Origin of the sequence: Brevibacillus panacihumi, assembly GCF_003710985.1 — a bacterium.
GTDB classification, from domain to species: Bacteria; Bacillota; Bacilli; order Brevibacillales; family Brevibacillaceae; genus Brevibacillus; species Brevibacillus panacihumi.
Map to the genome: position 1 here is coordinate 55,592 of NZ_RHHT01000026.1, position 115,343 is coordinate 170,934.

Consider the following 115,343-nt stretch of genomic DNA (forward strand, 5'->3'; position numbering starts at 1 on the left):
AGAGATTCAATTGCGAGTGCTCCAGGTCAATGTGCGGAATGACGCTTTCCAGAAGAGTCAGCACCAGCATGCCGGTCAGCACGCCCAAGCAGACGATCAGAAAGCTGTCTTTGCTCAGCGCTTGGGGGATCAGGCTGAATGTCGCAGCCGCCATCATGATCCCGGCCGTAAAGGCCAGCAGAATATCCCGCCAGCGATGCGTGACGGTCCGGAAAAAGAGAATCGGCAGTGCTCCCGCTCCGGTCGCCATCGCCGATAAAATGCTTCCCATCAATAGGTCTTCCATGCCAGTACCCCCGCTACCCGATCTGCCGTTCGTACTGCTGTCAAAGCAGCCCTTTTTGCTGGACTTCTTGTACAGCTCTGTCATTATCACTATCATAGTGCGTAAGATCAGAAAACATGCACAATTTGAACTCAACCAGCCATACGTGAATAAAGGGGAGAACCGGGATGGAGAACTTTGATGTAATCGTGATAGGAGCCGGATCAGTCGGGATGGCCGCCGGATACGAACTGGCGAAAAAAGGCGTTCGTACACTGCTTCTCGATGCTTTCGATCCTCCTCACACGATGGGCAGCCACCACGGCGACACGCGAATTATCCGGCACGCCTACGGGGAAGGCGTCCAGTATGTACCGCTTGCGCTGCGGGCGCAACAACTATGGGAGGAGCTTGCCGGACTGTCGGGGATGACGCTTTTTGCACGAACTGGCGTATTGGGGGCAGGACCGCTTGGAAGCCCGTTTTTAGCGGAAATGCAAGTGTCGGCCAAACAATTCTCCCTGCCGTTGGAGGTCATGAGTGCAGAGGAGATCAACGAACGCTGGAAAGGGATGAATCTGCCCGACAGCTTCTACGGTTGCTACGAGTCAAACGCCGGTGTCCTGTATTCCGAACGCTGCATCACGGCTTACCGTGAGCTGGCTACGCGTCAGGGGGCTGTCCTGCTGACTCATACGCGAGTAACAGACGTGCAGGTCGAACCAGACCACGTCACGGTCACTACGGATCAGGGAACTTATCGAGGTGAGAAACTGTTGTTGAGTGCGGGAGCGTGGAATCCGGCTTTGCTGCGGTCGTTGGGGCTCCAGCTTCCGCTTGTGCCTACTCGCAAGACCGTAGCCTGGTTTGCAGCAGATGAGCAGCTGTACAGCTCGGAGAAGTTTCCCGCTTTCGTCTTTGAGCTGGAGGATTCCACTTACTACGGCTTTCCCAGCGTCGATGGAACCGGAGTCAAAATCGGCCGTCACGACGGAGGACACCCGATTGATCCCGACCAGCTGGACCGCACCTTTGGCACGTATCCATCGGATGAGGGAGATGTCCGCTCCTTTCTCGAAGCCTACATGCCGCAAGCAGCAGGCCCTCTGCAGCAGGGTCGCGTCTGCATCTACACCCTGACTCCGGATGAGCATTTCCTGATCGACCGTCATCCCGAGCACGAACACGTCGTCATTACCGCCGGCTTCTCCGGGCACGGCTTTAAATTCGCCAGTGCGATCGGGGAAGCAGCCAGCCAGCTTCTGACCGACGGCAGGACTGTGCACGATCTGTCCTTATTTACGCTGAATCGCCTGTGACATCCGTGTAAAAACGCCCCGCATCCCGTGTGGATTGCGAGGCGTTTTTCTTGTATCGCTCAGCCTTCCCAATAAAAGGAGCCAATCTCTGCCTTGATCCGCACTCCTGTCTCCAGAATATCGGGGAATCCGCCCCTGTGGTCGACATAGGAAATGCTCCCCCTCATATTGTCAAAGGGGGCCAGGTAAGCGAATCCCGGACGCGTCGCCTGCGACACCAAATAAGCAGAACGCATGGCGCCTGGCCTTCTGTTTTCATTCAAAAACGCGATCAGGGAAGGGGCTGTCCGAATGCCTGCCCCGTGACCATAGTACAAGCCTCCCCCCAGAAAGACGGCATTTTCCCCCTGCCAGTGCGGTTTGCTCGGATCGTAATCCGGATTGGCGAAGTAGAGGATGTCGCCAGGCAAGAATGTGTTTGTCGGAAGGGTCTGCAAGTCCAAATCTTGATCGTAACGCCAATCGTACAAAATCATGTCTGCGAACAATCGCTCAAAATCCGCCTCCCGGATCGACTTCAATACGGCATGGTACAAGATGATGACCATCGCAGTCGCACACTCAGTGGCGTAAAGCCTGCCATTTTGAAAGATATCAATAATCCCACGAGAAGGAGGGACACCCGGACGCAAGCGAAAGCCTCCCAGCTCGGTCTGCTCCCAGAACTCCGGGTTGCTTCGCGAATTCTCAAAGTCTGAAAAAGCAATTCCACTCATATACAGCGCTCGTGCTGATTTGACCAGATGATCCCGCAGCTTCAGCTCGAAGCGCAAGACGTCCGCTGAAGCATATTCAAATACATCGCGGCTAGCGGCCATCCTATGGACAATTTCCTGCTGCACATCGTTCAATCCCCATTCCGCTTGCAGCATCAAGGGATTTACCTGTCGTCCAGCAATCCAGATCATAAGCTGCCTCCTTCGTCTTCGTTCCCATCATGAGTATCTATATGCGCATGCCTACCTCCAGGTGCATGATGTTCCCGAATCCAGCCACTTTGTATCTGGTAGTCCACGGGCTGTAGTGGAGGAGAGGAAAAAGGAGAGAACGCTCAGGCGGGGTGGGATCTTTACTGGGGGTCATCCCTGGCCGCCTCCCACTCCAAAGGCGAAACCGCGGCCAAAAGCAGCCGACTTCGAAGAAGTCATTCAAGGTTGGCCGCTGAATACGTGTTCCGCCTTTTCCGTTCCCGGCTTGGTCAAGATCCCAAATGCCTTCGCTTATCTCCCCTTTTTCCTCAGCCAGCTTTCCCTGGTTGTCCTGCTTTTTTAGTGAAAAATTAAAAAACCACCCGCACGAGGCGGATGGCATAGTCCTTACTTGGGATTGTTCAGATCGTAAGGAGTTTCTTGGTATACATAGTAGTTCAGCCAATTGGAGAACAACAGATTGGCATGGGAGCGCCAGGTGACGATCGGGGCTTTGGTTGGATCGTCCTTGGGGTAGTAGTGTCGCGGCACCGCAATATCCAGTCCCTTGCCGACATCGCGCTGGTACTCATCCTGCAGGGTATGCGGATCGTATTCGGAATGGCCCGTCACGAAGATCTGGCGTCCATCCCGGCTCGCGACGATATATACGCCCGATTCCTCCGACTCGGAGAGAATCTCCAGCTCCGCTACCTTTTCGATGTCCTCTCTGCGGTTCTCGGTATGCCGCGAATGCGGAACATAGAAATACGAGTCAAAGCCACGGAACAATTTGATATTCTGCTGGTTGACCGTATGAGGAAATATCCCGAACATTTTTTCCGGCAGCGGATGCTTCGGAACCCCGTAATGATGATACAGCCCTGCTTGCGCTCCCCAGCAGATGTGCAGGGTGGAAGTGACATTTTCCATCTTCCAGTCGAGAATCGTCTGCAGTTCCTTCCAGTAGGTGACTTCCTCGAAATCAAGCTGCTCTACGGGCGCTCCTGTAATGATCATCCCGTCGAAGCGTTGGTGTCGAATATCTTCAAACGTATGATAGAACGAAGAAAGATGCTCCTCCGACGTATTTTTCGAGGTATGGCTCGACATGTGCAGCAGAACGATCTCGACCTGCAGCGGCGTATTCCCGAGCAATCGAAGCAGTTGGGTCTCCGTCGTTTCCTTGACAGGCATCAAATTTAGGATAACGATGCGCAAAGGTCGTATATCCTGGGTAAAGGCACGACTTTCCGGCATCACAAAAATGTTCTCGTTGGCTAACACTTCCGTAGCTGGCAATCCATCTGGCACTTTGATTGGCATGATGTAATATCCCCCTTTCCATCTGCTTTTCGAGCAGGGAAAAAATCGTAATTCCGAGAAATTCGACAACTATACTCAACTTCCTGCCAAAATATTCAATACTGGTATGAAAAAGACCTCTGCCGCCCAAAAGGGGACAAGAGGTCCTGCTTGCTATATTAGATCCAGCCGCGCGCCTCCATGGCTTGCGTAATCCGCAGCAAGGAGACCATATACGCACCTGTGCGCATATCTACTCCGTATTTCTCAGCCAGTGCGCGAACCGCCGCATAGGCTTCTACCATCGCCGTTTGCAGCTTCTCATTTACTTCTGTTTCCGACCAGTAGTGGTGCATCAGGTTTTGCACCCACTCGAAGTAGGAGACGGTCACACCCCCGGCATTCGCCAAGATGTCCGGAATCACTACGACACCATTTTTGCGCAGGATAACATCCGCATCCGGTGTTGTCGGACCGTTGGCTGCCTCGGCAATCACCTTGGCGCGAACACGCTCGGCGTTTGCACCCGTGATGACATTTTCCAATGCCGCTGGAATCAAAATATCTACATCAAGCTCCAACAGTTCTGCGTTGGAGATCTTTTTGCCGTTTTCATAATCCTGGATCGAGCCGGTATCCTTCAATTGACCAACTTTATCCACGTCCAAACCGTTCGGATCGTAGATGCCTCCGCGCGAGTCGCTCACCGCCACGATGATAAAGCCAAGCTCAGCAAGCAGTTTGGCCGAGATGCGTCCGGCATTTCCGAAGCCTTGGATCGCGACTGTCGTCTCCTCCGGCTTGCGGCCCAATTCTTTCAACGCCTCCAGGATTGTAAATACACAGCCTTGAGCAGTGGCTTCGCTGCGTCCTTTGGAGCCGCCGATGATCAGCGGTTTCCCCGTAATGACGCCTGGCGAGTATGCGCCTTTCAAGCGGCTGAATGTATCCATCATCCAACCCATGATCTGTGGCGTTGTATAAACATCCGGTGCCGGAATATCCTTATCCGGACCGACGATATCCGCGATTGCCTCCATGAAGCCGCGGCTGATGCGCTCCAGCTCGCCTTTGCTGAAATCATGCGGATCACAGATGACTCCGCCTTTTCCACCGCCATAAGGCAGGCCGACTACGCCGCATTTAAAGGTCATCCACATGGAGAGTGCCTTTACTTCATCTAGTGTTACGTCTGGATGGAAACGAATTCCACCCTTCGTAGGACCAATCGCGTCATTATGTTGGGAACGATAGCCTTCGAATACGCGAACACTGCCATCATCCATTTTGACGGGGAAGCTGACACAGACTACCCGCTTGGGATGCTTCAGTATTTCTACAGCAGTGCTAGGCAATCCCAGCAAGGATGCAGCCGCATCAATTTGCTTTTGTACGATCTCAAATGGATTCAGGTTTTCTTTTCCTACGATTTCTCTCTCTGTTGTTTGCATGTACTCTCCACCCTTCCCGACTCTCTCTTTTTTGTCTGTAAAATTTTACCACATCACCTTTGTACCGAAGTAAAGAGACGATTGAAACGTCAATAATTATAGACGAGAAAAGAGAAGTCTACAATTAATAATTATTCATTTTTTCAAAAAATTAGCTTACTTTCAAGACCTAATTTAACATTTATTTATCTTTTCTCCAAAAAATCGCCTTTCGTTCAACGATTATATGGTTGACCGAAAGGCGAAGCTTCCTTATTTATACAAGTACGCTTTCATTAACTGGGTCTTGGTCGTCCACATCAGCTCGCTGATGTGCAGACGGTAGTGCTCAGGGTTGAGCATGCGCAGGTATTCGGGCCAGAACAAGCCCAATTGCTCGCGATGATAAGCGCGGATTTCCTCGAGAGTCGGCAGTTCATACACCAGCTCGCCTTCCACAAAAACAGGCGTCAACAGCGGCTCTGCCCGATAGTTCGTTACTTTTTTGTTCAGATAGGGGTGGCTTGGGTTGATCAGCTCGATCGGTTCGTTTTTGAGAACCTGCTGCTCTTCCGGGTAGCACAGATAGTCGGCGACCGCTTTTCCCGTAGCAGGATCAATCAGCCGATACATTTCTTTGATCCCCGGTGTGGTTACTTTTTCCGGATTCCCCGATATTTTGATCGTCGGCAAATAGCTCCCGTCTTCCCCTTCGCGCGCGACCAGCTTGTAGACTCCGCCCAGCGTCGGCTGGTCTGCCGCGGTGATCAGCTGCGTGCCGACCCCCCAGCTGTCGATTCGCGCTCCCTGTACCTTCAGGTTGAGAATCGTATGCTCATCCAGATCATTGGAAGCGACGATTTGCACGTCCTCCAGGCCCGCTTTATCCAGCATTTCGCGCGTCTTGATCGACAGATAGGCCAAATCTCCGCTGTCCAGCCGGACCGCAGCCAATTTCTTACCCTGCTGCTGCAGTTTTTTGCCCAGCTCGATGGCATGAGGGACCCCGCTTTTCAAGGTATCATACGTATCCACCAGCAAGGTCACCTGTCCCGGCAAGGCCTCTGCAAAACGCTCGAACGCAAGCTCCTCGCTGTCATGGCTTTGAACCCACGAATGCGCATGCGTCCCTTTTGTCGGAATGCCAAACATTTTCCCAGCCAGCATATTGGAGGTCGCATCAAATCCTGCCAGATAAGCGGCGCGTGTTCCCCAAAGCGCTGCATCTGCCTCCTGTGCCCGGCGCGTCCCGAATTCCATCAGCACGTCATTGCCTGCGATCTGCTTGATTCGCGATGCTTTCGTGGCGATCAGCGTCTGGTAATTCATATAGTTGAGCAGGGCCGTCTCCACCAATTGCGCTTCCAGCATGCGCCCTTCCACGCGGATCAGCGGTTCATTCGGGAACACCAGCGTTCCTTCCTTGACCGAATAGAGCGAGCCTGTGAAGCGGAACTGACGCAGCTCCTCCAAAAAAGCAGGATCGTAGTTCTCCTCCTGTTCGCTCAGATAAACCAGATCGCTTTCTTCAAAGCGCAGATTCTGGATATAGGCCACAATTCGCTCCAGACCTGCGTAGACTGCATATCCGTTGCCGAAAGGGAGCTTGCGAAAAAACGCCTCAAACACAGCCTTGCGATTATGCGTCCCATTGATCCAGTGCGCATACATCATGTTGATTTGATATTTATCAGTGTGCAATACCACGCCTGATGATTGCATGTGAGTAAGCCTCCTGTAGCTTTCTTTCCATTATCATACCAGAACCTCCCACAGGTGTCTTTTTTGTCGGAAGAAATCATCGCAAAACCCTGATTCTCGACACCCACACTCCTGTGATATAGTAATGAAATCAATAAACGAGACGGGAGATTGCGAAATGATGGAGATGGATCGACAACTCATGTATATCTGTAAAGGCACCCCGAAGGACAACCTATATAACGGGGCCGTATTTCGATCTGGCATTTGGAAGACACAAGCCGATGAATTGCTTGTCCAAGAACAGCAAATCGAAGCGGATCAAGTGGCAAATCCCGCATATCACGGCGGTCCGGACCGCGTTGTCTGCCTGTATCCTTTTGAACATTATGCCCACTGGGAGAAAGTTTTTGGACAGCCGTTGCCGATTTCTGCTTTTGGCGAAAATATTAGTGCAAGCAATATGACGGAAGAACAGGTGTGCATCGGAGACATCTTTCAAATCGGGGACGCTGTCCTCCAGGTTTCACAGGGGCGTTATCCTTGCGCCACGATCAACAAGCGCAACAACAACAATCAATTGCTGAAAAAAGTAGTGGAGACCGGCAATACGGGGTATTTTTTCCGTGTGCTGCAACCTGGGACAATCGTTCCGTCCTCGACAATCACGCTTTTGTCTGCCCATCCTGCCAAAGTGACTGTCGCCTCCATCCACCACCTCTACTTTCATGAGAAAAACCCGCTTCGCTCCACCATCGAGCGAATGCTGGGAGTAGCGGAACTGGCAGAACCATGGCGGAAGATACTCCTCGAGAAGCTGCAATCGTAAAGAAAGGATTTTGCGCATGCGAATTAACAAATACATCAGTGAATCAGGCATTTGTTCGAGAAGAGAATCGGATAAATGGATCGAAGCCAAGCGGGTGACGATCAATGGCGTCATCGCTCAGCTGGGAAGCACTGTCTCCGAGGGCGATGATGTCCGTGTCGATGGAAAGCCCATCAGTACGAAAAAAAAGGCAGTTTACATCGCCTTGAACAAGCCTGTCGGAATCACCTGCACGACAGAGCTCCATGTAAAAGGAAACATCATCGATTTTGTCAATCATCCCGAGCGAATTTTCCCGATCGGCAGGCTGGACAAGGATTCCCAAGGCTTGATTCTGTTGACGAACGATGGCGATATTGTCAATAAAATCCTGCGTGCGGAAAATAACCATGATAAAGAGTACATCGTCACAGTGGACAAGCCGATTACCCCCGCTTTTTTGCAAGGAATGTCCAGCGGCGTGCGCATCCTCGGCACCATCACCAAGCCTTGCACCGTGACGAAGATTAGCGAACGCGTCTTCCGCATCATCCTGACCCAAGGGCTGAATAGACAGATCAGACGGATGTGTGCGGCCTTTGGCTATCAAGTTCGGAAATTGGAGCGCATTCGCATCATGAACATTCATTTGGACGGATTGAAGCTGGGACAATGGCGGGATCTCACAGCCAAGGAGTTAAACGAGCTGCAGAAAAACCTGAATTACCAGCCTCGAACGTTATCGCCCTCCACGTAGTACGCTGCGAAAAAAAGACAGGATGGAGCTTTTTCTCCTCCATCCTGTCTTTTTTTCTGTCAGATCAATCGTACTTTTCCCGGGAAATCGACACGGAGAAAGGGTACCTATTTACGTTTATTTGTATTAAAGTGAATATGGACAACGTCTACCTATCAAAATCAACCTGCGATCTAGGCAGAAAGGTGAGAGTTCATGAATCTTTGGGAGATTTTCGTGGCATTCGTGTTGGGACTTGTAGAAGGACTGACCGAATTTGCCCCCGTTTCATCTACAGGACACATGATTATTGTCGACGACACGCTGCTTCATTCCAGCGCATTGTTTTCTCCGCATGTAGCCAATACGTTCAAAGTCGTAATCCAGCTCGGCTCCATCATAGCCGCAGTCATCATTTTCAAAGATCGCTTCCTGAGCCTGCTAGGCTTAAAAAAGCTTCCCTCTGACAACGGCAATACCAGGGAAAAGCTTCGTCTGTCCCAGGTTCTGGTCGGTCTTATTCCCGCGGGTGTCTTGGGCGTATTGTTTAACGACTATATCGACGAATACCTCTTTTCCGTACATACCGTCTTGATCGGGCTTGTTGCCGGGGCCCTTTTGATGATCGCTGCGGACTGGTTTCGTCCCGCCAGGCCCAAAGTGGTCTCTGTCGACCAAATCACCCACAGACAAGCGCTGATAATCGGACTGTTTCAATGCATCGCCTTGTGGCCGGGCTTTTCCCGCTCCGGTTCTACCATTTCCGGCGGTGTGCTGCTGGGGCTGAATCACCGCGCCGCATCCGACTTTACGTTTATTATGGCTGTTCCGATCATGGCCGGCGCCAGCTTTTTGTCCCTGTTAAAAAACTGGCAATACATCACGATCGAAGCTTTGCCGTTTTTTGTCGTCGGCTTTATCAGCGCCTTTCTTTTCGCTTGGCTCGCGATCCGTTTCTTCCTGCGGCTGATCAATCGAATCAAGCTTGTGCCCTTTGCCCTCTATCGGATTGTGCTCGCTGCCGTGATTTTTTTCTGGATTGTGTAAAAATCAGACAGCCCCCGACCAAAAAGTTTTGCTTGCAGCCTTCTTTTTCGGTATGATTACCGTTATTAGTAAACGTGTTCGGGGGGCTTGTCCTTGTTATCTTCTTCCTACCAAAAACGTCGGCTGACCTCGGTTCAGATCATCGTCTTTTTCTATGTCGGATTAATTCTTTTGTCCAGCGTTCTCTTGTACCTCCCCATCTTTCATAACCCTGGCGCCACCATATCCTTTATCGACGCCATGTTTACAGCGACCAGCGCTATTAGTGTGACGGGCCTTTCCGCCATCACCATCCACGAGATTTTCAACGACTGGGGCATTCTGTATCTGACGCTGCTCTTTCAGGTGGGCGGCATCGGGATTATGACACTGGGCACCTTTTTCTGGCTGCTGATGGGGCACAAGATCGGCCTGGAGCAACGGATCTGGATTGCGACAGACCACAATCGTTCGACTTTGGCTGGCCTGGTCAATCTGATGCGCAACATTCTCGTGCTTGCCCTGTTGATCGAATTGGTGGGAACCATCCTGTTGGGCACTCACTTTTTGCTCAGCGGATACTACAGCAATTGGTACTCCGCGTATTACCATGGCTTCTTCGCATCGGTCAGCTCCTTCACCAACGCGGGCTTTGATCTGCATGGCAACTCCATGCTCGACTTCTCGCATGACTACATCTACCAATCCATTGTCATGCTTTTGATCATTTGCGGCGCAATCGGCTTTCCTGTATTGATGGAGGTTTACAATTACTTTTCCTATCGACGGGCGAAGATGCGTTTTACCTTCTCCCTCTTTACCAAAGTCACGACGGTTACTTTCTTCTCACTCGTCGCTATCGGTGCCATCTTTCTTTACCTATTTGAGCGAACCAAGCTGTTTGCGGGCATGAGCTGGCATGAAACTTTATTCTATTCGCTCTTCCATTCCATCTCTTCGCGCAGCGGAGGTCTGTCTACGCTGGAGATTAGCCACCTCTCCTCTCCCGCTCTCCTGATGCTGGCCGGTCTGATGTTCATCGGGGCTTCTCCGAGCAGTGTCGGGGGCGGTATTCGGACGACGACCTTTTTCGTCATGGTCGCAGCGGTAATCAATCATATGCGCGGCTACAAGGATGTGAAGGTGTTCGGCAGGGAATTGGTAGAAGAGGATATTATGCGCTCGTTTCTCGTGTTCTTCGTCGCCATTTTTCTGGTCTTCACGTTCGTAATTCTGATGGTCTGGATGGAGGATATGCCCTTCCAGCACGTCTTGTTCGAGGTTTGCTCCGCCTTCGGGACGACAGGCTTGTCTACCGGCATCACCCCGGAGCTGAGCACTCCAGGCAAACTGATTCTCATCATTACCATGATGATCGGCCGGATCGGGATTATCAACGTCCTGCTCTTCCTCAAACGCAACGATCGGATGGTACGTTACCATCATCCCAAGGAACGCATCATCATCGGACAATAAGATGCTTTGGCTCCAGAAGCTCCTCTGTACGGGGAGCTTCTTTCATTTCACTTTCAAACATAATTTTGTTTGACTTTACTAAACTAAAAGAAATATCCTTACATGTATAGAAGAGAGATTTTACAGGGGGGAGAACACCATGAAAAAAGCATTCGCCTTACTTACTGGTCTAACTTTGCTCTTTGGGGTACTGACCGGATGTGCTTCTTCACAGAGCGCCACGCAATCGAATGAATCACCGCAAGCCGAACAAGCCAGCAACAATGGAGAGCCTATGGTTCTGCGCTGGAGCATCAACAGTGAACCGCCGTCCCTTGATCCCGGGATCGCCGTCGACGCTGACTCGTTCGATATGATTTACGCAGCCTTTGAGGGATTGACGAGTTACGATGTAAACGGAGAACTGGTCAATGCAACAGCTGAAAGCTTTACCAACTCGCCCGATTTCACGCAGTTTACGTTCAAAATCCGCAAAGATGCCAAATGGAGCAATGGCGATCCGCTCACGGCTCATGACTTCGTATACGCGATCAAACGCAACCTGGACCCTAAAACGGCCTCCGAGTACGCCTATCAGCTTTACTACATTAAAGGAGGAGAGGAATTCAATACGGGAAAGGGCAGTGCAGATGATGTCGGGGTAAAAGCCCTGGATGACTACACGCTGGAGTTCACACTGAAGTCTCCTACGCCGTTTTTCCGGGAGCTGACCTTCTTCCCGACCCTCTTCCCCCTGCATCAAAAAACAGTCGAATCCAACCCGAAATGGGCGGATGAGGCTGCGACAATCGTGGGAAACGGCCCGTTCATCATGAAAGAATGGGAGCATAAGCAAAAAATTGTTTTCGAGAAAAATGACAACTACTGGGATAAAGACAACGTCAAACTGGACCGCTTGGAAGTCGCCATGATCGATGACAACAACACCGCGTTTTCCATGTTTGAAAACGGCGACATCGACTGGGGCGGCTATCCAGCCTCCACCCTGCCGCCAGACGCCATCCCCTATCTGAAGAACGAAGGGAAACTGATGGTTGCCAGCAATCCAGGGACGCAGTCCGTCGTCTTCAATACGCAGAAACCGCCGTTCAACAACAAGAAAATCAGACAAGCATTCGCCTACGCCATTGATCGTCAGACGATCATCGACAACATCCTGCAGACTGGCGTGCCCGCTGCGTACGGATGGGTTCCCGATTCGATGGGCCTGAAACCAGAAGGCTATTTTAAGGAAGATCCAGCAAAAGCCAAACAACTGCTCGAAGAAGGAATGAAGGAGCTGGGATTGACCAGCTTCCCGAGCGTTACCTACACCTTTGATTCGACCGATATGAACAAAAAAGTGGCGGAAGCCCTGCAGGACCAATGGAAGCGCAACCTGGGCGTGGATGTGAAGCTGTACACGGCAGAATTGAAAGTGTACCGGGATATGCGTTCGCAAGGCAATTTCGACATGATCCGATTCCAATGGGGAGCGGACTTCAACGACCCGATCAACTTCCTGGAGATGTTCCGTGAGCAAAAGGGCGGCAACAACCACCCGGATTGGGAGAATCCGAAGTTCAAGGAATTGATCGACCAAAGCTATACCGAGCCAGACCTGGAAAAACGCAAGCAAATCCTGCTCGAGGCTGAAACCATCCTGATGGAGGAAATGCCCTTGGCGCCGATCAACTTCCGCGGCAATCCATATGTGAAAAATGACCATGTGAAAGATTTCATCATCTTCCCGCTCGGCGGCGCGTACTTCAAGTATGCTTCTGTGGTGAGATAGCTTGAAATAGTGGTCCACCAGCTGTAATGGAGGGGAGGAAAAAGGGAAAACGCTTCAGGCGGGTTGGGATCATTGCTGGGGGTCATTCCTGGCCGCTTCCACTCCAAAGGCGGAACCGCGGCCAAAAGCAGCCGCTTCGAAGAAGTGGTTCAGGGTTGGCTGCTGAGAGCGTGTTCCGCCTTTTCCGCTCCAGCTTGGTCAAGATCCCAAGTGCCTTCCGCTCTTTTCCCTTTTTCCTCGACCAGCTTTTCTTGGTCACCCTTATTTCCTAAAGGACAACCAAACCAAAAACAGGCTGCACCCACGATAGACTTCTGTCACGTGGATGCAGCCTGTTTTCATCCAAACCTTTCTCTCGTCACTTCAACTGTTTGGCGATCATATTCCACAGCCACGTCAACACAACGGCTCCGATCGCACCGGCAATCACATTGAATCCGGCCAGCATCCACAGCCAATCGCCCAGGATCAGATCTCCCAGCCAGCTTCCCAGCAGGGCGACGATCAAGGTCGCCAGCCATCCTGTTCCTCCCGCTTTTCCCGTCATCAGCATGTTCATGCCCCACCAGACAACCAGCCCTACCAATCCGCCAACAATCCAATACATACGATCATCCTTCCCTTCACGTATGATGATAGCGCTTGCAAAAACAAGATTCGAATCCTGTTTTGCTAGCATCATATGGTATGGCGGTAAAAACGTTCATGCCTGGCCGCCTAAAAATCGAGCAGCAAAAAGGCGACAGTCCCCCACATGAAGGGAAGAACCGTCGCCGGAGGGCCCATTTTCGTTTTTAGCGCGTATACAGCTCAGGCCGCCTGTTTGCTACACTCGGCAGTTTCTGGCGTACCCGCTGGATGCGCTCCAGATCGATTTCGGCCACCAGGAGGGTCTCTTCTTCTCCTGCGCTCGCCACAACTACCCCCATCGGGTCCACGATCATGCTGCGCCCGGCAAAAATATTGCCCACCTGATCCGCTGCACAGACGAACATGGTGTTTTCGATTGCACGAGTGCGAACCAATGTCTCCCAATGATCCTCTTTCATCGCCCCTGCTACCCAGCCAGCCGGGACCAATAGGACATCGGCGCCCTGCAAGGCGAATTGGCGGGCGATTTCCGGAAAACGCACCTCGTAGCAGACGATTAGCCCGATTTTTCCAAATTCTGTATCCACGACCTGATACGGCGACTCTCCCGCCGCTATGAAGTCAGACTCGATATACGAAAACGCATCATAGAGATGTGTCTTGCGGTACGTATGGATCAATTCTCCGGATCGATTGAAAAAGACAGTCGTATTGTACGCGCGGTCCTGATCTCCCGCGATTGTCTCAAACACGCCGCAGATCACATAGATGGCGTGCTCACGGGCTGCTTCACCCAGTGCCGAAACAAAAGGTCCGTCCAATGGTTCCGCCACGTCTGACGGACGAACACCTGACTTCGGTGTAGCTGCGGCGCTGTACATCTCGGGAAACAGCACCATATCCGCTCCTGCTGCTTTCGCCTTGGCTACATACGCGAGTGCCTTTTGCAAATTCTGCTCTTTATCTAAAGTGGAAGTGAGCTGTGCGATCGCTACCTTCATTTCTTCTCCGCCTTTCTCCTCTTCATTCGCTTAACAGGTTTTCCTGTATGTAGTATACATGATTTTTGACGCCTCTGCCGGAAATAAGAAAGAGCAAGCAGACAAAGAAAAAAAAGGCTATTTAAACCAGCCTTTTTCCTTGAATCGCATGATTGCTTCAATTCGGTTGCTTACATCGAGCTTGTCGAGGATGACGGAGATGTAATTTCGCACTGTGCCCGTCGTCAGGAACAGTTCGCTGGCGATCTCCTTGGTGTTTTTGCCGTCCGCCATCAGAAGAAGGACTTCTTTCTCCCGCTCTGTCAGCGGATTTTCCTGGCCGTAGGCTTCATCGATCAGCTCCGGTGCGTAGATGCGCCGTCCTGCCATGATGCTGCGAATCGAGCTGGCCAGCTCCTCGCTGGGGCTGTCCTTCAAGAGATAGCCGTGCGCGCCTGCCTTGAGCGCGCGTTCAAAGTACCCCGGACGGGCAAAAGTGGTCAGGATCATCACTTTGCAGCCGGATCCGCGCAACTCTTCAGCGGCTTCCAATCCGCTTTTGACCGGCATCTCAATATCCATAATGCAAATATCGGGCTGGTGGAGCTGCACCAGCTTGACAGCATCCTCTCCATTGCTTGCCTTGCCGACCACCTGCATGTCTTCCTCCAGATCGATCAGGGAAGCCAATGCGCCCAATAGCATACGCTGATCCTCTGCAATGACGATTCGTATCATCCCCCCACCTCCTTCTCCGGTTTCTTCAGAACGCTTGGCACCTTGATTACAAGGGTCGTACCCTCATCCGCTATTATCTCCATCGTGCCATTTACGAACTCCAGCCGCTCCCGCATTCCGCGCAGGCCATTGCCTTTTCCGTACACTGTCTCCTCCGTAAAGCCAACACCGTTATCCTGCACCCTTACCGTCAACTCCGTACGTGAAGGCTGGATTTCGATACGGCACTCCGTAGCCTGGCTGTGCTTGATGATATTGGTCACGGCTTCCTTCAGGCACATGCTGACGACATTCTCCACGATCAGGGAGATGTTCGTCCGATTGGTCTCGCCTTCCAGCTTAAACGAAATTTGCGCCGCATGGAAAATCTGTCTGATTCGGAGAATTTCATCCTCCAAGCGGGTTCCGCGCATTTCCGTCACCATCTCCCGCACCTCTTTCAAGGCAATTCGGGCGGTCTGCCGGATTTCACGCAGCTCTGTCTGAGCCTGCTGCGGGTTTTTGTTGATCAGCTTGGCAGCCAGATCGCTTTTCAGGCCGATCAGGGAAAGCTTCTGCCCAAGCGTATCATGCAGATCGCGCGCAATGCGCTGTCTTTCCTCCAGCTTGACCAGCTCCGAGATTCGCTTGTTCGCGTGCTCCAGCTGGCCTTCCAACTGCTCCCGCTTGTTCCGGTTGTACGTGGTGACGGGCAAAAGGATGACCGCAATGAGATTCACCAGGACAAATGGCAGCTGGGTGATAATATCCGAGTTTTTGGTGATGAACCCCATGTTGATCGATACGACAGAGCTGATCAGGTGGATCGTGTAGAGCGTAAAGAAGCCAACTTTGTTCTGGATATTGCCGATAAAAAAGGCGAGGAACAAAGCAAAGTATACATAGCCGAACAATAATGTCATCGTGATCGAAATAACGATCTGCAGACTCGTCCAAAAGTACATCTGCCATCCCTTGGATAAAAAAGAGAAAACGTAGCAGATGAAAAACCCCAGAATCATGCAGATCCCAAACACCACTTCATACGTGGAGGAAGAGCGAAAAATAAAGTAGAAAGGCAGGATCAGGAAGACAACCCACACATACGGACTTAGCCCAGTGCTTTTATGAAAGATCTGGTACCACTTTTGCATACGATTCCACCTTTACATGCCGATAAGGTAAGTGTATACGAATCGGACTGCTCGTGGGGGGTTATTTTCCTTCCATATACGCCTGACCTGTGCGAATAACTTCCTTCGCATGGTCGACACGGCGAGGATGACGCTTTCGCGAACGAAAACTGACAAACGTTTTGTTTTCTTCATCCCACAGGCGAAATTGCAGCGACTTCAAGCTTGTCTTCAGCGTAATCGTTGTAGCATGCTGGAGCGGTGGCGTGGACTCATGCGCTTTTTCCAGATGGTAGTTGGGAACCTTCGGGCTGAGATGGTGCACATGATGGAAGCCAATATTGCCTGTAATCCATTGCAGCGGCTTGGGCAGCTGATAGAATGAGCTTCCCTCTACTGCCGCCTTGACGTAGCTCCATTCCTCTTCATTCTCGAAATACGAATCCTCGAACTGATGCTGTACATAAAACAGCCAGATGCCGAACAATCCGGAGAGATAAAAAATCGGGCCTTGAATCAGCAGGAAGGTCTGCCACCCGACCGCCCAAACCATGACGGCATAAAAACCAGCGATCAACAGGTTGGTCAAATACGTATTGAGGCGTTCTTTTCGTCTTGCCCCTTTGCGATTGAAGCGGTATTGCAGCAAAAATACATAGATCGGGCCAAGGCCAAACATGACGATAGGATTTCGATAGATCCGATAAGCAAGGCGGAGCCACAGCGGCGCTGCCTCGTATTCATTGACAGTCAGAATCCAGATGTCCCCCACGCCTCGCTTGTCGAGGTTGCTGCTGGTGGCATGATGGATTGAATGGGCATTTTTCCATTGCTCATAAGGAACATGCGTCAGCACACCCGTAATCGTGCCGAGAATATCATTAGCCAAGCGATTTTGGAAAAAGGATTGATGGCAGCAGTCATGAAAAATGATAAAAGTACGAATCAAAAAACCACTCGCGACAACGAGGATTGGCAGGGTGAGCCAGTAGGATACCGAAAGACTGAGATAGGCTGCGTACCAAAGCAGAATATAGGGCACCAGCGTGTTGATGATCTGTCTGATGCTCAGCTTAAGATTCGTCTGCTCAAAGGGAGCAACCTCTTTTTTCAAGTGAGCGATGTTCGATTGATGCATGACATGTCTCCTCTCGCTGACGCCTCTCGTATACACGCCAGTCGCAGTGTTCTGTCTTCATTGTAAAGAGTTAGACGTGTCAGCTGTAGTCATAAACGTCAAGTGAAGGATATGACATTTGTCATGTGGTATAGTAAATATATCCAATGACTTTAAAAATTCGCCATTTTTCGTACTATTTTGCGTTTAATCCCTATTTGTCGACACAATAGTTGCCGATACCCATTTTAGGGAAACTTTTTCATGTATGGCGATGGTATCGAGTCTATTATTACTACCAAGAAAGAAGGATTGACAAGAACATGGGTATGTACGATTCACTTATGCAGGTATCTCCGTTGTTTTCCGAAGTGTACAAAGATGATGACGTCATGGTCTGCATCACGGATCTGGAAAAGGTCACCTTTTACCATCCTGGTATAACATTGGACGTCGTCTACTTGGGTTGTCCCATTGTCAAAGGCGATGGTTTGTACGATGCGATCGAAGCCGATCAAGTCTTGCGCGTGTACGTTCCCAAAGAAGTCCGCGGCGTTCCCTTCCGTTGTGTGACCATGCCAATCAAAGACGAAAATGGAACAACCGTCGGTGCATTCGGCGTCGGCTGGTCTTTGGACCAACAGGAAAAAATCGCTTCCTCTGCAGAGCATCTCGCCGCATCTCTGGAACAAATTGCCGCATCGATTACCGATATCGCAGATAAAGCCCAGTCTATCTCCTCGACTCAGGAGTTCATCGTCGGATTGATGACCAATATGAAAGAATACGCGAAAAAAACATCGGAAATCAGCCGTCTGATCGATGAAATCTCCGATCAGTCCCACTTGTTGGGTCTGAATGCCGCGATTGAAGCAGCACGCGCTGGAGAACACGGTAGAGGCTTTGATGTCGTAGCCAACGAGATTCGCAAGCTTGCCAAGCACAGCCGCGACGCTGTAAAGAACATTGAGCAGAGCCTTCAGGAAATCAATAACGCCATCAATGATGTGTCCGAAAAAATAAACGAAAGTGCGCAAATGGTTCACTCCCAGGCTGCAGCGACCGAAGAAATCACAGCCAGTGTGCAAGAGCTTACCTCGTTGTCGCAAAATCTTCTGGATCTCTCCAAGTAAATGCCTGTAAAAAAACGTGCATCTGTCCTGTTAGCCTGGGGTATAGCCTCCCTTTGCGTAACAGTCAGATGCACGTTTCTTTTTCCCTTTTGCTACCCGTGGACCAGAAGCTCTTTTAACTGCTTGATCTGCTTCCGCTCTCCCGCCATGACCAGTGTCATTTCCGCCTGAAGCACATCGTTGGGCCCGGGATTGATCTTTTGTTTGCTTTTTTCGACCGTCGCCAGGATGGTTGCGCCGGTACGTTGACGCACCTGCAGCTCCGCGATGGTTTTGTTGATGCATTTGAAATGGGATTCGATCTTGTACCACTCGATGATCAGTTCATCCAGAGAGACTTCGATTGTCTCCAGCGCTTTCGGCTTGTAGGTCATCCCCCCGATAATCGCCGCCACCTGTCTGGCTTCTTCATCCTCGAGAGTCACCATCGAGATGCTCTCGTCTGGATCATCCTCGTTGAAATGATACAGCTCACGTCTCCCATCATCATGGATGACGATCACCATTTTATCTCCTGACCTTGTTTCCACCTGGAACTTCTTCCCAATCCCTGGCAAATCTGATTCGCGAATATAATCCATCTTGTCCATCCTCCGTTCCGTTACGCTTGGTTTTTCACTTTTTCTTGCGGCTTGCTCCATTTGAAGATCTTGTCAAAGCCTTTATAGATGTACTTCGACTCTTTTGCAAACAACGGCCCCAAGATGGCCAGTATCAGCACATACATGGCGGAAAAAGGCTTCAATATAGGCATCAGGCCGGCCGCGATCCCCAGGTTGGCCACGATGATCGTAAACTCACCGCGCGCCATGATCGTCAGACCGATATTGGTAGATGCCTTGTGGGAGAGACCAGCCTTACGTCCCGCTATCATACCAGAAATGACATTACCTAGGATAGTCAAAATTACGGCTCCCAAAGCCGGCCAGATTGCATTTCCTAAAGTCAAGGGATCGATTCCCAATCCGAAGCTGAAAAAGAAGACAGCGCCAAAGAAATCCCTGAAAGGAACCACCAGCTTTTCGATGCGTTTGCTATGATCCGTCTCTGACAGGGCGAGACCGAACAACAATGCGCCAATGGCTTCTGCCACATGCAGGGTTTCTGAAAAACCGGCTACGAAGAACAGCGCAGAGAATACCACGATGATAAAAATCTCATTGGAAGAGATGTTGAGAATTTTGTTTAACAACTTGGTTCCTTTTCGCGCAATGACGAAGAACAACAGCATATAACCGATCGAGATCGCTACGGAAAGGATCATGCCCCCTACAGAAGTAGCGCCTCCAAGCAGAAGCCCAGACATCACGGAGAGGAAAACAGCCAGGAAAATGTCGTCAAACAAAATCATTCCTAGAATCAATTCCGTCTCGGAGTTCCCGGTTCGCTTCAGATCAACGAGGACTTTGGCAACAATCGCCGTGGACGAGACGGAGACCATTCCAGCAATGATTAATGTTTCGTAGATAGGATATTGGAGGAAGAATCCGTAGGCAAGACCTAAGGAAAAATTGAGGATAACGTAGATGGTGCCGCCGAACACAATATTTCGGCCTGATTTGATCAGTTTGGGGACAGAAAATTCGAGCCCGAGGTAGAACAGTAGGAAAAGAACCCCGATTCGCCCCATAAATTCAATGATTTCTTGACTTTCAATAAACGTAAAATCCAAGATCCCGATAGTCGGTGCATGCGGCCCTACCAGCATGCCCAGTACGATGAGGAAGGGAATGATGGAAAACTTCAGCTTGCTTGCCAGTAATGAAGCGATGGCAATTAGGATTAGTGCTGTCCCTACTTCAAAAATCATATGATCCATAGAATGCCCCCCATTCACTTGGTGCCTTTACTCAAAAATAAAGCGCCTCCAATCCATATTCAGGGGGAAAGCAATCATGCCACTTTCCCGTAAAACGCCCTGTGAAACACGAGTACAAAGCACTGATTCGTTTATACACAAAACATTTAGCATGCATATTAGTTTTAGTTTATATGAATGTTTCGATTGTTTCAAGTCAAGTGCATGCATTTTCAGGGATTGTTCTTTATTTGTCACCAAATGGATCGCTTTTCAAACAATCTTTTCAAAAAAAAAATGCCCAGGCTATACATGGCCTGAGCAAATTCCTATTCATTCTTCGCTATTCGCTACTCCACATCCGCTGCCGGCGAAGGCAGCAACTGCTGATAATGAGCTGCCATTTCCAGTGAGACCTCTACCATTTTCCTGATCAGGACTGTCGGCTCCACGATGCGAATGGCCCTTCCATAAGGGAGCAAAAAATACGGCACATAGCTTAGGAACGAATCAGCCCCCAGCTCGAAGACTGCCTCCCCCACCATCCTCTGTGCAAGGGTGTGACCAAACAGCCAATGCTTGCAAAGCTCGTCGAGGGCATGCTCATGTCCTTGTATTCGAACCGTCACCAGTGATTCGTCTTCCTTGGAGCCAGGAAGCAGGGATGAGAGCAAATACTCCTTGGCAGAAAAATCAGCAGGGCGCTCGAAGACTTCGTCAGTCCGCTTGACCGCGACAATCCGGTCAGCCCGAAAGCTGCGCAGCGCTTTTCGCAAATGGCAGAAGCCTACTGTGTACCAGCTTCCCTTCCAATATACGATTCCGTACGGGTCAAAGCGGCGGGTGACGGACTCCGTATCTCGTTCCTTCTTATATGTCAGATCTACGGAAACTCTTTGCGAGAGTGCTTCCTCCAACGTCTGCAGGAAAATAATCTGCTTGCTATCAGGAGGATGATGAATCACTGCCAACCCTTCCGCATGTTGATCCATGCGCTCCTGTTGGTCTTGGTTAGTATATTGTTTCAATTTTTTCATGGCCCGATTGAGGTCTTCGGTGAACGGGTAGCCCGTTTCCTTGGCAAATATCGAAGCATGCATGAGCGCCTTTTGTTCATCCTGATTGAACAGGAGCGGAGCCTTGGAGAAGTGATCCATAATCCGGTATCCGCCATGATGTCCTGCTTCCGCTATGATCGGAACGCCGCTGGCACACAACGAATCGATGCAGCGGTAGACCGTGCGGATATGAATTTCCAACTCGTCCGCCAACTGCTGCGCTGTCATTCTCCTCCCTGATCTGAGCAGCCAGAGAATGGATAACATGTTGTCTGCCTTGGACATGTCCCTATCACCTCGTTTTCATCGCGAACTCGTTTTGCCCATTCTACCATACGGCCATTTTCTGGTATAGCAGCTCCTGTTAACCGAAAATACTCGGGATCTCCTTCATGCCTGCCTGCCGCATCAACACTGTCATTTGACCACGATGATGGGCCTGGTGTGTGATCGTCAGTCGGAGTGAGTCTCCGTTTCTCCACTGTCCTCCGGCTATCTCCTTCACCTCCAGAAGACTGGCATCATCCCATTGTGTCATGACAGCGTGCAGCATCTCCCGGCTGATGGTGCGGTATTCTGCCGCAATCGCAGCTGCACTCGTCGGTTGCTCAGCCTGCGGTGCAGGAAAGCTAAGCCCCATGCTGCTCATGTAGTTAATCGATTGGACCAGGTGCCAGGCGATCTCTCCCAATGTCCAGTGTCCTTCTGCAACCCGCTGATTCAATGCTTCATCCGTCAAAGCCTCCAGCAGTTTGACGGTTATGGCTGACTCCTGCTCCCATTCTGCGGCAAAATCGGCTACTTTCGTAAACATCATCCATTCCTCCCTCAAATGAACTCGTACATTTCCCAGTATAAAAAACCTTCACTGACAGAATTAGTCAGTGAAGGTTTAGTTTTGAGGCATTTATTGGTTTGAGACGCTTGATGCACCTTTCAGCGCTGTCTGCATATGCACCAGCTCCTGCGCCAGGTTGCTGATTCTGCTTCGGACATCCTCGTCCACAATCTCATTTTGCTTGTTGAAGTGATCCGCGTGAGCGTAGACGAAGCCAGGTGCCACGTAGGCACGGAAATATCCCGCGATTGGCTTCAACTGATTTTCGATGACCAGATAATGCTGATAGGTGCCGCCATTGGCTACGAAACCCATCACCTTGTTGCGCATCGCCTGTGGAGGAATATGGTCGAACAAATTTTTCAAAGCGCCTGTCATCGAGCCTTGGAAAATCGGTGTACCAATCAGATAGAAATCCGCCGATGACACGAGATCGATTACCTTTTTGGTATCATCCGGGTAGGCGGCCGGATCTCTTCCGTCACACAATGACATCTGATAATCACGTAGGTCCAGCATCTCCACGTCGATCTCGGGAGCAAGCTTCTTTGCCTCATCCAGTACCTTTTGCACCAGGATACTTGTTTTGGCTCCGATGATCGTTCCTGATATCCCCAGTAATTTCACGTTGACAACCTCCTTTTCCCTGCCATGTATATGTGTTTGGCTTTTTGTTTTAGACTACGTCGTCAGTCCCAGCATTCGCGGCACCAAGAGGACGGCATCTGACCAGTACGTAATAATGAATAGGATGATAATCGCTACGATTAAGAACGGCATGGTCGCCTTGACCAGTCTCTCGAACTTCACCTCTGCGATGGAGGAGACGATAAACAGGCCGGTACCGACTGGCGGCGTCAGCAATCCAATCGTCAGGTTGATACAGATGATCACCCCAAAATGGATCGGGTCGATCTGGAATGCTGTCACCAGCGGCATCAAGACAGGTACCAGGATAATCAGGGCGGCGATCCCGTCCAAAATCATCCCGAGCAATAACAGAAGCAGGTTGACCAGCAGCAAGAAGACAAATGGATTATCCGAAATGGACAGCATCGTATTCGCGATCAACTGCGGAATTTGTTCAAACGCAATCATCCAGCCAAAGATATTGGCCATGGCAATCAGGAACGTAACAGTCGCCGTGCTGATTACCGTATTGATGAAAATTTGCGGCAGCTGCTTCAGATCGAGCTCCCGATACAGGAAGGCACCTACGATAAAAGCAATCACACAGGCAATTGCTGCCGATTCTGTCGCCGTAAAGGCACCGCTCAAGATACCGAAAATGATTACGACCGGAACCAGCAGGGCCGGCAGCACGCTGACCGTGCTTTTGACCATCTCATTTGCCGTAGCACGATTGCTTTTGGGGAAGTTGTGCTTGTACCCCATATAGGCGATCAAGCCAATAAACCCGATGCCATAGATGATTCCCGGGATGATCCCCGCCATGAAAAGGCCACCAATGGAGGAGCCGGATAACGTGCCGTAAATGATAAAAATCATGCTGGGTGGAATGATCGGCGCCACGATGGAGGAGGCAAGCGTCAGAGCTGATCCAAAGTCCTTCGTGTAGCCTTCCTTCTCCATCTCCGGAACCATGACCTTGCTCATCATCGCAGCTTGTGCATTGGCAGAGCCCAATATGGAAGCGAGGAACATGTTGGAGATGACCGTTACATACGCCAATCCTCCCCGCACATGTCCGACAAATACGCGGGCAAACTTGACCAGGCGCGTCGTGATGCCCCCTCCGTTCATGAGCTCACCCGCCAGCATGAACAGCGGAATCGCCAGCAGTCCGAAGTTTTCCAGACCGGAAAAAAGGCGCATCGGAGTAGAGGTAAGCAGCGTCGTATTCCCCATAAGGAAGAAATAACAGATCGTGATCATGCCCAAGACAAGCGAAATCGGAATCCCGATCACTAGAAAAAGAAGGAAGAGCAGGATTACAAGGACGGTCATTGAGCTTCCTCCTCTCTAAACATCTCGATCAGGTTGGACAAGACGTGAATGGTGGCAAAGGTAAGTCCGACCGGAACCGAGCTGAACGGAATCCACATCGGCAACAACAAGGCGCTCGATTTTTGAAAAGCCACACCGGGAGAAAACACCCATTGATAGCTGTAGTAAAGCATGAGTCCAAAAAACAGCAAAATCAAGATATGGCCAATGATCAGCAGGATCTTCTGTACTTTTGCAGGCAAGTAATCCAGCAGAATGGTAACAGCGGCCTGGGACTTGTACTTCAGTCCCAGGCTGCCTCCGATAAAGCTGACCCATATCAGCAGGTAGACAGATACTTCACCCGCCCACGAAAAGGGCGCATTAAGCAAATAGCGAAAGACGACTGCTAACGTAACGACGACGGCCATTGCCAACATCAGCACAATGCCTAGGAGCTTTTCAATTCTGGATATGCCATCGCTCAATGCTTTCATCATAATTTCCCCCTCGCTTGCTATTTGCGGAATGTATCAAGGAATTCTTTGATGAGAGGGTCTGTTGGACCATATTTTTCATCGAACTGCTTCATGTATGGTTCAAACAGCTTGGAATCGATTTCATAAATTTTCATGCCATTGTCACTCAGGGTCTTCTTGAACTCTTCTTCCTGTCCCGCTCTCGTCGTCGCAGAGAAATTTGCTGCCGCGTCGATTGCTTCGCGGATGATCTGCTTGTCCTCTTCCGGCATCTTGTCGAAGTTTGCCTTGCTCGCCATCGCTACAGCCGGCCACACCATGTGGTTGGTGACTGCGCCGTATTTGACGACCTCATAGTATTTGTTGGAAATGGTAGCATCCAGATCCATGTCCATGCCGTCGATTACGCCTGTCTGTACAGCAGAGTATACTTCTGGCAGCGGCAAGCCTTCCGTAGCAGCCCCTGCAGACTTGTAGAAATCAGTCAGCGGCGGGCTCGGTGTGACGCGAAGCTTGAGACCGGCCATGTCTTCCGGTTTGAGAACTTCCTTGTCTTTAAACAGCATCACGCGCTGACCCGCGAAGAAGTAGTCCAGGCCGATGAGGCCTTGTTCTTCGAGTGTGCCGAGGATTTTTTTGGAGACTTCTGCTTTACGTGCTTCATTGGCTTCATTCAGGTCTTTAAAGGCATATGGAGCCAGCCAGGCTGCATAGGATGGCGCACGGGAACTCAGATACGCTGCGGTAATGAAACCGAAATCTACAGAACCCGAAGCGATCTGCTGTACCATGTCAGCTTCGGTACCCAATTGGCTGGACGGATAGATTTCCAGCTTCATGCGGCCGCCGGAACGTTGATCCAGCTCATCCCGGAACTTCTCGGCAGCAAGATGCCACATATGTGTCGGCGGCGTGATATGAGCCAGCTTAAAGTTGTAGGTTGGCTTGGCAGCGTCCGTTGAAGGCGCAGCATCACCAGGCTGTGAAGGCGCTGGCTGTGAAGACGTATTCGTTGCTCCCCCGCCACAGGCCGTCGTCATCAGCACCAGCAGAGAAACACTTATCAGGGAAGCACCCCATTTTTTGAACCTCTTCATTGTTTACCCCCAAATGTTCAAATTTTTGATGAAAAATGTCGGAAAAATGTAGGAATTCGGCGGTGCCATGAAATTGCCACTAATCCGATTTTACTGAAATATCAGAAGTGTCTATGTAAATTGCTTAACGTATTATCCTAGTTTTTTGGACAAAAAGTGCTACTCTTCAGCAGCGTTTGTAACCTGCTTAACCTTTTATCCGCTTTTTTTCCTACTGCATTCCCAATGTACTGTAAGTTTCTAAAATTTTTAATTATAATGAGATCATAGACAATTCCCATAATTCGCATTCTACCATGCTCCTGGAACAAAAAACATTGTTTGTGAAGGAGTTTGAAAGTGATGAGCCTGCTCGAGCAAGTAGTTCGCGTCGCTCCCCTCATGCATAAAATGGTTCTGTGCTTCGAGGAGGATTTTACTCTGGGAGTGACCAATCGAGAGAAATTCCTGACTTATATCGCAGGACAATCCTTGCGTTTTGGCTTATCCGTCGACGATCCGATCCGTGAAGGAAGTCTCGCCAATTTCATTTTGAAAAACAAAAAACCAATCACCAAAGTGATGGACTCATCTGTGTACGGTGTCGCTTATGTCGCTGGGGCACTTCCAATCGAGGAAGATGGAGCCGTCTGTGGCGCCCTTGTCTTCGGGGTCAGCCTTGACCGTCAGAACAAGCTGGCTCAGATTGCCCAGCATCTATCCGATATCGTAGAGGAGGTCTCCGCGCAATCCCGCGCAATGCAGGAAGGCTCGGAATCCTTGTCCTCCCACAGTGAACGCCTGTATCAAACCATGCAGCTGATGCAAGATCGTCTGCATGCTACGTTTGCGGTGCTGAAATCCATCTCGCAGATCGCCAGACAGTCAGAAGTCCTGGGACTTAATGCCTCGATCGAAGCGGCACGCGCCGGAGAACATGGAAAAGGCTTTTCGATCGTAGCTGGAGAAATGCGCAGGCTAGCGCTGCATTCCAGTAATTTGGCAAAGGATATTTCCGACAAGCTTTCTTTTTTGCAAAATGAGATGGCCTCTTTGTCCAACATGGTCCTGGATTCCAAGAATCTCTCCAACCAGCAGGCACAGGGCATTGTCCAACTCGCTTCCTCGATTCATGAGGTTACGGAAGAGGCACTGCATTTGCAGCAAATGTCACAAATTCAAGGCAAGTAGTCTGCTGCACAATTGAATAACCTTTTTTGAGGCTTCAATCCAAATGGAAGGAGTGTTCTCTATGGTAATTCCTTTTGAAACAGACACGAAGTGGGAAGCATTCCTGAAGTACGGAACCAGACAATTTTGGAAACGAAAATCGGTCATCTACAAGCAAGGTACGATGGGAGAAGGATTTTACTATCTCCATAAGGGCTTGGTCAAGATTGTTTCCACTACCGTCAAGGGAAACGACCGCTTGCTCAACATTGTCGTTCCCGGTCAAATCATGGGGATTCAATCGATGGACCAGCAAACGCACTTCACTTCTGCCATTGCCGCCAAAAACTCGGTCGTCTACCACTTTTCCTGTTCTCAGTTTCAAGAGATGCTAAAAGTGCAGCCGGAGCTATTAACCCTATTAACACAAACTATCCACCAAAAGATGCGGACGCTCGTATCCGCGATAAATATGAAGGCGCTTACATCCGAAGAGCATATTGCCACTCTTTTGCTCAATATATGCGAGGAGTATAAAAACTACGAGGTTCCTCTCACCCAGCAGGATTTGGCTGACTGTGCGGGGCTGACTCGAATCACGGTCTATAAAATTTTGAGACAGTGGAAAGAGCAAGGCATGGTGGAATTCCAAAACCGGATGTTTACCATCAAGGATCCCGACCTGCTGCGTGCCACCGTCTACCCGGATACAGAAACGGTAATCCCGTCGATCTGCGCACGTTGATCCTTGGAAAAGGAGTGAATTCATGACGAATCTTCGCTACCAGTGGTCTCCTTACCTGATGTACGGACAGAAGATGGAGGTGAAGAAAAATGTAGTCGTGTATCGCCAGGGAGAGCAGGGAAAAGGCTTCTATTACCTGGATCGCGGCGGACTTAAAATCATCCTCCTTTCTGCCAATGGACATGAACGAACGATTGATTACGTGCCTGTCGGGATGCTGTCAGGCGAGCATGGCGCTTACAAGGGCTCCTACTTGACCTCTGCCATTACGACGAATCCCTCTATTTTGTACTACTTTTCCGATGAAGCATTGAACAATATCTGCATGGATCATCCCCAGGCAGCCGTGTTGTTCACCAATTCGCAAATCTTTAAAGTTCGCCTTTTGGCCGAGGTGATCGCTTTTCAGGACAGTCCGGTGGAGCAGCAAATGGCGCATTATCTGATCCGTCTGCACTCGATCCATCAAAATGAAAACGTCCCGATCGACCAGACCTCCTTTGCCCGCTATATCGATGCCTCCCGCATCACGGTCAACAAGATCCTTCACAAATGGAAGGAAATGGGAATCATCGAACTTTCCCATAGAGGGGCAATACGCATTGTAGAAATAGATAAAATGAACGAGATTGCCACTCGGGAAGAAGAAAGCGTAGGCATCTCCTTATGGAAATAGGACTTACTATGGGATCTGCCAGCGACAGCGGCAGATCCCTTCCGTTTTCTGACCCAGAATGAACCTTTCGAATCAGGATTTTCAATCTTGATTTTAGTATGTTGATGGAATTAAACATCATTGGAAGGTTACAGTGAGGTGATCGGATCATGTCGAGAAGACAAGGAAAGAAGGCCGAGGAAACCAGACGAAATATCCTCTCCGCGGCGGAAGAGTTGTTTATGAGCCGCGGATACGACGCTGTGACCATGCGCGAAATTGCCAAGAAGGCGGGATGTTCGCATACCGCCATCTACATTTACTTCAGGGAAAAGGAAGTACTCCTTCTCGAACTCTCCCTCCCTCTACTAAAAGCCCTGAAAAAGCAGCTGGACGATATCATGGACCAAGAAGGGCATCCCCATGAAATACTGACCACTCTCTGTCTCGCGTTGATCCGCTTTGGTTTGACCTTTCGCAACACGTATCCCTTTCTCTTTACGGTCAAATCCTCCCCTGTCGAAGCGACTCAGCCCTTGCTGGAAATCAATCAAATCCGGTTAGAAATATTTGCGAAATTCAAGCTGGCCATTCAGCATTCTTTGCCATTCGTGGAGAAGGATGAGCAGCTTTTGACGAATGTGCATATTCTTTTCTATACCCTGCATGGCATTATCGTCACGCATTCCTTCCCTGGCGAAAGCCCACAAGAAAGAATCGATCAACTAACTCCCGTCTTTCGGGAAGCTTGTGAAGTGCTGATCAGCGGGTTTCGCAGCAGGTACCAGGCAGAATCGTTCATATCGACCTGGACAGGGATGACGGAACTCTGAATGGATTGACGAAAAAAAGAGGCGGGACCTCAATCAGGAAATTTGCTGATCGGGTCCGGCCTCTTTGCGTTTGACTACTTTTTATCCTGATGGCGATACACTTCTTTTCCTTCTACCAATGTGAGCAAGACTTGTGCATCCTTGATTTCTGTCACCGGGATGGAAAACAGGTTTTTGTCCAGGACGATGATGTCAGCCTTTTTACCCACTTCAATCGATCCAGTCAGATCATCCACGCGATTCGCGTACGCGCCGTCGATGGTGAAGCTGGCGATCATGTCAGCCAACGTGGCTCGTTCATCGGGATTGGCGATTTTGCTTGGATCGGTTTCTCCCTCTTCAATGCGGGTAATCCCTTGTTGGATGCCATGCAGCGGATTGAATTCCGGCGTCACGATGTAATCACTCGATGAAGCGATATGGACGCCTTGATTAATAAAGCTTTTCATCGGGTATTCTTGCTGCGCGCGCTCATGTCCCAGGTACGGAACCTCAATCTCATCGTAATAGCCCTCTTCCTGCATGAACCAGAACGGCTGTACAATACCGACTGCGCCCAGCTTTTTGAAACGGGCGATGTCCTCCGGATTCACCAATTGCAGGTGAACCAGCGAGTGGCGTGAATCATGGGCGCCATTCTGTTTTTCAGCATATTCCATACCGTCGAGCGCGATGCGGGTCGATGCATCCCCGATGGAGTGGACATGGAGCTGGAAGCCGGCTTTGTCTGCCTCAGCAGCGGTTTTTTTGTAAACCTCCGGATTCCAGATCAGTTCTCCATTGGTGTGCTTATGCTCATACGGTTTTTCCAGGTATGCCGTAGCACCCTCGACAACCCCGTCCATGAAGATTTTGACGGCATTGACCTGGAACAGAGGATTTTGATTCCGCTCTCTGATTTTGACAAACTCGGCGATCTGCTCAGGACCCTTGTCCGGATCGGCTGTAATCGCGTTGCGGTAGCGAATCGTCAGCTTGTTTTCTTTCGCCAGCTCTTCGTAAGCTTCCAAAACGTTCGGATAACGCAGCATGTCAGGGTCGCGCACTGTCGTCACGCCGCGTTCGACCGCTTTGAGCTGATACTCCTCGATGCCGCTCTTGTACTGCTCGACGGTGTAACCGCCGATTTTTGCCAGTACCAGATCCATTGCCTTTTCACGCAGAGTTCCCGATGGTTCCCCCGTCTTTGGATCGCGCTCGATAATGCCGCCTTCTGGATTGGGGGTATCTTTGGTGATGCCCGCCAGCTTCATGGCCGCAGAGTTCACCCAAAGAGAATGGCCGTCATCAGACGTCAATGCGAGGGGTACATCCGGAACCACCTTGTCCAGGTCTTCTTTTTTCGGACCGATGCCCGGCGCCACAGGATTGCTCCAGCCGCGTCCCTGCAGCGCCTTTTCGTGCGGATGCTCCTTCACAAACGCTTCAATGATGTGGAGGTATTCCTCGATGGAGCCTCCGTCATACAGGTCGATGGAATAGATCAACCCGGTTGTTTTGCTTGCGTGCGTGTGGCTGTCGATAAAGCCGGGCAAGATCATTTTTCCTTGCAAATCCGTTACTTTTGTTTTGCTTCCTATGTACTTTTTCGCGCCCTCGTCGGTACCGACATAGACGATCTTGTCTCCGCGAATCGCTACCGCCTGGGCGACATTGCGGTTCCGGTCCACGGTGTACACGACGGCATTCGTGAATACCATATCTGCTGGCATCACTTGTTTGACGCTGGCTGCGATCCCTTGCGGCGCTTGTCCCGCAGCTTGACTTGTCCCCTGTGCAAATGCCGATACCGGGCTCATCAGCGCGGTCGCCAGAAGGACGCTGGTCCACTTTTTCAGTAACATCATGATCTCCACCTATCTGCGAACGATGAAATGAATAAGAGCTTGTCCATCTCTCCCCAACCTTGACGAGAAACAGACAAATCTGATTGTAGCATCGCAAGTCTGAAAACTCCATTATATTTTGTCAGATTTATGCGAAAAGAAAAGCGCAGGAGATTCGTCCTGCGCTTTTCCGATAAGAAGCTACACCTTGAACTGTACCACCAGATTTTGCAGCCGCTGTGATATATCCGTCATTGACGAAATGGAAGAAACCATCTGATTCATCACTTCTTGCGACTCTTCAGCATCTTGCTGCGCTTTGTGCGTCATATCCGAAGCGGCTTCTGCCACCTGAACAACAGTCCCGACGGATTGCAGGACTTCCTCTGTACCTGCGGACATCTGAACTGTCGCCGCCGCCACCTCCGACATTTGCCTGCCCACTGTCTCGATTGCCGAATGGATTTGCTGGAACGCATCACGGGCTTCCTCTGCCGCTTCCAGTCCGGCTTTTACATTTTCCGTTTCGGCGATCATGAATGCTGACACTTTGGTTGTTTCATTCTGGATTTGCTTGATCATAACCGCGATTTGTTCCGCTGCCTGATGGGATTCCTCCGCCAGTTTGCGAATCTCGTTGGCGACAACCGCAAATCCGCGTCCATGCTCCGATGCCCGGGCAGCTTCGATTCCAGCGTTCAGGGAGAGCAGATTCGTCTGCGCAGCAATTCCGCTGATCACATTGATAACCGTCCCGATCGCTTGTGAGCTCTGATTCAAATGCTTGATCATTTCCGACGCTTGCAGAACATTCGTTGTGACCGTTTCCATTTTTTCAATGGATTGATCGATCGTTTGTCTTCCGTTTTCCGCCATTTCCCGCGCCATGTTGGCAGAGGAAGTGACTTCCTGCGTGCTCGCGGAAATTTGCTGAATTCCCGACGACATTTGTGTCATCGAGGCGGAGGTCTCGGAAATGCTCTCTACCTGTGTTTCCGCGCCAGCCGCGATCTGCTTGACGGTCAACACGATATTTTCGCTTGCCTGACTGGATTTTTTGGCCTGCTCCGCCAGTGCGTTTGCCGTCTCAGATACGAGTTGGGAGTCATGCAATACTTCTTTGATGATGCCCTGGATGCTGTCGAGCATAGAGTTGAACTCATGGGATAGCTGACCAACCTCATCACGCGATTTCACCTGGAGGCGCTGTGTGAGATCACCGCCTGCATTGGCCATCTCGACCAGACGCCCTTTTACTTCATTGATTGGTCTGGCGATCATTCTGGTCAGTACGATGCTAAAAATCAGAGAAAGCAAGATCCCTGCGCCAATCAAAATGATTGTGAGGTTCCTCGATTGCTCAAAGCGGCTAAGAGACTGCAGATAAAGCTCCTGCGACCTCTTGTCCTGCGTCTCTACGAGCGAGGTAATCCGGTCTTCGATCGCTGCCTTCTGTGTTGCGCTGCTGTTCAGCTTCAGGATCAGACCCATCCGATCGTTGTTTTTCAGCAATTTCAGGGACTCATTGATGCTGTTTTGGTAAGCATTGGATAAGGTCTGCGCCCCCTCCAGCATGTCCCGCTCCTCCTCGGAGAGCGGCAATTGACCGTAATCGGACAGGCCTGTGTTCATCTTGGATTGATTGGCTACAACCGCTTGCTCCAGCTTGTCATAATCTTGATCAAGCGATGCTGCATTCATCAGCAATACTGTATTTTCAGACAGAGCCTTGTTTACGGACATCAGTTGAATGACTGGCAAAAATCGATCCTGGTACATGGCTTTCATATCTTCATTGATTCGGTTGAGTGAGACATAGCCGAGAAAGCCAATGCCCACCATAAACAGGCAAACTGCTGTAAAGACAATAATCAGCTTCTTTGAGATCGAGATGTGATAAAACCATTTCATCGTTAGATTCACCTTCTTGTATGTAAAATTAGTGCAACGTAGAAAAATCAGATAATTGCATGATTGAAGATACCTCCTCCTGTTTTCTTTCCCGGATCCTCCTTCTGCTAAACATGACTCAAGGAAATATTTGAAAAAGATAGCGCATCCCGGAATATCCCAGGCGGCTATCTTCTAGTTGGTGATACTCAGGCGAATGATGTCCATATTGACCCGAAACGTAAATTTGGCTTGCCTGTACAACTTTCTCCATTCTTCTTTCTCCATCTCCCTAAAATGGGACTGTGACCGATATGTTTCTCCAAAGCCGATTGGATCTACATCCATTTTCTGTAGCGTTTTGAGAAGATCCGCCATCTCTTTTTCCATCTTATTTTCCACTTCTCGTTCAATGGTTCGGATGACTTTCTTGCTCTCCAAGTTGACTTTCTCCCTCATTTCCGCCAAACGCGCGTGAACTTCCACATAGACGTCAAAAGTGGGGGGATTTGCGGAGATTAATTTGACCGTCTGACGACTTCGAAGCGTGTCCAAGACGATCGGCGTCGATTCTTCCATCTCGTTCGGATGCACAGATTCCAAATCCTTGGTCGGAATCGTCAATTGAAACAAGCCCGCGCGAAACTGATCGCGCATCAGCTTGATATAAAAAGTCTTATGCGGATTCACCCAACCGACGAACCGATCATTTTTTAACAAAGCGACTCCTTTGACTTTAATGCCATTCCCCAATCGCTCGATGTATGGCAAAAACGGGTCGCTTCCAGTCCCATAATAATCGCGCATAAACTCGTGAAGTGTCGGAGAAGGGAGTTGTTCTCCCCGCACGTTTTTATAAATAATGTTGTAAAGATATATGCCTATATTCCCCTGCGCCGGGTATGAGGCATTCACAAGATCATAGGCTTTCCCGTCGACAATACCGATGTAGGGGCGAATTCCCACCTCCACGAGATTCAAAGCCCCGGTGATGGGGTAAATCCCCTTTCTTGCCATCTCCTCGCTAAAGAGGACAATACGCAATTGGCCCAGGCGAGGTCTACGATCCAATTGGAGATCCAAAGAATTCATGATCCCGTATAGCGTCGTCCCCGTGACGGACACCACCTGATCATTTTGCTGGACCATAGAACTGACTACGGGAGCCGTAACAGTCGCACGGATAAGCTTGTCATCCAACAGATCAAATCCCATTCCTGTAATCAACGTAGTCTCGTCCAACACTTGGGTAGGCTGACAACCGCTAATTAGCAGAACAGGCAGCAAAGACAAGAAAAGCAACAGTATTTTTCGTATCGGCAAATGTTGACTATTCCCCCGTATCATGCGGCACCTCCTCCATTCCTCGTCTGCGCCAGGAATCCTTGATCACGACACATAGATAGAGAAAGATCGGGTAGATAAAAGAAGCAAAAAAACCGATCTGTGAAATGAGTGAAGTATATGCAGATACCTGTTCTCGGGTGATCATTGGCAGCGTTCCCAGGAAAACCGCTAATAGTACGATCAGAGTGGATTTCAGATGGGACCATTGATGCATCCGCTTGAATCCCCGAGCAACACTCCAGGTAAATAGCATGACGTTCGGCATAATCACAAATAACCAAACCGATACGATGATCATCTCGAAGCGTTCGATAAACGGTAAATGAACCATCTGCTGTACAGTCAGTGTAGCCCAGGTAGTTTTCTGCAACTGCAGCGAGCTGAAAAACGTCAGGGCCAGAATAATCAATATGAGGTAGACCAGATTCGTGAACAGTACACCGTATTGGGCGAAGACACGGGCTTTTTCTTTGTTTTGGGCGAATGGATACAGCATGTAAAGGATTTCAAAGCCAATCAGCGACAAAGACATACGTCTCGCTCCTTCGAGTAACTCCAGGATCGTGGAATCCGCAACCGGAAAAAGGTAGGACCACCTGGCGTGCTGGAAAGGAAAATACAGAAAACTGATCAGCCATATCGTCATAATGAAACTGATAAAGACATACCCGGTGATCACCCTGATGCCCCCGAGAATCGTATAGAGGGCCAATCCCAATATGATGGCCGCGACAATCCACGTCGTTATTTCGGTAAACATCCACGTCTGCAGCACTTCAATGTAATCCCGCATGATCATAATCGTAACCAGTACGAAATACAGCATGTACCCATAATTAAAAAGACTGCCGATCCGCTTGCCAAATACATCGTGATTGATTCCATATAAATCAGAGGATGGGTACCTTTTAAGCGTTCGGCCGATCAGCCACATGACGAGATGGACGGCCAGACCCCCGAGGATGACCGATATCCATGCGTCATAACCAGTTTCTCTTACGATCACTCGCTCGAACCCCAATACGCCAACACCGACCTGATTCGAATAAATCAAAAAAAAGAAGAGATAGGCAGGAATTTGATTCGTTGCCTTCGGGAATACGTTGACTTGCATGGACTCTCACCTACTCATCGATGTCTTCATGCTGCCTTCCTTTTTGGGGATCAAACCGCCTTATGTCCAGAGGGCGGTATATTTTGGGGCGTAAAGAGAAAAAGGAAATCGGCATCCGGATGATACTGTCTTTCAAGTCAGATAAACGCAATGGATACAGCGGCTCGAGGTACGGGCTGCCCAAACTTGTCAACCTCAGCAGATGTGACACCAAAAAACTCAGACCGACAACAATCCCGAATCCCCCCCAGATCCCCGCTAACAGAATGATGGGGAATCGCAGTACCCGAATGGCGGCACCCAGTGAATAACTGGGTGAGCTAAATGATGAAAGGGCTCCGAGCGCGACAATGATAATCAAGATATTGCTGGTAAAGCCCGCCTGCACAATAGCTTGTTGATTACGATACCGCCCACGATACCGATGGTTTGCCCGATTTTCGTCGGCAGCCGGGCACCTGCCTCACGCAAAAGCTCAATGATGCCTTCCAGCAAAATCGCCTCCATCAGAGGCGGGAAAGGGACCCGAGAACGGGATTGGGCCAGTGATATCAATAGGTCCACGGGAATCATTTCATAGTGAAAGGTCAAAATCGCGACATAGACAGGAGTAAAGATCAAAGCCAACAGAATCGCGCCTGATCGAAGCATCCGCAAAAAACTGGAGATCATCCAACGAAAATAGGAATCCTCCACCGCATGGAACAGTTGTGAAAAGGTAGTCGGCCCCATCAAGGCACTGGGGCTGCCTTCCACTAGAACGGCAACCTGACCCTGCATCAACCCAGCGACTGTCCGGTCTGGCCTCTCGGTAGTAAGCAGTTGTGGAAACATAGAAAAATCGTTGTCTTTAATGTATTGCGCCAAGAAACTGGCATCCGGAACTCCGGGTATTACTAAATCCTGTATACGTTGGCGCAACGTTTGAACATTGATCGGGTTAGAGATCCCTTCTACATAAAGCAGGGCGACATCCACGGGTGCAGTTTCACCAACCTGAAGCCGCTCGTACGATAATAGCGGAGACTTGATGTACTTTCGGATCAAAGAGAGATTAACGTCTAAAGACTCTACAAACGAGTTTTTGGGACCCAATATGTTCGTTTCATTCTCTGGTGGACTGACTTGCCGTCCTTGGGTGCCGTCAGAAGGGAAATACACGCCATACTCTGCTTGATCCAGATGAATATAAATATCGCCTTGAAGAAGTCGGTCAATGACCTGTTTTTTACTGTACAGGCGTTGATCTACGGTTATGCCGATTTTGCTCTCGATTTGCGGCAAAGTGACAGTGGTTAAATCCAGTTCCTGCAGTCGAGGCAGCACGTGTTGATAAACCGCTTTTTTGTCTGCCATTGTGCTTAGGTAATAGAGGCGGAGACGACCGCCTTCCCCGTCTACATGCTCCACCTCTAGGTCGCCCGTTCTGGATGCCCATTGTTGAAACGTCTCACCCATGCTGTCGTCATCTCCCGAAGGTGAATGATTCATGGGTTAAGTATGCCCAGCGAATTGGATGATTACCCTTTGTTTGGAATGATGCAGCGGAACGAATAAAAATGAAAAAAGCCCGCTGATTGTATTCAGCAGGCTTGGTCACTTCGTTGAAACGATTCCTATTCGTCATACCATCCGACTTAATGTTTTTGCTTGTTTATCCAACTTGCCAACAGCTTCGCCGATCCCTGCAAATTCTTCTACTACATGCTGAATTTGTTGTTGGCTGTCGGTAATGACCATTTGAGAGGTCTTCATTCCTTCACTGACTCTTTCGACATGCTGGGAAATCCCCTCTATAGTAGCTTGAATCTCCTGTGTAGCTTGTTGTACTTTCTCCGCTAACTTTCGCACTTCAGTAGCTACGACATGAAAGCCTCTTCCATGTTCCCCGGCATGCACCGCTTCAATCGCTGCATTTAACGCAAGCAGGTTCGTTTGCGAGGCAAATTGCCGAATTGTCTTCACAATTCGTTGAACGGCAATATTCTGCTGCTCCAAGTCATCAAGATACCCCAAATTTCTCTTATTGTCTTCTGTCAAACGAACAATTGCCGAAGATACTTGTTGATTGCGGGTTATGCCTTCCTCTGTACGTGACAGCAGCTCTTCTGACATACTTTTCAGTTCGCTAGTTATTTGAGCTTTTGCAGATTCTCGCTCTGTTATGTCTGTCGCCACCTTGAGAACTGCAACGACTCGACCATTTTCGTCATGAATGGGCATATACGTCGCTTCCAGATTAAGCATTCTCCCATCCTTCGCCAGACGTACGATTTTCTCCTGAAACATCTTCCCGTTTCTCAGGTTATTCCACAATAACCGGTAATCAGAACTATTGGCGAATTCTGCTGTACAAAATTGCCGGTGGTGTACGCCGACTAACTCCTGTACACGGTAGCCCATCGCCTGAGCAAAATTTTCGTTTGCCCATAGCACTTCTCCATGGATATTAAATTCAATCATAGCAAAAGATTTTTCGAGTGCGGCAAGGATTGCTTTTTCATTGAGCACTTGCGTTGTCCGTAATACCAATCGAATGCCTCCCATTATCCAAGACACTATCAGAAGGAAAATACGTTACATCCTCCCATCTTAGCCTATAAATTCACTCTGAATATTTTCTGAATGGCCTAGTGGTTTGGCCCGTCGACAACTATAAAAATAGGGTAAAAAAAGCCTGCTGACTTCTGTCAGCAGGCTATACCTCGTTACGAGAAAAGATTAGTGGTTGCGGCCAATGCGCTTCCTACTATAGAGCCATGCTCCCAGCGCAATCAGGGTTGCCCCCAGCAATTGCAGCGGCAGATGACTTTCTTCCCCTGTCTTCGGCAAAACTTTTGCTTTGCCCGAAGCATCCTTGTCTGGATACAGACCTCCAGCAGGAACATTCCCGTCTACTTCGTAAAGAGGCTCGTCTGTCCCTGTCGTTCCCTTTCCTGGCCCTTGATTCCCAGGTCCTTCCGGAGCAGGAGTCGGGGCTGTCGGATCAGGTTCTACCGTATTCGGATTTGTATCCGTTGGTTCGGTCGGTACTGATGGCTCTATTGGTGTTGTTGGTTCTACTGGTTGAGTAGGTTGGGTCGGTACGCCTGGTTGTTCAGGTTTCTTATCAGTCCCACCCGATGAACCTGGCCGATCCGGTTTGTCTCTGTCCGGTCTATCTCTGTCCGGTTTGTCCTTGTCCGGCTTCTCTGGTTTCTCCGGATCCGGCTTTGGATCTACCGGTGGATCGACTGGCGGTTCCGGATCTACCGGTGGATCGACTGGCGGTTCCGGATCTACCGGTGGATCGACTGGCGGTTCTGGATCTACCGGTGGATCGACTGGTGGTTCCGGATCAACTGGCGGATCGACTGGCGGTTCCGGATCAACCGGTGGATCTACTGGCGGTTCTGGATCAGGAGTTCCGCCTCCGCCGCCTCCGCCACCTCCGCCGCCGGAATAGCGGTTGTTTTCGACGGTAATAAGCGTGACTTTCCCTTTTTCAATGGTAAACTCAGTCAGTCTATCCTTGATGACATAACCGCTCGGTGCCCTAGTCTCCTCGAAGTAGTATGTGCCTGGTCTGAGATCGTCAACGTGCAGTTCACCGTTGTCATCCGTGGACAATCCGCTCAGGATTGGGTTCTTGTTTTCGTCAAGAATCCTGAACTGCGCTCCTTTTAATGTAACGTTGGGACGACCGGATTCGATTTTGGTTAATTTCACTTCGCCCGGAATCATTTTGTTAGTGAATAGAAGCGGTCCTACTAGTTGTTCGTCTGTGATTTCAAACTCCAGCGGTTCCTGCTCTCTGACATAGTCAGTAGGAGCAACTATCTCCACAAGCTGATATTTACCCGCTTTCAGATTTGTTAGTTCGAGTACACCATGTTCATCTGTCGTCAGGTTCTCCTTCACTGGATTGCCGTCTCCGTCCCGAAGCTCAAACACAGCGCCTGTTAGCGAGATGCTGTTGTCATGTTCGTCGACTTTCACGATTTTCACAGAGCCGTAATAAGCTTCGTTCTCCTTCGTTCTTTCGACGATTACCGTCTGGAACTGTTCAATTGTGAACGTAATTGGAGTCTCATCAAGCTTGTACCCCTTTGGTGCAACCGTTTCGATCAATTGATACTCTCCAGGCGGTAATTCTTCCAGATAAAGCTCCCCGTTTACATTCGACACGAGCGTGGCAGGGTAAGCCACGTCCTCAAAATCACTGACGTTTTTGCGCTGGAGCTTGAACTCAGCGCCTGCAAGTCCTCGTCCGGACTCTGCATCTACTTTCTTCAATAATACGCTCCATTTGCCTTTCTTGTTGACAACCGGGAATTCATGATTGGCATCAGTCAGCTTCACAATCTTCCCGCTTCTGTATGCCTCGTCGATCACATAGCCAGATGGGGCCGACACCTCTTTTAGCACGTATTCCCGGAAGTTGTACTTCTTCTTCGTTGTCGTAACTCCATTGGCATCTGTTGGTTCCAGTGTTTCAAGAAGCATTTTACCTGACTTGTCATAGAGTTCGAAGACCGCGCCAGCCAAAGGAATATGCGTATCCTGATCGGTTTTTACAATGCTTAAATATTCTTTGCCTTGAGGGTAACCATCGCCTCCAGCTCCAGCCAGACTTACTTTGATTCCTACATTTCCTTCTGTATCGACCGCATAGGCAACTTTTCCGTTAAAAGATGCGCTGTTCTCGATGGTCTCCCCGTCACCAGCGTTGATAAACGATTGATACTCCAAGATATACGGTTTCTCAATCGGATGCTTGAAGGTCAGTGTAAAGGAATGCTTTCCTTCAGCAGGTGTAAGGATCGACAAATTGTACTGTTGCGGATCCACAAGGGCTCCTTTGGTCACATTCCCGCTCGCATCTACTGTTGTCTCATACAGCCTGATGGAGTCTGGCAAGAGCATCTGATTTTCAGATAAGGTATCGGTAACTGCTTCTCCCGCAGCAAGCCAGGACTGATTGCGATTCAAGTAAATCGTCCAGAAAGCTAGTTCCGAATCGGCTCCTTTTCCCTGCTCACCTTTCTTTGCGACATACTCCCCACCATATCTGGGCTTCACAGAAGCGGATTGCCGGAAGAGTGGCAGCCCATCACCATCTCTCAGAACGGCATCGTTTTGGTACTCTTTCAGCACCTCGGTACCTTCCAGGCTTGTCTGGTAGACAATGCGATAGGAGGTGGAAATTGGCCCATCCAATGTAAGCTGAAACCCTTTTGTCCCTTCTCTATCACCTAAATCGCCCACAAAAGAATATTTGTCTTTCGAAACCTCAGCTCCCACTTCTACCTGATCGGCTCCACCTTTCAAGGTCAGATGATAGATTTTCAGTGATTCCTCAATGAAATCCATATCTTCTTGGTAGTAATCCGTGATGACTGGATTCTGGATGGTTTGCTTATTGTAGTTAACATCGATAATCCAGGTGATCCGTTTGGTTCTGGGGTCATATGTTCCTGTTTTCATTCCGTTATTCTTGGTGTAATTGTCTGGAGATACTTTAGCGGAACTACTTTTCTCATAAGTCTCCCCATTCTCCAGCCAAGTCAGCTTTCCGAGGTTGGTAATGTCGCGATTGAAGAGATTTGGGTCGAAGCTGGTTCTGTACTCGATATCGTAAGAGGAGCTGATTTCCTGTTGGAAGATAATTCTAAACCCTTTCGATAATTCCGTATCGTCAGGTTCAATGGGTTCTACCACATAATGAGTACCCTTGTCCAGTCCTGGGATCGTCAGGCTTTCTTCAATCAGCTTCAATCCCTGTCCCTCATATGTGTCCGTGATGACGACGTTGTTCATCACATATTTATCGTAGTTCAAACCCATTTTCCAACGTATGGTTTTTTTGTCGTAATCAATCTCTTCATTTTTGGCATTTTTCCAGAAAATGACCTGAGAGATACCTCTCGTCACAGTCTCTGTCCTGCCATCGTGCATCTTGACCTCGTTCGTCACTGTAGCACTTTCACGAACGCGTTCATTTGCCTTTGTCTCGTACACAATCTCGTAAGCGGAATTAATATCCTGTTTAAAGTGGAGCTTATAACCATCCTCAGCGTCGTTTACAGTCACATCGTATTTACTTGGGTCAACCTGTTGTCCCCTGCTACCTGTGCCATCACTGTTGATTGTAACGTTATAAACCTTTAGCGAACTCTCATCAAATCCTTGGGTCATTCCCTGCTTATTGGTGAAGACTTTGTCTTCGATCCAGGCATCTGACTGCAGGATAGAACGCTCAGTGTAGTTGTACTCGACAGACCAGGTTATCGTTTGCGTGATTTGATCGTAATTGAGCGACTTTTTCGCAAGTGGCTGGCTAAATTTCACCGAGACGGTTGCGGAATCTTCCTTGGTATAATCGTCTCCTACAACCTTCGCGCTATTTGTGTAGCTAGTCTTTTCCCCGACAACTTTGGTTTGGTACGTTACACGATAGGCATCTTCAATATTGCCGAAACTTAATTGAAGCTGGTTTCCGCTCGAGGAGTCCGTAAATCCATTAAAGGCGTTTTCCTCACTTACGCTTCCATTTAACATGACCTTCAGCTTGTACACCCGGATAGATCCGGGAACAAGTTCAAGCCCCTCGGGAATGGTATCTTCTAAGCTGGCATTGGAAATATTCTTTTCACCCTTGTTAAAGTCGACCTCCCAGTCAACCACGCTTGGATTCATTCCTCTATCGGGGGTGCCACGTTTGTCCATTTCTTCATCACTTTTGCTTTTGAAATGGACGTTAATAATCTCGTTGGGGAAATCGAATTCAATCGGTTGTCTGGTACTTCCGTTAAGCTTCTCTTCGTCAAATTCTCTCCAAACCCAGAAGTTACCAGTTACTTCTTCATCCTCAATATTACTGTCAAACGTGAAAGTAACTTTTCCCTCCGGTGTCACTAGAAAGGTACCGTAAATCCCGGATTCCCCTTCCAAATTACCCTCCAACTCCCGGTTTGTTCCAAACTCATCCGGGAGAGAGAAGGTAAAATAGTCTCCATCCACGTAACCATGGCCCGCAGGGAGTTTCCAAGTATAGTAGACTTTTACACGATCCCCGACATTTGGCCTAACCGTTGTAATATTCTTGTCGTCTGCGTCCTTAATGACTACGCTCTCAATGATATTTTCCGTAATTTCCTGTCCGCCCTCCGGTACTGGAGAAGTAGGGACTGGCACCGGTTCTTCTCCCGGCTCTGTGTCCAACTCTGTCCCAACCCCTGACTCGTCTTGCTGTTGAGTGTCTTCCACGCTAACCCCTGCATCTTGTAATCCTTCATTCGCGCTGACAAATGTAGTTGGCATGAATAGATTCAACAGTAAAGCGAATACGAGATAGACAGACAGGACTCTCCTTCTCTCCCACATTCTAATAATGTTCACCTCGCATTTTTAGATGACAAGGCAGTACGTCATGGAGATTTACCTCAAGATGTAATAGGGTACACCCTTGTCCCCAATTTTGTTCCAACAGATAGCTTACAAATACAAACTGAATATTTTCTGAATCACAGAGAATGAAAAAACCGCCCCCTCTCTTTCCAGAGATGGAGCGGCTGTTTGGCCTGCTGACGCTTTAGAATTGTTTTTCTGTAATATACTCGCTTTTATTTTTGATCATGGTCGGTTTTTTCGTGCCCTTCGACATGATCGAATCATATGTCGTATCGATGGTGACCCATTCATTGGTATCTTTGAAATAGATCTCGTTCCAGGCATGATACTGCACAATGTCATTCTTTTTTCCCATGACCAACTTGGTCGGGATGCCCTCGCTGCGGAGCATGGCCGCAAACAGAGCCGAATAATCATAACAGATGCCTTGTCCGACTTGCAGAGTCGCATCTACCGAAGGGATATATTCGCTAGTGACGACCTTTGCTTTCTCATAGTCGTATTGAACGTTTTGAATGATATAGTTGTAAGTCGCGGCGACTTTTTCCCTGTCGGTCTTCAAATCCTTGGTCAACTCGCGGGCTTTCGCAATCGCCTGTGTTTGCTCATTCCAGTAAATCATCTGGATTGGCTGTAGATAGACAGCTTCCTGGCTGGATGCGGTCAGGACTACCTCTCTGTTTTCAACCATACGATACTTATTCCCCATGACATTTTCCAAAACAGAGATCGTATACGTACCATCTCCCAATTGCAAGGGAAAGCGATTATTCGCCTCGATACTGTAATAAAAATGTTGGTTCCCTTTGGTGATTTTCACCTTTTCGCTGCCCCTAGCAGGGTCCTTCTGTATGGACACGACACCATGGCTCAACTCGCTTACATCGATGCGAGAAGCAGATGAATTCGCCCAAGCAGTGACGGGAACAGTCAAACAGAAAATACTTAATAAAGCCAACGTCAATCGGCTTTTGAACATATGTAACTCCCCTTTCGGAAGCTGGCTGCCATCTTCATGAAGAAGGAAGGCCCTCTAGCTTTGCGTCTCTAATTTTCATTAGATTTGCCATTATCGTTTGAAAGTTATGATTTTGAGAACAGAATACCATACATTTTCAAAAAGGGAAACCATTCGGTAAACTTCCACTAAAATTTTCCCTACTCGCGAATAATTTTTCCTTTCACAATCAAGCGATGCGTAGGGTTTTCCATCGGGTGGCAAGTGACCAAGGTAATCTCCTTGTCGCTGCCATTTCCCTCCAATACCCATACTTCTTCCGGTTTAACGATCAATTTCTCTGTCACCGTATAGTTGTATACGCGCTCGCCGTCATCGACCTCGATCTTGTCCCCGGTCTGGATCTCGTCAAGCCGATTGAAATTTCTGCCGTACGTGCGGTTTCGATGGCCCGCGATGGCATAATTGCCGATCTCTCCGGCTTTTCCTGTGTGCTCAATACTAGCCACTGTCGTTTTCATATTTTTGTCTGTGGCGCCCTGGAGGATCGGCAATACGAGGTCGATCTTGTCAATCATCAGGATCCCTTCCATATTGGGATAGCTTTTGAAATCAGGGAGCTCCTTTTTCTCCGTTTCCGATGCAGCGGCAACGGTCTCCTGATTGGCAGCTTCTGCTGGTTGAACGGCTGCCACAGGCTCTTCCTCCGCGGGGAGAACATCATCGTCTCCGTTATGTATGCTTTGCAGGCTTTGCTGCCACTCTTGGACGAGTTTTTGCTGCTGATAATCATAGTACTCCTCCGCGAGCGTAGGGTAGCTAAGAACGACGATTCCCGTGAACATCAGCAGCATGGCTATGATCTTTCTTGTCATCTGGCATCCCTACCTTGTTTCCAATGCTGATACCACTGCTCCAATTCCTTGCTTGGCGCAACATCGAATTCTTCCTTTAATTTTTCCGTGAGAATCTGATATTGCTTCGTGACCTCCCTCGGATTATTCGTCATCGCGTACAGCTTCATCAAACCAAAATAGCCGTCCTCCATGCCGGGCAATTTTTCCCGAATCTGTTGGTACAGCAAGATCGCCTCCGTAAATTGTTCCGTCGACTGATACCATTCCGCTATTTCACTGGCATGACTCAACCAAATCATCTGCAGGCGCTCCTGCTCGTATTCCGCCCATAGATATGAATGCTCTTCCAAAAAACCGCCCGGGTACTTGGCCATGATCGACAAATGTGTCCTCAGTGTATGGGAATCAATAGGAGGAGCATCGCGAACGGCATTTTCCCACTCCTCGACATCCAGCTTGATGTCTCCCCAGACCAAGCGGTACCGTTCATCCTTGTATTTGATCTCCAGATCCAGGCCAAGGTTCTTGATGATTTTGCGAATCTGATAGATGGCCGTATGCAATTGCGTGGTTGAACGAACGGTATCATATTCCGGCCAGAGCAAATCAATCAGGGTTTGCTTGCTCACGGTTTTATTCCGATTCATCACCAGGTAAGCAAAAAGCTCCTGGGCTTTCAGCGTCTTCCAGGGAAAAAACTGCACCTCTCCCTGCTGATCGATGTAGTGCAGATTTTGCAAGCAACAGATCATCTCCTGGTTGGTCGCGCTGTCGCCTACCGGAGCCGACACCATTGTTTTTGCGACCCGCTGCATAGTCATAGTCAATCTGCGTACGTGAACAGGTTTTAATAAATAGTCCAGCGCATTCATTTCAAACGCTTTGACCGCATACTCCTGATACGCCGTGACGAAGATAATGTGCAGATGCGGTTGGAGCATCATCAATTTTTCAGCCAGTTCAAACCCGTTGATTTCAGGCATTTCGATATCCAGGAAAGCCAGATGAAATGTTTCGTTGCGGGCTGCTTCTATCGCTGCCTGCGGGTCCTGAAACGTGCGAATCTCCTCAAACTGAATGTCTATCTCGATGGGTTCTGTCAACAAATTTTCCAATTTTTTCAAAGCAAGACGCTCATCATCCACGATGATCGCTTTCACATCTATCTCCCCTCGGTCCATCCGTTCTCTCTTTACTATTTATTCTACCAAGAGCTGGGTCTTCTGTCCAAATTCTGAAGTCCCAATATTTGGACTGCCATTGAGTTTGACAGCGTCCAGAGGCAATTGTATACTTGAAAATGTTTTAGTGGGTAAATAATATACTATATATATTATTCGCAGGCGAAATAGGAGCGAAGACAATGCCAGATCAACAACATCTCTTGAGTTTTGAAGAACTGTATCTTCAATTGCAAAGAAAAATTGCAAACGAATGGCACAAGCGCCTGGATCCGCTCATATCCGGATCCCAATCCTTTATCCTCAAGTTTCTCGAAAACAAGGGACCGCAAAAAGTATCTGCCCTTGCGGAGTTTTTGGACATCACTCCGGGGGCTGTGACCAGTCTTGCTGATAAATTAATGGCTTGCGGATATGTCGACAGGAAGCGTGACACGACTGACCGGCGCGTGGTCTATCTGGAGATAACGGATCAGGGACGTGAAATGCTGGCGCGTTATAAAGCGGAGCTCAAGCGCACGGTAGAGGAATTCTTTGTGGGACTGTCTGAGGAGGACCTAGATCATCTGATCCGGATCTACCAGCAGGTACTGCGAAACATCGAACAACGAAGAGAGGAGAACATCTAGATGATACAGCTTACTGAAAAAAGGAAAATCACGATCATGATCGCGATTATCACCTCGATGTTTTTTTCCTCCATCAACCAGACCATCATCGGGGTTGCCATGCCGCGCATCATCGCAAAACTGGGCGGTATGGATTACTACTCGTGGGCGATCACGATCTATTTGCTGACTTCAACTGTCGCATCTGTATTGGTCGGGAAGCTTTCCGATATTTACGGCCGAAAACCATTTATCCTGACGGGGATCGGCTTGTTTAGCCTTGGTGCATTGCTATCCGGTTTTTCCACGGATATTTTTCAATTAATCACGTATCGTGCGATTCAAGGTGCAGGTGCGGGGATCATCATGTCCACTGCCTTCACAGCGATGGGCGATTTGTACGAACCTCGGGAACGGGCTAAGTGGACCGGGGTCATGAGCGCGGTCTTCGGGGTTTCCAGCGTAGCCGGCCCTCTTTTGGGCGGCTATATCGTCGATCATCTGGACTGGCATTGGGTCTTCTGGATCTTTCTGCCGATCGGCTTGCTTGCTTTTGCCTTGATTCTGTTCAATTTCCCGCAGGTTGAAAAGCGCAAAGGGGAATCCGTGGACTATTTTGGTTCCCTCTTTTTAACGACCACGATCGTGCCGATGCTGCTCGCCTTTTCCTGGGCGGGTGACGGTGCAGGCAAATACGCCTGGAGCTCATGGCAGATCATCGGGCTTTTGTCCGTAACCGTCGTGTCTATGCTCATTTTCATTTTGGTGGAAATGAAGGTAAAAACGCCTGTATTGCCGCTTGGCTTGTTTAAAAACGGCATTTTCACGGTGTCCAATCTGGTTGGTTTCTTCCTCAATGCCGGGATGATGGGAGCGATCATTTACGTACCGTTCTTTGTCCAAGGGGTAAAAGGGATCTCCCCTACCATGGCAGGCTATGTAGCGATGCCGATGTCCATCGCCATGCTCGCCACTTCAGCATTATCTGGCCAACTCATCACCAAGACAGGCAAATATAAAAAGATGGCGATTGGCGGCTTGCTGCTGATGACATTCGGCATGGTGATGATGTACTTCATGGTACCGAGCACACCGATTTATGTGCTCGTCGCGTACATGATCATCCTGGGTCTGGGCATGGGGATCGCGATGCCGGTCTTCTCCTTGACCGTACAAAATGCAGTGGCACCGCAGCAATTGGGTGTGGCGACCGCTACCTCCCAGCTCTTCCGCAACCTGGGCGGTACGATCGGAATCGCCGTCATGGGGAGCGTCATGAGCTCTGCTATGGCGAAAAAAATGACCGATCTGCCGGGGACATTGGGTCAAGGTGCAGCGTCTGCCTCCACTGACCCGGCCTTGGCAGAAAAGCTGGCCCTTTTTTCGAACCCGCAGAATCTGTTGGATCAGCCGAAGATCGAAGCTGCGCTTCAAAGCTTGCCACCGCAAGCGCAAGGCTTGTTTGCACAAATGCTCGATCAGATCCGGGAAGCGATGAGCTATGCGATTACTACGACGTTTTTAACAGGTGCGATCGTCGCTGCATTTGCCGTTGTATTCGCCCTGTTCTTGAAAGAGATTCCTTTGCGTTCAGGCAAGGATAAGGGAAACGAAATGCGAGCGGAAACGACAGAGGGCAAAGCAGAACAGATGGAAGTACAAAAAGCATAGAGATCATAAGAAAAGGGGGGCTGATGACAGCCTCCCTTTTGTTTGAATCATACCGCTAAACCTTGAATTGGCTGGCGGCCTTTTGCAATTCCGTCGCCATTTCTTGCAGCGACTGACTTGCTGTATGGACTTCCTCCATCTCCGCCAGTTGCTCCTGGGAAGAAGCTGCGGAAGTATGCGCATATTGGGAGGCATCCCGTGCGATCCTCTCCAATTGTTTCATAGAGGCGCTGATCTCTTCGGTACTAGCTGACATCTGTTCAGTCGAGGCAGAAATTTCATACACCTGTTCATTTACCTGCTGAACCATCTGGCTAATGGTCGTGAACACTTCATCGGTATGTTGGACAAAGACTTTGCCCTTCTCGACTGTCTCTTTGCCTCCTTCGATGGTTTGGACCGCACGCTCTGTCTCCTCCTGAATCAGGGCGATGATTTTGGAGATTTGATCTGCTGAATTCTTGGATTCCTCCGCCAGCTTCCTTACCTCATCTGCTACAACAGCGAATCCTCTGCCATGTTCTCCCGCACGCGAAGCCTCGATAGCGGCATTCAGCGCTAGCAGATTGGTTTGGCCGGTAATATCCGAGATCACCTCGACAATGCGTCCGATTTCTTGAGAACGCTTGTTCAACTGATGAATGACAGCAGCGGATTCTTCCGTAGTCTGATAAATGGTTTGGAATTGGTCCAGCGTCTGTGCGATGACCTGCTGTCCCTTTTCCGCCTGGTTCAGCGTATCCGTAGAAAATTGGGATAGCGTTGATGAAGATTCGGCAATTCGCTGCACCCCTATGGTTACCTCTTCCATGGCACTGGACACTTCTTCTATTCCTTTTTGCTGCGCTTCTGCCCCGGTGGAGATCTCCGAGACGGATGCAGCTACCTGGTTCGTAGCCTGAACCGTTTGTTGGGCACTTTTGGAGAGCTCCTCCGAGCTTGACGAGATTTGAGCTACACTCGTTTTCACACTGGCAATCAACGTATTTAATCCGGTGATCGTGTCGTTGAAATCTCTCATGACCAGTCCGATCTCATCTTTTGACTGGTAATTAGCCTGGACAGTCAGATCCCCATTTTTTACCTGTACCATCATCTCTTGCATATGTCTGATCGGTTTTGTAATCATTCGGACAATCGCAATTCCACAAGCCAACAAGAGGACGACTGAAGCGACGATACAAACGAGGACAATATAAACCGCTTGATTTGCTTTGGCTTCATTTTCTTTATAGATGTTCTGCGCATTTTGGGTGAGGTGCTCTTTCAGTTGGTTGAGATGCCCCATCAATTCTTCTTTCAGCACCGTTCCCGTTTTGGAATAGATCGAATACGCCTCCGTATTCCGATTTTCTTTCGCCAGTTCGATGATATGGTTCTGAGTATCCCGATATTCGATCAGGACTTCGTTGTATTTGGCGAGAACCTCTACTTCCTCGGGAGAGAGATTCATGCCTTGCAATTCGGCAAGAAGTTGGTTTGCTGATTCCCTTGTATCATAAATGTTGGCAAGCAATTCTTTGTTTTTCTGCTCATTCATCGTCAGATTCAGTTCTAGAACATATCCTTCAATAGCCCGATGATGACTTTCCAGTTCGTGAATGGCGTTCATCGGGATAACCCCTTCATTAATCACGGTTGCGCTTGCTTGCTTAAGGTCCAAAATATTCAAATAGCCTGTGACTCCAACAAATAAAAGAGCTATTGTCGAAATCGCAACCATTACTATGATTTTGGTCCTGATTTTCATGTTGCGAAACCAAGCTGATAGCATGTTTTCTCCCCTGCCTCATCTGTTTGGATTTTATGTATGTTTTTACCTTGGAAAATAGTTCGAGGTAAATATTATAGTAAAGTGCAACAACTTCCAAGAATTATTTTTAAAGCAAGGAATACTCAAAAACTAGCGTTTATTTCCCTTGAAGGTCGGGTATATAAAATTAGATCCAAGTACCCATTTTTCCACTTGCACACGAATAACATCTTGAGTGAAGGTGACTTTCCATGTCGAACAAGGTACCCCAACGATTGCAGCTCGAAATCTACAAAACGCTCTTCGAAAACAACCCGGACGCAGGTTATGCCATTGATTCCGAGGGCTACTTTTTCTTTACAAATGAATCAACTCTCCAATTAACCGGTTATACAAGAGCGGAATTGCATCAGATGAATTTTCTTCCCTTCATTAAAGAGGAAGACAGGGATCGGGTTGTCCAGCATTTCGTCAGTGCCTTGAATGGAAATGTGGAGAAATTTGTAACAACCATTACGCCAAAAAATGGGGAAGACGTGGATCTTTATGTAACTGCAGTACCAATTATTTTGAACGGTTCTACCAAAGGAATTGTGGGAATTGCGAAAAATTTGAGCGATTTGCATGCGACACAAAATGAACTCATCCAATCCCGCAACCAACTGCAGCATATTTTCGACAGTATTGACGTTTGTCTATGGTCGATGGATATGCAAACCAATTCCCTGCTGCATATATCGCCTGCCTGTCAAAAAATTTACGGCTATACCCAACAAGAATTTGCAGAAGACCCCTCTCTCTGGAGAAGAGTCATTCATCCTCTGGACAGAAAACAGGTGGAGGCTCGACAACCGCTTCTTTTGGAAGGAAAAGCGTTGAAGCATGATTATCGCATCGTGGACAAGAACGGGAAATGCAAATGGATTTCCGACTATACCATTCCGATCTTGGATGAATTCAATCAACTCGTCCGTTTGGATGGAGTCTGCAATGACATTACCCAGCAAAAAGTCTATGAAGAGCAGCTTCATTTCATGGCTTACCATGATACCTTGACAGGCTTGCCCAATCGCCGGTTACTTACCGATCGGCTCCAGCAAGCATTAACCAAAGCCGCAGCAAACAAAACAAAGGTCGCCCTGCTCTTTCTTGACCTGGACCGCTTTACGTGCATCAATGATTCTCTTGGCCATAACGTGGGCGATGAGCTTTTGCAAATCGTTTCCAATCGATTGACTAGCCGCCAGCTTGAATGGGGTACTATCTCTCGACAAGGCGGCGATGAATTCGCCATTGTATTGGAGGATTTTACAAGGATAGAAACTGTTTTGTCTGCTGTCGAAAAAGCCCTCTGGATGATATCGAGCCCGATCTGGCTCAATGGTCAGGAGTATGTCATCACGACGAGTATTGGGATCAGCATGTACCCGGATCACGGCCACGATCCTGATGCCTTGTTAAAACGGGCGGACCAGGCTATGTATTTTGCAAAAGGGAGAGGGGGAAATCAGTACCAGATCTATCGGCCCGGAATGGCCAAAGATCTGTCGAGAAAGGTATTGATCGAGCAGAGCCTCCATAAAGCACTTGGAAACAATGAGTTTTTTCTGGTTTATCAACCGATTATTCATGCCCCGACAGGGATAATCGTGGGATTTGAAGCATTGATTCGCTGGCATCATCCGCTATTGGGAATGATCTCCCCATCCGAATTTATCCCTTTGGCAGAAGAGGCGGGACTGATCCATTCGATCGGCATCTGGATCCTCAAGACTGCTTGCCTGCAAAGCAAAAGTTGGCAAAAGGAGGGGCTCGCCTCCACATACGTCTCTATTAATGCCTCAGCGCGCCAATTTGATAACGACGATTTTGTGAAAACAATAGAGCAAATCCTTGATGAGACGGGACTTCCTCCGCATTGTCTCCGGATCGAAATCACGGAAAGCACTGCCATGACAAATGTGATGGAAATGATCAGCAAACTGACTGAATTGAGTCGTTTGGGGGTAAACATCTCGATCGATGATTTCGGTACGGGCTATTCCTCGCTCAGCTATTTGAAAAAATTTCCAATCAATACATTGAAAGTAGACCAATCCTTTGTACGCGACATCAGCAAGGACAAAAATCAGGAAGCAATCATTCAGGCCATTGTGGCTTTGGCCGACAGCTTGGGGATTCATGTGGTTGCGGAGGGTGTAGAGGCAGTGGAGCAGTATCTGTTTTTGCAAAAAATGGGCTGCCAGGATATGCAGGGCTATTTCTTCAGCAAGCCTGTTCCGCCTGAGCAGGTGGAGGATCTGTTGAGGAGCGGTTGCTCGTTTCTTTTGGATATCGTGTGATGTTCGTTCTTGCCTTGCCAAAAAGAAATAGACCGCTCCCTGACGAAGGATACGGTCTATTTCGCATTTCCCAAAAGGCACTGAGCCCGGCACTAGGCAAGGCGGCTGTTACGCCCCAAACCGCTGCCGATACCCGCATCTTCTGCACAGCTCCTCGACAGCCTCCCTGCGGGAAAAGCCTTCGACGAGTTGATTCGCCCGCTCGCCGTTCACGATGTCAGAAAACGATGCCTGATTGATATTCCCGAGGTTGATAACGCCTTCCCCATCCAGACAGCATGGCACCACGGTCCCGTCTACGAGAATCGCCGCCTGGCTGCGAAGCGCATAGCAAAAGCCTTTGCCCTCGTCCTCAGGCGCCGTCATACTGGGCCACTGGAATTCATGGTCCTGGTTCAAATAGACGCGCTCTGCGATCTTCACCCCGCCCCCCGGAACAACCTTCTCTTCGATCTTGTAATCCAGGCCGAATTCCTTCTCGACAATCTCCAATGTCTGGCGGTTTCTTTTCTTTTGAATATTGGTTGCGTTGTCCTGCGTCAAATTCCACAGACGGAAGGAAAAGAGAACGCGATGCTCCTGCGCCTCACGAACAAATGAAAGAATTTCCCGCAAATATCCTTCCCGATCCGTCGAGCCTACATGTCCGTCAAAGCTGTGCAACGAGAAGTTCATCTGTCTGAGCGCAGGCTTTCCGAGCAATTTATGCCGATTTTTTGCGATCAGCGTACCATTTGTCGTGATATTGACCTTGAACCCTTTCTCGTGGCTCACATCGAGCAGCTCATCAATCTTCGGGTGGAGCAGCGGCTCTCCTTTGACATGCAAATAAATATATTTGGTATGCGGTTTGATCTCATCCAGTCTTTTCGCAAAATCATCTACGGAAATGAAATTGGCCTTGCGCTCCGTCGGCGGGCAAAAGGTACAGGCGAGATTGCAGATGCTGGTAATTTCGATATATACTTTTTTAAAGATTTTCAAGATTTCTCCCCGTCCTCTATGGTTGTATGATGCTTCCTCCATCATACCCCACATCGGGAAGATATGCTGCCGCAAAAATCTCGCCAAAAAACCCCCCGACTGACTTGAGCGTATGCCTCAAGCCTTGACGGGAGGTTTTTGCTATTTAACGAAGCAGCTTAATAAACTCGCGCATGAAACCAGGAAGATCCGGCCATGCATGCCCTGACACCAGATTGCCGTCCACATGCAGCGTCTCCGTCTGATAGATCGCTCCGCAAGCCTCCACATCAGGCCTGCATGCCTGGTAAGCAGTCATTTCTCTGCCGGCCAGGTGCTCCCGGACAATTGTCAATACCTGCGAGCCGTGGCAAATCGCGGCTACCGGTTTATTCGCCTCGAAGAAATGGGCCACAATCGGCTTCAGGTGCTCATTCAGCCGGATATGCTCTGGGGCGCGTCCACCCGGGATAATCAGGGCGTCGAATCCCTCTGGATTGATCTCTGCAAAGGAGACATGGGCAGGTAGCTGATAGGCTGGCTTTTCGGTATACGTTTCGCTGTGAGCTTCAAAATCGTGGCAAACCGTGTGCAGTGTTTTCACCGTAGGCGCTGCAATGACCGCCTCAAACCCTTCTTCCAAACAACGGTAGTACGGATAAAATACCTCCAGGGCCTCCACAGCATCTCCTGTTACGATCAAGACTTTTTTACTCATCAGACAGCCTCCTCATGACTTGTTTTCGGAAAGCAACCTTCCCATTTTCCAATTCTTTGAAAGGTCGTCTGATTCCTGCTCGGCTTGCACGAAAATCATGGCAGGCATGTGGCCCACTTCAGGCAATATCGATGTTGCTTCTTGGACTTTGCGTTGCGGGTCCTATCGTCTCGGGGGTCCGCTGCAAAATAACCGCAGCACCCAGGATGAGCACCCCGGCAACGATTTGGATCATGGAAAGCATTTGACCCAAGATCACCGCGGCCAGCACAGAACCGGAAATCGGCTCAAAAATCGCCAAAATGGAAGCTCTGGACGCGCCGATCATGCGGATGCCTGTCAAAAGCATCATGGTCGGAATCGCTGCTCCCCCAATGCCGGCAAACAACAGCATGGGCCAGATGGAAGCCGCTTGGAAAGGCTGCATGAGGGCTTCACTCTCTCCCATCGCAATCCCAATGAGAGCAAAAGCGACAGCGCCCGCCGTTAAAAAAATCGTGGTGGCGTACGACGAGGGAATGCTTGGATAGCCACCCCGACCAACCAGAAAATAGATCGACATGCCAATAGCAGCGCCAAGTGCGAGCAAAATTCCGATCGTATCGAATCGAACGGCCCCTTCTTGAGACATTTGACCGGAAATAGCCATCGTGCTTCCACCCAATGCGAGCAGCAAGGCGATCAGCTTTGGCATATTAAACGATTCGCGTCTTGTCGAAATACTGATCAACGTCACTAATGCAGGGTAGATATAGAACAATAACAGGGCAAGCGAAACAGTTAAGTGAACAAACGCATAGAAGATGGCCAGGCTGTACGACATAAAGGCGACAGCCGCGATCGTCAGATTCCTCCACTGCCATCCTGGAATCTGCGACAGTGAAATACGTTCTGTACGTGAAGGGCGTCCAACACCAAACAAGAGGAGAACCACCATGGCAAGAGCACCGATTGTTTCACGCCAAGTGGCAAATGCAACTGGACTCATCCCGGCTTCATAAGCGAGATTCGTCAGGACCCCCAAGCTTGAAAAAAGAGCGGATGCAAAGAGAACAATTCCGATGCCCATGAGCTGGGATTTGCCTGGATTTGAAGCGATTTGATACTCTTTCCTTTGATCATTCCCCACAGTTCTTCGCCCCTTTTTGCAAAAATTAACAGAATAGTCCGAACTATTCACTTGAAAAGGTACCCCTGCTGACGCAAATCGTTTTTTATACCTGCAAATGCTCTGCCGCTCCTGTCACATGTCTGGCTGCGGTACTCATCATCAGGTCGATGTTTTCAGAATCCATTGCCTTTCTGATGATCTCCGAGCGCAAATGCAATAATTCTTGTGGCCAGTTCGATGCTGCCGATCCATAGATCCGCGACCAGATCTGCGTGTTTTCCACGGTCGGCCTCATGATGCGCTCCCAATGTTGCAGGGCTGCGTCTATATCATAGCGTTCCAGTTGTTTGGCTAATTCAAGTGCACTGGTTAGGCTTACACCAGCCCCTTGCCCTAAATTCGGTTCCATCCCATGTGCTGCATCTCCAATGATTGCTGCTCGGTTTACGGACCAGGTGCTCGCGTAGATATAAGCAAAGTGGCGGTCTAGTCGCGAAGAATCAATCCGTTCGATAACCGATTCCAGGTGAGGAAACGAAGACAGCCACGCTTCTTTGTTGATCGGGTCGGATAGTCCCTCCGCGTCTGAGGAAGGAGCTGTCAAATAGATATACCGGAGGTCGTCGGTAGCAGGCGCAATGCCGATACGGCGGTAACCAGACCAATGCTCCGCAGCTATCCCTGTTTCGTCCGCTTCCACTCGGGGAATCAGGGCTCGCAATGCCCCATTGCTCATTTTCTCAACGGTATGTGCCATGTTCAGGGATGTTCGTATGGACGAATTGACTCCGTCAGCTCCCACCACCAGATCAGCCCGCAGCGTGTGTCCATTTTCCAGAGTAATTGCACCTGATGGATCGGCAGACACCGCACATGCGCTTGTTTCAATCTGTACCCCCGCTTTCTCCGCAGCCCGAAGCAAAGCCCCATATACTTGTTTTCGCGGAACGACACAAAAACGGTTTTGATTTGAAAACTTTGTAGTATGGATCAGTTGCTTCTGCTCATCTACCATCTTTAATTCCGAAATGAACTCGATCTGTTTCGAGGCTTCCTCATATACGCCTGTCTCTTCCAGTACCTTCAGTCCGTTTTCCCACGTATAGAGACCAGCACCAATTTCCCTCAGCTCAGCCGATCTTTCCAATACCTGAACCTTCCATCCGCGTTGGGCAAGTGCCGTTCCCAATGTCAGACCCGATAATCCGGCACCCGCAATTACGATTTGTTTAGTCCCCACTTGATCTCATCCTCCCGTTCTGAGCTGAATTCGATAGTTACCCTAGAAAAAATGCCCCCATCATTCCGGTTGATCAAGCATTGAATGTATGGGGGCGTGCATGTGCTCATTACCGAAGCTGGGAGACAAAATCATGGATGTGATTCGCTACGGCTTCCGGAGACTCAAGCGTAGGGAAATGCGTTTGCGCTTTGATAAATTTATAATCAAACCAGGAATTCTTCTCTTTAAAGCTTTGCTGCATCTCTTCGTAGCCTGGCCCCGGAGCTTGCGAGTAGATGTGTACGATCGGACGTTTTTCCTTCAGCGCAGACATCCTCTGAAGCGGCGAACCCCATTTTTCGTACGCCTGCTCGATCACGCGGCACGATCTTTCCCACATGTCATAACCAAAGCTGGCCATTTCTTTGTTCAAGTGATCAATGACCGCTCGATTGCTGCTGACGCCCAGCCAGTGGTCAAACAAGCTTTGCCGGCCCGATACCCATTTCTCAGGATTTTGGATATCCCGCAAATCCCGCAGCAGCTCTTCCCCGGCTTCCCCCATAATCCAGTCGATCACTACCGTTTGGGGCGCTCTTGCGGTGCCAAGCCGATCGGTAATCTCGATATTCGCCCACCCGCCATGCGAGGTAGATACGGGAATCACTTTCTCGATGTCGAGCGCATTCAACACTCCGATGACGTCCTCAGCCTGTTCCTTGACACCGAAGTCGCCAGGCAACTGCTGCGGGTACGAATGGCCGCGCCAGTTCAAACGCAGGACCTTATGCCGCTGAGCCAACGGCGGGACGATATAGTCGAACAGCCTGTGATCTTGACACCAGCCGGTGAGCAACAGCAACACTGGACCATCGCCTTCACCGTGGATGTCGTAGGTAAACTCGTGACCATTGATGACAATCGAGCTGAGTTGGCTATTTTCTTGCTTATTCATGGAATCATCCCCATTTCTAATGTATTTGTTCAAATGAGCTGACACACGCAACACCCTCCTATCAACAGATCCCCCCTTTTTTGGAACATGCAAAAAAGGGCAAACCACAACTTATAAAACTAATCGAAATTAGTTTTGATAAGCCATGGTCTGCCCTTGATTGAACGAGTCAAGAGGCCCTTCCACTGCTCTTGCAGAAACAAAGGTTCCTCACCTTTGCTTTCGGATAATATTGAATTTTCTGTTATTAATCATTATACGGACCTCATCCAAAAAATCAACCCTATTTCGTTACATTTGCAATACTTTTCTTTCAAAGACCAGTACGCCGATCGCCGAGTCATTCTCGAGATCCCATGACTCATAATTTTGCAGAACCTTCGCCCCTACGGTCTTCTCAAAAAATTTCATGTACTCTTCATTGGTGCTTTCCACAAAGAGTTGTCTGGACTTTAATACCACACTCTTCCCTTCAGGGGTTTTTAAAATGTATTTTTCCATCGGGGTGAGAATCCCTTTTATAAAAAATATCAACACGTTATCGACGATTTTGATTTCCGTATCTCTTGGCCCTCTTCCTAACGTATCCTTGATATAGGCACCGATAAAATTGGATACTTCTCTTTCAATGGAGCTGCGAGTCCTGTTCATGTCCACTCTCCCCACCTTACCGTTATGGTATGCAACAAGCTTTGCGAATCCTCACTTCAGATCTTCACCTCCTCTATGAAAAAGTATACCGGAAGTTGTCCAGACGAAAAGCTCCCAGTGTGCTGAGAGCTTTTCGTTCTTCCACAAAACCCTATAGAAATCCATGCCGTTTTGCATAATTCCCCCAATGCGGCCTTCTTCCATCTACATCATAAAAATCATATTCATCGGAAAGAGACCAGCTTGACAGCGCCTGCCCTGTTTTTTGCAGCATGTGAGGGTCTGCCGCCAACGCCGCGATCGCTCTGCCAATAAAAAACGGCGTCTCGGACTCTCCGAAATGCTCCGCGTGCTGCACATCGCTTTTTACAGCGTCCTGCCAATTCTCCTCCTTCACCCCAAAGTAATCCAGCATTTCCTCAGAGCGCAAAAAGCCTGGCGTCACAGAAACAGCCGCAACCTGATGCGGACGCAGCTCTTCTGCCATCGCAGCCGCCATGTGGATCGGCGCTATTTTGGCCAGACTGTAGTAGAGATTACCCCGATACCTGTAATCCGTACCGTCCGTCACTTCGATGATGAGACCTGATTTGCGGGCAATCATCAAGGGGGCGCCGTAATAGCTCGTTATCAAATGCGTCTTGAGTACGCGCTCCTGCATGAGCAGCCCATCTGGCAAGGAATGTTCCCAAAAGGGCGTATCCCACTTGGTCAGCTTCTCCCCGCCCCAGATGTCGTTTACTAAAATATCGAGGACCCCATTCTGTTCTGCCTTGATCCGCTCAAACAGCATCCTTACTTGTTCCGCGTCGGTATGATCTACCTGCACGGAAATTCCGATGCCGCCCCGGGCGCACACCATCTCTGCCGTTTCTTCGATGGTCTCGGACCGATTCAGATCAGACGGATTGCCGCGCACGCTTCGCCCCGTACAGTAAACCGTTGCGCCTGCCTCCCCAAGCATGACGGCAATTCCTCTGCCCGCGCCCCGCGTAGCCCCAGCGACCACTGCTATCTTTCCCTCCAAAGGCTTCTTCATCATGCAACTCCTCCTCCAACTTTGATCCTCTTTATTGTAAAGGGTGATAGATGACACCCTTTGTCATATTTGTGTGGTACTATTTTTAACAAGGAGACTTCACTGGAGGTGCAGACAGCTGAGAGCCGATCGCATGCTTTCGATTTTATTATTGCTGCAAAATGAGGGGAAAAAGACCGCAAAAGAATTGGCGGAAAGACTGGAGGTATCGGAGAGGACGATTCTGCGCGACATGGAGGCATTGAGCATGTCTGGAGTGCCCGTCTATTCTGAACGCGGAAGCGGCGGAGGCTGGCTTCTCGCAGACGGCTATCGAACGAGTTTGACGGGGATTAAGGCGGAGGAGTTTCTCTCCCTGATCGTCTCGGCGCATCCTGGATTATTGACGGATCTGGGCATCAAGAAGCATTTTGATGCCACTTATCAGAAATTGCTCGCTTCTTCTCCCGCTTCGATCAAGAACAACATCGAGCTGATCCAGAAAAAGTTCCATATTGACGGCGCCGGCTGGCATCAAGCAAAAGAAAGCTATCCATACTTGTCCACTGTTCAAGAAGCGGTATGGGCGAACCTCAAACTATGCATCCACTATAAACGGGACCAAGAAACCTTGGTCCGAACTGTCTGTCCCCTTGGGCTGGTAGCAAAACGCTCGGTATGGTACTTCGTTGCCGATTGCGATGGAGCGCTTCGGACCTATCGCGTCTCGCGGATCGCCCACGCAGAGGTGCTGCAGGAATCGTTTCCCTACCCGCAGGAATTTCATTTGGCGAACTACTGGGAGGCATCAACAGCCGAATTCAAGCAAAGGCTCCCTCGCTTTCCGGCCAAACTGAAAGTCAGCGAGCAGCTGCTTGGACGCTTGGAGCAGGAGAATTACATCACCATATTGGAAAAAGCACCTGGAGAAAACGGATGGTTGGAAGCGACCATCCAATTTGCGACGCTGGAGCATGCTTGTGAAATGATTCTCGGCTTCGGATCGTTGGCACAGGTCTTGTCCCCGGAGGAGCTTCGCATCAAGGTGCTCGCTGAAATACACGCGATGCTTGCGGGATACGAGAATCACCCGCCGCTCTCTTCGGGGACGTAACCTGCGAGATGCTTAGACAGACACGTTAACTTGCGCCATCTTTTGCTTTCAATATCCCTAAATAGGCTTTCCAAGGCCCAACGTCCGTACTGTATCGCTTCGCCATGACCCGAACGATTTGAGCAATATGCGTGAGATCATGAACAACCCACGTAGAGATCAATTCTCTTGCCTTTACCGAGCCGAATTCAGGATGCAAGCCCGTAGACTCAAGATGCCGTTCTGGATCAATCAGCTCTTTTAGCCTGGTTATACTCTCTGTTCGGATCTTGTTCAATTCATGCAGCTTCTCTTCGATGGAGCTCTCATGCTTTTTCTGCAAGTGTGAATAGCGGTCAAAAGGGGGAAAGGGTTTCGTATCGCCTTCTTGGAGAATCCATGTCAATCTGGGAATCCAATTCTGCCTTTCTCCCTCGATGAGGTGCTCAATCACTTCTGAGACAGTCCAGGTTCCTTCGCCTTCCCTGCAATGCAACCATTCGTCCGAAATGCCGGATAAAAAATGCTCCAGCGTCTTCGGTGTGCGCTCCAGAACCTCAATGGCTTCTTTCATCGTGAAGTTCATGTACCCGCTCCTCTCTGGGGCTGTCCCCATTTTCCAATTCTTTGAAGAGCCTTCTGATTCCTGCAAGATTCCATCCTACACAAACTGTCTGACGTCATTGTTGCGGCCAAACCGGAAAATCGCGATCAAGGCAAAGACTACGGCGAACGCCAACAGAATCGCCATGTTCACATACAAACTTCCAAGGGTTTGACCCTCTTGCAGTTTATTGATCATGTCCAGCAGCCAATGCTGCGGCAAAAAGCTTGAAATTTTACGTACGGTATCCGGCATGATCTCCATCGGAAAAAAGCAACCGGCGAGCAGACAGCTCGGCGTGATAATCAGATTCTGCATCGCGTCTACTCCGGTCGTGCTTTTGGCAAATGCGACGATCAAGAGCGATAAACAAATGGTTGCAAGCCCAAAAAGGAGAAGAGCTGGAATCAATTCGCTATATGTTACGCCGGAATCAATATGAAGGACATTTTTCATCACAACCAAGGCAACCACAATTTGTAGCAGCATCATAATCAAGTTGGCCACTACGTTGGAGAGTACATACGTCCTTGCCGACATCGGCGATGAGAGCAAGCGCAGGAAGGTGCGATTCTCCTTTTCTTTGAGTATGATCTCAGACATATTGACGGCGGAAAACATCATGAAAGCGATCAGGAAGCCAATCGATTGATAGGTCATCATCTTCATGTTCGACGTATCCTGTATCGTTTCTGCCTTCAGCATAAAATCTTGCTGGCTATACGCCTCATACAGCCGGACAAACATGGCATCATCTCCGTGGGATTCCTTGCCGATCGCCGCTATATTTCCAATATAGTTTTGGAGCATCGCTTTGATGTAGGCGGTAACCTGCGTCCCTTTTACCGAGATGATGCTCAGATGTTCCGGATCTCCATCCCGGACACTGGAAGCAAACCCCTGCTCGAAAATAATGCCACTGTCTAGCTTGCCAGATGCGATGTCGGCATGAAGCGTTTGTTCGTCCAATATCGTGACTTTGACTTGATTCAATCCTTCCATAAATCGAATCACATTCTGTGTAATCGCCTGATTGCCGTCCTGATTGAGGATACCTACGCGAATGATCCCAGTGTTGTTATAGCCGTAAAGAAACATGGTGATCAAAATGCCCGCGATCGGCAGTCCGAAGTAGCCAAACCAACTGCTTTTTTTCCGAAACGTATCCTTCAATGTCTTGCGAATGAGCCACATCAATTCACTCATCTTAAAACGCACCCCGTTTGCGTATAGAAATGCTGGCAAAGAACAAAAAGACCAAGGCGATGCTCGTATTCAATCCGATTGCTGGCCATGCCGCTGAAGGATTATCGGCATAGATGATTTGCATCAATGCTAGATTAGCCCAGCGTATCGGTGACAAGTTCGTCAAGATGTCCAACACGCCTTCCACATCGCCAATCGGAAAATAGGCTCCCCCGAGGAAAGACGAGATCTGTGTGAAAATCAACACAACCGCCCTCGCTCCCTCCCCTTGGATAAGAAAACTGACGCCAAGACCCACGCTGACAGCGAGCAGCAACTCTGTCAAAAGGACAAGTACCACCATCCCGTAATGATTGCCCCAATCCGCATGGTAAACGAATTTGCTGAACAAGATGACGATCAACACGCAGAGAAAATTGACAAACGTGCAGCCGATGATCTTGCCGACGAAAATGACTGACTTGCTGACGGGAGCAGCCATCAGCCGAACAGCTGTATTGCGAATTCGTTCTGACCGGAATAGGTAGAGTGCCGAAATAGCCGAGTAAAACGCCATCATCGTTGTCATCGCAATCGCGTAATAGTCAAAAGAACCCGGTTTTTTATCGGCTTGAAGTGACATTTCCCGGATAAAATCACTACTTTGTCCAGCGCGGACCAGAATTGATTTTGCCGCTGAAGGGTCAACCTGAAATACTGCTGTAGCGAGCGAGAAACGATCTGCAAACGCCGTCAGCATGCCCTGGACGATATTACTCTCAAGCGGATATTTATTGCTTCCATAAAACGTGATGCCGTCGTCTTCAAGAATCGCATAAGCCGTAAAACGGTTGGCACGCACCTCCTCCACGCCGTCCATCCCAGCATCCACTGGCACAGCTGTAACTCCTTCCTGTTTGATCGCTTCTGTAAAATACTCCCAATAGATCAACATATTTGGATCTGTCGTATTCGTTTTATAAAGGAATTGCATATTTTCTATGGAATGACCAGGTGTGAAAGCATTGGAAAGAGCCGCCCCGAGAATCAGCATCAGGGTGATCGGAAGTGCGAGCATAAACAGGAAAGTCCGCCTGTCTCGCAGGTCAGACCTGATTTCTTTTATGACTATATTCCAAAGGTTCATGGTGAAGCCTCCCTCAATCCCGGAGGTTCCGGCCCGTTAAGGTCAGGAACACCGACTCCAGATTTGGTGCTTGTTCTTTGACTGATCGGATCTCCACCTGATCCTTGATCAAAAGCTGAATGATCCGATTTAGATTATTGACTTCTGCTTTCGAGACGATCTTGATCATGCCCTCTTCTTGACGTACGGAGGTCACTCCCTGGATCGCTCTGAGTGAATCGAACGACAACGAGTCATCCTCTTTGATACCAATCCAGATTTCCTTCGAATCGGTAATGGTCGACTCGAGCTGCTCCTTGGTTCCTTCCGCGATAATTTTGCCGTGATCCATGATAGCAATCCGCGTGCAGATTTCCTCGACTTCCTCCATATAGTGACTCGTATAAATGATCGTGCATCCCATCTCGTTCAGCTTGCGCACGGAGTGCAAGATATAGTTCCGCGACTGCGGGTCAATTCCGACCGTTGGTTCATCCATAATGATCAGCTTGGGTCGATGCGCGATCGCACAGGCGATGTTCAGCCTGCGTTTCATTCCGCCCGAAAAGTTCTTGGGAAAGCTCTTGCTCTTGTCGCCCAGGCCTACGAATTCTAGAGCCTCTTCGGTTCGTTCCCGAAGCAGCGTCCCTCGCAATCCGTACAAGCCAGCGAAGAAGCTCACATTTTCATAGGCGGTCAAATCCTCATAAATGGCAAGTTCCTGTGGTACGATGCCCGTATTCATTTTCGCAAACTTGGCTTCCTTCACAATATTTTTGCCCATCAGAAAGATCTCGCCCTTGGTACAGCGCAAAAGAGACGCGATCATATTAATTGTGGTGCTCTTGCCCGCTCCATTGGCACCCAGAAACCCAAATATTTCTCCTTCACTCACGTTCAACGTCATATTATCAACAGCGATGAAATCACCGAATTTTTTGGTCAAGTTGCGGATTTCCAACACATGGCTCACCCGAGTCTCCCCCCTTCACAATGTATCTGTATTCTAATAAAAAAGGATGTCCCTATGTCAGTGCATAAGTTCATCCTTTATCTATGAGAATCCTCATGTCGCTTCCTATAAAACTTCATTGGTGCTCGTAAGGCAAAAGTGTCGTCACGCGAAAGCCCTTGGTCCCGTCAACGATAACAGTCCCGCCTACAGAAGCGGCTCTCTCTTCCATGCCGAGAATGCCCAGACCTTTGACCACCTTGTCCACTCCGATTCCGTTATCCGAAACAACCGCTTTGATGAGCTTGTTCAGCACTCGTACCTCAATGGAGATAACCGTAGCCTTGGCATACTTGAGTGAATTCGTTACCGCTTCGGTCGCGTTCTGCTGAATAATTTTCCAGTGAATCGGCGCAATGACATCGATGTCCCCGCCAAAGGTTAACGTAGCTGTCACTGTCTCCTTGGCAGACACCTCATCTACAAACAGTCGAAGCCGATTGATGCCCAACTCCTCTGGCCGTGGCTTCACATCCTTGAGCGTCAGTCGGATTCGCTCCAAGCCCTCTTTGGAAATAGAGATTGCATTGCCCAGCAGCTCTACCGCCTTGTCCTGATCTACCGAAAACAACCGTCTCGCCGCTTCCATCTGAATCAGCGCTCCTGCCATCGCATGCCCGACATCATCGTGAATCTGCTGGGATAGGCGGTTGCGCTCCTCCAGTTTGATGGTATAGGCGGACTGCCGGATGTACTCGTTGTTTTCGCTCAAAGCTCGGGTCATTTTTTGCAAATCCGCCCGCAGGTTCTCGCGTTCCTCCTCCAATCTTTTGAGCTTTTCGCTCGACGAATGGATATACGTGATAAGCAAAAAACTGAGTAGAGCGCTCAACAGGTACTGCGGAATCAACTCATAAGGTACCATGATAAGCGACAGGATGAGGAAAAGAATAGCGAAGATGGCTCTCGTGTTGGACAAAATGATCAGTTCATATCCGTTAATCGGTAGAAGTAGGAGAAACAACGGTTCCACATACAGCCCGTAAGCGACGACAAATCCAGCGGATACGACAGTAAGCACTCGCTTTGGCTTGGATGTTTTCACGATAGGAATCGCAATGTTTACGGCCAAGTAAAGCAGGTATCCGAGAATGAGCCAAGGATTTATCTCAGACGCGAAATGAGCTAGGAAGGAAGCAGTCATGATATATCCGAACACCGTCGCTTTATTCCAAATCATCCAATTTTCCAGAGCGGTTCTCATGCGTCAGACTTCCTCGCTTCCCCTGTTAAATAATAAATGGCAATCTGCGTGCGATGTTCAAGTCCAGTTTTATTGAAAATGGAAGTGATGTAATTCGCAACCGTTCCTTCAGAGATAAAAAGCTTCCTGGCAATTTCCTTGTTGGATAATCCCTTGGCGATATGCTCCATCACATCAAGTTCCCGTTCTGTAAACAAACTCCGGTCGATTTTGCTGCCGAGTGGAGCTGGGGCAGATGACACTGACGAAGGATCGGCTGGTGCTTCGACTGCATCCTGGTCTGAAGTAAGGTTTCGTTTGATCTTGTTGAGGACGACATCTTGCAATACGTGATGGTTGTGATAAACACTTTTGATGGCGTCGCGAATGCGTTCCGGGTCGTTGTTTTTCAGCAAATACCCCCGAGCCCCCGCCTTGACAGCTTCTAGAATGAATTCGTCATCATCAAATGTCGTCAGAATCAGCGGTTTGACGGTCGACTCTTCCGTCAGGATACGTGTCGCCTCGACGCCGTTTATGTTCGGCATTCGCACGTCCAATAGCGCCACATCCACCTCATGGTTCCGGCAAAATGCAACTGCTTCGGCCCCGTCCATCACCGTCCCGACCACTTCAAACTCCTCGAAGGTGGTCAGGATGATTTTCATGCCTTCCCGAATAAACGAATTATCATCTGCAATCAATACCTTGATCTTCAATGCCCCTGCCCTCCTGTCTTCCGGTCCATTGTTTATGTGACTCACGACAATTTCCACTTTTAGCAAATTCATTATAGCAAAAAAAGACGGCCGTCTTAGCCGTCCTTTTGTGCAATCACCACTTGGCCGCCCAGGCTTCGATCTCCACCTTTAAAGTAGAGACCGCTAATGCCGGGACATAAGCCATGGTCATGGCAGGGGGAGTCCCGCCGTGAAACTCCTGCCACACTTGATTGAAATAGCGCCAATCCATCCCCTCCGTCGCCCAGATGTTGATTTTGATGATTTGATCTACGGATACAGATTCTTCTGCTAAAATATGCTTGATATTTTGCAGTGCGTTGTACAGCTGCTGATTCAACTCGACCGGCATTTCACCGTTTTCATCATTTCCGACCTGCCCGGACAGCACGAGTAAACCCGCTCCATTTGGTACCGTGGTCAGATGCGTATAGGAGCCGATCGGAGGGGCGACACTGCCGGGATTTTTCCTATGGACCTTCTTCCCTGCCCTTGCCAGCCAATCCTCCTTAATCATCGCCAACGTCTGATGATCTTCCCAATGACCGTTGATCTTCACGTTTTTTCGGGCAATGCCTTCCTTTGTAAAACCAGCTTTCAACAGCACTTTCATCGAACCCGTATTATGCGGCATGACTCCTGCTTCGATCCGGTGGAGATCCAATTCCGTAAACGCATAGCTGACGACCAGCTTCACCGCCTCCGTCATGTACCCTTTGCCATTGAAGTCCTTATCCAGAAAGTACCCAATCCAGCAGCTTTGCAGATTGTAACGGACTACCTCGGATAGGATCACCTCACCAATCAATTGCCCTGTACGGCGTAAAAAGATGAAAAAGAGGTATCCCCTGTCTTCCTGCTGCAACTTCAAAGCGTCTTGGATGCGATCCAGCTGCCCTTCATAGGTATAGAAGGCTTCGTCTCTTCGTCCTGTGAACTGCTGAAAAAAGTCCCTGTTTTTCACTTCCAGAGCCAGAAGGGATTGAGCATCCGACTCCTCCGCCAGTTTGACGACAATGTTTTCACCAGTGATCTGCATCTTTCTCTCTCCTTTTTTGGGTATAAAAAACACCACAGGAAAGCAAACCTGTGGCGCACCTTGAAAAGAAGAAACCACAGGCGAGCGACCTGTGGTGAATTTTCCACGGTATATCCTTTACTACCCGCTAACGAAAGGATAAAAGTCGCTGACATCCAATTTTGGACATACTTCTCCCGTCGTTAGCAAAAACAAAGAAAACAGCCGTCGAGTATCCGACTCCAACCGATAGCGATTTCAAGGATGCTTTTTTCATCTGGATACCCTCACTTGGCATTTTTTCACAGTCTAACATAGAGCATACAATTTTTCGAAAAAGCAGTCAATATCACATGGCTCCTTCTCCTGTACCTGTTCCCTTGGGTACCAAAGAAAGTTGGTACTTTTTGTTTTTTCCATGTTCACTTTTACTATACTTATATCCTTACGCTCGAGGTGAATGACATGATTAGAGTAAAACCTCTTCTCGTCTACTATTGCATCCTTTCGCTCGTCTTTTTTAGCGGCCGACTGTATATCATGAATACCTATCATATGACAGAAGGTCCAGTCCCCCAAGAAGCGTTTCAGAAATTATTCAACTGGGTCAGCCTGTTCGCTTATTTTTATATCGTGCCGCTGTTGCTCGCGGGATTGCTCTGGCTTATCCGCTTTTTCAGACGGAAAGGTCTTTCTTGGTTTCTCAGCATCCTATTAAGCGTGATGTACATCTTATTCGCAGCAGTGATTGGATACGTCTTACTGTTCGTCTTTGTGCTCATGTTCTATGGTTTTGCTCCATGAGTAGAGGGTTCAATCATTGCCCTAGCAAAGTATACATTCTTGGATGCAACATAACCGTCCGTACGCCCTTGAAAATAGCGGCTTTGGATCTCAGCGGGGCTGAGGTTCTCCATGAGGCGCAATCCCAAATGAGAAAGTTGTGTTGCCAGCTCCGAAGGGTCGAAATACGTTTTTATCGGTTCCCCGATCTTTTGTAAATTTTCTCGCGTCTCTTGGGAATGTGAAGCATTTTCGTCTGGTCCAAAATAATCGAAAAGAACCGTGCTACCCGCAGGGGCTACCTCGGTGATGGAACGTAGCGTCTCGAACACCTCGTCTTGTGTCAGATACATAGTGACACCGAGCCAGCTAAAAAAGCTTTTCGCCTGAGGATCGAAGCGGTATCCCATGAGTGCTTTTGACAAGCTTTCTCTCGAGAAGTCCACCGGAACGAAAGACAGATTTGCAGGTATCTCCCATCCCAACTCAGCCAGACGCTCACGTTTAAAGGCTTGTGTAGCTGGGTGGTCGATCTCGAACACCCGAAGCTTCTCCAGCAATTCCGGTCGACGAAAGGCAATGGTGTCCATCCCGGCTCCGAGTATCACATACTGCTGCACCCCTTGCTGGTAAGCCACTTCAAGATGATCTTCCGCATATCTTGAACGGCTAATTACTTGAGGCAGCCCCATGGATTGCAAGAAGAATCGCCAGGAATTCTCTTGGTCAGTATTCGGCTTCAACTGAAGCGCACCAGCCAAACCCTGTTCAATGAGTGTACGTCTTTCTTGCGGGATCATGTCGTAGGCCAGAAAGTCATCAAAGATTTTTGGGGTATCATTCCTGGAGTGATAGGCCCGGATATAAGCCGTCATGATTGAGGTTAGACTAACCTGGTTTTCCTTCAAGCGCGCAGCCTCCTTTTTCGAACGTTTTGTTCTAAAAGGTAGTATACCAGCCGCGCAATAATAATCAATATAAAATATTTAATCATAACACATAATTTGTTTTTAGTCAAGAGTCTATTTCCTTATTCTTTTTCGTATTTTACTATCGGAAAAGCTATTTCCCCCTGCTTAGTAGGTAAAGGTCGATATCAACTCTTTCAACTCCTCTGCCATGTTAGCAAGGGATCTGGCCGATGCGGAGATCTCTTCCATGGAAGCGAGCTGTTCTTCCGTAGATGCCGCTACTTCTTCTGACGTTGCGGCATTTTCTTTCACAAAGAGGGCAAGCTGATCCGCTGCGGCTGAAACCTCTTGGACCTCGTCGGACATCTGATGGGCCGTCACTGAAATCGCCTCGATTTGGGGAGAGATTTCCCTCATGCTCGTTACAATCGTCTGGAATTTCTCGATTGCCTCCTCCGACACGTTGATGCCGTTTTGGACCTCGTCGGTAACCTGTTCCATGATTTGTACCGTGTTTTCGGTATCATGTTGAATCCCTTTCAGGATTTCAAAAATTTGCTTCGCCGATGTTTGGGATTGTTCGGCTAGCTTCGCTATTTTAATTCCCGAATTGGTTTCATGATTGCTTTGGTCACAAAGTAAATGACCACAGCTCCAGCCAGGAGTGCTCCAAGCAAAACAAACAAGGTTGCGTGAAGGATCTTGGAGGCAGCATCATCTACCTCAGATGAAAACATTACGCCAACAATCTTCCAACCGGTCAATTCATTGGAGGCAAAGGTCATTTCCTTGCTTTCACCATTCAGTTCATAGGGAAAATGACCAACCTCCACTTGATAGATCAAATCGATGATGCTCTCTGTAGCCTTTGAACCGCTCTCCGCAGTCGGGTGAACAATGTAGTTCCTGTCTTTATCAAGAAGAGCAGCGTACCCCTTTTTCCCGATTTTGACTTGTTCCGTAAGTTTTTGAATATCACTTATGTATAAATCTGCAGCCACCACTCCGGAACCATCCTTTAGTTTCTTGGCGACGGTAAGAATCACTTTTTTCGTAGCCCGATCCACATAAGGGGTGGTAATCACGACATCCCCGTTGCGTTCATCCGCGTCTTTATACCAGTTCCGTTGCCGCGGATCAAAATCTATTTTTCTAGGGGTAGTACCAGCGAAGCTGACACCACCCGCAAAGTGAATGTAATTAAATAGGAAATTTATTGATAACCTCGTTGTACTCTTGTTGGGCATCTGTGATTGCAAGCTTAGAATAGACTTCCAACGACTTGCGGCTTTCGTGGCCGGAGTACGGTTGTATGAGCGCGTCATCGATGCCCTGCTTTTTGAGCCAAGTCAACAGGAAATGTCGTAGCTTGTGCGGCGACAGATTTTGCACAAGGCAGGCTTCCTCCGAATATTTGGCCAGAATCTTTCGTATCCCCCGATCCGTATATTTTTTCTTCCAAGATGATTCGAACAGGTAAACCCCCTGCTTCTTTTTCATCGAATCGGCGTGCATAGCCAGCATTTCTTTGAACGATTGAGGGAAGGGGACAATGCGATCTTTGCTGCCTTTGCCTTTGTTAATCCGGATTTGGCAGTAGTGGAAATCAACATCGGACAACTTGATATTGATCAGCTCGCTTACTCGAACGCCGGTATATAGAAGCGTCTTGACGATCATCATATCTTGAAAGTTCTTCGCTTTCCAAACCACGTCGTAGTAGCGTTTAAGCTCCTCTTCTGTAGGTACATAAGGAAGCTTCTTTGCTACTTTTGGAACCTCAATCTCCAGTTCCGCTCTAAGATGCTGGAACAAGCTTTTGAGATAGGTATAATCTGGCCTTTCTCCACGAAGATATTTGGACAGTTCCTTCGCTTTACGTTTCGGCGATTTCGTCTCTCACTCACGCGATAACACCTTCTTCCAACGGAAGGCGTTCGTTCATGTTCAGTCTGAATGTACCATAAGGGTTTACATGCGTGTATATCAGCGGGGTAAGCGCCCGTAAGTCTTCCGGAGTCATCATATCGTACCATTTACGGTCGGATAGGACGCTTTGCAACATAATGGTATTAATGTACACCAGACAGTTTTGCAGAAGGTGAAGTGATAATACGGCCATCTCTTGATCCTCTAACCGGTTGGTGGAAATTTCTCCGTCTTTGCCGTAAAAAATAAAGCTGTTGGCCGAATTCCAGTTTTCCACAACATTCAAACCTTCATTGATCTCGCGACGCAGCTCTTCAGAGTGAAGGTAGTCGCACAGGAATATCGTCTTGACCGCTTTGCCGAGTTCCCCCAATGCTTGATAGGTCGGATGCTTTAGGTTATTAAGGGTAAATCGTTTCAGGATTGCTTCCGTTTCGGCGGTTCCAAGGCGCAGGGCCGTTGCGTACTTCATCATTTGATCGTACTGCTGCCGAATCAGTTCCCAATTGATTGGACGGGTCAGTACCGGTTGTAAATTAGGATAGGCATCCGTCATGCCTGGCTCGGGCCTGTACAACTTTTGCGAATGAATCGCCTTGAGTCGAGGCATGAGCTGATAACCCAAAAGATAACAAAATGCAAACGCAACCTCGCTCTGGCCGTGCGAGTCCACATAATTCTTCTCGACTTTCATTTCGGTACAGTGACGAAGCAATCCTTCCATCATGGCTGCAACTTCGGAGGAGGAGCACGATTTGAGCTGCGAGTAGATGCATGTCGAGTTCTTCTCAACGTGCCAATAAATCATAACGCCACGGCCGCGGTAACGAATATGCCATTCCGTCATAAGGTTTTGATCCCATGCGCCAAACTTTTTCGAATCCGAGGCACAGGATGTCGTGGCATCGCCCCAAATCTCTTGCATCCAAACACGGAAAATCGCGTTCACCACTTCGGATATCGCGTTTCGAAGATTGTCCTTATGAATGAATTTCCTCCGGACGTACAACAAATCCTTGTAGCTTTCTCCATGCTCACCGGCACTCACACGTTTTAGGCCGGTGTTCGTTCCGAGGCCATATAGGGATAGGATAAGTCTTTTTTGCAGCGTATCCCGTCCTAACGCTTCACGAACAGCAACGGTCTTGAATTTTTCCGTAAATCCAACTCGAAGATCGGCTTCTTTCAAAATATCCAATAGGCTCGTCATCGGCCAACGCCGAAGCATCTCTGCTTTTATACGTGATAAATTGACCGGTTCTGCTTGTGGTTCTAACGGAGACAAGCTGATCCATCCATTCCCTTTCTCCGTGATCCGAACCTTGGGGTTCTTCTGGAGTCCGGTATCGAGTTTTTCCAATCCTTCTTTCATGGCTTGCTTCAACGTTGCAATGAATGCTTCCGCGTCCAACGGCTGCTTTAGAGCTTTGTAATTTTCTTCTCGCCGATCTTCGAAGTCTGTTGGCAAGTCATCGTCCGGATTACGGTACCGCTTCGCTCCGACCACCCATATCTCCTTGCAACGAAGCTTTTCCCGTAAAGCTTGCAGGACGCTTATCTCATAATTCATCCGATTAATCCGCTCTTGTCCTTTCTCGTCCTTCTCAACAATGATTTCTTTATTAACAGTACGGATCACACCATCTACCGGAATTTCTTCGGACATTGGCAAATAATGATGACCAGTATCCGAATATTTCTTGACCAGCTCCAACGCACGAATCACCGGACGATGTACTTCATTGTTTGATCGAAATTTCAGGATGCCTAATATTTCGGGAACCATACGGCGGTAGTGACTCCCATAGGAAGCCCGAATAATGGTATGAATTTTCTCTCGGTAGGCCGGTCCGGTGTGTTTGAATTCTTTTATCAAATCCCGTAATGTTTGTTCATTAACAACCGGGAAAATGACATCACGAATTACTCCATCTGGATTATTGATTGCGGACTGCGCCATGTTGAATAAAATTCCATACTTATTGCTTACCTTGCGTAAGTCATTCAGAATTTCCTTTTCGACTTTACGTTCTGCTCTTACTCCTATCCGATGGACGATCTGAATAAGCAGCTCGATCAAATTGTCCGTTATTTCCATACTTCTTAGCCGGAAGAAGGCGGCCAACAGTGTATAACGGATCGGATCAGGATGCCGGCGAAGTTCCCTGAGATCCTCTGTTGCGGTCCGCTGTTGGTACTTGGTCAATACTTTAAGAGGGATATCACGAAACAGATCATCCGGAAGTTCCAGATTTCGAATCGTTCGTAGCTTGCTTACTTCTCTTAACACACTTTCAACACCTGGTTTGCCTGGATCGGACTTCAGCTCTTGAAAAGAAAGAAGTCCCCCGTCGCTGCTTGAACCGCCCTGTTCTTCATCCAGAAATGCGATGCGCTCTACAAGTGAATCCAATTTAGACAAAGACGACGTGGGCATCTTGCCCAGTGTGGCTTGGAAAAATTGCTCTTCATATGTACAGATTGCCGCTCTAATAAGTCGCTCGATGCGATCGGGCGTAGGCGGTACAACTTTTATCTCCCGAAATCGCCGGTATACAATCTCAACCAAATGTTCGAAGTCGTGATCCTGGAATAACACATTTTTGCATAGCCAATCGATTACCTCTTCAGCATCTTGGATGGTATCCTCACGAAAGGGGGTAGTACCAGCGTAGCTGTCACCAAGGGCAAAGTAGATGTAAATTAAATGGGAAATTTATTGATAACCTCGTTATATTCCTGCTGGGCATCGGTGATTGCAAGCTTCGAATAGATTTCCAATGACTTCCGGCTTTCATGACCGGAATACGGCTGTATGAGTGCGTCATCGATGCCCTGTTTATTGAGCCAGGTCAACAGAAAATGACGCAGCTTGTGTGGCGACAGGTTTTGAGCAAGTTTAGCTTCCTCCAAATATTTGGCCAAAATCTTCCGTATTCCCCGATCCGTGTACATTTTCTTCCACGATGATTCAAATAAATAGACCGCATGTTTTTTCTTCAAAGTATTCGAGTAAATGACTGAACAATCCTGCCCCGTTTATTCAGTGATGCACGCTGAAACTCAAAAAAAACGATGGATCGGTTCCATCGTTCGCGATCTCATAACCCGGAAGGACAAGCAAGTATATCCATTTGCTCTCGATTTTGACTCCGTTCGTCCTGGATCAATTGACATAACGTTCTCGCCAATATACGTCCAGCCGTTCTTGGCGCGACCAATCCCGGTAAACTTGGTGCCAACAAGGCCTTGATTCCACGTTTTTCGGCAAAACGAAAATCGGTTCCACCTGGTTTGGAAGCCAAATCAATAATAATAGCGTGATGCGGAATACGGGTCAACACACGAGAAGTAAGGATTTGCTCCGGAACCGTGTTAAAAATAATATCCACATTTACGCCTTCATCGTACAAATCTTTCGTATAAAACGGCTCAATCCCCATCTCCCATGCACGTGCAAACTGCTCCGGTTTCTGCACCCCCGCTTTGACGTGTGCACCCAGGCGCTGAAGCATTCCGGCTAACGTAAGACCGATTCTCCCCAAACCCAGCACCATACAACGCGAACCATGTATGGTAATGTCCGTATGTTGAATGGCCATCAATAAGGCGCCTTCCGCAGTGGGAATGGAATTGTATATGGCAACATCGTCCCTGCTGAATAATTCAATCAGATCTATTCCTAGTTCCACGCAAAGGTTCCTCAAGTAAGACTTGGCTATGCCAGTACAGACTTTTGCGTGTTTCGGCAAGGAAGACATATATTCCTTGTTCAGCAATAACGTTTCAGATGAAAATGAAGACTCTACTCTGCCATGGTCGTCTGTACCGACAACCGGTAATATCAATACATCAGCATTGCGAAGCACCTCCCTCGTAAGCTTGGAATGCTGAACTTCAAGAAGTTGTTCGTGCAAATCTTCATAACCGATTACCACAACATTTGCATCCAGGTCTGTGAATGACCGAATGATTTCAAGATGTCGGGCATCGCCTCCAAGGAAAACAATATGCAGACCCGTTAACAAAAAATCCCCCTACTTTCCTTAAGTATGGATTTAAAATTAACTAACCTCGTTTACCATCTTTAAAAGCGCATCTGCTCCTTTCATCCCAGGGCAAATTCCGCGTAATTCCGTCTCTGTGGTCTCCATATCGAGTGGGGCATCCAGCAATTGCTCTATTGTTCGTACCCCGGTTGCGCGTCCTGCCACAATGCGGCGATCGTTTAATTTCTCATTTAACAAACGAATATCAAGCGCTCCGCACATGATATATCCGTGATCGGTTGTGATGGCCAGAAGTGTTGTTTTGGGCAGGGCGACCTCGATACTTATAACCTGATGACCTTCAACTTCAATCGGTTTCATCATGATCATCTATGATGCAGCTCCTTTTTTTCTACACTATATGCCGGGCGTGATATTTGCACCATAGACTGTTGCCCAAATCCGATATTACTTGTATTCGTTGGAAGCCTTCTCCCCTTTCGCCATATACATGTGTAAATTGGACTTCGATTCAATTCCATGTAATTTTTGAGATTTAGATTTATAACAAAGGAGATAACAAACGCGCTGCTTGATCAAGCATGCGCTCGGAAGAGGTACGATGCATATGATCTTCCAAACGATATGGAGTAGCCTCGGCGAGATCCCGTTCGAATTGTTCCGTAAGCTCCCGGGCCACATCAGAATGATACATCACTGCACACACTTCGTAGTTTAAACGGTAACTACGGAGATCGTAGTTGGAAGAACCCACTTCGGCAATCTCGCCATCGATAATCATGACTTTGGCGTGCAATACCCCTTTGTTGTACTGAAACACATTGATCCCTGCTTCCACGAGTTCGCCATAATACGTACGGCTTGCAGCTCCTGCAACTTTAGGAATCACTTGGCGCGGCACCAGTAATCTCACTCGAACGCCACGCGCCGCGGCTGTTTTGATGGCCATCATGATATCCGCATCGGGTATAAAATAAGGGTTGGTCACGTCGATGGTTCGGGTCGCCTGCGTCAGGCAGATGAAATGCATTTCCCGAATGACCGGAGTAGGCAGCCCGGGATTGCCTTCGAATATCTGTATATAGACGTTATGCGAATCCTTGGATGGGGAAGCTTTTCCCATGTGGGTGCCTTCCATCGTTCCCAGCTCCGATCCCCATTCCCATCCGTATCCTCGTTCTGTTTTGCCGGATGGAAATGGATGAATGGCTTTATCGTCAGAAAGTTGAGCGGATTCAGGGAGAAATTTTGCCTTTCTCGTTAAATGGAGCATGTCCGGTGACGCCATTTTCCAGTGAGCCTCAAAAACGGCTTTCACATCATCCGCTGTTTCGCCGGTTAACCGCATATGAGTGTCGCGCCAAAAATCGACATCCGGCTTCATTCCGGTATACTCGTCCCCAACGTTGATTCCTCCCATGAAGGCTTCCTTTCCGTCGACGATGACGATCTTGCAATGATCCCGGTATGTCAAGTTGGATAGTACCCAGGGGAATCGCAAGGGAAAGATGGTCCTGCATTCAATGCCTGCTTCCATCATCCGGCGAACCGCATGTTTGGGAAACGACCGGCTTCCCCAGCCATCCCTTATAAAACGAATGTTCACACCGGATAAAGCGCGGTCAATCAGCACATCTGTGATACGTTTACCGATATGGTCATTCCGGTATATGTAATATTCCAGATCGATTGTCTTTTGTGCGGCCTGAATTGATTGAAGGAGTTTTCCGTAGGTTTCCATCCCGTTCGTGAGGATTTGGACGTAACCGGTTCGAAGGCCACTGACAGACAAAGGTTGCAAAGCCCGAGCGATAACAAAAGCGGAGTCACCACATGCTGAAGGCAACGCTATCGGGTTATTGTGCGAAGAAACGAGCTTGTCCCGCCGCATTTGCACAGGATTCGTTACGAACAGGTAACAAACGAATCCGATAATCGGTAATACAAGTCCGACTGATATCCAAGTCAACGCTTTGGCGGGGCGGCGCACCTCCCGAACCGCAATAATGATCAACAGTGCCGTATTTACTAGCCATAATCCTGCTATCCATGCCAAGAAAATCAGCCTCCCAATCCAGTCATCTACGAGGGAATAAAGGGGCAGCCATACCGAGAAGAGATCGGCATGGCCTTTTTTAGAAACCTTTATACTGCGGTTCTTCCTGTTCAATTTGTTGTAACCGTGGAGTGACCTGGTCAATAATGTTTTGTGTCTGTTGCGCTGCATTTGTGAACGTGGTTTTGGCCTGCTGGTTTTGTGAATTTAACGCAAACTGTTCAAAGCTGGCCTGTGCGCTTTTTAATGAAGCTACAGCTGTTTTCACTTGAGAAGCTACCGTCATGTTGAATCACCTCCTGAAATGGCATCCATATGTAATATGTCAACCCGTCAGAAAAATAATGAATGGTAAAATTTGATGATTGGCTATTGTCAGGGGTTAGAGTCTTTCTGAAAAGACTTACCGCAATCTATGCCCTTCTTGGCAATGCTTGAAGCCAGCAAGTACAGCCCAACATAGATAGGAAAAGAATAGGTATGTTTCCAGTGAACGGGGTGGTATAAATCGGCCATTTGTGAAACCGGCTCGGCCACAAAAGCGGAAAATCCCCAAATAGGAGAGCTTTGAACAACGGATGTATGCCAGACTTGTACTGGTGTAAGAACATAACCGTGACGGGAAGAAGTGAAAAATTCCATGGGAAATTGGCCGGCATGAACGGTATGACTTCCCAGTGATAATGCCAGAGTCCCATGGCAATCCCAAGCTGGTCCAGCCACGATGACACGATAATCATTGTAAACCCGGATAGGAGAAACTGTCCCGTAGCTCTCTTATCCCGAAATCCGATCCAAATAGCCAGGGGCATATCGATAAACCTACTCCAAACCACCATTGCCGCGTAAACAGTACGTGAGTGCGCCAAATGTCAGTCATGTTGCGGTGTGCTTCAACAATCAATTGATAGGATTGTTCGATTGCATGATGAATCTGATTTTCGTCCACTGATATGCCACCCCTTTCCGTTATCCGCTTACCGATCATTTTTCATCCAATACGTGCCTGTTTTATATACGCGAGTTTCCATACAGTATATTCGACGTTACAAATACGCCGACCGGCGGCAGCGAAGTTGAAGGCGGTTGCGGTGGGATATAGCCGCTATACCCCGCCAAGCTTATATCAGTTGTCGCTACCCAGGTTCCATATTCGCCCGCCTGTAAAGAAGAGGGCAGCATCCGCAGACGTCCGGTGAGAACCAAATGCCGAAGTTGAATCTTGACATCGTCATAGATGGTTAATTGGCCGGAGTAGGCGGCGTAGGGGGAATGAAACATGATCTGCTGCGTGCTTTCATTCCAACTTCCTTCAATCGGAATCGGCGTTCCGCGAAATTGGATGGTGCCTTGAATTTGCTGGTCCTGCAAAACACGCATTACTAGTTTGCCCCACACAACCGGTCTTCCGGCGACAGATGCATGAACTCCCCATATGGAAAAGGGAGGTAAACTCTTTGTACTTGTTTGAGCCGCAACGGACATGATTCATCACTCCTCAAAGTTAGATCACGTCATTATATGCGTCCTCGGAAAAAATGCCAGTCACTGGGCAAGAATTCTTTGCAGATAACCGAACATGATCAAGTAAAAGAAGATGGACATTCTCTTATACTGGTTGTTTCTTAATGCAGACAGGTTTCGAACAAAATTGTTTCAACCCATCCCAGTTGCCCCAGATGTAATTTTTACATCGATTTGGTTGTCTTGGGGCAGAGGTAGTCCAGTTTTTAATGCTTGTACTGAATGTTGGTAACATGCAGGCATCCGCCTTTCCAAATTTATGCAAACAGCATTTAAGTTGTCCAGAAACGAATCACTCCCAGTTGTTGCAGAAGTCCTCATATACTTGCTCTACGCCACAGTCGGATAGCATGTGCCTGGCCAAAAAGTCATACCAGAATGCATAGGATGACGTGGTATTGCCCCAAATCTCTTGCATCCGAACGCGAAAAATCGCGTTCACCACTTCGGATATCGCATTTCGAAGATTGTCCTTGTGAATGAATTTCCTACGAACGTACAGCAAGTCTTTGTAACTCTCTCCATGCTCACCGGCACTCACACGTTTCAAGCCGGTATTGTCCCAAGGCCATAAAGTGATAGGATGAGTCGCTTTTGAAGAATGTCCCGGCCTAACGGTTCGCGTACAGCAATTTTTCTGTAAATCCCACGCGGAGATCGGTCTCTTTGAAAATGTCCAAGAGGCTCGTCATAGGCCAGCGCCGAAGTATTTCTGATTTTATCGGCGATAGGTTGATCGGCTCTGTTTGTGGCTCTAATGGAGATAAGCTGATCCAACCGTTACCCTTCTCTGTGATCCTGACATTAGGTTTTTCTGGAGTCCGGCATCAAGCTTTTCTAATCCATCTTTCATGGCCTGCTTCAATGTTGCAATGAATGCTTCCGATCCAGCGGTTGCTTTAGAGCCTTATAATTTTCTTCCCGCCGTTCTTCGAAGTCTGTTGGCAGGTCATGATCCGGGTTCCGGTACCGGTTCGCTCCGGCAACCCATATTTTCGTGCAACGAAGCTTTTCCCGTAAAGCTTGCAGGACGCTTATCTCATAATTCATCCGATTAATTCGCTCTTGGCCTTTCTCGTCCTTCTCTACAATGAGTCAGGATTATACCATCTATCGGGATTTCTTCAGACATTGGCAAATAATGATAGCCAGTATCTGAAAATTTCTTTACCAGCTCCAATGCACGAATCACTGGCCGATGCACTTCATTGTTTGATCGGAATTCCAGGATTCCTAATATTTCGGGAACCATACGGCGGTAGTGACTCCCATAGGAAGCCCGAATAATGGTATTGATTTTCTCCCGGTAAGCCGGTCCGGTGTGTTTGATTTCTTTTATCAAATCCCGTAATGTTTGCTCATTAACGACCGGGATAATGACATCACGAAGTACTCCTTCTGGATTACTGACGGCAGACTGCGCCATGTTGAATAAAATGCCATACTTATTGCTTAGCTTGCGTAAATCATTCAGGATTTCCTTTTCGACTTTGCGTTCTGCCCGCACACCTATCCGATGGACGATTTGAATAAGCAGTTCGATCAAATTGTCCGTTATCTCCATACTCCTTAGCCAGAAGAAGGCAGCCATCATCATCCGGAAGTTCCAGATTTCGAATCGTTCGCAGCTTGCTTACTTCTCTTAACACACTTTCGACACCTGGTTTGCCCGGATCCGCCTTTAGCTCATGAAAAGAAAGAAGTACCTTGTCGCTGCTTGGGCCGTCCTGGTGTTCATCCAGAAATGCAATACGATCTACGAGTGAATCCAATTTGGACAAAGATGCCGTAGGCAACTTTTCCAGTGTGTCCTGGAAAAATTGTTCCTCAAATGTACGGATTGCGGTTCTGATAAGTCGCTCAATGCGATCAGGCGTAGGCGGTACAACTTTCATCTCCCGAAATCGCCAGTAGTATTGAATGACTGCTTTGGGCACTTCGCATTTATGGAAGGGGAATCGCGCAACCGAGTCTCCCCTGACTTATTGCCGATTTGCTGCATTTCGTTAGGAAGAAACGTAAAATGCTCAATTAACTCTTCCAGTTCCCAATTTCGCTTCACTTGATCCTCTCCGAGAAAAGTTCTTAAAATGGTCAGAATCGGAATTTTAATCAAAAAATTTAGTATACCGATGCATACTTAATTAGACAATAAGGGAGTGATTGCTGTGAAGTTCTATTTAAATTTGGGATAAAGATGATGAAGATGGGAAAAGTAAAGGTACTGCTTCCATTTAGTGTTTTACAGGGTAAGGTGAGTTGATGCCGAAAATTTCAGTTTTACAGTCATACATGATCATAATACTTTCTGTCGGTTTACTGAACCACGTCATCATCATACCGTTACTGCTCGGTGCATCAGGGCGAGATGCCTGGTTTGTAGTACTTCTTGTGTTAATCGCTTCGCCAATTTGGGTTGGCATTTTAAGCTATATTCTAAATAACATGAACGGAATGCATGTTAGGGATTGGTTAAAGCAACATTTCGGAAGATTTCTCTCGGCAACCTTGATTGTCCTATACAGTGTACTTGTATGGTTTATGGGGCTCATTTCCTTTAAGGACACTATAACATGGACAATTGCAACTTATATGCCTCAATCTCCAATGCTTGTTCTCGCAGGAACAACGCTTGTCGGATGTTTCTTCGCGGCATTTCAAGGGCTTCGCACCATTGCGATTTTAAGCGGGATATTGTTACCTTTTGTTGTTATTCTAGGTGACCTAGTCATGGCTGCAAACTTTCAGTTTAAAGACTACACCATGCTTTTTCCGTTACTCGAAAATGGGACACCTCCACTTTGGAAAGGTATTCCCTACGCAGCTGGGGGATTGTTGGAGTTGATGGTGCTGATCTTGTTTCAGCACCAGTTAACAAAGAGGCCGAGCTTCAAAAGCTTAATGCTTATTTGCATCATATTATCTGGGCTAACACTCGGCCCTTTGATGGGCTCAATTGCCATGTACGGCCCTGATGAAGCGGCACACCAACGATACCCCGCTTACGAACAATGGAGAATGGTTCGACTGGGCGAGTATGTGGAGCATGTTGATTTTTTCTCGATTTACCAATGGTTATCCGGTATGTACATTCGAGTTTCGCTTTCGCTGTTTCTCTTAAGCGAATTGTGGAAATTGCAAAAGTATAAGTGGTTGCCTATGATTCTGGGCGCTTTACTCATGTTTGTTGTTACATTATTGCCAATCAGCGATATGCTTTTTCAAGATCTGCTCAGCCGATATTACTTCCCTTCGTTTTGTGTCTTTACCCTTGGGGTCATGCTCGTATACGTCGCGCGAATATTTATTTCAACATGGGGTAAAAGGAGCAGGTGAAGATGATAAATCTTTTCAAGAATAAATGGATAAGAGAAACAAAATCGTCGACACAACAAGGGGCGCCTGATACACAACCGCTTAATGAACAAACACTTCTTCAACGTTTCCAGATGTGTCGTGATGTTAAGCATCATGTTTATAAATTAGTAGCTGGCGACGAACAATCAAGGATCGTTTTACTGTATTGCGATGGGTTATGTGACAACCAACAACTCATTCAGGATGTGGTGCTTCCTCACTTGACTCGGTTTTACGAAAATCACGGTTTTCAAAAGAATCAGGAAGTTCTTGAGTCGTGTCAATTACAGCTTGAGAGCATTTCCTTCGAGGAGTGGTGGCAGAAATCCGAAACGGACATTTTTGAGGGAAAACTGCTTTTGTTTATTCCGACACTAACCGCTTTGTTCTCCCTCGACATATCAAAAAAACCGGCACGCCAGCCCGAAGAATCCAATATCGAAGTCTCTATTCGCGGGCCGAAAGACGGTTTTGTTGAGGAACTCGGTGTCAATGTTGCGTTAATTCGGAAACGAATCAAGTCAACAAGCATGGTATACGAAACGAAAACAGTAGGTGTCCGGACAAAAACAACCATTGCAATTCTCTATATGCAAGACATTGTTGATCCGAAAATCGTCCAAGATATCAAGACTAAATTGGATCGCCTACACATTGACGGAGCATTCAGCGCCACTCAACTGGAAGAGTTTATGGAACCGACCAAAGCTTTGTTTCCGTTGATGGGCTATACGGGAAGACCAGACTTTACCGTTAACTGCATGATGAATGGACGTGTAGCGCTGATTGTGGATGGTACACCGGCTGCATTGATCGCACCAGCAAATTTGTACCTGCTCCTGAAAACGCCAGAGGACATCCACTTTACTGCTTTATCGGCTACGTTTGGACAATCGCTTCGTTTGCTCGGATTGTCCGTATCACTCATGCTGCCCGGTTTTTGGGTTGCCATTCTTTCGTTTCATCAGGATCAGTTGCCCTATTACCTTCTTGCAACAATTGGCATCAACCGATTAGGCATTCCTCTTGGACTGGCAGAGGAAATGTTTCTCGCGCTCATCTTTTTGGAAATATTGCGGGAAGCCGGTATTCGGTTGCCTTCAGCGGTAGGATCTACAGTTACGGTAGTGGGAGGGCTCATCTTAGGGGATGCGGCCATACGCGCAGGATTTTTATCCCCTAGCATTGTTGTCATAGGAGCACTTACGCAAGTGTTCGGTTCGACTTTATCCAACCAGTCACTGGCTGGGACAATGAGCATTTTGCGCTTCTTCCTGTTCGCTTTGTCTGCCATCTTGGGGATCTATGGCTATTTACTTGCTTTGTTTATCGTGACAACTCATTTAGCCTCTTTGCGTTCATGCGGTTTGCCTTACCTGGCTCCGATTTCGCCTCTATATGAAGACTTCGCCAATGCCTTGTTCCGATTACCATGGAGATGGCGGAAAACTCGGCCAGACATGCTAAATACTCAAGATTCTACAAGCCAAGGGGATAAGCAGAAATGAACACATATAAATTTACCGCAGTTCTTCTGCTTCCCTTCCTTCTCACCGGATGTTGGAGCAAATACGAAGTGCAAAACATGAATTATGCAACGGCTGTTGGAATTGACTATGCGGAAGGTCAATACATCATTTATGCGCAGTTGCTCGATTTCTCGACAGTGGCAAAACTGGAAGGACAACAGAAAGCGGAACAGCCTCCGGTCTGGATCGGTAGAGGAAAAGGTATCTCATTTTCAGAAGCAGCGAATGATTTATACAGCACTTCGCAACAAAGGTTAAACTGGGGACAAATCTCTGCAATCTTGTTTAGCGAAAGGTTATTGAAGGAACGAAAAGTCGGTGAAGTGTTGGAACTGATCGACCGATATCGTGAGATAAGGTACTTAGCTTGGGTGTTCAGTACGCGCGATCCCCTTGACGAGGTCTTAATTGCGACTCCATTTTTCAGATTATCGCCAATAGGATCGATTCTACATAACCCCGAACAGAATTATCGGCAGCGTTCTATCCTCGCTCCGATCCGCCTGCAAAAATTTGTAATGGATTCAAACGAAAAGGCGAGGACAAGCTATATACCAGAATTATCTGTTCGAAAGGATCAATGGAAGGAAAGTCAAAAACCGCATGAGCTGCTTAGATATTCTGGCATACAAATATACGATAAGGACAAATATTACGCACGCATGAGCCTCGAAGAAATAAAAGGATTGCCATGGCTGAATAAACACACAATCCGACTGCCCGTTGACTTGTTTTCCGATAACAAGCTTGTTGCAGTTCTCGTCGCAGAAAAACCCGAATATGACGTCAAACCAAGGGTTAAATATGACAAAGCATATTTCGATATTTCCGTTAAGGTGAAGGCCGGAGTAAATGAGCTACATGCAGACGTTACGGAGCAAGAACTCACGCAACTGGCTCAAAAAGAAATTGAGCATCAAATTAGGCAGACCTTTCAAACCGCGTTTGAAAAGAGAATAGATATTTATAATCTAGGGGAATCTCTTTTTCGCAAGAATCCTTATGAATGGAAACGGATTGCATCCGGGACTGTGCTAAACAAAGATTCCTTACGAAATATCAATGTTAATGTACAAATCGTGTACTCTGGCAGGTATAAACTTTCACCTTGATGTTTGAGTGATTTACTTTGCGGGTGGTGTCAGCTTCGCTGGTACTACCCCTTCTAGCAGATTGGGTTCCTGAATAGTTTCCCCATCTATTGTACCGATATAAACGCTTACGACTTCAGGGTGCAGCTTCACGTATTGAGTGAAGCTTTTTCTTAGCATGCTTTGATCTTCATTCGATTGCGCCGTAATGGTCTCTGCAAAATAGTTCATATCATTTATTTTCGGTTGAATAGTCGAATCAATAATTCCATCCAATAGTTTTGTGTTTTCAACCGCAGCATTGATGATTTCATTCTTAATCGAATCCTTGGCAGAATGATAAGCCAGTATGGCTACAATCAGTGCGGGTATCAACAATAATCCAACAAAAGCAAGAGCTAGCCTGACCTTAAAATTTTGAAAAAATATACGCAATGAAACCACATCTTTCCCATGAATTTAACAACAAATAATTTATAGGTAAAATAATATTGATTGTACACTGGAATGATTAACCATCTGTACATGAAAAAACAGACCATCCCTCGTAGGAATGGTCTATGTGTATGATCACTATTTCCTTCTTCCGATATACAGCAAATGAGAGGAAATCCCCAGGACGGATCGGTCCTTAGCCATTTCAATCAGCATTTTCACCAGCTTGTGCGACTCCCCTTTTTCTTCCCAAGACTGCTTTTGTTCCTTGCTCAGCAACCCACCAATACTCGATGAACCGATCAAATCAATTGTTTCAAATCCATGGCTTTCCATAAAAGGCTTGATATCATCTATGTTGAAGTAGTAGGCTCCTGTAAACCGCCCTTTGTCTTCGTGATTAAATATCCCGGTGTTGCCGAACTCTTTTATGGAATCGATCGTGTCATGTGGCTTCCAGTACTGCGGGAACTGCAGTGATGTAATGGTCATTCTCATCCGACTTTGAAAGGCAACAAAAACGATGCCGTCCTTCTTTGTGACACGGAATAATTCTCGAACAGCATGTATACGTTCTTCTTCCTTTTGTAAATGGTAGAGTGGCCCCAACATGAGAGAAGCAGCAAAAAACTCATTCGGTATTCCAGCTAGATGTGTAGCATTACATACATGGAAGCCACCGAAGCGTTCCATTACCCCTAGTTCGGTTGCTTTCTCCTTCGCCAGTTCCACGAGTCTAGGTGTGATATCAGAAAGGGTTACCTGATATCCTAGTTTCGCCAACTCCATCGCATATTTTCCGGGTCCTGCACCATTGTCGAATACATGACCATGAGGGGGTAAATATTGTCTCATATAATGCCAGCTGATGATAAATTCCAGTGGTTCTCGATCCAACCTTCCCCACTCATCGAAGCGCGAATAATAATCAATGACGTTTTCCATCAGGGAACACCTTCCTTCATAGGAAAATAAAAAAACCTATTGCCTACAAAGAGGCGATAGGTTTTGCCTTCGCGGTACCACTCTTTTTCGTTCGTTGGTTTGAGAAAATAAACGAACCTTCTTTTACCTGATTACGGGGGTGATCCGTTAAGACCTACTGGATTCAGTCTTACCGCTCATGGGTGAGTTGGGGAAGCTATCGACTGTCTCGCACCGAACCGACAGTTCTCTGGACGATAGGTATCCTTACTACTCCCGATCATTGCGTTTCGCGATATTATTTTCACACAGTATATGACTTCCAAATAATCCCTGTCAATGATGTTATGACACAACGCTGTTAGAACCTGAGACTCATCGTAACGTTTCTTTCAGAGAATCCCATTTGCTTATAGAGCTTCATCGCCTGATTTCCTGCGAAAACTCCCAGCCGAATCTCGGGATATCCCTCAGACTTCAACTGCTCAATGGCATTTTTCATGAGGTGCTTGGAGATGCCTTTTCCTCTGAACTCTTGCATGACATATAGTTCGTATATAAAGCCAATGATCTCATCGGAAAATTGATCTTTGCTTGGCCCGATCAGAATCCACCCCATCAGCTTCTCTTCTTCGGTCGCAATCAAGTAGTAGCAGCCCTTCCCCAAGAGCGGCTCGACCAGTTGCTTCACTTTTTCGTCAGTTGGTCTAACTCTTCCCAATGTTCCTTCAAACAAGGCTTGTGGCGAGAGCTGCAAAATGCTTTCAAGCTCCGCCAGGTTGGGTTTTCTAATCTCCATATCTGTCTACCCCTTCTCTATCATATCCCCCTATTCGGGCGAGGCAAAGGATTCACAGCCACAGCCATACAACCAACACATGCACGATTCCTTGAACGCCTAAAAGCACCCGTCGCACCCAGATGACAGCACTTTTTTGCTGTTGCTCATTGATCGGAAGGAGCGATAAGCGGCTTTGGTGCCGAGCAGAGCTCCCGATTCCCTTCAACTGGATCGCCGACATAAAGAAAAAGAGCACAGCGACAGCCGCCTTGGGAAGGATCCCCGGCAGGATCAAGATAAGAAACGAGCTGATGACGACGAGCCTGATATACATGCCTGCCTGGTCACCAGAGCGCAGAAACGACTTCAAAATCAGGACCCGTCCCGCATTGGATTTTTGATACCGAATCAGGTCTGCGGCCCAAACAAGCCATTTGCGCTGCTTCACTTGCTGCTGCAAGAACGGTACGTCGCGAAATTGGTTGGCGACCTGATAAAATCGCAAACGCAGTCCATTCTCCATTTCAAGCAATCGGTACCATTGGCAAGCATGCTTTTTCAAAATTCGCTGAAGACGCAAATGGAACCAGACCAATACCACCATCCCGATCACAATGCCATATGGCACACCCTGGTATGCCAGGAAGCTCCCCTCGCTAAGCATCCAGGCAAGCATCAAAAACGTAAGAAAGAATCTAACCAATGTGTACGCTACATACTGGCTTTTGTCTGTCAAACGCATCGTAATCCAACTGGTGTACACATTCCAGCCCTTCAAGACAAACGGGATTCCCCAATACAGCCACAACTGGACACCAGCGGCCCCAATCTTGACCTGGTACAAAGGCAGCAATAACAGCAGGACGAGAAACAGCCCGATGCCCTGTACCGCAAAATTGTAGATCTGAGCCTTTTGAAAGTAGCGAGCCATCTTGGTCTCTGCAGGCGTCAGGAAAAGCAGGTCCGCTTCCAGCAAAAAGGTTCGATGGGGACTCCTCGCTACGAAGAGGGCAATCAGAAAAGCAATCGCGACTGGAACTGGAAACCACTCGGGAATCGCTTGGATGAGAAGCGGGTAGTAATAAGCCAGCAGTCCACACAGGAAAATGGCGACCATGAGCACGCCTCCATTTGCCATATACTGCCCGTAGAGGACTACCTCCTTGAAAAACCGCCTGAGACGTTTGCGAAATAGTGCATCCACATCCATCCTCATTCTTCCTCCACCAGCCGCAGGTAAATGTCGTCTAACGAGTGATGCGGCAATCCCGTGAGGCTGCGCAGCTCTTCCAGCGTCCCCTGTGCTTTGATCCTGCCTTTATGCATGATGATAAATCGGTCGCAATATTTTTCCGCTGTCGCCAGGATGTGCGTCGACATCAGGATACCCGCCCCTTGCTGCTTGCAGCGTTCAAGCCAGGTCAACAGGCTGCGGATTCCCAGCGGATCCAGCCCCAGAATAGGCTCGTCCACGATATACAAAGACGGCTGCACCAGCAACGCCATCATGATCATCAGCTTTTGTCTCATCCCTTTTGAAAACTGCTGGGGGAATCGTTCTTTGACTGCTTCCATGTGAAATTCTGCAAGCAACGGATTCACACGCTCCGCGAACTGCTCTTTATCCAAGCCATAGCTCATCGCCGCAAGCTCTAAATGCTCCCACAAGGTCAGTTCCTCGTAGTAGATGGGGGATTCCGGAATATAGCCATAGGTGTGCCGATATGAATCCGGATCGGCTGAGAACGTCTTCCCGGCGATGCGGATCTCACCTTTTCGCGGCTCCAGCAGACCCAAAATGTGTTTGATGGTCGTGCTTTTTCCAGCCCCGTTCAAACCGATGAGCGCGACAATCTCTCCTTTTCGAATGTGAAAGGAGACGTCTTCGATGACCGTACGGTTCGACAAGTATCCACCTGTAACTTCTTTTACTTCTAGTAACATCTCCATCTTTTACCTCTTTTCTTGCTATTTGCACGTCCAAACAGCAATGACGCGAATAATACCGTCTTGATTGCATTATATCGGAACGGACAGCCTACAGGAAATCGCTTCTGATCGTACGGACTGAGATAAGAAGGAAACGTCAAACAAACAGGACCCCTGTTTGAAGAGGCCCTGCTCTAGAATCTCCTTACTTTTTCTCCAGATGAATCGTCCGTTCCTTTGCGTCCCATGTGACGGAATAACCCAGCTTTTCCGCTACCATTTTCACTGGCAGGAACTCCTTCCCGTCGATTTGCACTGCGTCGTTCTTGAATGCTTGTGCCCCGCCGTTCAACCCGAGAAGAAGTTTATCCGCCTGGATGTATGCTGTCCCCTTTCTCAGTACTTTTTGCTCAGCTGTGTACGGATACGTGTGGCCGTTTACTTTCAGCGTAAACGGGCGATTCGTCGTCAACCGAGCCGCTTCCGGTTTGGAAGACTTGTAGGAGACTGCGTCCACCCCCAATACCGTGCCTTCCCGCGTATCGTCCGCTCCACCGTACATCTTGCCTGTCTCGAAATCGTAGATGACGGCTTGCACATTGCCGATGTTGCCTGGCTGCTCCGCAAACACATGCCCTTTTGCCATCAGGGCCAGGACCACATCCTGATCAATCCCTGCCTCCCAGCTGACATTCGGATAGCTGCTGGAGAAGATGCGCGGCGACAGGATCGCCTCTTGAATGGGCATGCCGTGTTCAATCACGTTTAAAATCGTCTGGGAGACGGATGCGATGATCGTGGAACCGCCTGGCGAGCCTACTGCCATGAAGGGTTTCCCGTCCTTCAGCACAATCGTGGGCGTCATGCTGCTGCGCGGACGCTTGCCCGGCTCCACCTCATTGGCTCCTCCCGGCACAGCGTCGAAGTCGGTCAACTCATTGTTCAGCATGAAGCCATACCCGGGAACCATGATCCCCGATCCAAACACGTCTTCAATTGTCGTCGTATAGGAGACCAAATTTCCCCACTTGTCCATCACGGAGAAATGTGTGGTATACACATGCTCGCTTGCCTCGCTTTGCGGGAGTGGAGCAGCAGCCGCTTTTTCCTCATACAACCACGGGTCGCCAGCCGTTACTTCGGCGTTTGCTCGGTCTGGAAGAATCAGCTTTCTGCGCTCTTTGATGTAATCATCATGGATCAGCCCTTTTTTCGGTACGGGGTAAAAATCCTCGTCCGCCATGTATTTGGCGCGGTCGGCATAGGCTAGATGATTGGCTTCGATGAGGTTATGCAAGTATTCCGCAGAGTTTGCTCCCGCCTTTTTGTTGTCAAATCCCTCCATCAGCTTGAGGATTTGGATCACTGTCAAACCACCCGAGCTTGGCGGCGGCATCGAGACAATATCATAGCCGCGGAAGCTCCCTCTCACAGGCTCCCGTTCCTTGACGACGTAATTCCGCAGGTCTTCCATCGTCATCCGGCCGCCGGTACGCTGCACTTCCTTCACCAGCGCTTCCCCGATTTCTCCTTTGTAAAAGACGTCGCTTCCCTTTTCCTTGATCAGCTTCAGTGTCTTCGCCAGGTCTTTCTGTACAAGCAAATCTCCCTCTGCCAAAGACTTTCCGTCCGGCACGAATACTTTCCCGGCCGTTTCATGCTTTTGCAGCTTCCATTCCGCATCGTGGATGTACTCGCTTGTGATCCAGTTGACCGGAACGCCTTTTTCTGCGAGATCAATGGCCGGATCGATGACCTCAGACAGCTTCATCCTTCCATACTTTTTCAGTGCGGTGTCCACCCCGAGCAGCGTGCCGGGCACTCCCACCGCCTTGCCGTTGGTGTGCCGCTCATCGAAAGGAACCGGTTTGCCGCTCTCGTCCAGAAACATGTTCGGATCCGCATGTTTTGGAGCCATCTCCCTGCTGTCAATCACCGTGAACTTGTTTTGTTCCTTCAGGTAGATCATCATGAACCCGCCGCCACCGATCCCCGACATCATCGGCTCCACTACGTTTAGCGCCATCTGAATGCCTGCCGCAGCATCAACAGCATTGCCGCCTCGTGCCAAAATCTCTTTGCCGACCTGCGCTGCGGCAGGATGGGAAACCGCCACAATTCCTTGCGTGGCTCCTTCTGTCGATGCCGGTACTCCCGGTACCGCCGCCTGTACAGGCGCGGTGAAGACACACAGAGCCGCAGCCAGCACAGCCAACGACTTCCACTTGTTCATAGAGTCCCTCCTTGGCCTTATTTGTTACGATGCCAATGAAATATTATTCTAATTTTCAGATACTTATACTGGTCAAGCAGACTCAAAAAGGTGTCTCTTACAACCGTGATACGCGGAAGAAGCCCAAAAAGTACATGCTGAGGCGTCTGTTGGTTCATGTTGCCTATTGGGAAAATTACCCACACATGTTATGATTACTGTAATCTGTTTGAATGGAAAGGAGCTATCGCACGTATGCCAACAACTACTTTGTAATGGATCGTAACTGGATAGCATTACCCTCGAAAAACAGCCTTGTTTTTCTCAAGGGGGTAGTCTGCCCATTTTCCCATTACAAAGGAACGTGACGATATCTGTAGAGTTGACGCTTACGGAGATTCGCCCTTTGGGTGAGTCTCCTTTTTGGTTTGCGGCATGCTTTTTACGTGCCCCAGCTGTTCACCCTACAAGACATTCAAATAGGCCATCGCGTTCCTTTATCTACTCGTGAGGTGAAGGATATGCATACCATCGAGCTTTACTGGACGCTGCAACCCTCGGTTAACACCGTCAGCAGCATCGAACGCCATTGCAAAAACTGCGGAAAAACCGTCCGCTTTACCGATACCGCCGTACGCCGTCACAACGCCAACGGAAAAAACATCTACCGCTTTTCCATCTACAAATGCGAAAAAGGGCATACATGGAACAAAAAGCTGGCTATATACAAGTCGTTCACGGAGCATGTCGAGGTTCTCGAAGAGGAGTTTTCCATCGACATCATGGAGCCCGAGCAACTCAACATCCTGGACTATCAGGGGAACGGGTGCAAGGTAGTGAAGATCATCATCGACCGTGCGGATAGCCGCCTTCGTCTCGATAAACTGCTTGCCGAACAGCTTGTCGGCTGGAGCCGTACGCAAATTGCCCAACGCATCAAGGCAGGACTCATTCGGCTGAATGATCAGCACGTCAAGCCGGGTGCAGCCGTTTGCACAAATGATTGCATCATGATATGGATTGACTAGCACAAACGGGGATGTAACAGAGTCGTTCTGGACTCGCACATCCCCGTTTTCCATGCGGTCTGCTTTACACCTCTTAAAAACAATTTTGCAAAAATGTGAAAGGAAATGGAAAAACATCCGTTTTACTTGATGAACATGGTCAAAAAGGCAATCGCTGCGCAGCAAGCCTTTTGCATGGGAGGTAGAGAAAACATGCAGGACGATAACGAGCTCGTTCGCCTGGTGCTAGGTGGAAACCAGCAAGCCTATGCACGACTTGTCGACAAGTATAAAGGGAGAATATTTGCCCACCTCTACCGGATGATTGGTCAGAGGCAGGATGCTCAAGATTTGGCCCAGGAGGTTTTTACAAAAGCGTATTTCAAGCTGGATACCTTTCATCCGGACGGCAATTTTTCAGCCTGGCTCTATCGGGTAGCTGCCAACCACTGTCTGGATGAGCTGAGACGGAGAAAGCAGACCGTCAAAACGCTTGGCGAAGAAGTCGAACTGATCGATGCAAAGACACCAGAGGACGAACTTTTGCAAAAAGAACAGAAGCAATTGCTTCTCCGCCAGGTGAAAGACCTGGAAGAGGAATATCGGTCGGTGCTTGTCCTTCGGTACATCGACCAGCTCAGTTACAAAGAAATCAGTAAGGCGCTGGAGCTGCCCACGACGACTGTCCAGATGAGGCTCCATCGAGCGAGAAAAAAGCTGCGAGAAGGCTTGGAAAAAGGGGGGGCTTCCATATATGAAATGCCACAAATCTGACCAGTTGAAGCCGTATTTCGACGGGAAGCTCTCTTCGCTGGAATCAGCAGAGCTGGAACAGCATGTCGATTCATGCACCTCTTGCCAAGAAGAACTGGTTCGCCTCATGGAGGGGACCCCTGAAGCGGAAGAATGGCTGGCAGAAGAGCTGCTCTCTCCTCATTTTACGGAGTTGGTCATGGGGGATATTGCTCGGCAAGCGAAAAGCATGGACCGGAAAAATACATGGAGGAAAAGGAGCCTTGATATCATGAAAAAAACAGCGATTGCCGTAGCAGGGCTTGCGGCTGCCGTTACATTCGGGACGATGGTATCGCCTACGTTTGCCAATTACGTAAACAGTTTATTCCATACCATAAATCAAGCGGACGGCGGCATGAAAAACGCGGCGGTCGAAGGCTACGTCCAGGAAGTCAACAAGAAGGTGTCAGACAACGGGATTACTGTAACCGTCAAGGAAGTGTTGGCCGATCCGACGCGAATTGCCCTGATCTTGGAGATCGTCGACCAGGACGGGAAGAAATTGGATTACAAAGCTGGGGAGTATGAAACGAGCTTTACGCTTACCGACAAGGACGGGAAGGACCTGAATCCCGAGGGAGATGGCTGGGCACGGAAGAAATACGGAGATTACATGCTTGTCAAAAAGGACTTGTACCACCTTTTCACAGGAGCAGAAGAAGTGCCTGATGAGATTACCGTCATCTTCGAGTTCAGTAAAATCATGCAGACGGATGGCTCATGGAAGCTCGAAATTCCCATCGATATGAAAAAGGCAAAAGAAGTGGCGAAAACAGTAGTGATCAATCAGGAGTACACATCACCACAGGGGGTTGTCATCAAGCTGGACAACATCATAACCGTTCCCAGCTCCAGTCTTCTCACCTTACAGACAGATTGGAATGAACAGAGAAACGAGGAGTATAGGAAGCTGATCGAGGAGAAAGGCTGGAACGATGCACCTGATGGTCAAAGGAAGGAAATAGGATTAACTGATGGAGAGCGGATGCAGCACTACTTGACCAGCTACGATCTGGCCTATGAAATTCTTGACGAAAAAGGGAATCTGATCGCAGGTCGGGATGATACCATGTTCCACGCCTTGAATGGCATTAGAAAAAATGGGGTAGAAAACACAAGACAAGGCAAAGGAGATAGCGAAGGCCGTGGAATGGTGTGGTGGGACGGATTCACTCCGTTTACAGGCCATGAAAAGGTGATCTTCAAGCTACACTCCATCTATCTGAATGAACCGGCGTCCTTCGAAGCCAAGATTGCCCTCGATGAATGGAGCAAACAGCCGGTTGTGGTCGAAAACAGTGGAAGCACCTTTACGTTCAGCAAATTCCATTTGAAGAAAAGCGATGAAGAGGAGATGATCGGAGGGTACAAGTGGGACGATAAAGGCGGGATCATCGAGTTTGAAGCGACCCTGCCGAAGGACATCGTGTACATCACCGATTGGAAAGCAAAAGACGAAACGGGTAAGGTATACCGTGTTTCTATGAACAATGGCGACGCTGAGTACACCCGCGGCAAAGACGGACGCGTGCAGATCAAGAGCGCTCTATTCATAGACGGCCTGGAGAGGCAGCCTAAGGAACTGACGATTACCTATGGCATTCAGCAGCATCAGTACCGCGACGGCAATTGGGAGGTTCCCATCCAGCTTGAAAAGTAACGCAGTACTGCTGGGTTGATAAATGACTAGCGAAAACGGGGATGCATCCAGAGTCGTAAAGGACTCGGAGCATCCCCGTTGCTTGTTAGATGTAGAGCTGAACCTGCCTTGGATCAGTCGTGCAGCCGCATGTATTTATGCCGTTACAGATTGCGAGCTCGTTTCATTGTACACATGGGTATCCAGCTCTTTCGTTGCTTTGCTCGTCAGCACGCCTGCCGTCATGCTTCCGCTCACATTCAGAGCAGTACGTCCCATGTCAATCAGCGGCTCTACGGAAATCAGCAAACCGACGATCGCGACTGGCAGATTCATCGTAGACAATACCAGCAGCGCTGCAAAGGTGGCTCCTCCACCTACACCTGCTACCCCAAAAGAACTGAGGGCAACAACCACGATCAGCGTGAGAATAAAGGAAGGCGTCAGCGGATCGATCCCTGCCAGCGGCGCAACCATCACGGCGAGCATGGCCGGGTAAGTCCCCGCGCAACCATTCTGCCCGATGGAGAGACCGAATGAGCCTGCAAAGTTGGCAATTCCCTCAGGAACTCCCAGATCCTGCGTCTGTGTTTTGACATTCAGCGGCAAAGCTCCTGCGCTCGTACGCGATGTAAAGGCGAAGGTGAGCACCGGAAATGCCTTTTTGATATACGTGATCGGATTCAAACCTGCGAAGGCCAAGAGCAGCAAATGAACGATGAACATGAGTGCCAGCGCCACATACGAGGCAACGACGAATTTCCCCAACTGCCAAATCGCATTGTAATCACTGGTTGCTGTCACTCTGGTCATGATCGCCAGTACCCCGTATGGAGTCAGACGCAGAATCAATGTCACAATCCGCATGATCACCGCGTGGAAGGTATCCACGATTTTGGCAAACAGCTCGGCTTGCTCCTGATTTTTCTTTCTGATTCCCAAGTAGGCGATTCCGATAAACGCGGCAAAAATGACGACAGCAATGGTAGAGGTCGGACGATCACCTGTCAAATCCAGGAACGGATTGGCTGGCAAAAGCTCCAGCACCTTTTGCGGCAAAGTCATGTTCTGGATCTCGCCCAGACGCTGCTCCACCTGTCCGATTCGTGCGGTTTCTGCATCACCTTGCTGGAACTGGGCGCCATCCAGATTGAACGCCAGTGTGGAAGCAATCCCGATCGCTGCCGCTACAGCAGTCGTCCCAACCAGCAAACCGATGATCAGGGTGCTGATTTTTCCGATGTTATGGGATAGTTTCATTTTGGTAAATGCCGCGACGATGGAAATGAAAACGAGCGGCATGACAATCATTTGCAGCAGCTTCACGTATCCTTTTCCAACGACGTTGTACCAATCCAAGGTCGTCTGCAGGATGTCGGATTTTGCTCCATATACAAATTGCAGGATGAGTCCAAACAATATCCCTACGCCTAAACCGACAAACACCCGCTTGGAAAATGAAATGTGTTTCTTCTGCATGGCGTACAATCCTAAAATGATGGCAAGCAAAATAACGATGTTCACAATCGTCCATAAAGTAGACAATCAATTCCCCTCCATTCCACTCGGAATTTACGTTTATAAAATGAGAATATGCTTACTATATTACCGATAATACCTACTGGTCAAGTGCGAAATGCACTTATGAAAAAAAGCCTGAAGATTCGCTCCAGGCTCTTTCCATCGATCCGTATGTTTCTATCTTTCCATGCCGATTGCAGCAATATTCCCGATGCTCAAATCAGCAATATTGATGCGTATTGTTGGTTTTCCCTCACTTTTTAGCAAATAGCCTCCCCAATCCCTGCCGCCATAAGCCTGGTACCCCGTAATATCCACACCAAACAGGCTTTGTACCAGCGGCTTGGTCACAGTAACGGCCTCATCTATGGATGATATGCGATAGTGGTCTGCTACATATTTCACCCGATATATCTGGCCCGTTTTTGCCCCCACTTCAACCGAATACTTCTCTTGTTCATTAGAGAACGTCCACACTTCTTCATTCTTGGTTGTTGATTTTTTTACCTGAGTAAAGGCGAAACGATCGTGCTTTGCTAGCACCATCAACGCATTTTTCGCACTGGATACAACCTTTTCGTCCACATCCGCCAGGTTGTAAAAAATGGAGAAGTCGGTTACTTGATTGGTTTTCAGATCGACACGCACGAACTGGTTATCCCCAAACCACAAGGAAAAGGTCGTTTCTCCATCCATTTGGAAAAAATGAGCTTCCTGAAAATCAACCGGTTGATTTGCTTCCTTCATTGCATTCTGTGCAGTCTCTACATACTTTTGATACACTGGCGTCAACTCATCGCTCTTATACGTTGCCGAGACACTTCGCACCTCTGTCGTATTCGGCTTAAAAGTCACAATGGCTTGGCGGTCTGTCGTCCGTACAATCCAATACTCTGTGTCCTGCTCCATCTCGTCAAAAAGAAAATTCTTGTTCATGCCAATTGCTTTGATTGCTTCTTGCGCTGCCGCGAAATATGTTTGCTCTAGTACAGACTCACTGCCTGTTGTTTTTGCTGGAGAAGAGAACGGGTTCATCCAGATAATCGCAAACAACGCAGCACACGTGATCAGGCCGTTGGTCACCCAAGCCAGATGTTTTCTCCGCCTTTTTTGTTTTAGCATACGTCTTCGCTCCTCTCGTATGTTCTCGAGGATTACTTGGCTTCGTTCCCAGGCAAGGCTCTGGTCAGGGAAACTCTGCAATTCTTCTAAGATACTCTGTTTATCTTGAGACGGCATTGCTCATCACCTCCGAAACAGGAACATTCTTATTGTTTTGGACAGCTTTCAGCGCCCTGTGAAACGTGATATTGACTTTTGCTTCGCTCCACCCCAAAACCTCGCCCGTTTCCTTGCTGGACAATCCCTTGATCCCGCGCAGGATCAATACGTCCCTGTAGGATTGTTTCAACTGATTGATCATGTCGTAGATCATCCGGTTGGTCTCACTTAATTCCAAAGACTCTTCGGGGGTTTTATCGTGCGAAACAAGCTGCTGCAGGAATAGATCGGGTAGCCAGTTCATCAATTTTGACCTGCGCTTTTCATCAATGGCCGCATGTCTGGCAATGGCAAACAGCCACGTTTTGGGGTTTTTAACCTCTGTCTTCTCTAGAGCCTTGAGAGCACGAATAAAGGTTTCCTGCACAAGATCGTCAATATCCGTTCGTCCCGTATAATAGACCAGAAAGCGATAAATATCATTGCTGTAAGCGTGAAACCATTGTTCGATACGCACGCCGGCGCCGGCATTGTCGTCCATGTATGTCCCACCTCCTTGACACTGTATAGACGGAGCAGCTTCCGATAATCTTTCATTTTCCCACAAAAAAAGCATGGGAGATTACAATTGAATCTCAATTGTGGTCCCATGCTTCTCTACACTATGAACGGCAATCTCTCCACCATGTGCCTGAATAGTATCATTCGCAATGGCCATTCCAAGTCCGGAACCTTTATGCGCATCTCCTGTGTTGGTTCCGCGATAATAGCGGTCAAAAATTCTGTCCAGCTCTTCCTTTTTAATTCCTTTTCCATTGTCTTGAATCGTGATATGCGTTCGTTCTTTCTTTTCGACGCTTACATCGATTTTTACATCCTTATCGTTGTGAACGATCGCATTGTAAATCAAATTAGTGATCGCTCTCCTATACAGGATTTCATCCACCTCTGCGGGTACATTCTCTTGGTTTGCATGGAATTCGATATGTCGATTCGCGTATTCCGGATCATTCAGTATATCGATGACCATATTTCTCATGAGGGCTACCATGTTTACCGTTTTCTTGCGGATGGATAGCTCTTTGTTTTTTAATCGCGTCGATAAATGCAAATCATCGATGACTTCTTTTATATAGAGAGATTTTTTTTCGATTATCCCGGCATATTCCCTGATCTCGTCTATCGTAAACTGATAATCCGGATCCTTGATCATTTCGGAGAAACCTTGGATGGAAGCCAGGGGTGTTTTCAAATCATGGGAAATGTTTGCGATCCATTCCTCTTTTAATTGATCCAGTTTCTTTCTTTCCTTCTCGTTTGCCTGCAGCTGATGGGATAGTTGATTTACATGATCAAAAACATGCTCGTAGATTCCTTGTGGTTTATGCAGATGATGGAATTTTTGGTGTGCCAAGTTTTTGATCCCTTCAATAAGTGTGTACAGGGGCTGTGTCAGACGCTTGCTAAAGAGATAGCCAATCCACAGGGCAACGAGAATATCAATGATGAATATTACGGTTCCGACTTTCGAAATCCGGAAAAAAACCTGGTTGTCATAGGAGATGAAGTATCGATTTAAATTCGGGTTCTCGATCCCGATGAAATAGCTGTAGCGTCTGTCTCCGCCATCTTTTTCCCCAATAAAAATGGTCGTATCTGCATTCACTTCCTGATACTTGTACATTTGGATGATATCTGTTGGCGTATATTTTTTCGTTACCCCTTCCGGTACTCGGTATCCCGCTATTTCTTTTCCATTTTCATCCAACACTTGGATCCACGCATGTTTTGCAAGCAGCTCATGTTTTCCTTCCTCGGTAATGGTTGCACCATCATGCACGATGTGGACCCGATCCTGAAACTCCCTGGTAAATTGCTCGGGAGATGTTTCCTTTTCAAGAATAATCGGGATATCGAAGCCTATCTGCACGAGCAACAAAGCGAACGTGAGGAAAACATTGATCAAAATGACGAGTATGACAACCAAAACAACCGACAGCAAATATTGTCCGGTCAATTTCCATTTCATGGTTCTTAATCCTCTACAGTCAATTTATACCCCAAGCCTTTTACGGTTTTCAAATACGTGGGCGAAGAGGGCTGGTCTTCGATTTTTTCCCGCAATCTTCGAATGTGCACCATGACGGTATTATCAATGCCCGTAAAATCCTCCCCCCAGACCGCATCATACAGCTTTTCCTTACTGATCACTTTATTGACGTTCTGGAGGAAAAACTTCATTACTCCGAGTTCTTTCGGCTTTAACTCAATCGGCTGTCCATTCTTTCGCAACTCTGCCTTTTGGGGATCCAATTCAAAGGGGCCCGCCTTCAGGATCGGTTCTTCTATGGGCTCAGGCACCGCATAATCGGCTCTGCGCAATTGTGCTTTCACGCGATAAGCCAGCTCTTTGGGGCTGAACGGCTTTGTAATATAGTCATCCCCGCCTATGGCAAAGCCAACTATTTTATCAATCTCCTCCGTTTTGGCCGAAATGAATAAAATCGGCACCTTGGAGATGCTCCTCATTTTCTTGCAAACCTCATAGCCCTCTCCATCCGGCAAAGACAAGGTCTGGTTTCATTGCTTGAAATTGGATCCACCCGTCTTCCGCTGTCGTAGACGTCAGGACATGCTCAATTCCTTCTTTGATGAGAACTGTTTGAATGAGCTTTAAAATATCAGCTTCATCGTCTATAATCAAAACCTTTTTGCCAGACATGCAATCCTGCCTCCTCCAATGCTCTATGTGAGAGTATGCATGACCTTTCCCCCATTATCAAGTTTGCAGGGAGTTGGTTTTTTTCGCCGTTTGTTTGCCATAGGTCATAAAGCGCCAGACTTTTTCCATCGGCCCCATCGCAAAGAACTTGAACCACAGGTTGCTGTAGATGATCTGTACGAGAAAAATCAGGCAGGCGATCCACACAACATTGACAGGAGAGACTGTCTCAAGCCCCATGAACGAAATGATCAGCGAACCTAGAAAGCTTTGCGCCACATAATTGGTAAGAGCCATCTGTCCCACTCTCGCTACGGGTTGGAAAAAGGAACGAATCCGTTCATGCTCCATCAGCAAAAACAGGGAGCTTGCATACAACAAAACGGCCGGAATGGTGCTCAAAGAAACGATCAGCTTCACATTTTCTGCTCCACTCTGAGATGCATACCAGATCCAGATGGAAAAGCCCGCGACGATTGGAACCACTCCCATGGCGACCGATCTGATCTGCTTTTTCCATTCACTGACTCGCCTGATCAGGTCTGCTTTTGCCGCAAGGAATCCGGCCAGAAACATAATGAAGATCAAGGTAGAATCTGCGCCAATGTTGTCCAGCACATTGGAGAAGGAGCTTAATCCCCCGGTGAGTTTGAAAATAAGCGCGAGCAAGTATACGCCGGTAATCCCCGCGAGCCACTTACTGATTGTCGCGACCCTCGCTCGGTAAAAGGGCAGGAGGAAAAAGCCTAGCAACGCGTAAAATGGTAGGATTGTTCCCCAAAAGAACAGAAAATGAACAATCCCGATGAGCAACATGGCCAGCAAGCGACGTGTAAAGCGCCGCAACGGCTTATCCCCGCGTTTCTCGGCACGTGAGGCGAAGAGATAAAAGCCAACCCCAAACAGGAAAGAGAAAATAGAGAAAAACTTCTTTTCCACGAATATGAGGATCAAGGTGTCGATCACTTCATTGATTCCTGTATAAACAGGAATCTCAGTTCCTTCCATCAGGATGATATAGCCTTTGATATTGATAAACAGGATTCCGAACAGCGCAAGACCTCGAATGATGTCTAATGCCGCGATCCTCTCTTTTTGAGGGATAGATGGGTTCATTTGGCTTCTGCTCCTTTTTCTTTCTTTTGCTATCTCTGATAAGAGGTATTATAGACCCCTGCACCTTACACTGTTTTAATCGCAACCTTAACAAAACCTTAAAAAACAAAAACAGCAAACCCCCTAGAGAGGTTTGCTGTTTTCGTGTCACTGACTTCTTCGGTTGACCAAATGTTCGATCGCAGGTACCGTGAAGCAAGCCAGATTAGCAGGGAGTTGGTCCATGCGAAACCATTTCAGGTCTGCAATTGCCCCATCTGGCTCCATATTCCGGGCTTCCCCGCTTTTTACGGCTACTTCATAGATGGCTGACACCCAATGTTCCTCGTTTTCAGGTCGAATGGTCTGTGCCATACAAAGCAACCCCTTCACCTCAACGTCCAGATTCACCTCTTCTTTAATCTCTCGAATGACGCAATCCTCGAGATTTTCGTAAGGGTCTACCTTGCCTCCGGGAATGCTCCACGTTCCTTTTTCTGGATTCCTGTTTCGCAATACCAATAAAATCTCGTTTTGATCGTTTCTAATCACTGCTCCGACTCCCAACCGGGGAAGTACGCTATTCATAAGTTGCAACCTCCATTATTGAAACTCCCACTCATGCAGGAATCGATTGCTTGCCATTAGTTTTTTTACCCTCTCCATGGTAGCAGGACCTTTGGCTGTACCGCCGTTCCGATTCAGCAACATCCATCTCATGCATGCCAACGCTTCGAAAACTTCCAGTTCCTCTTGCTGAATGTCATTTTCCAGGAAATAGGCGGAGCGAAACACGCGCGCATATCGATCCGAGGCGTATATTTTTATCAGGGTAAGTGACCACGCAAAATCATATCTGGGGTCGCCTAATTGTCCGTTCGTCCAATCGATTACCGTGTACCGGTCATTTTTTTCCAAAATGTTTGACTTCAGCTTCAAATCCTTGATCCATTGGATGCGTGGTTATGTTGTCTTCTTGATTGAGCAAACAATCCATCATTTCATTTTTTTCTACCCAATCTACATTTCTTATAGGGCTTCCCAATCAAGCTCTTCCTTTCGTTATATCCATCGATTTGGTTCCTCCTCACACGTTTTAAGCGAACGTTTGTACCCCTCCATTATAATTACGCATCTATTGAATGTCAATTTTTTCCTACCTATTACTAGTTGCTGCCGCGACCGTTTCAGAATCCTAACAACGTTTTAACTTGTATTTTACATTCCGTTAACGTTGGTAGTATGACGGAAATGGTACGATTGGACTATAGAGCCGAACCCCACGTAATCCCGGTCTCGATTTCATAGGCACAAAGGATGGGATTCAATGAAAACACCGCTATTACCCGCTTCGGATAAAAGCGGTCTGTATCACTACACGACCTACTTCTATCATGCAACCCAGCAATACCTCCTTTCCTGCAGAAGATACTACGAGCTGCAGAAAATCATTCGCACCCAAACATTGACCACTTTTTTTCAACCGATTTTGAATTTGCAGGAAGGAAGCTGTCTCGGATATGAGGTGCTAAACCGGCCTCCGGTTTCTTCTTTGTTTCCCGATACCGAATCTTTCTACGAATTTATCGGCTATACGGATCAGGTTTTTGCATTTGAATGTTTTTGCCGGGATCTCTCCTTCAAACGCTTGAGTGCGGCCCTAAATCAAGCTGATAAACCGAAGGACACGGTAGTGTTCATCAATATTCACCCTCAGGTGTTGTCGGACTCAAACTATCGGAGCGGAGAAACGATCCAGCTGTTGTCGCGGTACGGCTTGTCGCCCCAGCAGGTCGTGTTCGAATTGACCGAAAAACAGGCTGTTCATGATTATGTAGCATTTGAACGCATTCTTTCCCACTACCGCTCCCAGGGATTTCGCATCGCCATTGACGACGCTGGCTCCGGCTACAACAGCCTCAAGGCCATCGTCAGTTTGAAGCCGGAATTCATCAAGCTCGACAAATCCCTGGTCAGACAGATTCACCTCTATCCCAACCAGCAGCATGTCGTGAAGTTGCTTCGGGAATTCGCGGCCGAATCCGGCACATACATTATTGCCGAAGGAATCGAAGAGATGGAAGAAATCGCTTTTCTGCGCGAAGAAGGCATCCCATACGGACAGGGATACGCAATCAAAAAACCGGCCACGGAATTAGTGGACGCTTCGTTACCGTTATTGTAATCCAGGTTTGGTGAATGTTTTTAGGAGAGGAGACAGACGTTTTGTTGACGAAAATCGGCGAAATAGCGGAAATGATTCCGATCGTCTCACCCGAAACAACATGCGGCATAGTCAACAATCTGTTTAAGCAAAATCCCAAGCTGGAAGGAATCGCGGTGGTTGGGGAGGACAAAAAGCCTGCGCTGCTGATGAGGACCCGTTTTTATCAGTTGCTTGGCACGGAGTACGGCTACAATTTGTATATGGGCCGCACTGTCAAACTCGTGATGAACAGCAACCCGCTTGTTGTTGATTTTGATGAGCCGATTACGGATGTCAGCATCCGTGCGATGAACCGGGCCGAGGAGGAATTGTACGACGGCATGCTGGTCATTCAGGACGGTCTCCTGTACGGGTTCGTCAGCATTCGCCGTGTGCTGCTGGAGGTGGCCAATATCCGGGCGGAAATGGCGATTTTCCTCAATCCGCTCACTGGCCTGCCCGGCAACCGGATCATCGAGGACAGGCTTCAGCAATCGACCCGGTTGAAGGAGTGCAGCGTGCTGTACATTGATCTGGATCATTTCAAGTCATTCAATGACAGCTACGGTTTTAAAAGGGGCGACTCTCTCATTCAAGCGACCGCGGACTTGCTTCGTGAGCAGTTTTCAGGTCAGGATACCTTTCTCGGACATATCGGCGGAGACGATTTTATCGCCATATTCAACCACCACAATTATCAGGTGCCTTGCAGCAAGGTCATCGAAGGATTCGAAAAATTGAAACAGGAATTTTACGACACCGAGGACATGACAAACAATTACGTGATCGGCGAGTCGCGCTCCGGCCATTTCGGCCCTATTCCGCTCGTATCGATATCCATCGCGGTAGTGACAAACCGCAACCGCCCTTTTCAGAGCATCGAGCAAATCGTCGAAGAGGCGACTCGAATGAAAAAAATATGCAAATCCCGCCCGGGGAGCGTCACGATCGCCAATTGATCGATGCAGAAAAAACACCTCCAAGCTGCCTCCATATCGTACGACATGGCTGCATTCTCTTGAAGGTGTTTTCATTTGTCTCGGATTAGGGGGACAGTCCCGTTATTCCGCCTTGGGGGCGTTCAAGATGGTAATCCGTCCCTCAAGCTCCGGAGAGATGGTCGGATGCTTTTGCAAATACTCGTAGAAAGCGTCTCGCAAGTAGCTTTTTGTTTTCGAGAGCAGCTTCGTCTCGTCCTTCAGCATCGTGAATTTGTCGCCGCCGCCGGTCAGGAAGTCGTTGGCTACAACCTTGTACATCTTCGTCTTGTCGATCGGCTTGCCGTCGACCGTCACGTCAACGAGACGCGAGCCCGCTTCCTTGGAGGCGTCGAACGTATAGGTCAGTCCGGATACCTGCAAAAACCCGCCGGCTGCGTTCGGATACCAGGAAAGACTGTGCTCCAGAGCGTTCCACACGGTCTGTCCGCTAGCCTCTACCATAACGACGGTGTTGTCAAACGGCAGAGTCGCGTACACTTCCTCAAGCGTGATGTCGCCTGCGTTTATGCTGGCCCTGATACCCCCGCCATTTTGCAAAGCGATGTCCGCTCCCGTCATCTCCCGCAAGCTGTCAGCTACCGCATTGCCTAGGTTCGATTCCTTGAGGCGTACGGTTTGGCGCTCGCCATCCAGGGAGACACTTGTCTTGCCAACGACCTCCTTCATCTTGTCATCCAGTTTCCCGCGATAATCATCGATAATAGCTGCAACTGCTGCATCTTCCTCCAAATTTTCCGTGATGAAAATATGGGCGAAGTTCAAGCCGAGCATCTTGCCGTTCATCATATTCAGGTTGATCTGGTTCAACACCTCGGCGTGTTTGCCGGGAGAAATCAACCACGTCTCTCCAATGATTTGCGGAAACTCGACTACATCCTGTCCGCCGCCGATCTCCACGTCAATCCCGCTTACTTTTGTCGGCAGAATCGGGTTGTCGCCGTGCAAATGCGCCAGCGCTATCACGACATCCGTCTGGTCCTTCACGGCATCCACCGCTTGCTCGGCAGCTTCAAATTCATTTTGAAAGCTGATCCCCTCGACGTTTTTCGGATGTGTGTAGAAATGGCTTTCGTCATCGGTTACACCGATAATCCCGATTTTTACACCGTCGACCTCTTTTATCACATAGGGCTTTAAATAATCGGGATTCGCTTGATTGTAACGTGTATTCGCCGACAAAAACGGGAAGGTCGCACGCTTGGCATTGCTCTCAAGGACGGTAAACGGAAAGTCGAAGTCATGGTTGCCGAGAACCATCGCATCGTATTTCATCGCGTTCATGACATCGATCGTGGACTTGCCCTCGAACAGATTGCCGATATTGGTATTGTAAGGAGCATCTCCACCGTCGACGAGAAGCGTGTTCGGCTGGATCGCACGCGTGTCGTTAATGATTTTGCTCATATGAGCCAGTCCGCCGATTTCGCGCTTCGCTTCTCCCGGCTTGTAAGGCTCGAGATGGGCATGAATGTCTGAAGTGGCGAATACGGTTATTACCGTAAAGTCCGGGTTTGCGATCAGCTTGGCCAGTATGTCCGCTGCTTCTTCTCTCGTGATCAGTTCCTCGCTCTTTGCATCTTCTTTCGTAGCGATGCCAAGCTCGAGCGCCTTATCCGAGAGATTCACATTTTGCTCGACGCCATAGACCGTACGGACGATCATCTCGATCCATTTGGATTTGGATATGGCCTGATTCGGCATGTACAAATCGCCGTTCATATCGTCTGCGCGAATTTTCAGTACGCCTTCGATATATTCGGAGCCCCAGTGATGTTGAATATCGCTTGCTGACGGCATCGTGAACGACTCGTCAATAACCCCCAGCGGATCTTCGTAACGGAACGATTTCTTAAGGCGCGGGTTATCAGCCGGCTGAGAATGAATGCGCGGCAGCTTAAAAGCGCGAACCAGCATGGCGGCCGCTTCGGCCTTGGTTATATTCCGCTGCGGATGGAACTTGTCGTTGGAGACTACTATCCCCTTCTCGTGCAGGAACCGGATCGCTTCTTGATAGGGGGATGCCTGAATATCTTGAAATACGTTTGCAGGTGCAGCGTATACGGATGCGCCCAACGATACAGTGAGCGCCAATCCAGCAATACTGCCGACTAGTTTCTTTTTCATGGTAATCACAGCAGCTCCTTGTAGGTAAAAATATGTACATATACGATGGTCCCATAGCTCTGTTAAGGCCGTGTTAACGCTATATGAAATTTAGGGAGAGCGTTTGCAAACATGAAAAGAAACCTTTGTCCCCGCACCTGGTGTACTTTGGATACGAAGTCCTGTTCCGAAGTGGCGTTTTAATCGTTGATCCGTATTAATCAATCCTACTCCGGCCCTTCCATCTGCTTTTCTCTCCAATATTCGCTGCAATTGAACGTCGTCCATTCCGATCCCGTCGTCTTCTACTGATATCTCTGCATGCGTTGCATGGACGGAAATCCGAATCAGAATTTTGCCTCCTCGCGCGCGCTTCATAATGCCGTGTCGAATCGCATTTTCCACTAAAGGCTGGATCGTAAGAAATGGGATGTGCAAATCCTCGCAGTCATCGATCTCCCACACAACCTGCAGCCTTTCTTCGAATCGAACCTTTTCAATGTATAGATAAGAGCGCACTAGACCCAGTTCATTCTCGATCGGAACAGCTTCATCCATATTTTGGAATTCGAATTTATTCCTCAAATAATTGCTGAACTCATCCAGCAAGCTACGCATCTTATTCAAATCAATGTCGCTTAAAGCGGTTACCGCATTTAATGCATTGAATATAAAATGTGGCTGGATTTGCGCTTGCAGCCATGCGGCTTCTAATCGCACTTGTTCCCGAACCATCTGTCTGATCGCTGTCAGCGAATCAATTCGCGATCGTATTTCCAATGCTTCCACGGGCTTTGTCACATAATCATTTGCACCCGCTAAAAAGCCGCTTTGAATATCCTTCGGTTGGCTTCTCGCAGTAAGGAGCAAAACTGGGAGCTCTGTATGTGCAAACCGTTTGCGAATGATTCGTGTCAGCTCATAGCCAGACATCTGCGGCATCATAATGTCAGAGATGACGAGATCCCATTCCTGCGTATCCAGGATCGCCAACGCTTCTTTCCCGCTCGTAACCATCGAGATCTCGTATTCCTCTGGCGGCATTATCGCTTCAAGCACTTGAAGGTTGACGGGATCATCATCAACGATTAATATTCGCGGACGATGACGGTTCAGTTCTGGGAAGGTTGTTTGCGTTGCAGCTGGCGGGCTTTCCACTTCTTCCCGATCAAGCTGAAGGGGCATAGATGGCAATGCTGCTTGTTCGATTGTCTTCAAAACATCTTTTTCTTCCTCCGCTTTCACATCTGCCAGCTGTAATGAAAATCTGAATTCTGAGCCTTCTCCCAAAACAGAGGATACTTCCAACGTCCCCCCATGAAGCTCAACCAGTTGCTTGCTAATGCTTAACCCTAGCCCAAATCCTCCTTCAATCATGGTCTCACTGTAGCTGGCTTGCTCATACGGACGGAAGAGGCGCTTTTGCATCTCCTCATCCATCCCAACCCCGGTATCGGTAACCACAATATACGCTCTTCCGTCCTTTGCAAAAGCTTGAATCGAAATTTCCCCTTCATGTGTAAATTTCACGGCATTATGCAGCAAATTGAAGATGATCTGAATCACCCGATTTTCATCTGCAAGCACGGGAGGAAAATCATCAGGAATTTGATTCACCATTTTTACAGGCTTTACTTCCGTATCATATTGCAGCATATCGAGAACTCCGGTCACGATTGGCTGAATCAAAATGACTTTTTTCTGTATACGCGGGTTGCCTTCCCGCAAGCTCATCACATCTATCAAATCATTTAAAATCAATGTCAGCCGGCGTCCTACAGCCAAAACCGTTTCAAGCTCTTTGATACTCCTCTCCTGCAACAAATGCCGCTCCCTTTTTAAAACCGATTGTGACATGTTCAAAATGCCGTGAAGCGGATTTTTAAACTCATGTGACGTGTTTGCCAAAAATTGATCTTTATGGTCATTCATTCTTTGCAATGTGGCAGCAAGGCTCTTGGTGTTCGCGTGCATGTGAAAATAATCATGAAACCATACAGAGGCAAAACAGCCCATCGAAATAATCAGATCAAACGGATAGTTGACCACACTCAAACCACTTTCCCGCCAGATTAACATCCAAACTAAATGGTGGAGCAGCGCTAGAATGGAGATGAGCAGCAGGAGATGGCTCTTGATATCCTTCATGACTCTTTTCAAGATGGCAATAATCGTGATCATTGTTGCAATACTGACCAATAGAAAATACACCGGGAAGAGCATGATGATCTGATCAGGAGCCAAAAGAAACGTAATGCCTGCAGTCCCCACACTCATTGCCGTATAAACGGGATAGATCCTCCTCCAATAAGCCAGTTCGCGATGATCGGTACACTCCAGCAGCGCATAGAAGCCTATAATGAGAGCAGCATTGGATATCCGAAAATCCCAATCATAGCCGATGTAAAACAATAGATGAAACAGCTTCTCATCGCTGCTGAATACATTAGAAAGTGCTGTACACAGTGTCAGCAATGAAAAATAAAGCAGCTTCTTTTCCCGATTTCCCAATAAAAACAATATGAGTGAATAGCCAGCGTGCACGAGAAAGATAACAACCGCCAGAAGCTGCATCGATATGGAGACTTTCATTTCCTTGGCAATGGCTTCTTCTGAACCAAATTTGATGGAGCGAATAATGCCGCTGCCTCGACTATCTCTATAATTTGCCGCCTGAATCACCAGTTCGATTACGCCGTTTTCATCTGCCGCGAAGGTGGTAGAATAGGGCAGATTTTTCGCCATATATTCCTCTTTTGTTGTTGCTACCCTCCCGGATTTGGCAAGCAATCGTCCATTTACATACAATTCTGAGGAAGAGCGCACACTGGGTACTCGAATACTATAGTTAAGGTCCTTTTCCGGATTTACATAAAGCCGCAGGCGATAGGATCCATATCCGTATGGAGTTGGCTTTTCCGGATGTAAAGCTTCATTCCATCCTCCCGGAACCTGAATCAGCGTTGGCTCATTCCCGCCTGATACTGGCTGCCGACTACCGTCAATCAACCATTGTGAGGGATAAAATTCCCATTCCCCATCGAGCATGAGAATGTCGCCGTCTTCTGCATTCCAATCACGCAAATCGAGTTGACCATTCTGAATGGCCGTCTGTTTTTCATCATGGAAAATTTCCATCCACAACATGCGCGAGCCGGATAACACGATGACGATTGCCACTAGCAATAATAGAATTTGGCTTTTTTTCATTTGGTCTATTTAGCGATTGTTTCGCCAAGAAGTGCCCCTCTCTTCATAAAGTGTAAGCTCTTGCATGCCAAGATATGTAAGAAAAACCTTCTCTATTAAGTTACCATAGAGAAACGGCCGGTAGCGTGCAACTCCGTGAATTTTATGAAAAAAATGTTCTTGAATCTTCTTGCCGAATAATGAAGATACGTCAGAAAATGGCGATCAATAAAGAGGGGGCATACATATGCTGGCGGGGAAAAACGTGACTCTGCGAATGATCCAAGAAGAGGATTTGCCAGAAATGCTTCATTTGATGAATGACTTGCAGCATAGGGGACTATCTGGGGGTCGAGCTGCATCATGAAACCAAGATTCAAAAGTACTATGCGGATGCAGGATTTTGGGAAAATGATTTTGGCAGAATGCTCATCGTAGACAAATCTGGCCGATTGTTGGGAAGTATAACCTTCTTCAAAGGAGTGGGTGACAGCGAAGGCTATGAAATCGGCTTCCAGATATATAAAAAAGAAGATCGTGGGAAAGGGTATGCTACGGAGGCGCTCCAGTTGTTTTGTTCTTATTTATTTGACTTAAAACCCATACAGCGCCTTCAGATTTGTACAGCAAAGGAAAATGCAGGCGCCAGGAGAATGGCTGAAAAATGCGGGTTTGTCTTCGAGGGAACGATGAGAAGGGCGTTTTTTGCCCGGGGGAAGTATCATGATTTGGATTTTTTGTCTTTGTTAAGGGAAGAATGCACGCCGCTTAAGGATGTCTTGGCGAAAGAATAAGTGCTTCTGATGTCCATACCCAGGTTTTGAGTTCCCTGATTTCAAAAAAGGGGCTGCGCCAAAAAATCGGCTAGCCCCATTTTTTCATGTACGCAGCACTATCCGGACACCCGCAAAATCCTGCGCTTCACAACCCTACGCCTGTTTCAACGTACGCGCCAAGAACTCCTTCGTCCGCTCCTGCGTCGGATGATTGAAGATCTGGTCTGGACTTCCTTCTTCTGCAATGACGCCCTTGTCCATAAACACCACACGATCAGAGACATCCTTCGCAAACTCCATCTCATGCGTCACGATCAGCATGGTGAGACCAGATCCAGCTAGCTCCTTCATGACCTTCAGCACTTCTCCGACCATCTCCGGGTCAAGCGCAGATGTCGGTTCGTCAAACAGCATCACATCCGGGTCCATGGACAGCGCCCTGGCAATGGCCACCCGCTGCTTTTGTCCACCGGACAGCTGCTTTGGTTTCGCGTTGATGTATTTGTCCATCCCGACGACCTGCAAATACTTCATCGCGACCTTCTCTGCCTCTTCCCTAGAGCGCTTCAGCACTTTTACTTGCCCCACCACGCAGTTGTTCAATACATTGTAGTTATTGAACAGGTTAAACTGCTGGAACACCATCCCGAGATGTCTGCGGTAAGCGAAAATATCATGCTTCTCGTCCAGGATGTTTTCGCCGCGATAGATGATTTGACCGCCGCTTGGCTTTTCCAGGAGATTGATGCAGCGAAGAAGGGTGGATTTCCCAGATCCCGAGGACCCGATAATCGAGACGACTTCCCCTTTGTGCACGGAAAAATTAATGTCCCGGAGTACCTGATGGGTTCCAAAAGACTTGTTCAGATGCTGGATATCAATGATGGTCTCCATAGTCGCTCCTCCTTTCCCTGTTATCGCGCTTCCAGATGCGTTTCCGTCATCTTGTAGTTCTCTGGGCCATCCAGCTTCCGCTCGAGGTAACGGAGTACTCTGGAGACGATCACCGTCATGATAAAGTAAATCGCGCAAGCTACGAAGAACGTCTCAAAATACCGGAAGTTGTTCCCCGAGATCGATTTTGTGGTGAAATACAGCTCCGTTACCGAAATCACGTTCAGTACAGACGTATCCTTGATATTGATCACGAATTGATTCCCCGTCGCCGGCAAGATATTGCGAATGACCTGCGGCAATACGACGTGAAACATCGTTTGCAGATGGTTCATCCCGATCGCTTGAGCGGCTTCGTATTGGCCTTTGTCGACGGAAACGATGCCGCCGCGAACAATCTCTGCCATATACGCGCCTGTATTGATCGACACGATAAAGAGTGCGGCAAACATCCGATCCATATCCATGCCAAACGCTAATGCAGAACCGTAATAGATGACCATCGCTTGCACGATCATCGGTGTTCCCCGGAAGAATTCGATATAAGTGGAGAAAAGGGCATTGATCACTTTCAGACTGATTCGCTTGACTCCACGTTCAGGAAGCGGAATCGTGCGGATTACCCCAGCCAACAGCCCGATCACGGCCCCCAGTATGGTACCGATCAAGGCGATATACAGTGTGGTCCCCGCTCCCTTCAGGAACATGGGCCAGTTTTCGGAAAGTATTCTGACAATCCAATCAAAACTCATGTTTGTCCTCCATTTCATCGTCCTTTTTTGCTGCTGTCAGGCTTGGGAGGGACTCTCGACTCTAGTCAGTTAAAACCGACTGCATCATGATGCAGCCGGTTTCTCGACTCGATTATTGTGCTGCTGGCTGGTTCTTGATAGCAGCATCCATGATTTGGGTGCGCTCTTCTTCAGAGAGGCCTGCCAATGCTTCATTGATTTTTTGGGTCAATTCGCTGCCTTTTTGTACACCTACAGCAATCGCTGTATCATCTTCGGAGGTTTGGAAGCCGTCTTTGAATTCCACCATCACGAAGTTCGGATTCGCTGCTGCTGCACTCACGGCTTCCGGACGCTCAGACACGTATCCATCGATCACGCCGGATTCCAGTGCTACACGCATCGCAGGGAAGTTGTCCAATGCCGGCTGCTGTTCCACTCCTTCAATTTGCGGAATCACGGAGTAGTGGAAGGTGTTCAATTGCGCTGTTACTTTCGCTCCTTTGAAGTCCTGGATCGAAGTCGCGCCTTCGTATTTGCTGCCTTTTTTCACAACCATCACCAGGTTGGATTTGTAGTAGTTGTCGGAGAAGTCGATCGTTTCTTTACGCTCCGCAGTTGGCGACATACCCGCGATGATCGCATCGATTTTGCCAGAGGTTAAAGCGGGAACCAGACCGTCCCATTCTGTTTTCACGATGACCAATTCTTTCCCCAGGCTTTGCGCGATTTTCTTGGCGATTTCCACATCGTAGCCGCCCGCGAATTCGGAGCTGCCATCGATTTTGACGGCACCATTGGAATCGTCCATTTGCGTCCAGTTGAATGGCGGATAGCCCGCTTCCAGACCGACTTTAAAAGTAGCATCTCCAGCAGGTGCTTGCGCTGGCTCTGCTGCTGGACTGCTGCTGCTCGTGCTTGTCCCGCACCCGGTTAAGAGGATCATAGCTGATAGAAAGATCGCGATAAAAGATGACTGTTTTTTCAAGATTGTTCTCTCCTTTTGATTTTTCAGATGATGATAGGAAAACTTTGTCGGCCCCGTTTGGTGACAGGAACTATGATTTGCTAATGCTGCTAAAATGAGTGCAACTTTAAAGAAAACGCAAAAAGCGGCCTGAGAAAGTCTCAGGCCGCACTATTTCCATAGTTCTTCCATAAACCTCCCTTTTAACCCAAATGAGATAGCTCAACTCAATAAATCGGGGAATTTATTGAGACAGTCCTGCAGCTATTAACTGCAGACCCAGCATGTAATACCGAGCATATTACAAGCTTCGGCGACATTTCCTTCTCCCTGGCATCATCGTTTTCTCGCACTCCACCAAGGACTGTTAAATATCGCGCCTCTACCTCACTGTAAAAGTGAGGTCTTATTAAATTTGTTTATCAGTATACTATTTTTTGAGGGGGGCGTCAAGATTGAAGTCCTTTAGTATTCTCCTTTGATGACAAAAAACGAGCCCCGAATGGTTCCAGCCAGCTTCGACTTCTGTCTGGCAAACTTAAATTTCTCTTCCAGCTCCTTCGGTACCTCCATCCCCTCGGAAAGCTTAAAGCCAACAGCCCGCTTCTTCGGGTCATCAACCGTATACATGACATTGAGTCCCAGACCATCCTCATAAAAGACGTAGGCAAATTGGATATTTTCCACTTGAAAGCGCGAGGTCTCCAAAGGTTTGGCCGAAAACTCAATACCGCGTTCTTCTTTCAAAACCCGATTCACATAATCAAGGGTCTCCTGGCTTTCGCTGGCTGGTACAACCGTAAATTCATGCTTGTATTTGTTCATAAAGTAGCGGGCTTCATTCGCACGCAAACCAGCAAGCGCTTCTGCTACTGGGGAAGACTCCAAACCAACCGTAGACACATTTTTAAAATCAACCACGTAGGACAAGTTCATGCCTCCTAAAAGTTTTCGAGAATAACTTCTTAGAACCTACTTCGGGGAAAACTCGCATCGAAAGCATTCGCTTTCCCTCATTATTTCCTAACAACCGGAATCCAGATTTCACCGACTACCAAGCCGTCCCGCATCCCCATGTCGACCGTTGTATTTGGCCCGCCGACATAGGCAAAATCTTTTGCTTCTGGCAAGACTTGACCAAAGGCAATGCCCGTAAGCATATTGCTCAACTCATCAAACGTCTTCCCTTCCCCTTTCACAACCAGATATTCTCCTTTGGGGAATTGGATCACTCTGGTTGCTTCTGGCAGCGTTGCCTCTGTCATGACGCCAGCATAATGCATCATCTTGCTATTTACCGCTTCGTTTACGGCAAAGATATAGTCGTTTGTGGCGACGGTCTTTAACGTGTCCAGCCTTCCATCTTGCTTGATAGCCGACCAAAAGTCTGCTTTCTCCTTGGTTATTCCAGCAAAGTCTCTGTAATCGCTCTGAAGCTCAATTCCAATCCCTAAAACCGTAAAGCCATCTTTTTCTTCCAAAGTAAAATCTGCCATGTTTAAAGCCCTCCTCTTTCGTAAATGGATGAAATCGTATGCCTTTTTCTCTTGATGAGTTTATAATAGTCTTGAATCATGTCAAAAAATGATACTGTTTAGGAGGTCCCGATGAAAAAAGTTGAACGGATTAATATTATCATGCGGTATATCAACAACCGGGCCCACTTTACCATATCTGAAATCATGCGAGAATTTAACATCTCACGTTCGACAGCGATTCGAGATATCCGAGAAATTGAAGCCATGGGGATGCCGCTTGTCGCCGAAGTGGGGAGGGTTGGGGGTTATTTTGTCATGAACAACTCTGTCCTGCCCGCTGTTCGCTTTACTGATAATGAGATTAAAGCCCTTTTTATCGCCTTTATGGCTACTAGAAATAAACAGCTCCCTTATCTGAAAAGCCGTCAGTCTCTAGCTGAAAAATTACTCGGCCTCATCTCACAAAACCAGCAGGATGACCTTGTCCTGTTAAATCAAATCTTGCTTTTTGAAGGGACCAACCCCCATAATCCCGACCTCCTTGATCTATCGGATCTACCCCATCCCATGTTGGAAAAACTCATCCAAATCCTTCTGTCGGATCGCTATTTGCTCATTTCCGTCAAAGAAGAGAAGGACATCATGTCCTATCCCATATACCTCTTGCATCTCTATCATGAAAAAGGTGTTTGGCTGATCGAAGGCTTTGTCTTACAGGATGAGAAAAGGCGGATTTTCCCTGTCGACAATCTCACCGATGTCAAACCATACCCTGCGAAAAAAAGAGTAAGCAGAAAAAAGATAGTCGAAAAGCTAAGCAAGCAGGAAGAAGAAATGAACCTTGTCCTGGAGCTTGGTCCACAGGCGATTGCACAGTTTAAAAAATACCATCCTTTAAAAGCTTCCCTTTCCTATACGAATCCTTACCAAACCACAGCCATTCTAAAGACTTTTATCAATGTTGCGAATTCCAAAGAAGTGACAGAAATCACAAATTGGCTCCTATTCCTGGGAGAAGATATCAAGGTCAGAGAAGTGCCAAAAGAAGTGTTGGAGGGTCTGCAAGAGAGATTACGATTATTCTGCCCATAAGCCGTGCCGATTAGAACTTCCCGGTTGACAAAAACGGGGACGCGAATCGTCGCATCCCCATTGTACCAAGCCTCAATCTATTTATTACTCCGTGATCTCCACATCTGATCCCACTGCATCCTTCACCCTTGATTTTGTCCGCTTCATCATCACAATGGATACGACGAACAGCACGAGGGCCAACAACAGGATGGTCAGCGAAATAGGTCTTGTGAAGAAAATCGCAAAGCTTCCCTTCGACATCGCCATAGACTGGATAAACGATTTTTCAAACATCGGTCCCAGCACAAAGGCCAAAAGCAATGGAACGACCGGCCAACGATATTTTTGCAAAAAGTAGCCGATCACACCGAAGATGATGGCGACAAATACATCGAACAAGCTGTTATTGATCGAATAAGCCCCGACAAAGCTGAGGATCAAAATCACAGGTCCCATAATGCCATAAGGGATTTTTGTCAGTTTGGCCCACAGCCCGATCAGCGGCAGGTTCAAGACCAGCAGCATGACGTTGCCGACGAACATGCTGGCAATAACGGCCCATACAAATTCGCTATGCTCTTCAAACAAAGTAGGTCCCGGCGTCAGTCCGTTTAACATGAAGCCAGCCAACAAAACAGCCAGCGTGGTTGAGCTGGGAATCCCCAATGCTAACAGGGGAATGAATCCCGAAGAGCTGGTTGCATTATTGGCCGCTTCAGGTGCCGCGACCCCTTTCATTTCGCCATGTCCGAATCTTTCCGGGTTTTTTGACACTTTTTTCTCCAGGTCATAGGCCAAAAAAGTGGTGACGGCGGCAGAGCATCCCGGCAAAAGCCCCAGGAAAAAACCGACTAATCCTCCACGGAACATCGCCCCGGAATTTTCGCGTATTTCCTT

102 protein-coding genes, 3 pseudogenes, 2 riboswitches and 1 other annotated feature (2 of these 108 running past the window's edge) are annotated in these 115,343 nt (G+C 48.2%); of the genes and pseudogenes, 26 read left to right on the plus strand and 79 right to left on the minus strand.

The window, feature by feature from the left end; genetic code table 11:
• A protein-coding gene (locus EDM58_RS11895) for a ZIP family metal transporter (RefSeq protein WP_122913627.1) crosses the window boundary here: on the minus strand, nt 1-286 show its beginning. The gene continues 446 nt to the left of window position 1, outside the view; the window shows 286 of its 732 coding nt (coding positions 1-286); it begins with the start codon at nt 284-286; its stop codon lies beyond the left edge, outside the window.
• A gap of 167 nt (nt 287-453) precedes the next feature.
• On the opposite strand from EDM58_RS11895, the gene solA reads away from it, so the two are divergent.
• On the plus strand, nt 454-1,584 hold the full coding sequence (solA, locus tag EDM58_RS11900; protein WP_122913539.1) for an N-methyl-L-tryptophan oxidase: 1,131 nt from the start codon (nt 454-456) through the stop codon (nt 1,582-1,584).
• A 59-nt stretch (nt 1,585-1,643) separates the two neighbouring features.
• Here the strand turns inward: solA and EDM58_RS11905 are convergent, their stop codons facing one another.
• The 4 genes from EDM58_RS11905 to EDM58_RS11925 form a co-directional block, all read right to left on the minus strand.
• The gene (locus tag EDM58_RS11905) at nt 1,644-2,492 is read right to left on the minus strand and encodes a protein-glutamine gamma-glutamyltransferase (protein ID WP_122913540.1); all 849 of its coding nucleotides are present in this window, start codon (nt 2,490-2,492) and stop codon (nt 1,644-1,646) included.
• 408 nt (nt 2,493-2,900) lie between these two features.
• Nucleotides 2,901-3,818, minus strand: a complete 918-nt coding sequence (gene metA / locus EDM58_RS11915) for a homoserine O-acetyltransferase MetA (RefSeq protein ID WP_122913542.1) — start codon at nt 3,816-3,818, stop codon at nt 2,901-2,903.
• 158 nt (nt 3,819-3,976) lie between these two features.
• The gene (locus EDM58_RS11920; protein ID WP_122913543.1) at nt 3,977-5,248 is read right to left on the minus strand and encodes a Glu/Leu/Phe/Val family dehydrogenase; all 1,272 of its coding nucleotides are present in this window, start codon (nt 5,246-5,248) and stop codon (nt 3,977-3,979) included.
• Nucleotides 5,249-5,500: 252 nt separating this feature from the next.
• Nucleotides 5,501-6,949, minus strand: a complete 1,449-nt coding sequence (locus EDM58_RS11925; RefSeq protein WP_122913544.1) for a nicotinate phosphoribosyltransferase — start codon at nt 6,947-6,949, stop codon at nt 5,501-5,503.
• Nucleotides 6,950-7,106: 157 nt separating this feature from the next.
• Between EDM58_RS11925 and EDM58_RS11930 the strand changes: the two genes are divergently transcribed.
• From EDM58_RS11930 to EDM58_RS11950, 5 genes are all read left to right on the plus strand, one after another.
• Nucleotides 7,107-7,757: an MOSC domain-containing protein gene (locus EDM58_RS11930; RefSeq protein WP_246000693.1), complete on the plus strand. Its 651-nt coding sequence runs from the start codon at nt 7,107-7,109 to the stop codon at nt 7,755-7,757.
• Between the two features lie 16 nt (nt 7,758-7,773).
• Nucleotides 7,774-8,493 (plus strand): 23S rRNA pseudouridine(2604) synthase RluF, encoded by a 720-nt coding sequence (rluF, locus tag EDM58_RS11935; RefSeq protein ID WP_122913545.1) that lies wholly within the window; start codon nt 7,774-7,776, stop codon nt 8,491-8,493.
• A 195-nt stretch (nt 8,494-8,688) separates the two neighbouring features.
• Nucleotides 8,689-9,519, plus strand: a complete 831-nt coding sequence (locus EDM58_RS11940) for an undecaprenyl-diphosphate phosphatase (RefSeq protein ID WP_122913546.1) — start codon at nt 8,689-8,691, stop codon at nt 9,517-9,519.
• A gap of 93 nt (nt 9,520-9,612) precedes the next feature.
• Entirely contained in the window at nt 9,613-10,974 is a 1,362-nt protein-coding gene (locus EDM58_RS11945) for a TrkH family potassium uptake protein (protein WP_122913547.1), read from the plus strand.
• A gap of 139 nt (nt 10,975-11,113) precedes the next feature.
• The gene (locus EDM58_RS11950; protein ID WP_122913548.1) at nt 11,114-12,748 is read left to right on the plus strand and encodes a peptide ABC transporter substrate-binding protein; all 1,635 of its coding nucleotides are present in this window, start codon (nt 11,114-11,116) and stop codon (nt 12,746-12,748) included.
• Nucleotides 12,749-13,106: 358 nt separating this feature from the next.
• On the opposite strand, the gene EDM58_RS11955 is transcribed toward EDM58_RS11950, so the two are convergent.
• The 5 genes from EDM58_RS11955 to desA form a co-directional block, all read right to left on the minus strand.
• Complete coding sequence (locus EDM58_RS11955) at nt 13,107-13,355, minus strand: GlsB/YeaQ/YmgE family stress response membrane protein (RefSeq protein ID WP_031305625.1); 249 nt, start codon at nt 13,353-13,355, stop codon at nt 13,107-13,109.
• 187 nt (nt 13,356-13,542) lie between these two features.
• Nucleotides 13,543-14,340: a carbon-nitrogen hydrolase family protein gene (locus EDM58_RS11960; RefSeq protein WP_023556363.1), complete on the minus strand. Its 798-nt coding sequence runs from the start codon at nt 14,338-14,340 to the stop codon at nt 13,543-13,545.
• Between the two features lie 117 nt (nt 14,341-14,457).
• The gene (locus EDM58_RS11965) at nt 14,458-15,057 is read right to left on the minus strand and encodes a response regulator transcription factor (protein WP_122913549.1); all 600 of its coding nucleotides are present in this window, start codon (nt 15,055-15,057) and stop codon (nt 14,458-14,460) included.
• Complete coding sequence (locus EDM58_RS11970) at nt 15,054-16,190, minus strand: sensor histidine kinase (protein ID WP_122913550.1); 1,137 nt, start codon at nt 16,188-16,190, stop codon at nt 15,054-15,056. Before EDM58_RS11970 ends, EDM58_RS11965 begins: the two co-directional genes overlap by 4 nt.
• A gap of 61 nt (nt 16,191-16,251) precedes the next feature.
• Nucleotides 16,252-17,307 carry a Delta(5) desaturase DesA gene (gene desA, locus EDM58_RS11975; RefSeq protein WP_122913551.1) on the minus strand — a complete coding sequence of 352 codons (1,056 nt, stop codon included), beginning with the start codon at nt 17,305-17,307 and terminating at the stop codon, nt 16,252-16,254.
• Between the two features lie 302 nt (nt 17,308-17,609).
• Between desA and EDM58_RS11980 the strand changes: the two genes are divergently transcribed.
• Nucleotides 17,610-18,419 (plus strand): methyl-accepting chemotaxis protein, encoded by an 810-nt coding sequence (locus tag EDM58_RS11980; protein ID WP_122913552.1) that lies wholly within the window; start codon nt 17,610-17,612, stop codon nt 18,417-18,419.
• Nucleotides 18,420-18,511: 92 nt separating this feature from the next.
• On the opposite strand, the gene EDM58_RS11985 is transcribed toward EDM58_RS11980, so the two are convergent.
• The 8 genes from EDM58_RS11985 to EDM58_RS12020 form a co-directional block, all read right to left on the minus strand.
• Nucleotides 18,512-19,000, minus strand: a complete 489-nt coding sequence (locus EDM58_RS11985; protein WP_122913553.1) for a cation:proton antiporter regulatory subunit — start codon at nt 18,998-19,000, stop codon at nt 18,512-18,514.
• Between the two features lie 20 nt (nt 19,001-19,020).
• On the minus strand, nt 19,021-20,238 hold the full coding sequence (locus tag EDM58_RS11990) for a cation:proton antiporter (RefSeq protein ID WP_122913554.1): 1,218 nt from the start codon (nt 20,236-20,238) through the stop codon (nt 19,021-19,023).
• A gap of 329 nt (nt 20,239-20,567) precedes the next feature.
• Nucleotides 20,568-21,560: a helix-turn-helix transcriptional regulator gene (locus EDM58_RS11995; protein ID WP_122913555.1), complete on the minus strand. Its 993-nt coding sequence runs from the start codon at nt 21,558-21,560 to the stop codon at nt 20,568-20,570.
• Between the two features lie 79 nt (nt 21,561-21,639).
• On the minus strand, nt 21,640-22,092 hold the full coding sequence (locus EDM58_RS12000; RefSeq protein ID WP_342769008.1) for a DinB family protein: 453 nt from the start codon (nt 22,090-22,092) through the stop codon (nt 21,640-21,642).
• A gap of 90 nt (nt 22,093-22,182) precedes the next feature.
• Nucleotides 22,183-22,740, minus strand: coding sequence for an NADPH-dependent FMN reductase (locus EDM58_RS12005; protein WP_122913557.1), 558 nt, complete (start codon nt 22,738-22,740; stop codon nt 22,183-22,185).
• A gap of 54 nt (nt 22,741-22,794) precedes the next feature.
• A complete protein-coding gene (locus EDM58_RS12010; RefSeq protein ID WP_122913558.1) occupies nt 22,795-24,081 on the minus strand; it encodes a TRAP transporter large permease in 1,287 nt (428 codons plus the stop codon).
• Complete coding sequence (locus tag EDM58_RS12015; RefSeq protein WP_246000694.1) at nt 24,078-24,560, minus strand: TRAP transporter small permease; 483 nt, start codon at nt 24,558-24,560, stop codon at nt 24,078-24,080. Before EDM58_RS12015 ends, EDM58_RS12010 begins: the two co-directional genes overlap by 4 nt.
• A 17-nt stretch (nt 24,561-24,577) precedes the next feature.
• Nucleotides 24,578-25,636 carry a TRAP transporter substrate-binding protein gene (locus tag EDM58_RS12020; protein WP_122913560.1) on the minus strand — a complete coding sequence of 353 codons (1,059 nt, stop codon included), beginning with the start codon at nt 25,634-25,636 and terminating at the stop codon, nt 24,578-24,580.
• Nucleotides 25,637-25,978: 342 nt separating this feature from the next.
• On the opposite strand from EDM58_RS12020, the gene EDM58_RS26380 reads away from it, so the two are divergent.
• From EDM58_RS26380 to EDM58_RS12040, 4 genes are all read left to right on the plus strand, one after another.
• Nucleotides 25,979-26,806 carry a methyl-accepting chemotaxis protein gene (locus tag EDM58_RS26380; RefSeq protein WP_122913561.1) on the plus strand — a complete coding sequence of 276 codons (828 nt, stop codon included), beginning with the start codon at nt 25,979-25,981 and terminating at the stop codon, nt 26,804-26,806.
• A gap of 61 nt (nt 26,807-26,867) precedes the next feature.
• Nucleotides 26,868-27,530 (plus strand): Crp/Fnr family transcriptional regulator, encoded by a 663-nt coding sequence (locus EDM58_RS12030; protein ID WP_122913562.1) that lies wholly within the window; start codon nt 26,868-26,870, stop codon nt 27,528-27,530.
• 22 nt (nt 27,531-27,552) lie between these two features.
• Nucleotides 27,553-28,206: a Crp/Fnr family transcriptional regulator gene (locus tag EDM58_RS12035; protein ID WP_023556379.1), complete on the plus strand. Its 654-nt coding sequence runs from the start codon at nt 27,553-27,555 to the stop codon at nt 28,204-28,206.
• A 149-nt stretch (nt 28,207-28,355) separates the two neighbouring features.
• Complete coding sequence (locus EDM58_RS12040; protein ID WP_122913563.1) at nt 28,356-29,018, plus strand: TetR/AcrR family transcriptional regulator; 663 nt, start codon at nt 28,356-28,358, stop codon at nt 29,016-29,018.
• Between the two features lie 74 nt (nt 29,019-29,092).
• Here the strand turns inward: EDM58_RS12040 and EDM58_RS12045 are convergent, their stop codons facing one another.
• From EDM58_RS12045 to EDM58_RS12090, 10 genes and pseudogenes are all read right to left on the minus strand, one after another.
• Nucleotides 29,093-30,862: an amidohydrolase gene (locus EDM58_RS12045; RefSeq protein WP_122913564.1), complete on the minus strand. Its 1,770-nt coding sequence runs from the start codon at nt 30,860-30,862 to the stop codon at nt 29,093-29,095.
• 183 nt (nt 30,863-31,045) lie between these two features.
• On the minus strand, nt 31,046-32,755 hold the full coding sequence (locus EDM58_RS12050) for a methyl-accepting chemotaxis protein (RefSeq protein ID WP_122913565.1): 1,710 nt from the start codon (nt 32,753-32,755) through the stop codon (nt 31,046-31,048).
• A gap of 174 nt (nt 32,756-32,929) precedes the next feature.
• Nucleotides 32,930-34,081 (minus strand): Ger(x)C family spore germination protein, encoded by a 1,152-nt coding sequence (locus EDM58_RS12055; RefSeq protein WP_122913566.1) that lies wholly within the window; start codon nt 34,079-34,081, stop codon nt 32,930-32,932.
• Nucleotides 34,065-35,195: a GerAB/ArcD/ProY family transporter gene (locus EDM58_RS12060; RefSeq protein WP_122913567.1), complete on the minus strand. Its 1,131-nt coding sequence runs from the start codon at nt 35,193-35,195 to the stop codon at nt 34,065-34,067. Before EDM58_RS12060 ends, EDM58_RS12055 begins: the two co-directional genes overlap by 17 nt.
• A gap of 10 nt (nt 35,196-35,205) precedes the next feature.
• Nucleotides 35,206-36,686, minus strand: a pseudogene (locus EDM58_RS12065) (spore germination protein).
• Nucleotides 36,687-36,818: 132 nt separating this feature from the next.
• The gene (locus EDM58_RS12070; protein WP_342769011.1) at nt 36,819-37,727 is read right to left on the minus strand and encodes a methyl-accepting chemotaxis protein; all 909 of its coding nucleotides are present in this window, start codon (nt 37,725-37,727) and stop codon (nt 36,819-36,821) included.
• Between the two features lie 189 nt (nt 37,728-37,916).
• Complete coding sequence (locus EDM58_RS12075) at nt 37,917-42,443, minus strand: LPXTG cell wall anchor domain-containing protein (RefSeq protein ID WP_183187493.1); 4,527 nt, start codon at nt 42,441-42,443, stop codon at nt 37,917-37,919.
• A gap of 325 nt (nt 42,444-42,768) precedes the next feature.
• Nucleotides 42,769-43,566 (minus strand): transglutaminase-like domain-containing protein, encoded by a 798-nt coding sequence (locus EDM58_RS12080; RefSeq protein WP_122913570.1) that lies wholly within the window; start codon nt 43,564-43,566, stop codon nt 42,769-42,771.
• 13 nt (nt 43,567-43,579) lie between these two features.
• Nucleotides 43,580-43,665, minus strand: a riboswitch (cyclic di-GMP riboswitch).
• An 80-nt stretch (nt 43,666-43,745) separates the two neighbouring features.
• Nucleotides 43,746-44,420: a class D sortase gene (locus tag EDM58_RS12085; RefSeq protein ID WP_122913571.1), complete on the minus strand. Its 675-nt coding sequence runs from the start codon at nt 44,418-44,420 to the stop codon at nt 43,746-43,748.
• Nucleotides 44,417-45,562, minus strand: coding sequence for a response regulator (locus tag EDM58_RS12090; protein ID WP_122913629.1), 1,146 nt, complete (start codon nt 45,560-45,562; stop codon nt 44,417-44,419). The genes EDM58_RS12085 and EDM58_RS12090 overlap by 4 nt, the downstream gene beginning before the upstream one ends.
• A gap of 203 nt (nt 45,563-45,765) precedes the next feature.
• Here EDM58_RS12090 and EDM58_RS12095 point away from each other — a divergent pair, with 203 nt between their 5' ends.
• Both EDM58_RS12095 and EDM58_RS12100 read left to right on the plus strand, forming a co-directional pair.
• Complete coding sequence (locus EDM58_RS12095; protein WP_122913572.1) at nt 45,766-46,212, plus strand: MarR family winged helix-turn-helix transcriptional regulator; 447 nt, start codon at nt 45,766-45,768, stop codon at nt 46,210-46,212.
• Nucleotides 46,213-47,862 (plus strand): MDR family MFS transporter, encoded by a 1,650-nt coding sequence (locus EDM58_RS12100; RefSeq protein ID WP_122913573.1) that lies wholly within the window; start codon nt 46,213-46,215, stop codon nt 47,860-47,862.
• Nucleotides 47,863-47,917: 55 nt separating this feature from the next.
• Here EDM58_RS12100 and EDM58_RS12105 read toward each other — a convergent pair whose 3' ends face one another.
• On the minus strand, nt 47,918-49,636 hold the full coding sequence (locus tag EDM58_RS12105; protein ID WP_122913574.1) for a methyl-accepting chemotaxis protein: 1,719 nt from the start codon (nt 49,634-49,636) through the stop codon (nt 47,918-47,920).
• Nucleotides 49,637-49,866: 230 nt separating this feature from the next.
• Here EDM58_RS12105 and EDM58_RS12110 point away from each other — a divergent pair, with 230 nt between their 5' ends.
• Nucleotides 49,867-51,957 (plus strand): sensor domain-containing protein, encoded by a 2,091-nt coding sequence (locus EDM58_RS12110; protein ID WP_122913575.1) that lies wholly within the window; start codon nt 49,867-49,869, stop codon nt 51,955-51,957.
• Between the two features lie 108 nt (nt 51,958-52,065).
• Here the strand turns inward: EDM58_RS12110 and EDM58_RS12115 are convergent, their stop codons facing one another.
• From EDM58_RS12115 to EDM58_RS12145, 7 genes are all read right to left on the minus strand, one after another.
• Nucleotides 52,066-52,941, minus strand: a complete 876-nt coding sequence (locus EDM58_RS12115) for a radical SAM/SPASM domain-containing protein (RefSeq protein ID WP_122913630.1) — start codon at nt 52,939-52,941, stop codon at nt 52,066-52,068.
• A gap of 145 nt (nt 52,942-53,086) precedes the next feature.
• Complete coding sequence (locus EDM58_RS12120; RefSeq protein WP_122913576.1) at nt 53,087-53,638, minus strand: DJ-1/PfpI family protein; 552 nt, start codon at nt 53,636-53,638, stop codon at nt 53,087-53,089.
• Between the two features lie 118 nt (nt 53,639-53,756).
• Entirely contained in the window at nt 53,757-54,767 is a 1,011-nt protein-coding gene (locus tag EDM58_RS12125) for an EamA family transporter (RefSeq protein WP_122913577.1), read from the minus strand.
• A gap of 85 nt (nt 54,768-54,852) precedes the next feature.
• A complete protein-coding gene (locus EDM58_RS12130) occupies nt 54,853-55,989 on the minus strand; it encodes an FAD-dependent oxidoreductase (protein WP_122913578.1) in 1,137 nt (378 codons plus the stop codon).
• Nucleotides 55,990-56,098: 109 nt separating this feature from the next.
• On the minus strand, nt 56,099-56,926 hold the full coding sequence (locus tag EDM58_RS12135) for an alpha/beta fold hydrolase (protein ID WP_122913631.1): 828 nt from the start codon (nt 56,924-56,926) through the stop codon (nt 56,099-56,101).
• 291 nt (nt 56,927-57,217) lie between these two features.
• The gene (locus EDM58_RS12140; protein WP_122913579.1) at nt 57,218-57,577 is read right to left on the minus strand and encodes a Na-translocating system protein MpsC family protein; all 360 of its coding nucleotides are present in this window, start codon (nt 57,575-57,577) and stop codon (nt 57,218-57,220) included.
• Nucleotides 57,578-57,728: 151 nt separating this feature from the next.
• Nucleotides 57,729-58,619 (minus strand): SDR family oxidoreductase, encoded by an 891-nt coding sequence (locus EDM58_RS12145; RefSeq protein WP_122913580.1) that lies wholly within the window; start codon nt 58,617-58,619, stop codon nt 57,729-57,731.
• Nucleotides 58,620-58,734: 115 nt separating this feature from the next.
• Between EDM58_RS12145 and EDM58_RS12150 the strand changes: the two genes are divergently transcribed.
• On the plus strand, nt 58,735-59,709 hold the full coding sequence (locus tag EDM58_RS12150) for a helix-turn-helix transcriptional regulator (RefSeq protein ID WP_031305633.1): 975 nt from the start codon (nt 58,735-58,737) through the stop codon (nt 59,707-59,709).
• Between the two features lie 25 nt (nt 59,710-59,734).
• On the opposite strand, the gene EDM58_RS12155 is transcribed toward EDM58_RS12150, so the two are convergent.
• The 7 genes from EDM58_RS12155 to EDM58_RS12185 all read right to left on the minus strand — a co-directional run bounded on the left by EDM58_RS12155 (nt 59,735) and on the right by EDM58_RS12185 (nt 66,577).
• Nucleotides 59,735-60,274, minus strand: coding sequence for a DinB family protein (locus tag EDM58_RS12155; RefSeq protein WP_023556401.1), 540 nt, complete (start codon nt 60,272-60,274; stop codon nt 59,735-59,737).
• A gap of 75 nt (nt 60,275-60,349) precedes the next feature.
• Nucleotides 60,350-61,498 carry an ABC transporter permease gene (locus EDM58_RS12160; RefSeq protein ID WP_023556402.1) on the minus strand — a complete coding sequence of 383 codons (1,149 nt, stop codon included), beginning with the start codon at nt 61,496-61,498 and terminating at the stop codon, nt 60,350-60,352.
• Between the two features lies 1 nt (nt 61,499).
• On the minus strand, nt 61,500-62,624 hold the full coding sequence (locus EDM58_RS12165; RefSeq protein ID WP_023556403.1) for an ABC transporter permease: 1,125 nt from the start codon (nt 62,622-62,624) through the stop codon (nt 61,500-61,502).
• A gap of 13 nt (nt 62,625-62,637) precedes the next feature.
• Nucleotides 62,638-63,576 carry an ABC transporter ATP-binding protein gene (locus tag EDM58_RS12170; protein WP_023556404.1) on the minus strand — a complete coding sequence of 313 codons (939 nt, stop codon included), beginning with the start codon at nt 63,574-63,576 and terminating at the stop codon, nt 62,638-62,640.
• A 115-nt stretch (nt 63,577-63,691) separates the two neighbouring features.
• Complete coding sequence (locus tag EDM58_RS12175; RefSeq protein ID WP_023556405.1) at nt 63,692-64,819, minus strand: sensor histidine kinase; 1,128 nt, start codon at nt 64,817-64,819, stop codon at nt 63,692-63,694.
• The gene (locus EDM58_RS12180; RefSeq protein ID WP_023556406.1) at nt 64,816-65,517 is read right to left on the minus strand and encodes a response regulator transcription factor; all 702 of its coding nucleotides are present in this window, start codon (nt 65,515-65,517) and stop codon (nt 64,816-64,818) included. The genes EDM58_RS12175 and EDM58_RS12180 overlap by 4 nt, the downstream gene beginning before the upstream one ends.
• Nucleotides 65,518-65,632: 115 nt before the next feature.
• Nucleotides 65,633-66,577 (minus strand): GNAT family N-acetyltransferase, encoded by a 945-nt coding sequence (locus EDM58_RS12185; RefSeq protein ID WP_122913581.1) that lies wholly within the window; start codon nt 66,575-66,577, stop codon nt 65,633-65,635.
• Nucleotides 66,578-67,021: 444 nt separating this feature from the next.
• Here EDM58_RS12185 and EDM58_RS12195 point away from each other — a divergent pair, with 444 nt between their 5' ends.
• Complete coding sequence (locus EDM58_RS12195) at nt 67,022-67,360, plus strand: hypothetical protein (RefSeq protein WP_148039321.1); 339 nt, start codon at nt 67,022-67,024, stop codon at nt 67,358-67,360.
• On the opposite strand, the gene EDM58_RS12200 is transcribed toward EDM58_RS12195, so the two are convergent.
• The 14 genes and pseudogenes from EDM58_RS12200 to EDM58_RS12270 form a co-directional block, all read right to left on the minus strand.
• The gene (locus EDM58_RS12200) at nt 67,342-68,247 is read right to left on the minus strand and encodes a class I SAM-dependent methyltransferase (RefSeq protein WP_023556410.1); all 906 of its coding nucleotides are present in this window, start codon (nt 68,245-68,247) and stop codon (nt 67,342-67,344) included. The two genes, EDM58_RS12195 and EDM58_RS12200, sit on opposite strands and share 19 nt — an antisense overlap.
• 168 nt (nt 68,248-68,415) lie before the next feature.
• Nucleotides 68,416-68,853: a methyl-accepting chemotaxis protein gene (locus EDM58_RS12205; RefSeq protein ID WP_122913583.1), complete on the minus strand. Its 438-nt coding sequence runs from the start codon at nt 68,851-68,853 to the stop codon at nt 68,416-68,418.
• On the minus strand, nt 68,844-69,509 hold the full coding sequence (locus EDM58_RS12210; RefSeq protein ID WP_148039322.1) for a cache domain-containing protein: 666 nt from the start codon (nt 69,507-69,509) through the stop codon (nt 68,844-68,846). The genes EDM58_RS12205 and EDM58_RS12210 overlap by 10 nt, the downstream gene beginning before the upstream one ends.
• Complete coding sequence (locus EDM58_RS12215; RefSeq protein WP_023556413.1) at nt 69,451-70,065, minus strand: tyrosine-type recombinase/integrase; 615 nt, start codon at nt 70,063-70,065, stop codon at nt 69,451-69,453. Before EDM58_RS12215 ends, EDM58_RS12210 begins: the two co-directional genes overlap by 59 nt.
• Nucleotides 70,066-70,153: 88 nt before the next feature.
• Nucleotides 70,154-72,835 (minus strand): annotated as a pseudogene (locus EDM58_RS12220) (Tn3 family transposase); the annotation flags it as partial.
• 47 nt (nt 72,836-72,882) lie between these two features.
• Entirely contained in the window at nt 72,883-73,182 is a 300-nt protein-coding gene (locus tag EDM58_RS12225) for a tyrosine-type recombinase/integrase (RefSeq protein ID WP_023556415.1), read from the minus strand.
• Between the two features lie 98 nt (nt 73,183-73,280).
• The gene (gene dpsA, locus EDM58_RS12230) at nt 73,281-74,207 is read right to left on the minus strand and encodes a dipicolinate synthase subunit DpsA (protein ID WP_023556416.1); all 927 of its coding nucleotides are present in this window, start codon (nt 74,205-74,207) and stop codon (nt 73,281-73,283) included.
• A gap of 36 nt (nt 74,208-74,243) precedes the next feature.
• Nucleotides 74,244-74,558, minus strand: a complete 315-nt coding sequence (locus EDM58_RS12235) for a YunC family protein (protein ID WP_023556417.1) — start codon at nt 74,556-74,558, stop codon at nt 74,244-74,246.
• A 172-nt stretch (nt 74,559-74,730) separates the two neighbouring features.
• Nucleotides 74,731-76,245 carry a phospholipase D-like domain-containing protein gene (locus EDM58_RS12240; RefSeq protein WP_023556418.1) on the minus strand — a complete coding sequence of 505 codons (1,515 nt, stop codon included), beginning with the start codon at nt 76,243-76,245 and terminating at the stop codon, nt 74,731-74,733.
• Between the two features lie 79 nt (nt 76,246-76,324).
• Nucleotides 76,325-76,531 (minus strand): DUF1657 domain-containing protein, encoded by a 207-nt coding sequence (locus tag EDM58_RS12245; RefSeq protein ID WP_122913585.1) that lies wholly within the window; start codon nt 76,529-76,531, stop codon nt 76,325-76,327.
• 127 nt (nt 76,532-76,658) lie between these two features.
• Nucleotides 76,659-77,084 (minus strand): CBO0543 family protein, encoded by a 426-nt coding sequence (locus EDM58_RS26385; RefSeq protein ID WP_342769014.1) that lies wholly within the window; start codon nt 77,082-77,084, stop codon nt 76,659-76,661.
• Nucleotides 77,085-77,256: 172 nt separating this feature from the next.
• Entirely contained in the window at nt 77,257-77,625 is a 369-nt protein-coding gene (locus tag EDM58_RS12255) for a hypothetical protein (protein ID WP_246000696.1), read from the minus strand.
• Between the two features lie 436 nt (nt 77,626-78,061).
• Nucleotides 78,062-78,319 carry a Tn3 family transposase gene (locus EDM58_RS26540; protein WP_023556421.1) on the minus strand — a complete coding sequence of 86 codons (258 nt, stop codon included), beginning with the start codon at nt 78,317-78,319 and terminating at the stop codon, nt 78,062-78,064.
• A gap of 504 nt (nt 78,320-78,823) precedes the next feature.
• Complete coding sequence (locus EDM58_RS12270) at nt 78,824-79,366, minus strand: hypothetical protein (RefSeq protein WP_122913587.1); 543 nt, start codon at nt 79,364-79,366, stop codon at nt 78,824-78,826.
• Nucleotides 79,367-80,031: 665 nt separating this feature from the next.
• Here EDM58_RS12270 and EDM58_RS12275 point away from each other — a divergent pair.
• From EDM58_RS12275 to EDM58_RS12285, 3 genes are read left to right on the plus strand one after another with little or no spacing between them, the layout of a single operon-like run.
• Entirely contained in the window at nt 80,032-81,105 is a 1,074-nt protein-coding gene (locus EDM58_RS12275; RefSeq protein ID WP_023556424.1) for a GerAB/ArcD/ProY family transporter, read from the plus strand.
• Nucleotides 81,106-81,107: 2 nt separating this feature from the next.
• Entirely contained in the window at nt 81,108-82,634 is a 1,527-nt protein-coding gene (locus EDM58_RS12280; protein ID WP_023556425.1) for a spore germination protein, read from the plus strand.
• Complete coding sequence (locus EDM58_RS12285; protein WP_023556426.1) at nt 82,631-83,767, plus strand: Ger(x)C family spore germination protein; 1,137 nt, start codon at nt 82,631-82,633, stop codon at nt 83,765-83,767. The genes EDM58_RS12280 and EDM58_RS12285 overlap by 4 nt, the downstream gene beginning before the upstream one ends.
• A 12-nt stretch (nt 83,768-83,779) precedes the next feature.
• Here the strand turns inward: EDM58_RS12285 and EDM58_RS12290 are convergent, their stop codons facing one another.
• From EDM58_RS12290 to ggt, 6 genes are all read right to left on the minus strand, one after another.
• Complete coding sequence (locus tag EDM58_RS12290) at nt 83,780-84,190, minus strand: hypothetical protein (RefSeq protein ID WP_148039323.1); 411 nt, start codon at nt 84,188-84,190, stop codon at nt 83,780-83,782.
• Between the two features lie 129 nt (nt 84,191-84,319).
• Nucleotides 84,320-85,126 (minus strand): class I SAM-dependent methyltransferase, encoded by an 807-nt coding sequence (locus EDM58_RS12295; RefSeq protein ID WP_122913588.1) that lies wholly within the window; start codon nt 85,124-85,126, stop codon nt 84,320-84,322.
• Between the two features lie 46 nt (nt 85,127-85,172).
• Nucleotides 85,173-85,398, minus strand: a binding site (T-box leader).
• 68 nt (nt 85,399-85,466) lie between these two features.
• The gene (locus EDM58_RS12300) at nt 85,467-85,904 is read right to left on the minus strand and encodes a GNAT family N-acetyltransferase (protein ID WP_122913589.1); all 438 of its coding nucleotides are present in this window, start codon (nt 85,902-85,904) and stop codon (nt 85,467-85,469) included.
• Nucleotides 85,905-85,956: 52 nt separating this feature from the next.
• Nucleotides 85,957-87,096, minus strand: a complete 1,140-nt coding sequence (locus EDM58_RS12305) for an ABC transporter permease (RefSeq protein ID WP_246000697.1) — start codon at nt 87,094-87,096, stop codon at nt 85,957-85,959.
• Between the two features lie 2 nt (nt 87,097-87,098).
• The gene (locus tag EDM58_RS12310) at nt 87,099-87,836 is read right to left on the minus strand and encodes an ABC transporter ATP-binding protein (protein ID WP_122913591.1); all 738 of its coding nucleotides are present in this window, start codon (nt 87,834-87,836) and stop codon (nt 87,099-87,101) included.
• 184 nt (nt 87,837-88,020) lie between these two features.
• On the minus strand, nt 88,021-90,048 hold the full coding sequence (gene ggt, locus EDM58_RS12315) for a gamma-glutamyltransferase (protein WP_122913592.1): 2,028 nt from the start codon (nt 90,046-90,048) through the stop codon (nt 88,021-88,023).
• A 500-nt stretch (nt 90,049-90,548) separates the two neighbouring features.
• Here ggt and EDM58_RS12320 point away from each other — a divergent pair, with 500 nt between their 5' ends.
• The 3 genes from EDM58_RS12320 to EDM58_RS12330 all read left to right on the plus strand — a co-directional run bounded on the left by EDM58_RS12320 (nt 90,549) and on the right by EDM58_RS12330 (nt 93,489).
• Nucleotides 90,549-91,055 (plus strand): S4 domain-containing protein, encoded by a 507-nt coding sequence (locus EDM58_RS12320; protein WP_122913593.1) that lies wholly within the window; start codon nt 90,549-90,551, stop codon nt 91,053-91,055.
• 192 nt (nt 91,056-91,247) lie between these two features.
• Nucleotides 91,248-91,808 carry an RNA polymerase sigma factor gene (locus tag EDM58_RS12325; protein WP_122913632.1) on the plus strand — a complete coding sequence of 187 codons (561 nt, stop codon included), beginning with the start codon at nt 91,248-91,250 and terminating at the stop codon, nt 91,806-91,808.
• Nucleotides 91,789-93,489, plus strand: coding sequence for a DUF4179 domain-containing protein (locus EDM58_RS12330; RefSeq protein ID WP_122913594.1), 1,701 nt, complete (start codon nt 91,789-91,791; stop codon nt 93,487-93,489). The genes EDM58_RS12325 and EDM58_RS12330 overlap by 20 nt, the downstream gene beginning before the upstream one ends.
• Nucleotides 93,490-93,624: 135 nt before the next feature.
• Here the strand turns inward: EDM58_RS12330 and EDM58_RS12335 are convergent, their stop codons facing one another.
• The 8 genes and pseudogenes from EDM58_RS12335 to EDM58_RS12370 form a co-directional block, all read right to left on the minus strand.
• Nucleotides 93,625-95,013 carry an L-cystine transporter gene (locus tag EDM58_RS12335; protein ID WP_023556439.1) on the minus strand — a complete coding sequence of 463 codons (1,389 nt, stop codon included), beginning with the start codon at nt 95,011-95,013 and terminating at the stop codon, nt 93,625-93,627.
• A 153-nt stretch (nt 95,014-95,166) separates the two neighbouring features.
• Nucleotides 95,167-96,228, minus strand: coding sequence for a hypothetical protein (locus EDM58_RS12340; protein WP_122913595.1), 1,062 nt, complete (start codon nt 96,226-96,228; stop codon nt 95,167-95,169).
• Complete coding sequence (locus EDM58_RS12345) at nt 96,212-96,751, minus strand: RNA polymerase sigma factor (RefSeq protein WP_023556441.1); 540 nt, start codon at nt 96,749-96,751, stop codon at nt 96,212-96,214. The genes EDM58_RS12340 and EDM58_RS12345 overlap by 17 nt, the downstream gene beginning before the upstream one ends.
• A gap of 81 nt (nt 96,752-96,832) precedes the next feature.
• Nucleotides 96,833-98,239: a sensor histidine kinase gene (locus EDM58_RS12350; RefSeq protein WP_122913596.1), complete on the minus strand. Its 1,407-nt coding sequence runs from the start codon at nt 98,237-98,239 to the stop codon at nt 96,833-96,835.
• Between the two features lie 5 nt (nt 98,240-98,244).
• A pseudogene (locus EDM58_RS12355) lies at nt 98,245-98,932 on the minus strand (response regulator transcription factor).
• 57 nt (nt 98,933-98,989) lie between these two features.
• On the minus strand, nt 98,990-100,048 hold the full coding sequence (locus EDM58_RS12360) for a DUF418 domain-containing protein (RefSeq protein ID WP_122913597.1): 1,059 nt from the start codon (nt 100,046-100,048) through the stop codon (nt 98,990-98,992).
• A 147-nt stretch (nt 100,049-100,195) separates the two neighbouring features.
• Nucleotides 100,196-100,615 (minus strand): NUDIX domain-containing protein, encoded by a 420-nt coding sequence (locus tag EDM58_RS12365; protein ID WP_122913598.1) that lies wholly within the window; start codon nt 100,613-100,615, stop codon nt 100,196-100,198.
• A gap of 15 nt (nt 100,616-100,630) precedes the next feature.
• A complete protein-coding gene (locus EDM58_RS12370) occupies nt 100,631-100,945 on the minus strand; it encodes a hypothetical protein (RefSeq protein ID WP_122913599.1) in 315 nt (104 codons plus the stop codon).
• 409 nt (nt 100,946-101,354) lie between these two features.
• Here EDM58_RS12370 and EDM58_RS12375 point away from each other — a divergent pair, with 409 nt between their 5' ends.
• Nucleotides 101,355-102,212 carry an EAL domain-containing protein gene (locus EDM58_RS12375; RefSeq protein ID WP_122913600.1) on the plus strand — a complete coding sequence of 286 codons (858 nt, stop codon included), beginning with the start codon at nt 101,355-101,357 and terminating at the stop codon, nt 102,210-102,212.
• A 41-nt stretch (nt 102,213-102,253) separates the two neighbouring features.
• On the plus strand, nt 102,254-103,192 hold the full coding sequence (locus EDM58_RS12380; RefSeq protein WP_122913601.1) for a GGDEF domain-containing protein: 939 nt from the start codon (nt 102,254-102,256) through the stop codon (nt 103,190-103,192).
• 102 nt (nt 103,193-103,294) lie between these two features.
• On the opposite strand, the gene EDM58_RS12385 is transcribed toward EDM58_RS12380, so the two are convergent.
• Both EDM58_RS12385 and EDM58_RS12390 read right to left on the minus strand, forming a co-directional pair.
• A complete protein-coding gene (locus tag EDM58_RS12385) occupies nt 103,295-105,358 on the minus strand; it encodes a 5'-nucleotidase C-terminal domain-containing protein (protein ID WP_122913602.1) in 2,064 nt (687 codons plus the stop codon).
• 90 nt (nt 105,359-105,448) lie between these two features.
• Nucleotides 105,449-108,547: a hybrid sensor histidine kinase/response regulator gene (locus tag EDM58_RS12390; RefSeq protein ID WP_122913603.1), complete on the minus strand. Its 3,099-nt coding sequence runs from the start codon at nt 108,545-108,547 to the stop codon at nt 105,449-105,451.
• 299 nt (nt 108,548-108,846) lie between these two features.
• On the opposite strand from EDM58_RS12390, the gene EDM58_RS12395 reads away from it, so the two are divergent.
• Nucleotides 108,847-109,320, plus strand: coding sequence for a GNAT family N-acetyltransferase (locus EDM58_RS12395; RefSeq protein ID WP_122913604.1), 474 nt, complete (start codon nt 108,847-108,849; stop codon nt 109,318-109,320).
• 135 nt (nt 109,321-109,455) lie between these two features.
• On the opposite strand, the gene EDM58_RS12400 is transcribed toward EDM58_RS12395, so the two are convergent.
• The 5 genes from EDM58_RS12400 to EDM58_RS12420 all read right to left on the minus strand — a co-directional run bounded on the left by EDM58_RS12400 (nt 109,456) and on the right by EDM58_RS12420 (nt 113,390).
• Nucleotides 109,456-110,196, minus strand: coding sequence for an amino acid ABC transporter ATP-binding protein (locus EDM58_RS12400; protein ID WP_122913605.1), 741 nt, complete (start codon nt 110,194-110,196; stop codon nt 109,456-109,458).
• Nucleotides 110,197-110,216: 20 nt separating this feature from the next.
• Complete coding sequence (locus EDM58_RS12405) at nt 110,217-110,948, minus strand: amino acid ABC transporter permease (protein ID WP_122913606.1); 732 nt, start codon at nt 110,946-110,948, stop codon at nt 110,217-110,219.
• 112 nt (nt 110,949-111,060) lie between these two features.
• Entirely contained in the window at nt 111,061-111,915 is an 855-nt protein-coding gene (locus EDM58_RS12410) for a transporter substrate-binding domain-containing protein (protein WP_246000698.1), read from the minus strand.
• Nucleotides 111,916-112,104: 189 nt separating this feature from the next.
• Nucleotides 112,105-112,287: riboswitch (Lysine riboswitch) on the minus strand.
• A gap of 72 nt (nt 112,288-112,359) precedes the next feature.
• Complete coding sequence (locus tag EDM58_RS12415) at nt 112,360-112,824, minus strand: phage tail protein (RefSeq protein WP_122913607.1); 465 nt, start codon at nt 112,822-112,824, stop codon at nt 112,360-112,362.
• 86 nt (nt 112,825-112,910) lie between these two features.
• Complete coding sequence (locus EDM58_RS12420; protein WP_122913608.1) at nt 112,911-113,390, minus strand: GyrI-like domain-containing protein; 480 nt, start codon at nt 113,388-113,390, stop codon at nt 112,911-112,913.
• A gap of 111 nt (nt 113,391-113,501) precedes the next feature.
• Here EDM58_RS12420 and EDM58_RS12425 point away from each other — a divergent pair, with 111 nt between their 5' ends.
• On the plus strand, nt 113,502-114,464 hold the full coding sequence (locus tag EDM58_RS12425) for a helix-turn-helix transcriptional regulator (RefSeq protein WP_122913609.1): 963 nt from the start codon (nt 113,502-113,504) through the stop codon (nt 114,462-114,464).
• 84 nt (nt 114,465-114,548) lie between these two features.
• On the opposite strand, the gene EDM58_RS12430 is transcribed toward EDM58_RS12425, so the two are convergent.
• Nucleotides 114,549-115,343: the 3' portion of a tripartite tricarboxylate transporter permease gene (locus EDM58_RS12430; RefSeq protein WP_023556457.1), read on the minus strand. 726 nt of this gene lie beyond the right edge of the window; the window shows 795 of its 1,521 coding nt (coding positions 727-1,521); its start codon lies beyond the right edge, outside the window; it ends in the stop codon at nt 114,549-114,551.

Bases quoted from the DNA above. Each gene is read 5' to 3' on its own strand.
- solA (WP_122913539.1), top strand. From the start codon at position 454: ATGGAGAACTTTGATGTAATCGTGATAGGAGCCGGATCAGTCGGGATG.
- EDM58_RS11905 (WP_122913540.1), bottom strand. From the start codon at position 2,492: ATGATCTGGATTGCTGGACGACAGGTAAATCCCTTGATGCTGCAAGCG.
- metA (WP_122913542.1), bottom strand. From the start codon at position 3,818: ATGCCAATCAAAGTGCCAGATGGATTGCCAGCTACGGAAGTGTTAGCC.
- EDM58_RS11920 (WP_122913543.1), bottom strand. From the start codon at position 5,248: ATGCAAACAACAGAGAGAGAAATCGTAGGAAAAGAAAACCTGAATCCA.
- EDM58_RS11925 (WP_122913544.1), bottom strand. From the start codon at position 6,949: ATGCAATCATCAGGCGTGGTATTGCACACTGATAAATATCAAATCAAC.
- EDM58_RS11930 (WP_246000693.1), top strand. From the start codon at position 7,107: ATGATGGAGATGGATCGACAACTCATGTATATCTGTAAAGGCACCCCG.
- rluF (WP_122913545.1), top strand. From the start codon at position 7,774: ATGCGAATTAACAAATACATCAGTGAATCAGGCATTTGTTCGAGAAGA.
- EDM58_RS11940 (WP_122913546.1), top strand. From the start codon at position 8,689: ATGAATCTTTGGGAGATTTTCGTGGCATTCGTGTTGGGACTTGTAGAA.
- EDM58_RS11950 (WP_122913548.1), top strand. From the start codon at position 11,114: ATGAAAAAAGCATTCGCCTTACTTACTGGTCTAACTTTGCTCTTTGGG.
- EDM58_RS11955 (WP_031305625.1), bottom strand. From the start codon at position 13,355: ATGTATTGGATTGTTGGCGGATTGGTAGGGCTGGTTGTCTGGTGGGGC.
- EDM58_RS11960 (WP_023556363.1), bottom strand. From the start codon at position 14,340: ATGAAGGTAGCGATCGCACAGCTCACTTCCACTTTAGATAAAGAGCAG.
- EDM58_RS11965 (WP_122913549.1), bottom strand. From the start codon at position 15,057: ATGATACGAATCGTCATTGCAGAGGATCAGCGTATGCTATTGGGCGCA.
- EDM58_RS11970 (WP_122913550.1), bottom strand. From the start codon at position 16,190: ATGCAAAAGTGGTACCAGATCTTTCATAAAAGCACTGGGCTAAGTCCG.
- desA (WP_122913551.1), bottom strand. From the start codon at position 17,307: ATGCATCAATCGAACATCGCTCACTTGAAAAAAGAGGTTGCTCCCTTT.
- EDM58_RS11980 (WP_122913552.1), top strand. From the start codon at position 17,610: ATGGGTATGTACGATTCACTTATGCAGGTATCTCCGTTGTTTTCCGAA.
- EDM58_RS11985 (WP_122913553.1), bottom strand. From the start codon at position 19,000: ATGGATTATATTCGCGAATCAGATTTGCCAGGGATTGGGAAGAAGTTC.
- EDM58_RS11990 (WP_122913554.1), bottom strand. From the start codon at position 20,238: ATGGATCATATGATTTTTGAAGTAGGGACAGCACTAATCCTAATTGCC.
- EDM58_RS11995 (WP_122913555.1), bottom strand. From the start codon at position 21,560: ATGTCCAAGGCAGACAACATGTTATCCATTCTCTGGCTGCTCAGATCA.
- EDM58_RS12000 (WP_342769008.1), bottom strand. From the start codon at position 22,092: ATGATGTTTACGAAAGTAGCCGATTTTGCCGCAGAATGGGAGCAGGAG.
- EDM58_RS12010 (WP_122913558.1), bottom strand. From the start codon at position 24,081: ATGACCGTCCTTGTAATCCTGCTCTTCCTTCTTTTTCTAGTGATCGGG.
- EDM58_RS12015 (WP_246000694.1), bottom strand. From the start codon at position 24,560: ATGATGAAAGCATTGAGCGATGGCATATCCAGAATTGAAAAGCTCCTA.
- EDM58_RS12020 (WP_122913560.1), bottom strand. From the start codon at position 25,636: ATGAAGAGGTTCAAAAAATGGGGTGCTTCCCTGATAAGTGTTTCTCTG.
- EDM58_RS26380 (WP_122913561.1), top strand. From the start codon at position 25,979: ATGAGCCTGCTCGAGCAAGTAGTTCGCGTCGCTCCCCTCATGCATAAA.
- EDM58_RS12030 (WP_122913562.1), top strand. From the start codon at position 26,868: ATGGTAATTCCTTTTGAAACAGACACGAAGTGGGAAGCATTCCTGAAG.
- EDM58_RS12035 (WP_023556379.1), top strand. From the start codon at position 27,553: ATGACGAATCTTCGCTACCAGTGGTCTCCTTACCTGATGTACGGACAG.
- EDM58_RS12040 (WP_122913563.1), top strand. From the start codon at position 28,356: ATGTCGAGAAGACAAGGAAAGAAGGCCGAGGAAACCAGACGAAATATC.
- EDM58_RS12045 (WP_122913564.1), bottom strand. From the start codon at position 30,862: ATGTTACTGAAAAAGTGGACCAGCGTCCTTCTGGCGACCGCGCTGATG.
- EDM58_RS12050 (WP_122913565.1), bottom strand. From the start codon at position 32,755: ATGAAATGGTTTTATCACATCTCGATCTCAAAGAAGCTGATTATTGTC.
- EDM58_RS12055 (WP_122913566.1), bottom strand. From the start codon at position 34,081: ATGATACGGGGGAATAGTCAACATTTGCCGATACGAAAAATACTGTTG.
- EDM58_RS12060 (WP_122913567.1), bottom strand. From the start codon at position 35,195: ATGCAAGTCAACGTATTCCCGAAGGCAACGAATCAAATTCCTGCCTAT.
- EDM58_RS12080 (WP_122913570.1), bottom strand. From the start codon at position 43,566: ATGTTCAAAAGCCGATTGACGTTGGCTTTATTAAGTATTTTCTGTTTG.
- EDM58_RS12085 (WP_122913571.1), bottom strand. From the start codon at position 44,420: ATGACAAGAAAGATCATAGCCATGCTGCTGATGTTCACGGGAATCGTC.
- EDM58_RS12095 (WP_122913572.1), top strand. From the start codon at position 45,766: ATGCCAGATCAACAACATCTCTTGAGTTTTGAAGAACTGTATCTTCAA.
- EDM58_RS12100 (WP_122913573.1), top strand. From the start codon at position 46,213: ATGATACAGCTTACTGAAAAAAGGAAAATCACGATCATGATCGCGATT.
- EDM58_RS12105 (WP_122913574.1), bottom strand. From the start codon at position 49,636: ATGCTATCAGCTTGGTTTCGCAACATGAAAATCAGGACCAAAATCATA.
- EDM58_RS12110 (WP_122913575.1), top strand. From the start codon at position 49,867: ATGTCGAACAAGGTACCCCAACGATTGCAGCTCGAAATCTACAAAACG.
- EDM58_RS12120 (WP_122913576.1), bottom strand. From the start codon at position 53,638: ATGAGTAAAAAAGTCTTGATCGTAACAGGAGATGCTGTGGAGGCCCTG.
- EDM58_RS12135 (WP_122913631.1), bottom strand. From the start codon at position 56,926: ATGAATAAGCAAGAAAATAGCCAACTCAGCTCGATTGTCATCAATGGT.
- EDM58_RS12140 (WP_122913579.1), bottom strand. From the start codon at position 57,577: ATGAACAGGACTCGCAGCTCCATTGAAAGAGAAGTATCCAATTTTATC.
- EDM58_RS12145 (WP_122913580.1), bottom strand. From the start codon at position 58,619: ATGATGAAGAAGCCTTTGGAGGGAAAGATAGCAGTGGTCGCTGGGGCT.
- EDM58_RS12155 (WP_023556401.1), bottom strand. From the start codon at position 60,274: ATGAACTTCACGATGAAAGAAGCCATTGAGGTTCTGGAGCGCACACCG.
- EDM58_RS12160 (WP_023556402.1), bottom strand. From the start codon at position 61,498: ATGAGTGAATTGATGTGGCTCATTCGCAAGACATTGAAGGATACGTTT.
- EDM58_RS12165 (WP_023556403.1), bottom strand. From the start codon at position 62,624: ATGAACCTTTGGAATATAGTCATAAAAGAAATCAGGTCTGACCTGCGA.
- EDM58_RS12175 (WP_023556405.1), bottom strand. From the start codon at position 64,819: ATGAGAACCGCTCTGGAAAATTGGATGATTTGGAATAAAGCGACGGTG.
- EDM58_RS12185 (WP_122913581.1), bottom strand. From the start codon at position 66,577: ATGCAGATCACTGGTGAAAACATTGTCGTCAAACTGGCGGAGGAGTCG.
- EDM58_RS12195 (WP_148039321.1), top strand. From the start codon at position 67,022: ATGATTAGAGTAAAACCTCTTCTCGTCTACTATTGCATCCTTTCGCTC.
- EDM58_RS12235 (WP_023556417.1), bottom strand. From the start codon at position 74,558: ATGATCATGATGAAACCGATTGAAGTTGAAGGTCATCAGGTTATAAGT.
- EDM58_RS12245 (WP_122913585.1), bottom strand. From the start codon at position 76,531: ATGACGGTAGCTTCTCAAGTGAAAACAGCTGTAGCTTCATTAAAAAGC.
- EDM58_RS26385 (WP_342769014.1), bottom strand. From the start codon at position 77,084: ATGGTGGTTTGGAGTAGGTTTATCGATATGCCCCTGGCTATTTGGATC.
- EDM58_RS12255 (WP_246000696.1), bottom strand. From the start codon at position 77,625: ATGCGTGTTTTGCAGGACCAGCAAATTCAAGGCACCATCCAATTTCGC.
- EDM58_RS12270 (WP_122913587.1), bottom strand. From the start codon at position 79,366: ATGATGATGGCTGCCTTCTTCTGGCTAAGGAGTATGGAGATAACGGAC.
- EDM58_RS12275 (WP_023556424.1), top strand. From the start codon at position 80,032: ATGCCGAAAATTTCAGTTTTACAGTCATACATGATCATAATACTTTCT.
- EDM58_RS12280 (WP_023556425.1), top strand. From the start codon at position 81,108: ATGATAAATCTTTTCAAGAATAAATGGATAAGAGAAACAAAATCGTCG.
- EDM58_RS12285 (WP_023556426.1), top strand. From the start codon at position 82,631: ATGAACACATATAAATTTACCGCAGTTCTTCTGCTTCCCTTCCTTCTC.
- EDM58_RS12295 (WP_122913588.1), bottom strand. From the start codon at position 85,126: ATGGAAAACGTCATTGATTATTATTCGCGCTTCGATGAGTGGGGAAGG.
- EDM58_RS12300 (WP_122913589.1), bottom strand. From the start codon at position 85,904: ATGGAGATTAGAAAACCCAACCTGGCGGAGCTTGAAAGCATTTTGCAG.
- EDM58_RS12305 (WP_246000697.1), bottom strand. From the start codon at position 87,096: ATGGATGTGGATGCACTATTTCGCAAACGTCTCAGGCGGTTTTTCAAG.
- EDM58_RS12310 (WP_122913591.1), bottom strand. From the start codon at position 87,836: ATGGAGATGTTACTAGAAGTAAAAGAAGTTACAGGTGGATACTTGTCG.
- ggt (WP_122913592.1), bottom strand. From the start codon at position 90,048: ATGAACAAGTGGAAGTCGTTGGCTGTGCTGGCTGCGGCTCTGTGTGTC.
- EDM58_RS12320 (WP_122913593.1), top strand. From the start codon at position 90,549: ATGCATACCATCGAGCTTTACTGGACGCTGCAACCCTCGGTTAACACC.
- EDM58_RS12325 (WP_122913632.1), top strand. From the start codon at position 91,248: ATGCAGGACGATAACGAGCTCGTTCGCCTGGTGCTAGGTGGAAACCAG.
- EDM58_RS12330 (WP_122913594.1), top strand. From the start codon at position 91,789: ATGAAATGCCACAAATCTGACCAGTTGAAGCCGTATTTCGACGGGAAG.
- EDM58_RS12340 (WP_122913595.1), bottom strand. From the start codon at position 96,228: ATGCCGTCTCAAGATAAACAGAGTATCTTAGAAGAATTGCAGAGTTTC.
- EDM58_RS12345 (WP_023556441.1), bottom strand. From the start codon at position 96,751: ATGGACGACAATGCCGGCGCCGGCGTGCGTATCGAACAATGGTTTCAC.
- EDM58_RS12350 (WP_122913596.1), bottom strand. From the start codon at position 98,239: ATGAAATGGAAATTGACCGGACAATATTTGCTGTCGGTTGTTTTGGTT.
- EDM58_RS12360 (WP_122913597.1), bottom strand. From the start codon at position 100,048: ATGAACCCATCTATCCCTCAAAAAGAGAGGATCGCGGCATTAGACATC.
- EDM58_RS12365 (WP_122913598.1), bottom strand. From the start codon at position 100,615: ATGAATAGCGTACTTCCCCGGTTGGGAGTCGGAGCAGTGATTAGAAAC.
- EDM58_RS12375 (WP_122913600.1), top strand. From the start codon at position 101,355: ATGAAAACACCGCTATTACCCGCTTCGGATAAAAGCGGTCTGTATCAC.
- EDM58_RS12385 (WP_122913602.1), bottom strand. From the start codon at position 105,358: ATGAAAAAGAAACTAGTCGGCAGTATTGCTGGATTGGCGCTCACTGTA.
- EDM58_RS12390 (WP_122913603.1), bottom strand. From the start codon at position 108,547: ATGAAAAAAAGCCAAATTCTATTATTGCTAGTGGCAATCGTCATCGTG.
- EDM58_RS12395 (WP_122913604.1), top strand. From the start codon at position 108,847: ATGACTTGCAGCATAGGGGACTATCTGGGGGTCGAGCTGCATCATGAA.
- EDM58_RS12400 (WP_122913605.1), bottom strand. From the start codon at position 110,196: ATGGAGACCATCATTGATATCCAGCATCTGAACAAGTCTTTTGGAACC.
- EDM58_RS12405 (WP_122913606.1), bottom strand. From the start codon at position 110,948: ATGAGTTTTGATTGGATTGTCAGAATACTTTCCGAAAACTGGCCCATG.
- EDM58_RS12420 (WP_122913608.1), bottom strand. From the start codon at position 113,390: ATGGCAGATTTTACTTTGGAAGAAAAAGATGGCTTTACGGTTTTAGGG.
- EDM58_RS12425 (WP_122913609.1), top strand. From the start codon at position 113,502: ATGAAAAAAGTTGAACGGATTAATATTATCATGCGGTATATCAACAAC.